The sequence below is a fragment of the Planctomycetota bacterium genome, from assembly GCA_021414025.1.
Lineage (GTDB): Bacteria > Planctomycetota > Phycisphaerae > Phycisphaerales > SM1A02 > SYAC01.
Genome location: JAIOPG010000006.1, coordinates 229,593 through 340,617, shown reverse-complemented (window position 1 = coordinate 340,617; position 111,025 = coordinate 229,593). Strand labels below are relative to the sequence as shown.

Here is a 111,025-nt window from a genome sequence, read left to right as displayed (position 1 = left end):
CGATGGCCGCTCGCGTTTTCCGATTCGGTTGGGACGGATGACTTCAAGTCGGCGCTCGCAGAAACGGGCCCGCGGGGTCGGGCTCGCAGAATCGGGATCGTGCCATTAGGAAAACTCTGAAAATGTCAGCACATCGTCTTCGCCACACAGCTTGGTGCTCGCCACACCCCCAAGAACCTGCGGTTTTTCGCCCCCTGACGCAGGAGGCTATCGCGGCTCCGAACTTGTTCAGAGGTTCCTTGGCGCAGCATGATCGTGATCGCGCGCCTGCGCCGCGCTGCAACCCGACTCTATCGGGATCGAAGTGCCATGGCGCCGGTCTGCGCGGGGGCTGTCTTCACATCATGTAAACAATTCTTACGCTACGTCCGCGCGGCGACGTTCCACATTGATTGAACGTGTGAGGGCTAACGTCGCTGCACACCCCTGTGTGCGCGGCTAAGATCGAACGCAGCCAGCACGGGCAAGGGCCCGCAGGATCATGGAGCAGCAATGGGAAAGGGTCGACTGGAAGCCTTCAGCGATGGCGTGCTCGCCATCATCATCACGATCATGGTGCTGGAGATGAAGGTGCCGCACGGGGACGACCTCGCTTCGCTGCGGCCGCTGATCCCGGTGTTCCTGAGCTACGTGCTCAGCTTCATCTACATCGGCATCTACTGGAACAACCACCACCATCTGCTGCACACGGTCCACCATGTGAACGGCGCCATCCTGTGGGCGAACATGCATCTGCTCTTCTGGCTCTCGCTGATTCCCTTCGTGACCGGATGGGTGGGCGAGAATCACTTCCGCCCGGTGCCGGTCGCGCTCTACGGGGCCGGGCTGCTGTTGGCGGCCCTGGCCTACTCGAATCTGGTGCGCGTCATCATCAAGCATCACGGCCGCGACTCGACCCTGGCCAGCGCCATCGGCCGGGACCACAAGGGCAAGATCTCCATTCTGGCCTACGCGGCGGCAGTTCCGCTGGCCTTCGTGCATGAATGGATTTCGCTGGCCATCTACATGGCGGTGGCAGCGCTCTGGTTCGTGCCCGACCGTCGCATCGAGTCGAAGCTCACGGCGAGCGACTGACGACATCGCAATGGACAGCACTCTTCTCCAATCCAAGTTGATGCGGAATGCAAGGGATCGCCGGTTCTCGCTGATGTGTGTTGCGGCATGCCTTTGGGTTGCGAATGCCTGCACCGACGGCCGCAGCGCCAGTCACCACGAACCGATCGTCGAGTTTGCTCCGTCCAACACATGGACCCGCGTGACCGACGATGCGGAGTTCCCCGGCTCCTACAACTTTCCGGTCTTCACCGTGGGCCATCAGATGTGGGCATTTCATCCCGCCGGCAACTGGTCTTCCGGCGACGGCAAAGCCTGGACGATGTCCGAACTGCCGACCCTGGGTGCGAAGCCCGGCCACCAAAGGCACGTGCAATTCAACGATGCCGTCTACCTGCTTGGAACCGTCGAGGGGGACTACCCACATCTGCGGCTGGGTTCGCGCATCGCACGCACGACCGATTTCAAGAAGTGGGAAGTGCTCGCGGACTCGTCGAATCTGCCGGAGCGGGTCTTCTACAAGACCGTGGTTTTCAAGGGCAAGATCTGGCTGATGGGCGGCTCGGACGGCAGGAACTACTTCAACGATGTGTGGAATTCAGCCGACGGCGTTCATTGGGTTCGAGTCGCCGATACGACGGCGTGGACCCCGCGCACCATCGATGTCGCGGTGGTGTTCAAGAACAAGATCTGGATCATCGGCGGTGGCGTAATCGACGGCGAGCCGACGAATAACCCGCACTCAGGCGCCGAGATCTGGTCATCCGGCGACGGCGTGAAGTGGACGCAAGCCAGCGACGCCATGGTGCCGCAATATGGCGCGTCGCCGATTGTTTTTAACGACAAGCTCTGGCTTGTCGGCGCCAACCGCGACGGCAGTTTCACCAAGGCGGTGCTGGTATCGGAGGACGGCGTGGCGTGGAGGGAGCAAACCGCGCCATGGACTCCGCGCGGGGGCGTGGCGACATGGATCTTCGGCGACAAGCTCTACATGACCGGCGGCAAATTCTCCGCCGAGGTCAATGGCGAGCTGTCGTTCATCTACAGCAACGATGTCTGGGCGATGACGGATTGAGGGTAGACTTGCGGGGAATCGTGGCGCCGCTGCGTCAATGGACCGATTTCCATCATGAGCACACCCAAATCGAAGTCCCATGTACTTCACACTCTGTACAACAGAAAATTCCTATTTCACTTCGTTTTGGTCATCGCCATGGTGCTTGTGTCACTCCTACTCGGCATGGCCGGCTACATGTACTTTGAAAACCTTCCCTGGCGCGATGCCTATCTGAATTCCGCCATGCTCCTGGGAGGGATGGGGCCGATTGACTCGCCCAAAACCGATGGAGGCAAGCTGTTTGCCGGTTCCTATGCGCTCTATGCAGGCCTCGTCATCTTGCTTTCGCTGGCCATATTGATCGCGCCGGTTGTTCACAAGGTCATGACGACTTTGGGGAGCAAACCCTGATGGTTTCACTGAATTTGTCGCCTGCGGTTTCATTCGGTCGTTCGCGGTTGAGCCTCTTGTGCTCAGCATCGCGCTGGGATGGAAGCGGCGGCAAATGTGGCCCGTGGCGCGACCGAATTCGAAGGCCTGAGTGCAAGCGCCCAAGCAAGCGTGAGCAAGGCCATTGAGGTCTCGGGTTATCCTCGTCGCATGAATTATTCCGTTGAACCCATTGGGTACGTGCACGCGTCCCGCACTCGCGCGACGGACGACTTCTGGGGTGGAGCGGAATCCTGCATCGAATTGGTTGAGGGCTTCACGGCCGACGCGCTGAAGGGCTTGACGGAGTTCTCCCATGTCGAAGTTTTCTTCCTGCTGCACGAAGCCGACCCCGCCCAGACCTGTCGCGGCGCCCGTCATCCGAGGGACAACAAGGAGTGGCCCGAAGTGGGAGTCTTTGCGCAGCGCGGCAAGAACCGCCCCAATCGGATCGGGTGCACGATCTGCTGTGTGCTGCGCTGCGTAGGGACGCGCCTCTTCGTGGCCGAGCTCGACGCCATCGATGGCACGCCGGTGATCGACCTCAAGCCGGTCCTGGCCGAGTACCTGCCGCGCGAGCCGGTGCGCCAGCCGCAGTGGACGCGCGAACTCATGAGCAACTATTGGCGATCAGCTGATGCTTCGCGGTATCATGGACCCTCGTGATCCGCCCGACGGATCCCTGAAAGGCGGATCCACGCATGCCGATCTCCAATCTCAAGTGCCCACACTGTCAGACGTCGTATTCGCTCGGGCGATTGTTGGGCCACAAATTCGGCGGCCGCTTCTGCCACGGCTGCAAGAGTCGGCTGGCGTTCACCCCGGAGTCCTCCAGACGAGTCGGCGCCTGGTGCGGCCTGGTGAATTTTGCCTTGCTCTTTCCTTTGGCGGTCACTTTCGGCACGACACTCTTCTATTCATGGCCATTTTGGATCGGTCTAGTTGTGTTCGCTCCGGTCGCGGGCGGCGTGCTTGCGTCGCGGGTGGCAGTCTTTGCGCCACACGAGCAGGTCCGCGCCCAACGCCGGCGAATTGAATTGTTTCCGAATCTTTCCCGGCGCGACCGTTGGATTCTCGTTGTGCACTACAGCCTCATAATCCCACTCTTCGCGCTTGTGCTCTTGCGCTTGATGCCGGAGTGGCTGTTGCTGCCGTGGGCTTTGACAGCCTGTGTCGTGTCGATTTTCGCTCTGCCGATTCTGTGGCGCAAGTACTTCGGCAAGCACGGCATGTTGCGCGGCGCCGGCTTCGGCAACCCTTCCCACTGACACTGGCCCAAGAGCAACGGCGCGTGAACATACTCGACGCAATCGGCAACACTTCGATAGTGCAGCTCCGCAAAGTCGCGCCAGCGCATGGCGCCGACATCTTCGTGAAACTGGAGGGCGAGAATCCCACCGGCAGCATGAAGGATCGGATGGCGCTGATGGTGATCGAGCGCGCAGAGAAGGATGGCCGACTGAAGCCCGGCGACACCGTCGTTGAGTACACGGGCGGCAGCACGGGATCGTCGCTCGCGCTGGTCTGCGCCGCCAAGGGCTACCGCATCCGGATCGTCAGCTCCGACGCGTTCAGCAGGGAGAAACTGGATCACATGCGGGCGCTGGGCGCCGAATTGACGCTCCTGCCGAGCGAGGGCGGCCTCACCACCCGTAAGTTGATCCTGGACATGATCGAGGCCGCCCGCGCATTGAGTCGGGAGCCGCGCACGATGTGGATCGACCAGCTCAACAACCACGACAGCATCGCGGGCTATCACCCGCTTGGCGAGGAGATCTGGAGGCAGACCCTCGGCAAGGTCGATGCCTTCGTGCACAGCGTGGGCACGGGGGCTTCTTCGCGCGGCGTGGCCGAGGTGCTCAAGCGACACAATCCACGCGTCAAAATTGTGGCCGTCGAGCCCGCTGAATCATCGGTGCTGCTCGGAGGCCAGGCCGGTCCCCACAAAATTGAAGGTGTTGGCATCGGCTACACGCCCCCGCTGTGGGATCCGACGCTTGTGGACGAAATCATTCCGATCAAGACCGCGGACGCGAAAGAGATGACGCGGCGCCTTGCCCGCGAGGAGGCGATCTTCGCGGGCACATCCTCCGGCGCCAATGTCCTAGCCGCGGTCCAAATGGCCAAGCGACTCGGGCCGGGCGCAACTGTGGTCACGCTCGCGTGCGACACCGGCCTGAAGTACCTGAGCACGGATGTCTACAAGCAAAGCTGAGAACCGCATGAGCACCACACCAGCATCTTCGTCTAAGAGTGCCCTGAAGATTCGACGCGCCACCGAAGCAGACTTCGATGGCATGTGGCCAATCTTTCAGGCGGTTGTCGCCGCAGGTGACACGATGGTGCTCGCACCCGACACGAGCAAGCAAGTTGCCCACGACTATTGGTTCGCCCCTGGCATCACGACCTATGTGGCGTCTGACCATCATGAAATTCTCGGCATGTACAAGTTCATGGCCAATCAGCCCGACCTTGGCTCGCACGTCGCCAACGCTTCCTTCATGGTCGACCCCGCGGCGCAGGGCATGGGCGTCGGCAAGGCGATGGGCGAACATTGTCTTGCCGAAGCGAAGGACGCCGGCTTTCTGGCCATGCAGTTCAACTTTGTGGTGAGCACGAACACGGGCGCGGTCAAGTTGTGGAAGCAACTTGGCTTCTCCATCGTCGGCACGCTTCCCAAAGCGTTCCAGCACGCAAAGCTCGGCCACGTCGATGCCTTTGTGATGCACCGGCATCTCCAGGACAACGCAATGCGGGGTTCGGCGTGAAGGCATTCCTGATCTGGCAACGACTCCCCGTCGCGTCCATCCGCATCATCAACCCGGCGCGCGAGACCCGCGTGGCGCTGCTCTTTGCGATCGCGTATATCGGCGCCTCCGTGGCCACCGGACTCTTCGAGCGCGCCTGGCCCCTGCCGATCTGGGGCGCGACGCATCTGACCTCCGACGCAACCTATGCTTTCGCGTTCAAAATCGGCCTGCTTTTCGTGGTGCCGCTCATCGCCATCCGGCGCGCCGGCTACACGCTGGAAGACCTGCTGCTGGGATGGCGGGCGACACCGCGATCGATCCTCACGCTCGCGCTGGTGCTGGTGCTGGGCATCCTGATCAATGCGTCGAAGATCGCGCCCATTCTGGAGGCCATCCGGTCGATGCCGACGCTGGAAGCGGCGCTGCGGGTGGCCATTGGCAGCGTGCTGATGCTCTTCTGCGCCGGGTTGCCCGAAGAAATCGTCTATCGCTGGGGGTTGCAGACGCGGCTCGAACTCGCCTGGGGGCGCCCCACGGCGATCATCGTCACGGCGATTCTCTTCACCGCCTGGCATCTGCCCACGCGTTTCTTCCTCGCCAGCGGCGCCGAGGGGACAGCCAACGACTTGAGCTCCGTGCTGCTTGGCACGGGGCTGCCGGTGCTCGTGGTCGGGCTCATCTTTGGTTGGGCGTGGGATCGATGGCGCAATCTGCCGGCATTAATCGCGATTCATTGGGGCATCGACACGCTTCCATCGGTCGCCTCCCTGCTTCACGTTCCGGTCGGATCGCATTGAAAGCGGCATAATCGACTCGCCAACGTCCCATTTGATCGTTCTGAGCGATTAATTCTTATTATTTCCGTATTCATCGATTGATCCAACATTATTCCTGCTAGGCTCATATCAATCTCGACGCCGCATCGTGCGGATCGGTCGAACTCATTGTTGCCGGGCGCTTTGGCGCGATGGCAACGGTTCAAAACTGGGATTTGAAAGGTTGCTGCCATGCTCTACACGATCGCTATCGTTCTGGTTTTACTGTGGCTTTTGGGCTTGATTTCCCTTGGCCCTGCCAATGTTTTCATTCACGCCCTGCTCGTCATCGCCGTCGTCGTCATCCTGATCCGCCTCATCAGCGGCCGGAAGCCCATTTAGTCCCGCTCACCACTTCTAAGGAGTCTTTCACATGAACAAAGCCATATCCCTCGCACTGCTGGTCGTCGGCGTCCTCTTGATCATCTGGGGCGTTGCCGCCATGGAATCATTCAGCTCCGACGTCTCGAGATTTTTCACGGGTTCCCCAACCGACAAATCCGTCTGGTTGATGATCGGCGGCATTGTCGCTGCGATCGTGGGAATGTTCGGCCTGCGCTTCACTCCCAAGGGCGCCTGACGGACCTCCGTTGATGGGCGGCGGACGTGTCCGATACACTCCGCTCCCATGAATTCGATCGCTTCGATGAACATCGTGTGCTGTGCCTTGCTCACAGGCGCCGTGACCGGTTGCGACCTGCAGCCGGCATCGCCCAAGCAGGGCGCGCTCCCAGCCAACAGCTTCAGTTTGTCCGTGCAAAAACTTGTCACGGGCGGCGACGTTGAAATAACCCAGCTCACGCTTCGCCTCCCCGGCAACGCGAGCATCTCCGTGGATGGCGAGCATTTTCATTCCTGCACCTTCTCCCAAACGCCCAACGACGCGACGCCCCGGGAGGGTCAAGTGATCGTGAGCGGATCACGCATCACTCCCCCCGGCAACGACAAGGCCTACATCCAGACATCTTTTCGCCCGCAAAGCAACGGCACCAGCGCCGGCGGAACGGTCACCTATCCGGTCCCCCCAAATCAGACGCTTGAGTCCTATTTCCCCATCTCGGCCGCCGACGGCATCTACAAGCTCGACACGCCGATCGAGATCGCAAAAGTCGACGGCAAGCCCGTGGTGCTGACGGTCGGCAATCCGACGAAGTCCGATCTTGCCCCGTCGACCAGCGGGCAATGAGGTGAACGCCGCCGTTGAAGCGCATCGGAAGTGCGGGGTACACTCGCGGGGGATGAAGCCTTTTGCCGCTGCCATCGCGTTTCTCCTGCTCATGCTCTGCCCGATGGCCCACGGCATCGGCGGGGATCATCGGCCCGGCGCGAACATCGCCGTGCCCGGCGCCTGGCCGCCGCGACTGGTGGAGCTCGCCAAGCATCCCTCGAGATTCGCCGGCTACTTCGTCAACACCGACGACTATCTCGCCTTTCGCGGCGACACCGCCGGCTTCCAGGCCTGCCTGGACACCTGCGTCGCCCTCAACAAGTTCGCTGCCACGACGGTCCACGTCCACAAGGGCAAGGGCGCCTTCCAGCCCTTTGACCCCAGTCTCGCGCCGCTGGCGTGCGACTGGAAACTCGACGTGATCAATCTGCTCTTTCATGCGGCGCCGATCCGCCCGAGCGAACCCAATTACAAGCTGGTGCTGCACGTGTGGACCGGGGGCTCGATCAACCTTGCGGCGATCCAGGTTCCGCCCGCCATGAAGGTGGTCCAGGATTGCTGAAGGTGGTTTCCATCATCGGACTTCTGCTGATGGTTGGGGGGCTCGCGGGCCTGATCCTGACCGACTCCATCTTGACTTCCAATCCGGTGGCCATCGCCTGCCAGGCGCTCGCCGTGGCCCTGATGATCTGGGCGCGAATCACTTTTGGCAGCCGCAGTTTCCACGCGGCGGCAAATCCGACGGCGGGCGGATTGGTGACGACCGGCCCGTACGGTCTCATCCGCCATCCGATCTACACCGCAGTCTGCCTCTTCGGCGTTGCCTGCGTGCTCTCGCACTGGTCGCCGCAGAGCGCTGCGTTCGGCGCGCTGCTGCTGGCGGGCAGTTTCGCCCGCATGCTCTGCGAGGAGACCCTGCTGGTGAAGACCTATCCCGAATACATCGAGTACATGAAGAAGGTGAAGCGCATGGTGCCGCATGTCTTCTAGCGGCTCGAAGTGGAGTTCCACGTGGGCCATCCTCGCCGGAGTGGTCTTCATCATCGTCGTGACCACCCTGGTCGACATCGCCCTGCACATGCTCAAGGTTTATCCGCCGACCAAAGAGCCGATCAACGACCTGCAGGCGCTGCTGGCCACTTCCTACCGCATCGTCATCAGCATCGCGGGCGCCTGGCTCACCGCGTGGCTGGCGCCGCGCAACCCCATGAAGCACGCCATGATCCTGGGCGTGGTCGGCGTGGTGCTGGGCATGTTCGGTCTCGTGGTCACTTGGAATCTCGAGCTGGGGCCGCGCTGGTATCCGATCGCGCTGGTCGTGCTGTCCGTGCCGCAATGCTGGGTCGGCGGCAAGCTCTACGAGATGCGGGTGGCCAAGGCATGACCGCGGACCGCTCGCTCGAGGAGCAGCGCCAGGAATTCGGCCGGCGCCGCAACATCGCCATGCCGATCGCGGGGGCCATCGCATGGACCGCGGTAGGTGTCGCGGGCATGTTCCTGAACACGATGCTCTCCGCATGGGTTCTCTTCGGCGCCACGGGCATGATCGCCTACCTGGGCATCTTCATCTCGCGCTTCACCGGCGAGAATTTCCTCGACAAGACCAGACCGAAGAACGCCTTCGACCGGCTCTTCTTCTATGGGGTGGCTCAGGCGCTGCTGGTCTACTCGATCGCCATTCCGTTTTTTCTGGTCGACCACACCTCGCTGCCGCTGACGGTCGGGATCCTCTCGGGGCTGATGTGGATTCCGCTTTCGTGGATCATCCAGCACTGGATCGGCCTCTTTCACAGCTTCGTCCGGACGGGCCTGATCGTCGCGGCTTGGTATCTCTGGCCCGCGCATCGATTCACGGCGATCCCGATCGTGATCGTGGCGGTGTACCTGGTGACACTCGTCGTGCTCGAAGCGCGATGGCGCCGGCTCGCCTGAAGCGCCATGCCGGTCATCCGCACCATTTGCGAAACGGATTCGATCGACGAGCTCACGGAGTTGCTGCACCGCGCCTACGCGCGGCTGGGCGACATGGGACTGAACTACACCGCCGTGAACCAGACCCCCGAGGTCACCCGCGACCGCATCCGCAACGCGACGTGCTTTGTCGCGGTCGACGGCTCCAAGCTGGTCGGAACCATCGCAGTGCACCACACGAGCACCGACACATCGGAGGCGTACTACGCCACTCCCGGCGTCGCGGCGGCTCATCAGTTCGCAGTCGATCCCGCCCTGCAAGGCGAGGGCATCGGCCGTCTGCTTCTGCAGCGCGCTGAACAATGGGCAGTGCAGCATGGCTATCGCGAGCTGGCCATCGACACCGCCGAGCAGGCAACGCATCTCATTGAGCTCTACACTCGACTCGGCTACCGGCATGTGGGCCACGTGCAATGGTCGGGCAAGGTGTACCGAAGCGTGATTCTGAGCAAGGCGTTGAACGCCGCCCCTTCTTCGAGGATCAATCCATGACCATCCCCGCCACCTGGTTCTACTGGGCGCTGCTGTCCGCGGTCTTCGCGGCGCTGACCGCCATCTTCGCCAAGGTGGGAGTGCAGAACGTGGACTCGGATCTGGCCACGCTGGTGCGCACGGCGATCGTGATCGTGGTGCTCGCGGCCTTTGTCTGGGCGGCCGGCAAGTGGAGCAACCCCTTCGAGCTTTCGCGGAAAACCTGGATCTTCCTCACGCTCTCGGGCCTGGCCACGGGTGCCTCGTGGGTCTGCTACTTCCGGGCACTGAAAGTCGGCGAAGCGTCCAAGGTGGCGCCGGTGGACAAACTGAGCCTGGTGCTGGTTGCGATCTTCGCCTTCACATTCCTGGGCGAACGTCCGTCGCTCCGCGACTGGACCGGCATCGGCATGGTCGCGGCCGGCGTCTTGCTGCTGGCCCTCAAGAAATAATCCAAGATTCTGCAACTCCGGGGCTCGTCGCGTGTCCTAAGGCGGGCGATCACTCTCTCTTCGCCTTGCAACTTGTGGAAAAATAGACCTTTCCGCTAGAATTCACGCTTCGCAACCGCGGCACGACCGCCAAGAATGGAGACACGTGATGGGACGATTCAAGCGATCGGCGGAACTTTTCAAGCAGGCGTGGATTGTCCTGAAGTCCGATCCCGAACTGGTGATCTTTCCGATCCTGAGCTTCCTGGCCACCGCGGCGGTGATGGCCAGTTTCGCGATTCCAATCCTGATGAGCGAGGAGCTGCGGCATGCGTTCACGCAGTTGGTGCAGTCGAGATCCTCCCACAGCCACAACGGAGTGACGACCATCAGCCCCTCCGCGGACGCCCCCACCAACCAAATCGTCGCCTACGCACTGATGTTCTCGTTCTATCTGGTCACGAGCTTTGTCACGATCTTCTTCAACGCGGCACTGCTGGGCGCGGCCGACCGAAAATTCCGCGGCGAAACGGGCGGGCTGGGCGCCGGCATCCAGGTGGCCATGAGCCGCCTGCCGCAGATCGCCGCCTGGACGCTGGTCAGCGCGGTCGTGGGAACGATCCTGCGGGCCATCGAGCAGCGCGTGGGCATCATCGGCAAGATCGTGGTGGGCTTCATCGGTCTCGCGTGGGCCGTGGGCACCTACTTCGCAGTGCCGGCCCTGGTCATCGAGGGCGTCGGCCCGATTGACGCCATCAAGCGCTCGGCCTCGGCGATCAAGCGGACCTGGGGCGAGGGGCTGATCCTGGCGGTCGGCTTCGGACTGGTTGGATTCGCGATCACGATGTTCACGATCAGCATCATCGGCATCGGTGTGGTCGCGGGCATTCTGAGCGAGTCGGTGGTGCTGGGCGTGGCGATCGGACTGATCGGACTCCTCAGCTTGTTCGCGTGGTCGCTGATCGCCTCCACGCTGCGATCGATTGTGCAGATGGCCCTCTACCGCTACGCGATCGACGGATCCGTGCCCACCGGCTTCAAGTCGGAGTCCCTGCAGTTGGCGTTCGCGCCGAAGAAGGGCTGAAAGTCCCGATTGCCGGCAAGCCGCACCCCCCTGTCCGCCGGATGAGCGCCGCATCGCATTTCATTCTGTATGTGGCCGACCAGGAGCGGAGCACCGCCTTCTATGCGAAGGTGCTGGGCCTCAAGCCGCGGCTTCACGTGCCCGGCATGACTGAGTTCGAACTTCCCGGCGGCGGCATTCTGGGGCTGATGCCGGAGATGGGCATTCGAAATCTGCTCGGCACCGCGGTGCCTGACCCAAGCGCGGCCAACGGAATTCCCCGGGCCGAACTCTATCTTGTGCTGCCGTTGCCCGGTGAACACCATGCGCGGGCGATCGATGCCGGCGCCAAGGAACTGAGCCCGCTGCTCAAGCGAAGCTGGGGCCACGTCGCGGCGTACTCGCTCGACCTGGACGGCCATGTGCTGGTGTTCGCAACAAGTGAAATTTAGGTTGTCGCCGCCTTGAGTTCGTCCTGCAGCCAGTCGTCGCCGGGCATGATGCGCCGCATGAACTGGTCGAACTGCGGCACGGTGAACGCGGTGTCACCGTGACTCGGGCTCCAGATCATGCCCTTGGCGATCAGCTTGTTTCGCGTCGGGCTGAGTGCGGTCACCTCGCGCCCGAGCTCTCTGGCGATGTCACCCGAACGGTGCGGACCTGCACCCAGCGCAGCGGTCGCCCGCAGGTACTTCTTCTCCGCTGGAGTCAGGCGGTAGAAGCGAAGCTGGAAGTAGTTCTTGTCCAGTGCGGCGATGACGATCTCGGCTGAGGCCTCTACGTTTTCGCGGGTGATGGGCGACTTCTCCGCCTCCTCCCACGCATGCTTGGCCCACTCCTGCACAAAATAGGGAAAGCCGCTCGTCCGCTCGAAAATCAGGTCGAGCGCGTCCTTGTTCACCTTGACCTTCTGGTCCAGCGCCGGCTTGCCGATGGCAAGGTCCAGATCCAGCCGGGTGAGCGGCTTGATTTCCGGATAGTCAAAGAGGCGGTCGGCGATCTGCGTCGCCTGGTTCATCCGCTCGCGCAGTTGCGGAAGACCCGCGCCCACCAGGACCACCGGAAGTTTTTTATGCGAGATGCGGTGCAGCGCGACGACGAGCGCGGCAAGTTCGTCCGACTCCACGAATTGCATCTCGTCGACGAACATGGCCAGCACCGTGCCGGCTTTCTGCGCCGCGGTTCCGGAGGCTTCCAGCAGCATCTCCAGATCGTGCTCCAGGTCGCCGTTGTAGGTGGGGCCAAGCTCCGGTTCAAAGTCGTAGCCGACCTCGATGTCCTTGAATTTGTCCTTCAGCGCGCGGGCAAAACTGGAGAGCCCCTTCAGTGCGTTCTGGGCGTGGGTCTTCGCCTGCTCGTTGCGGGAAAGTCGAAGCAGCAGATGGCGGAGCTGCGGGGCAAAGATCGCGGGAAGCGAGCGTGTGTCGGGGGCTTCGAAGCAGACGGCCTGGATGCCCGTGGCCTCGGCGTCGTCGCGCATCTGGTCGAGCAGCACGGTCTTGCCCACGCCGCGCAGGCCGATCATCATGATGCTCTTGGTTTGCAGACCGCGGCGAAGCCTCTCAAGAACCACGCGAACCGTTTCACGCATGTCGTCTCGGCCGGCAAGAACGGGCGGAGGGATACCGGCCCCTGGCGAGAACGGATTTGAGACTGGGTCCATAAGGAGAGTCTATGCGTATTTATGTCAAAGAACCAATAAATATATAAATTACCTATATTTAATTTAAATAGGCATTATTTCCATGAATAATGGGCTTCTCGGCGCCGAGGTGATTATTTCGAGATGAGTGGTCGGACGCGGATGTCCCGGAATTCGATCCAGGCGCCCTCGCTCTGCAGTGCGATGCGCCCGGCAACGCGCTGGACGCCGGTCGCCACGTTCTGCAGTTTGCCGTTGACCCACAGCGAGAGCCAACCGCCATCCATCACGATTCGATACTTGTTCCACTGGCCCAGCGCCAGCTCATTACTCTCGCCGATGCGCGTGGTGTGGCGGCCGTCGGTGCGCGAGGGGTCGACCGTGGCGGCAAAGTTGCCGATGTTCCAGATGTCGCCGGCGCTGCCCGATTGAAGCTGAGCCTCCAGGCATGCGGGCCAGACTTTATCCGGGTTCTGCACGCGCAGAAGCACGCCGCTATTGCCCGCGCCCTTGGCGGGATCGAAGCGCCACTCGAGCTCAAGTTCGAAGTCGGTGTAGAGCGCGGTGGTGGCGATGTAGCCCACGGGTGTGCCGGTGGTGCGGAGGACGCCGTCGAGCACGGACCAGGTTGGGGGCGGCGCGGACGCGGGAGCCGGAGTTGCAGGCGGCGTGATGGCTGCGGCCGGCGGAAACTGCGTCCAGCCGTCGAGATTCTTGCCGTTGAAGATCGGGGTCCAATGAAAGGTGTCAAGGATGGCGTTTTTGTCCGAGAGTCCCGTCGCGTGCTCGGTCGCGGTGCTGTTAGTGCAGGCACATGCGATGAACGATGCGATGAGGAACTGCGCGAAGGCAAAGGACGCCATCGAACTCATTTTGGTGGCCATGGCTTAAGAGTATCTTGAGTCGCGCCCGCTGGAACACGGCGAGAACGCCGACACCTCGCCGCCCGCCTCGACACACTTCTCAGTGGCTGTTTCGTACCGTGAAAATGGCCAGAAACATGACCATCCATGCGAACGCAGCGACGCGAGAGATTGACGTGTACCCCTTGCGCAGCGTCCACCAGGCAAAAAGGAATGGCGCAAACACGATCCCGATGCCGAGCAGCACATCAAAGCCCGGTTCGACGGATCCCTTCAGTTCCGGCTTTTCAAAAAGGATTGTGGGGGACTCAATCAGGTCAAGAAGTTTTTTGAATTCGCGATACTCGGGCACGGACACATTGACAAATGCATTCACGGAAGCGCTGATTGAAATGACGAGGCCCAGCACGGTGGCTTGAAGCATTTTCATGTCGGTCATGGCCGAGAACCCGTCAAGGGCGATGCCCGCTCCGCCGGCGCCGACCGTTGCGAGTTGCGAAAATGAGTTGGTGACAAATCGAGCACCTTCGACCGCAGGAGCGGTTGCCGTCAAGCCCTCAGGCGCGGCCTTGATGGGATCCGCCTTGGCCGTGGCCAAGCTCCGCGAAAGCACCGTGTAATAAGTTTTGACGACACAGGAGGCATGCGTGAGCACAAGGCGATCAACATCTTTGGCTCGGTGAAGTCGAAACTTCTTCGCCTGGGCAAATGCGAACATCACGTCCTCCATGTTCTTGCCCTTCGCGAGTTGGTAGAGCCTGCAGATGGCGAGCCCGGCCCAGGCGTCGGCAGACTTTGGATCTCGCTTCACGAGGGATTGAAAGCCCTTGCACGCCTCGTCGGTGTGGCCGCTCTTGAGGATCATGACGGCTTGGTCAAAGCAAGCGTCGCCCTCGCCTCCGGATGACTCCTGCGATGCATGTTCCTGCGAGACGATCGGATGCTGGCGTTTCGAAATCTCCGTGCGCAACCGCTGCACAATGTGCCTGCAGCGAATGCGCTCATCCTCGGTCCCGACGATGTCGGCCTTCTTGAGGTATCGCTGCAGTTGCTGATTGAGTTGCTCTTGAGTCAGATCCGAAATTTGTGCCACGAAGATTGCTCCTGATGGTTGAAGCCCCAAAAGTGGTTTGGGCGATCTAGGCGACATCGGCGGGATTTCCCCCAAGCATTACTTGAAATGCAACATTTTTACCCCCCTATCCGTAGAGAACCCCGTGTGTAGGTGTTGATTGCGGTTGAGTTATGCCCAAGAGAACCCCACCCCAAGAAGGCCCATCACCATGCAAACGAACCGCCTCGCTGTAAGTGCGTTCGCGCTTTTGCTGCTTGCACGCACCGCGCTGGCCGCCACCACATTCACCTTTACCGATCAATGGACCACCGGCGGTCAGGGCGCGTTCTCCGTGACCAACTCCACCGCTCTCTCCACCTCAAGCTGGACGTTGCAATTCGACTGGAACGCCAACATCACCAGCCTCTGGAACGGCTCCATTCAGAGCCATGTCGGCAATCACTACACGGTGGTCAATGCCGGCTGGAACGGCGTGCTGGCGCCGGGCGCTTCGGCGGAAATCGGCTGCATCTACACCACGTCCACGCCGGGCGTTGCACCAACCAATGTGGTGTTCAGCGCGGACGGTGGTAGTGGCGGTGGTGGCGGCAACAACCCCAACTGCCCCGCCGATCTCGACGGCTCCGGCGAGGTGGATGGCGGCGACATCGGATTGGTGCTGCTGGACTTCGGCCCCTGCCCTGGATGCCGCGCCGATCTCGACGCCTCCGGCGAAGTGGATGGTGGCGATGCGGGCCTGGTCCTTCTTTCGTTTGGCCCGTGCACGCCTGTCATCGACCCGGCCGACTACACCAAGATGCCCACGGTGGAGCAACGGAAGATCGTCGGCTACTACCCGAACTGGGGCATCTACCAGAAGAATTTTCCCGTGACTCAGATCCGCGCCGATCGAATCAACGTGGTCAACTACGCCTTCCTGATTCCGCTGGACCGCACCATGCCCGCCGCATGGAACCGCACCGTGTCGTGGTACCGCGGCTGGACCTACACCGACTACGCCAATTTCCTTCAGCAGCCGGCGGGTCCCGCGCTCAGCGCCGGCGTGGGTCTCTTCGACGAGTGGGCGGACACCGGCGCCAACAGCGGCGCGGAAGCATTGACCATGTCACCGGCCTACCGCGAAGGGAGCAACTTCGCCCAGCTGCGCGACCTGAAGAACTCGCACAGCAAGCTTCGCACGATGATTTCCATCGGCGGCTGGACGCTTTCGGCGCCCTTCTTCTCCATCGTGCGCGACGCGCAGAAGCGCGCCGACTTCGCCAAGTCGGCGGTGTACGTCATGGCCCGCTACGGCTTCGACGGCATCGACATCGACTGGGAATATCCCGGCGGAGGCGGATTTGACGGCGACGTTCCGGCCGACCGAGCCACCGACGGCGCCAACTACCTGCTGCTGCTGCAGGCGCTGCGCAGCCGGATGAACCAGCAGTCCGCACTCGACGGCCACACGTACTACCTTTCCATCGCGGCGCCGGCCGGTGATGCGCACATCGCGGATATCGATCCTGCGGCCATCGCATCCATCGTGGACTGGATCAACGTCATGAGCTATGACTTCCACGGCGGATGGGATTCCTACACCGGGCTCAACTCGCCGATGGTGAATGTCGATCCGACGCCCTATGCGGCGATGTGGTCGGTCAGCGGCGCGATCGGCAACTACCGGAACGGGCTCAACGGCCACGCCGGCGTGCCCGCGTCAAAGATCGTTGTGGGCATGCCCTTTTACGGGCGCGGCTGGAACAACGTCAATCCGGGGCCGAACGGCGACGGCCTGGGCCAGTCCGGCACGGAGGCGACCTCACCTGCGCTGGGCGAGACGGAGTTTCCCTACAACACGCTCTTCAGCAGCGGCGTGCTGACCTACAGCAATGGCGTGTTCACGGGCGCGGGCGGATACACGCGCCACTGGAATGCGCAGGCGAAGGTGCCCTACCTGTACTCCGCAGCCAAGAAGCAATTCATCACCTACGACGATCCCGAGTCGATGCGCGCCAAGGTGGACTTCGCGAATCAGGAGTCGCTGGGCGGCGTGATGTTCTGGGAGCTGAGCGAGGACGCGACGCAGCCGGGCACATCATTGCTCGATGCCATCTACGACCGCATGCACTTGCCGTAGCCCGCTTCATCCGCACGGATAACCACCGCAGATCACCCGCACGAAGGATCAGGCGCCGGCGGTCTGAGCCACCGAGGCATCCAGCGCCAGCACTCTTGACTTGTCGAAGCAAATCATGCCGCCGCCCTGCCGTTTGGCCTGGTACATGGCCATGTCAGCCCGCTTGAGGATGCTCTCCTGGCTGTCGGTCTTGTCCAGGAACATGGCCACGCCGATGCTGGCCGTGCCGAGATGCTCGATGGTCTCCTCGGGCTGACCCTCCTGCTTGATGGTGAGGGTGTAGGGCTCATGCAGCGCGGCGCAGATTTTCTCCGCGACGCCCCGGGCCTGATCGGTTGATTCGCTCTGGTCGTCGCTGAATCCGTCCAGGATCACCACGAACTCGTCGCCGCCGAACCGCGCCACGGTGTCCGATTCGCGGACGCACCGCTTCAGCCGCTGGGCCATCTCGATCAGCAGCGCATCACCGGCCGCATGCCCATGCATGTCGTTGAGCGGCTTGAACTTGTCCTGGTCGATGAAGAGCACCGCTCCGTAGTGGCCGCTGCGATTGCTGGCGGCCAGCGCCTGGCTCAGTCGGTCGTAGAAGAGATTCCGATTGGACAAGCCGGTGAGCGCGTCGTGGAAGGCGAGCTTGCTCACCCGCTCGCGCATCTGCTTGCGCTCAGTGATGTCGGTGACGAATCCATGCCAGAGCACCGAGCCATCCGCCTCCTTCTGCGGAAGCGAATTGCCGAAGAGCCAGCGCACCGCGCCGTCCTCGAACTGCACGCGGTACTCCTGAATCCACGGCGTCAACTCCAGCGCGGACTTCTGTATGGAAGCCATGAAGCCATAGCGATCGTCCACGTGAACCACGTTGAACATTTTGGCACCATCCTCGCGAATCTCCTCGGGGGTGAGCCGGTACATGTCATGCAGGGCCTTGCTGGAAAACGGAAAACAGTAGCTGCCGTCGGGGCGCAGTCGAAACTGATAGACCACGCCGGGCACCTGGCTGGTGATCTTCTGAAGCAGCCCCAGGGCCGCTTCCCGGGCGTCCTCCAGCCGCTTGCGTTCGGTGACATCCCGCGTGATGCCGATGAAATGGATGAGCTGGCCCTGCCGGTCGAGCACCGGCGAAATGGAGAGGTCGTTCCAGAAGGTGGTGCCGTCCTTGCGATAATTGAGGATCTCGCCATTGAATTTCTCCCGGTTCTCGCGGGCCTCGCGGATCAACGCGCGGGTCCGGGGATCTGTTCCCGGTCCCTGGATGAAAGCGCAGGTCTGACCCAGAATCTCCGACTTGCCGTAGCCGGTGATCTTGAGGAATGCGTCGTTGACCATGGTGATGCGGCCGTCGGCATCGCTGATCAGGATGCCTTCATGAACCGCCTGCAGCGCGAGATAACTGACCCGAAAATTCTTGTCTTCCACGATTTGCTTTTCTGTAAGGGATTCCATTCGAGTCCTGCACCATAAGATTCAGACCCAAAATGCAAGTTTCAAAGTCTATCGATTCGCAAGATTGTTTTCTTTTGGGACTAGAGTTTCGCCGTCATCGCATTCATGAATTTTTGTCCGGGAAGTTTTCGAAGACGCGCCGGGAACTCTTGACAACCCAAACGCGCCGGATTAAAGTCCGGCCAGCATCAAGAGCCCTGGGCAGACCTCGAAAGCCTGGGCGGCAACCGAATTCGCGAAGGCGAGATCACGGTGCCGAGGTCGGCCCTGCAAGGGGCGATGCGGCGGAGAGGCTGCTCAAGCGGCCGACTCCAGCACATCAGCGCTGCCGACGTTCGGCGGCACCCCTGCAAGCTGATGCCACTCTGATGTCGTGGAGCCACGACATGATTTCCTTTCCCGTTCACGAGAAGTCCGAACCCGCCGATTCGAATCCCAATTTCCAGCCGATTGATTCGGCCCGGGTCAATTGCTATGACCCGTCGCCGAGGCCGGCGGAGCCAAACGCCACGCCGCTCAGGGGCGATTCAATCCATCCATTGGTGCGGTTCTACGGGTCTATGAACGGAATGCAGCGACAGAAACGCAATGAATTGCTGGAGAAGCTGTACATGCTTCAACTGGCGACGCCTCTGGACCACGAGGCGATCAGGCGGGCGTCGCAGGACTATCGCGAGATGGCCGCGATCGCCAACACTTCGGGTCAATTTTTGAAGCAATTGCAGGAGGACGGCCTGATGCTGTGAGGCTTCCAGTGCATCGGGCCACATTTTTCCCAAGAATTCTTCCCCGTAGGGGAAGCGGAATCATTTGCCATTGAAATCTCAACTTGACCATTGACTTTCATCTTTGCTCCCCTACTGTGGCACCCGAGACCGAGCCATCGCGGTTCGGCCTCTGCATATTTTGTTGCTCCAACCGAAAGGGACACGCATGACGCAGTCACAAGGCGGTCGCACGCACATTGCCATCATTTTGGACCGGACGGGATCGATGCAGATCATCCGGCAGGACACCATCGGCGGCTTCAACACATTTCTGGGCGAGCAGCAGACCCAGCCCACGCCGGCCACGCTCACACTGGTGCAGTTCGACGGCCAGGACCCCTACGAGGTGATCCACAAGTTCACTGACATCAACCTGGTGCCAAAGTTGACCGAGGAAACCTATGTGCCCCGTGGCAACACGCCGCTCTACGACGCGGTGGGACGCGGCATTCTCGACCTGAAGGCGAGCCTGGCCGCTCAGCCCGAAGCCTTGCGGCCTGGCAAAATCGTCTTTGTGATCGTGACCGACGGGCACGAGAACGCCAGCCGTGAGTTCAACGGCGTGCAGGTGAAAGCCATGATCGCCCAGATGAAGGAGGCCGGTTGGCAATTCGTCTTCCTCAGCGCCGATGAGAAGGAAGTCACCGATGGGATGGGCCTGAACATCGACCGCGGCTACTCGATGGCGGTGGGCAAGAACGCCATCGGCGCGAATCACATGTGGAAGCGGGTGTCGGAGCGATTGTTCGATTACCGCGACGACAAGGCCATTAACATGAGGATGGACGAGACGACGCCAGCCAAGCCGACGGACAAGGCGCCGGACGCGGCCGCAAGACCGCCGGCAAGGAAGAAGCGCTGAGCAAGTCCGTTGAGTAGAGTTGCACCTTCATGAGCACGAAGGAGCACACGCCCGGCGCCGACTTCGACTGGACCGTCGTCGGCGCCGGTCCTGCCGGCATCGCCACGGTGGGCAAGCTGATCGACGCCGGCGTGGATCCGAAGCGAGTCGCCTGGATCGATCCGCAGTTCAAGGTCGGGGACTTCGGCACCAAATGGCGCAACGTCTCCGGCAACACCAATGTCGGACTGTTCGTGGAGTTCCTGAATTGCTGCAAGGCGTTCCACTACAGGGAATGCGACCGCGGATTCTCGCTGCACCAGCAGGACCCGACGCGCACCTGCGAATTGCACCGGATGGCGGAGCCGCTGGAGTGGGTGACGGCGCAGCTTCGCCGGCAGGTGGTGTGCTTCGAGACTCCGGCGAACTCGTTGAAGGCTCATGACCAGGTGTGGCACGTTGCCCTGGCCGGCAGCAGCATCCGCTCGCACAACGTGGTGCTGGCCATCGGCGCCGATCCCGTGTCGCTGCGGCTTCCCGGCGTCGAGGAAATCCCGCTCGCCGACGCGATGGACGCGCAGCGCCTGGCGGGCCACTGCTCTGCCAAGGACACAGTCGCCGTCTTCGGCTCGTCGCACTCGGCGATCCTGGCCATCCGGCTTCTCATCGAGCATTGCGGCGTGAAGCAGGTGGTCAATTTCTTCCAGGCGCCGTTGCGCTTCGCGGTGCCCATGGGCGACTGGATTCAAAACGATGACACCGGCCTCAAGGGCGCCACCGCGGAGTGGGCGCGGACGCACATCGAAGCCGCGTGCCACCCGAGGCTCGAGCGCCATGAATCCACCGAAGCCAACATGAAGCTTTATCTGCCGCGCTGCACGAAGGCGATCTACGCGGTGGGATTTGCGCGGCGGCACATCCCGGTCGCCGGGCTGCACGAGCTGCGCCACAACCCGAGCAACGGCGTCATCGCCCCGGGCTTGTTCGGCGTGGGCATCGCCTTCCCGGAGGCGAAGGTGAACCGCGACGGCACGCTCGAGCACCGCGTGGGCCTCTGGAAGTTCATGCAATACCTGAGTGAAGTCCTGCCGCATTGGCTCCGGACATCGGACTCGTAGCCGCGCGATCCGTCGCGGTTCAATACATCGTCAACGCGCCGAACCGCGCCGGGTGCGCACGATCGCCGCCATGGCGCAGCCGGCCATCGCCCAGCCGAACGACTGTTCGATCAGGACCACCTGCACCCAGCTCCACGGATAGCCGTACCAGATCCAGTCCGAGAAATTGCAGGAGAGCCAGTACGAGACGCTGACGATGAACAGCACCGCCGCGGCACGAACGGGGTGCCACTGCCTACGGTTCAGCAGGATGGCGATCATGATGGAGGCCGCAAGCCCGCTGAGAAACTCGCAGACCATCATGCCGGTCATCGCCGACGATTCCACGGACTTCCGGTAGACGATCATCGCGACCGGTCCCTTGCGCAGCAGTTCGTCGTAGGCCTTCTCCGCGGCGGGGTCGCTCATCTTGGATTCGTCGAACCAAGGCAGCCAATACACGCCGTCGGGCTGGCCGCCGGCGCGCAGCGTCTCGCTCACCTGGGCCTCGTTTGGAAGCTTGTTGTAGTTCTCGTGGCCGAAGATCACCGTGTGGATCAGCGTCCCCCAGACGAACCAGATGATGCCGCCGACCAGCGCCGCGATGGCGACCCGAACCATTCCATTTTTCATGTGACTCTCCTTGTAAGAGCGTGTGCGCGAATCCCGGACTATTTTCCCGAAGGACGGAAGGATGAAACCCGAAACATGTGCCCGTCGGGATGCCGAAGATGGAACTCGCGGACGCCCCACGGTTCGTCGGTCGGCGGCATGGTGACAATGTAACCCAGCTCGACGGCCTTGACATGCAGAGCATCGAGCGACTCGATCGAGTCGATCCACCAGCTCATCCAGACGCCGTCGGTCTGATCGTCTCCCGGCCAGCGGGGCATGATCGTGCCGCGCGAACCCTGGCCGCTGCAGCAGAGGAAGATCTGGGATTCGCTCTTCTCGTCACCGGCACAGACGCTGCCGAAATGGGCGTCGCCCTTTGCATCTGTGCTGGCCGCTCCGGGAATCATGCCATCGTCGCCCCAGGTGAAACCGCGGTGCCACCCCAGCGATTCAAACCACTCCAGGCTCTTGGGGACACTGCTCACGTTCAGGATGGGGGTGATCCCGCGGATCGGCATGCCGCGGAATATAAAGCGAATCCGGGTGCCCTTCGCGTCCCCGCCGGGTGAGCGGGAAACCACGATGCCTTTGAGGGTGGGCCGGCACCCGTCGCACGAAAGCCCTGTTTTTGCAGCACAATTTTTCCAATTTTCAGGAAATTCCCTTGCCTCGGCCCGACTCTGAGTAAACTTGTCATCGAAGCGTCTTGCGCCCTTCTACCGCAAAGCTTTTACGTTTCGCCGTGGGTTCCCTCAATTCACCAGGATGGCATCATGAAAAATTCCATGAGTTTTTCCATTGCCGGCTTTGCCCTTGCCTGCGCGGCGGGAGTGGCCCATGCCGACATCATCACGCCGGATCCCTACGCGCTCGGCGGCGATCGCCAGTACCACCAGACCGGCGGGCCCACTCGCTTTCACATTGACAGCTTCTTCGACGTCTTTGTCGATTGCGATTTCACTTGGAGCGGGGCGCCGCACGATCCGCCGCTCCCCGGCGCCGGGCCCTCCTATGGCGAAAGCGACGGTACGGTCTCGCTGCGCATCAGTCTCAACGGACTTCCGCCCGGCGAACCCTGGCTCGGAACCCTGCACAGCAGTTTCGTCGATGTCTTCACGGGCGTGAGCCCCGACGGCGAGACCCAGTATTTCGACACCGAGATGTTGTCGCTTGACCTGCATGCGACGGGGACCCTCAGCGACGGCAGCAACCATGACATCATGCTCCGCTGCAAGCCCGTGCGCGGCGCGCACGGGGCCTACTTCCGCCGCAACTACATCCGCAAGGACTTCGCGGATTCTGGCGATCCACAGCTGTTCCAGATCAATTCCTTCTTCGACATCTTCACCGAACTCAGCCTGGATGGCGGCCAGACGTGGACCGACTCCGACACGGCGATGCACGTGGAGCTGGTCGGTCCGACCGTGCCGGCTCCGGGAGTCTCCGGCTTCCTGGCGTTGAGCGGCGCATTCGCCGCTCGGCGTCGTCGCCACTGATTCGGTTCATTTCATCCAAGACACTTCTTCATTGGGGGGCTTTCGAGCCCCCGCTCTTTTGATTGCGGGCGAAAATGCATTTATTCGAAATGAAGATTTTTTCACGACATTCGCTTGCTTCAAGCCGCAGTTGGGACAAACTGCTCCCGAAGCACGATGCGCCCTTATACCGCATGGCTTCGTAAGTTTCGTCCGTTCCCTTCATTCCATAGGTATGCCCCTTGAACAAACTCAATTTTTCCGTGGTTGGATTGGCGATTGCTTGCGCGGCCGGAGCCGTGCAGGCGGACTTCATCTCTTCGGATCCCTACGCCCTGGGCGGCAACCGCCCGTATCACCAGACGGGAGCGGCGATGCGCTTCCAAGTTTCCGACTCGTACCTTCCCGGCGGCTTCTTTGACATCTTTGTGGATTGGGATTTTGATGGCCCAAGACACGATGCGCCTCCACCGGGCACGGTTTCATTCGGCGAAAGCCGGGGTCATGTCACGGTCCTCAAGAGCCACAACGGCCTGCCGCCGGGCGAGCCCGTGTTCGGCCAGATGGAATGCAGTTTCTTCGATGTCTTCACCGAGATCAGCGCCGACGGATCGACCCGCTTGTACGACACCGAAATGCTGGCTCTGAACATCGAGGTCAATACACCGACCGGTCCCTTGATGATCCGCGAGAGCCCCACGCTGCAATCCACCGGCAAGTACGCCATCCGCGAGTCGCCGATCTTTCCGACCTTTGACTCGGAGTTCCGCATCACTTCCTTCTTCGACGTCTTCACCGAGCTCAGCCTTGATGGCGGACAGACCTGGATTCCCGCCGATGGAGCCGGACACTTTGACATCGGTCCGACCGTGCCGGCGCCGGGTGTCGCCGGCCTGCTGGCACTCAGCGGAGCCATTGCGGCGCGTCGCCGCCGCATGTGATTTGAATTTCATTTGATCGCCATGACCGCGGGCGAGGGCTCACACCCCTCGCCCGCTTTTCTTGATGGAGGCGGAGTTGGAATTTGCCTGGAGCGGATCGGCGCACAAGTCGGCGTTGCCCGTGACCGCCCGAGGAGGGCACCCGAGCACTTCTGTGTGGGAAGGTGCCCTCACGGGCATGGATCGGGGCCTCGCAATGAATTATGCCTGTGAAATGAATGAGGCCCGTGAAATGAATTATGCCGCATTTTATTTATTGTGATGATTATATTTAATAGGTCTGGCTATTCGATTTCATAGTGTTATTGTGTGACTTGAGCGATTTGCGTCCTTCGGATGCTCAGCTTAGAAATTTCGTTCGACCCCGCACAATTGAAGAAAGTTCCCAATGCGGAATCGTTGTCTCACCCTCGGCGGATGCGTCATGGCCTGCGCAGTCGGTGCCACCCAAGCCGAGCTTGTCTCTCCAAATCCATATGCCCTGGGCGGAGACCGCCTGTACCAGCGGATTGATGCGCCGGCCCATTACCGCGTCAGCCCCACCCAGGACATTCTTGTCAACCTTGCTTTTGACTGGGCAGGCGCCGAACACGCCCCGCCGCTTCCAGGGGAGAGCTCCTTTGGCCAATGCGACGGGCGTACCACATCGAGCATCAGCGTGAACGGATCGCTGTTTCAGATGCCGACGTGGCAAATCATGTCCAGCGACTTCAGCGATGTCTTCACGGGATTCAATTCCCGGATCTTCACCACGTATTACGACTCTGAAATGCTGTCGCTGCATCTGACCGGATCCATGCCTGATTTTGAATCCATCATGATCCGAGAGAGTTCCACAAAGAAGTCGCTCGGAAAGTACACGAATGAAATCATGTTTCAATCCGACTCCGGCCCGCTCTACCGGATCCAGTCCTACTTCGACCTGTTCACCGAGCTCAGCCTCAATGGCGGCCTGACTTGGACCGAGTCCATGGGATCCACGCGCATCGAGATCAATGGCATGGTCCCCGTGCCGCTTCCAGGCGTCATTGGTCTGGTGGCGTTGAGCGGAATCATGGCCCGGCGCCAGCGCCAACATTGAGCAAACCGTCTTCATCGGAACACGAATGAGACGTTCATTCGTTTGGAGGGGACGGGCCGAAAGGCTCGTCCCACTCTTTTTGAGGATCGACATCGCGATTCTTCGCCTCAAGCTCGAGGACGACCACTCGCGGCCTGTCTATCTCTTGATGGAACAAGGCGTTGGGTCCAGCGGGGCCGAGGAGCAAATCTTCTGTGCCGGTGGACAAGGATGCGCCGCTTAGCCGATATGGCGCTCTCGTTTCCTTGCCCCCCACAACACCCTGGAGTTCCGATTTGAAAAACAATTCCCTTTCTGACGCGCTGTCTCTTTGCCGATTCGGCGTGAGCATTTCGGCGACCCTCGCGGCGATGGCTTTGGCGTCGCAGGCCTCGGCGAATCTGCTGACCGATCCCAGCTTCGAGACCAACGCAGTGGACACCTTCACCAACACGCTGGGCAACTTCCCGCTCTATCAAGGCGTGTGGGGACAGGAGTCCTCCACCATCACCGGATTCGACAGCGGGTCCTCGCCGCTCAACGGCTTCAACCAATTGCGCATGGCCAAGAATGGCGGCGGCACCACCCAGGCGGGCCAGGTCATCGATGTCTCGTCCTATGGGGCGCTCATCGACTCCGGAAACGCCCAATTGGTGGCGTACGCCTATTTCAACTCCAACGCGCCGGCGGCGGTTGGCGGCGTCTACATCAGCTATTTCACGGGCAACAGCTATGGCACGATCTTCGGACCGCTGGATGCCACCGCGCCGACCTTCGACGGCAACGTGGGGACGTGGCAGGGCGCCTTGGTCAATGTGATCATTCCTGCCAACACGCGCTGGATCCTGATGCAGGTGGCCTTCTCCGAGGCTTCGCTTCCCGACATCAATCGCGTCGAGAGTGTCGGCTTCGTTGACGATGCCTTCCTGGAGATCTATGCCGTGCCGGCTCCCAGTGCCGCGGCCCTGCTTGGACTGGTTGGACTGGCGGCGCGGCGCCGAAGGATCTGAGTCTCGCAGGCCTCGGGCTTTTTAGATTGCACCACGACCCCGGAGTTCCGCTCCGGGGTTTTCTTTTCGGGCGGCTACCATGGTTTTCGTGCCCGATCTTGATGCGCCAATGGTGATCGTCATCGGCGGCGGTTTCGGTGGAATCGCGGTGGTTCAATCGCTGGCACGGGCGCCCGTGAACGTCGTGCTCATCGACAAGAAGAACCACCACCTCTTCCAGCCGCTGCTCTACCAGGTGGCGACCTCGGTGCTGCCCTCCTCGAACATCGCGTTTCCCATCCGGCGCATCTTCCGCGGCCAGGAGAATGCCTACGTCTTCAATGACGAGGTCCAGAGCGTCGACCGCGCCGGGCGCCGGGTGCTCTTCGCCAACGGCACGGCCGCCCCCTATGACTATCTCGTGCTGGCCGCGGGAGCCAGCTCCAGCTACTTCGGCCGCGACGAGTGGGAAGCCTTCGCGCCGGGCATGAAATCGCTCGAGGATGCCGGCGCGATCCGCAGCCGAATTCTCCGCGCCTTCGAGGACGCGGAGGCGGAGACCGATCCCGACGCCCTGCAGGCGCACCTCACCTTCGTGGTGGTCGGAGGCGGAGCCACCGGCGTGGAGCTTTCCGGCGCCATCAAGGAGCTCGGCGTGGATTCCATCTCGAGGGACTTCCGCCGCTTCGACGCGGCGAGCGCCCGGGTGATTCTGGTGGAGGCGGGTCCGCGGCTGCTCGCCAACATGAGCGAGGCTTCCTCGGAGTCCGCGCTGAAGGCGCTGATCGACATCGGCGTGGAGGTGCGCCTGAAGCAGAAGGTCAACAACGTCTTCGCCGACGGCGTGGAGATCGACGGCGAGCGCATCCAGGCCAACACCGTGGTGTGGTCGGCGGGCGTGAAGGCCAGCGCGCTCGGTGCCACGCTCGGCGCCGAGCTGGATTCCAGCGGCCGCGTAAAGGTGGCGCCGGATTGCTCGGTGAAGGGAAGCCCGGAAGTTTTCGTGATCGGAGACATGGCGGCGATCCGCTGCGCCAAGAGCGGCAAGCCGGTGCCCGGCGTAGCCCAGGGAGCGATGCAGATGGGCAGCTTCGTCGCCGGCATCATCAAGCGCGAGGCGATCGCCCGGAAGAAGGCTGCCGACGCCGTCAAGCGAGGGAAGACTTCGAGCAGCAGCGCCGTAGGTCCGTCACGCGGCGCTTTCCGCTACCGCGATCTGGGAACGATGGCCACCATCGGCCGTGCCAAGGCGGTCGCGGAGCTCGCCGGAATGAAATTCCACGGACTCCCCGCGTGGCTGCTATGGCTCTTCATCCATCTGGTCTCGCTGGTGGGCTTTCACAACCGCATCCTGGTCTTTCTCTCGTGGGCGTTCTCCTACCTCACCTACAGCAAGGGCTCGCGGATCATCAGCGGCAATCCGCCATCGCAGGTCGTCGATCCCGTCGGAGGCGACGCGGGCAATTCCCCCGAGGAGCGGCGCCGCGCCGTGGCCGAGCTTTTGAAGCGCATGTGAGCCGCGGGGCGTCGCGTTCGGAAAGTCCGGCGCGGCTTCCGATCTATACTTTCCCCCGGCATGCACAGTCCGAGCCCCAACGATCCCTGTCCGTGCGGAAGCGGGCGCAAGGCGAAGAACTGCTGCCATCGACCCGGAGCTCCGGCGGGTCGCGGAGGCGCGGTCACCATTGCGGCCGCGGACGGAACGCCGGCTCAGAAACTTTCTCCGGCGGAGGCGATATCGCTGGCCCAGGATCTCCATGAGGGCGGCGACCGCGAAGGGGCCGAGCGGATCTACAGACTCGTCCTCGAAGCGGATCCCGAGAACGGCGAGGCACTTTTTTTTACGGGAGTGTTGCGGCATCAGGAGAAGCGATACGACGAGGCGCTGGAGCTGATGCGACGCGGCTTGGCGAAGGTTCCCGGCGCCGCCAACCTGCACTACAACATCGGCAAGCTCTACGACGACCTCGAGCGCTATCCCGAGGCCATCGCCGCCTATCGCCGCGCGATCGAGATCAATCCCAAGCACGCGCTGGCCCACAACAACCTGGGCCTGGCGCTGAGGGATGTCGGCCAGCTCGACGAGGCGATCGAGTGCCTCGAGCGGGCGGTTCGACTGCGACCTGAGTCGCAGACCCTGATCCAGAACTTGATTTCCACCATGAACTATGTGCCCAGCCTGGATGGTGCCGCCATCTTCAAGGCGCATCGCGAGCTCTGCGCCCTGCTGGAGCGGCCGATCGCGCGATTCGCTCCGCGGCCGAGGAATGTCCCGCCGCGCCCGCTCCGCATCGGCTATGTCTCGGGAGATTTCCGGCGGCACTCCGTCGCGCACTTCATCGAGCCCGTGCTGGCTCGCCACGACCCGTCGCGCGTCGAGGTGTTCTGCTACTACAACGACACCGTGGAGGACGAGGTGACGCAGCGCCTCAAGAGCCTGTCGCCGCACTGGTGCGTCATCGGTGGGATGAACGACCACGACGCCGCGCGGAAGATCCGCGATGACGACATCGACCTGCTGGTCGACCTGGCGGGGCATACCAACCAGAACAGCCTGCTGATGTTCGCACGCAAGCCGGCGCCGGTGCAGGCGACCTGGATCGGCTATCCCAACACGACGGGCTTCACCAACATCGACTACCGCATCACCGACGCTCTGTGCGATCCCCCCGGCGCGGCCGACGCGCTCCACACCGAGCAATTGATGCGCCTGCCTGATTGCTTCTCGTGCTTTCAGCCCCCCGCCGATTCCCCCGAAGTCGGATCGCTGCCGGCGCTCAAGGCCGGCGCCATCATGTTCGGCTCGTTCAATTACTTCATCAAGATGAACCACGATGTCATCGAGACCTGGGCGCGGATTCTCAAGCGCGTTCCAGCGTCGCGGCTGACCTTGAAATACCGCAGCCTGAACTCGGAATCGATCCAGGCGGTGGTGCACGAAGCGTTCGCCAAGCATGGCGTGGCCCGCGAGCGACTGGTGCTGATGGGCACCGACGAGTCGCAGCGGGCGCATCTGGATCGCTACAACTCCATCGACATCGCGCTGGATCCCTTTCCCTACAACGGCACCACCACCACGTGCGACGCCCTGTGGATGGGCGTGCCCGTGATCACTTTGGCCGGAGACCGCCACGCGGGGCGCGTGGGCGTGAGCCAGCTGACGAACACTGGCCTGCCGGAGCTGGTCGCCAAGAACAGGGATGAGTACGTCGAGATCGCTGCGACGCTCGCGGGAGATTTGCCAAGACTCGCGGCGCTGCGCAAGGGTCTGCGCCGGCGGCTGGCGGATTCGCCGCTGATGGACGCGGAACGATTCACCCGCAATCTTGAGCGCGCCTATCAAACGATGTGGGAAGCCCATCTCGCGGAGATCTGGCGATGACTCCGGTCGACCAGGCGTTGCTTCAAGCCAAGCAACTCCACAAGCGGGGCGATCTGGATTCCGCCGAGGCGGCCTACCAGCAGGCGCTCGCCGCGCAACCCGAGCACGCCGACGCGCTTTTTTTCCTGGGGCTGCTTCGCCACGATCGCGGCGACAACACCGGGGCGCTGGAGCTGATGCAGCGGGCCATCGCGCTGCGGCCGGATGTGGCCGCCTATCACTTCAACATCGGAACCTTCTTCGCGGCCACCGGCCGCAACGAGGAGGCCGTCGCCGCCTATCGACGGGCGATCGCGCTCGATCCATCGCAGTCGGGGCCGCACAATAATCTTGGCCTCATGCTGCAGGAACTTGGAAGGCCGGACGAAGCGGCGGAGAGCTACAAACAGGCCCTCAAGCTCATGCCGCCGGAACAGGCCGCGCCGGTTCTTTCCAATCTGGCCAACGCCCTGCAGGAGCTGGGACGCACCCGCGAGTCGATCGAGCGCTACGCGATGGCGATGGCCCTCTCGCCGCAGAATCCGGTGGCCCACAGCAACTACGTCTTCGCCCTCAACTATCTGGCCAAGCCGGACCGCGCGGCCATTTTCGCGGCGCATCGCAAGTATGCCGAGCGATTCGAACGCCCGGTCACGCGGCTTGCCCCGAGGGCGCCGCGCCAGCACGCCGCGGATGGCGCCCCGCTTCCCCTTCGCGTCGGCTACGTCTCCTGCGATTTTCGGCGCAACGCCGTGGCGCACTTCATCGAGCCGGTCCTGGCCCATCACGACCGGCGGCGCGTGGAAGTGTTCTGCTACTCCAACCACACCATCGTGGATGATGTGACCCGCCGCCTCAAGGGAGTGGCGCATCATTGGCGCGACGTTGCCGATCTCTCGGATGACGAGGCGGCGAGGCTGGTTCGCGAAGACGGCATCGATGTGCTGATCGATCTCACCGGTCATGCGGGCAATGACCGTCTGATGCTCTTCGCCCGGAAACCGGCGCCGGTGCAGGCGACCTGGATCGGCTACCCCAACACCACCGGGCTTTCGAGCATCGACTACCGGATCACCGACGCGCTGTGCGATCCGCCCGGCCAGAGCGAGGCCTTCCACACCGAGAAACTTTTTCGCCTGCCCGATTGCTTCTCATGCTTTCAGCCGCCGACGGAGGCGCCCGAGGTCGGTCCCCTGCCGGCGACGGCGGCGAATCGCATCACCTTCGGCTCCTTCAACAATCTCCTGAAGATCTCCCCGGAGGTCGTCGAGGTCTGGTCGAGGATTCTGAATCGCGTTCCCGGTTCGCGGCTGATTCTCAAGAGCAGAAACTTTCATTCCCCATCGATGCAGGCCCTGATCCGCGCCGCCTTTGCCAAGCACGGCGTGTCCGGCGACCGGCTGGATCTGCTGGGCAGCGACGCCGACCACGCCGCGCATCTGGGTTGCTACAACCACGTCGACCTTGGGCTGGATCCCTTCCCCTACAACGGAACCACCACCACGCTCGACGCGCTCTGGATGGGGGTGCCGGTGATCACGCTTGCCGGCGAGAGTCATGTCAGCCGCGTGGGCGTGAGCCAGTTGACGAACATCGGCCTGCCGGAATTGATCGCCAGGGACAAGGACGAATACGTCGAGATTGCCGCAGCCCTTGCGGGAGATTTGCCCAGGCTGGCGGCGATGCGCAAGGGCCTGCGTCAGCGCATGAGGCAGTCGCCCCTGACGGACGCGCCACGTTTCACCCGTCACCTGGAGAACGCCTATCAATCGATGTGGGATGCCTTCGTCGCGGAGCGCAAGCCATGAGCGCGGAGCTTGGGCCATGAGCGCGGTCGGACGCAACGATCCCTGCGCCTGCGGCAGCGGACGCAAAGCCAAGAACTGCTGCCAGGCGGGCAAGGGTCCTGCCGGTACGGCGCCTTCGATCATGCTGCCCGGCGCGGAAGGACTGCAATCGCGGCGCGTGCCGCTGCCCGAGGCGGCGCAGATGGCGGCGAATCGCCAGCAGAGCGGTGACATCGCCGGCGCGGAGGGGATCTACCGGCTCATTCTCGCGGCCGATCCCGGCCACGGCGACGCTCTCTCCTTTCTCGGAATGTTCCAATACCAGCTGGGGAAAAAACAGGAAGCCCTCGACCTAATGCGGCGAGCCACGCAGATGCATCCCAAGGTGCTCAGCTACCACTTCAATCTCGGGATTCTGCATGAGGAACTCAAGGATGAGAAGGAAGCGATCGCATCCTTCCGCCGCGCGATCGCGATCGAGCCCCTGCCCGCCGCCTGGGATCGACTGGGCAAGCTGCTTCGGCAGACGGGCGAACTGGAGGAAGCCGCCGAGTGCTGCCGACAGGCGATTCGCCAGACGCCGCGCGAGCGCAGCGCGAATCTGCATGGCAACCTGGCGATCATCCTGGAGCAGCAGGGCAAGTTGCCGGAAGCGATGGAAAGCCTCGAAACGGCGCTGGCCATCGCTCCGAGTGATCCGGCCCTGCAGGATCACTACCTCTACACCATGCATTTGCTGCCCGATCCGCAACCGAAGGCGATCTTCGAAGCTCACCAGAAGTTCGGCAGGCTCTTCGACCAACCCATGGCGCCGCGCGATCCGCAGCGCGATCGCGCCGGTGGAGCGCAGCGCAAGCTTCGCGTGGGCTATGTGTCGCCGGACTTCCGGCAGCACTCCGTCGCGCAGTGCATCGAACCGGTGCTGGCGGCGCATGATCCGGGCAAGGTCGAGGTGTTCTGCTACTCCAACAACGCGGTCGCGGACGAGACCACGAGTCGCATCCGGAAACTCGTGCCTCATTGGCATCCAGTCCAGAATCGCACCATCGATGAAATCGCCGAGCTGATCCGAGTCGACGGCATCGATGTGCTGGTCGACCTCGCGGGCCACACCACGGGCAACTGCCTGCAAGTCTTTGGTCGCAAGCCGGCGCCGGTGCAGGTCACGTGGATCGGCTATCCCGACACCACGGGCCTGACGACGATCGACTACCGCATCACCGACCATGTCGCCGACCCGCCGGGCGAGGCCGACGCCCTGCACACGGAAAAGCTCTGGCGTCTGCCGGAGTGCTTCTCCTGCTTTGCGGCTCCCGCGCCGAGCCCGGAGGTCGCACCGCTGCCGGCGCTCGCGTCGGGCCGCATCACCTTCGGTTCCTTCAACAATTTCGCCAAGACCACGCCGCAGGTGATCGAAATCTGGGCAGGACTTCTCAAGCGAGTTTCCGGCTCGCGGCTTCTTCTGAAGAATCGGAGTCTGTTGGCACCGGGCGTTCAGGCGCGGATCCACTCGATGTTCTCCCGGCATGGCGTCGGCGCCGATCGGATTGAGCTGCTGCCCGCAGACGCTTCGCCGATGGAGCACCTGAATCGCTACCACACGATCGACATCGCGCTGGATCCCTTCCCCTACAACGGCACCACCACGACCTTCGAGGCGCTGTGGATGGGCGTGCCGGTGGTCGTTCTGTCGGGCTGCAACCATGCGGGCCGCGTCGGTGCGAGCCTGATGAGCCATCTCGGGATGCCGGAATGGATCGCCCGCAATCGCGATGAATACGCGGAGATCGCCGTGGCGATGGCCGGCGATCGGACCAGGCTCGCGGCGCTTCGCGCGGGATTGCGTCAGCGATTGATGGCTTCCCCCTTGATGGATGCGAAGCGCTTCACCCGGAATCTGGAGCAGGCCTATCAATCGATGTGGGAAGCGCATCACGCGGAGAGCGCGCGATGAGCGCCGTGAACCGCAACGATCCCTGCCCCTGTGGCAGCGGGCGCAAGGCCAAGAATTGCTGTCACCGCGCCGAGGTGCCCGCCGCGAAGTCGAGCACGGTGCTGCTGCCGGCGCTGGGAGGAGCGCCGGCGCGGCGCGTGCCGCTCGCCGAAGCGGTCGGGATCGCCTGCGAATTGCAGCGCCGTGGGCAGCTCGCCCCCGCCGCTCAACTCTTCGAACTTGTCCTGGCCGCCAACGGTGAGCACGCTGATGCGCTTTTCTTCTTCGGAATTCTGCGGCACCAAACCGGACAAAGCGCCGAAGGCCTCGCTCTGATGCGCCGGGCGCTCGAGCAGGCTCCGGGCAACCGGCTCTACCACTACAACTTCGCGATCATCAATGCGGAGATCGGCGACCGCGCGCAGGCCATCGCCTCCTATCGGCGCTCGATCGAGATCGAGCCCAACGCTGACGCCTGCAACAACCTCGCCGGCCTGCTGCTCGACGAAGGTTGCCTCGACGAGGCGATCGCCTGCTTTCGCCGCGGCGGCGAACTGAATCCCGACGACGCGGTGCAGCAGAGCAACATGCTCTACGCGCTGAACTACCGGCCGAACCCGGATCTGGGCAAGATGTTCGAGGAACACAAGGCCTTTGGAGAGCGGCATGAGCGGGTCATCGCCCGGATGCCGCCGCGCGAGGCCGAGCACGGGCCCGGCGAACGCCCGCTGCGGATCGGCTACGTCTCCTCGGACTTTCGCCAGCACGCGGTGGTGCACCTGGTCGAGCCGGCGCTCGAGTCGCACGACAAGTCGCGCTTCGAGATCTACTGCTTCTACAACTATCCGAAGCATGACGCGGTGACGCGGCGCATCCAATCCCTGGTGCCGCATTGGCGCGAGATCGCCGGCCGCACCGACGCGGAGGTGGCACGGATGATCCGCGAGGATCGCATCGATATCCTGGTCGACCTCTCAGGGCACACACCGCTGCATCGCCTGCTGGTCTTTGCACGAAAGCCGGTGCCGGTGCAGGTGTCGTGGATCGCCTATCCCAACACCACGGGGCTGACCGCGATCGACTATCGCCTCACCGACGACATCCGTGATCCGGTCGGGGCCAACGACGCCTTCCACACCGAGAAGCTGGTTCGCCTGCCCCGCACCGTCACCTGCTTCAGGCCGCTGGACCATGCGCCGGAGGTCGGACCGCTTCCCGCCCTGACCGCGGGACACGTGATGTTCGGATCGTTCAACAACTTCATCAAGATGCACGGCGGGCTCCTGGAGACCTGGGCGGGCATTCTTCGCCGCGTGCCGGGATCCCGGCTGACCCTGAAGTACCGCAGCTTTGAGTCGCCGTCGATCCGCGCCAAGGTGTCCGAGGCCTTCGCCCGCGGCGGAGTGGCGCCGGATCGGCTCGTCTTCCTGGGCAGCGACGACTACCACTCGCATCTGAAGCAATACAACTCCATCGACATCGCGCTGGACACCTTCCCCCACAACGGCGACCTCACCACCTGCGACGCGCTGTGGATGGGCGTGCCGGTGATCACCTTCACCGGCATCTCTCACGTGGCACGCATGGGCGCGGGCCGGCTGACGGCGGTCGGACTTGCCGAATTGGTCGGCCGCAACCGCGAGGAATACGCGGACATCGCCGTGGCACTGGCCGGTGATCTTCCGCGGCTCGCGGCCCTACGCGGCGGGCTTCGGCAGCGCATGCGCGCATCGCCGCTGATGGACGCGAAGGAATTCACGCGCCACCTTGAGCGCGCCTACCGGGCGATGTGGGAAACCCATCTCGCGGGCGGCACGTCATGAGCGCGGGCGGACGCAACGATCCCTGCCCCTGCGGCAGCGGACGCAAGGCCAAGCAATGCTGCCTTCGCGCCGCGGGTCCGGCGGTCCAGACCCCTGCGATCGTGCTGCCGGGCGCCGATGGAATGGAGCCCCGATCGGTGCCGCTGGCCGAGGCGGTGCGGCTCGCCCAGGATCGTCAGCAGCATGGCGACCTGGCGGGAGCGGAAAAAATATACGAGCGGGTGCTTGCCGTCGACCCGGACCACGGTGACGCCCTCTCCTTGCTCGGCGTGATCAACCACCAGATGGGCAAACCCAAGGAAGCCTTTGTCTGGATGAAGCAGGCCGCGGACAAGCATCCCAAGCGCTTCAACTACCACTTCAATCTCGGGGCCTTCTGCGACCAGGTCATGGCCGACGACGAAGCTGTTGCCGCCTTTCGCCGCGCGCTGGCGATCGATCCCCAGCCGAAGGTGTGGGAGTACCTCGGCAAGTTGCTGCGGCAGACGGGCGAGCTGGACGAATCCATCGAGTGCTGCCGGCAGGCCATCAAGGCGCAGCCCCGCAACGCGGTCGCCTGGAACAATCTCGGCGCCACTTTTCAGCGGCAGGGAAAGCTGAAGGAGGCGCTGGAATGTTTCGAGACATCGCTTGCCATCAAGCCGGACTTTCCGCTGGCGTGGAACAACTACCTGTACACGCTCAATTTCACCGCCGACTCGGACCCTCGTGCCATCTTTGAGGCGCACCGCAAATTTGGCACGCTCTTCGACCGCCCCATGAGTCCGCGCGACGCGTCGGAGAAGCACTCCGCGGGCGCGCCGCGACGCCTTCGCGTCGGGTATGTCTCGCCGGATTTCCGCCGTCACTCGGTCGCGCACTTCATCGAGCCGATCTTGAAGGCCCATGACCCGGAAAAGATCGAGGTCTTCTGCTACTCCAACACTCCGATCGTGGACGAGACCACTCTGCGCATCAAGGCCCTCGCGCCGAATTGGAGGCTGATCCACAATCGGCCGGACGAGGAGGTCGCCGAGCTCATCCGCCGCGACGACATCGACATCCTGGTCGATCTGGCGGGCCACACAACGGGAAATCGCCTGCCGCTCTTCGGCCTCAAGCCGGCGCCGGTGCAGGTCTCGTGGATCGGCTACCCCAACACCACGGGCCTCACCACGATGGACTTCCGGATCACCGACCGCTTCGCCGATCCCCCCGGCGAGACCGACGCGCTGCACAGCGAAACCCTCTGGCGCATGCCGGATTGCTTCTCCTGCTTCCAGGCACCGCCTGCCAGCCCCGAGGTTGGCCCGCTGCCCGCGCTGAAGCATGGCGGCGTCACCTTCGGCTCATTCAACAACTTCGCCAAGACCACGCCGCAGGTCATCGACGTTTGGGCGCGGATCCTCAAGGGCGCGCCCGCAGCCCGGCTGCTCCTGAAAAATCGGAGCATGACCGCGCCGAAGGTCCGCGACTCCATCCTCGCGATGTTCGCCGGTCATGGCGTCGCTGCCGAGCGCGTTGAAATGCTGGGCACCGACGCATCGCCCTTCGATCACCTTGATCGCTACAACGCCATTGACGTGGCCCTCGATCCCTTCCCCTACAACGGCACCACCACCACCTTCGAGGCGCTGTGGATGGGAGTGCCCGTGGTCGCGCTGGCGGGTGCCAGCCACGTCGGTCGCGTTGGTGTGAGCCAGATGAGCAACCTGGGGCTGACCGAATTGATCGCCCGGGACATCGATGACTATGTGAAGATTGCCGTCGGACTGGCAGCTGATCTGCCGCGCCTGACGGAACTGCGCGCCGGCCTGCGCCGGCGCTTGATCGCATCTCCGTTGATGGATGCGGCGCGATTCACGCGCCACCTGGAACGGGCCTACCAGGCCATGTGGGAAAGCCATTTTGCCAAAGCCGGGCGATGACGGGCTCCCGCCCCGCCCTCAACCCTTGGTGCATTCCACATTCAGGCTGATGGGAACCGTGCCGAACTTCCGCGTGGAGGTGTCGTCGAAGAGTCCGAAGCTCTCCACCTGCTGGATGTTGCGGAACCCATGCGCGTGCAACCGCTCGCCGAGAATCTGAAATGAAAATCCGGCCTTGTGAAAGTCGTATTCGTCCAACTGGCCGCCCATGATCATCATGTGCACGTAGAAGCGCGCGTCGAGGTCCAGGCCGGGCTCGAGGAAGAGCGACATCAGGACTTCGAGATTGGGAACGGCCACCCGAAGCGTGCCGCCCGTCCGCAGCACCCGCGCCGCCTCGTTGAGCGCCGTGCTCAGCTCGCGGCGAAACCCAAGGTGCTCGTAGATGTGCGAGGCGTAGACCTCCTCGACCGAGCCATCGGCGAACATGGAGAGATCCGTGCAATTGCCGACGACGTCGACGCCGGGCCGCGGCTGCGCGTTGAGCAGGGTCCATCCCTCCTTCACATCGTGCCCGCCAAGATGCAATCGGATCGGCTTGCGGAACGAGGCGTGGTCGGGTCGTGCGGCTTCCATGGGCGGATCCAGTTTAGATGGATTTGCCGGGGCGAAGGGTTGGCGATGCGGGAGTGGGATATAGTGGAGGCGCGGCGTCCTGATTGACCACGACGGCCCTCAGGCGAGGGCTGTTTCCCACGAGACTTTTCACGACATGAGCACCGTCGGTCGCAATGATCCCTGTTCCTGCGGAAGCGGACGGAAAGCCAAGAACTGCTGCCAGGGTCCCGGGGGATCCGCCGGCAAGGCGCGGACGATCGCACTGCCGCTGGCCGACGGTCTGCAGTCGCAGCCGATTCCATTTTCGGAGGCCGTGCGGATCGCACAGGATCGGCAGCAGCACGGCGACACGGCGGGCGCTGAAAAGATTTACAAACTCATTCTGGCGGTTGACCCGGACCACGGCGACGCGCTTTTCTTTCTCGGAGTGCTCAACCACCAGATGGGAAGGGCCCAGCAGGCCTTTGAGCTGATGAAGCGGGCCACGCTCAAGCATCCCAAGGTTTTCCTCTACCAATTCAACTTTGGCTACTTCTGCTTCGAAAGTGGAAACATGAGCGAGGCCATCGCCTCCTACCGCCGCGCTGTGGCGATCGATCCGCGGCCCGTGGCCCTGGACCATCTGGGGACCATGCTGATGCAGATCGGCGAGCTGGACGAAGCCGCCGAATGCTGCCGTCAGGCCATCCAGCGGCAGCCGCGCGAGCAGAGCGCCAACCTCTACAACAATCTGGCCATCGTCCTGCAGCAGCAAGGAAAGCTGAAAGAGGCGATCGAGAGTATCGAGGCCGGTCTGGCGATCACGCCGGACGACTCGGTCATGCGGAACAACTACCTGTACACGCTCAATTTCCTGGCCGACCCGGACCTTGCCAAAGTCTTCGAAGCTCACCGGCAGTTCGGCAGGCTCTACGACCGCCCCCTGCCTCCGCGCGATGTCCAGGAAGACCGGGCCGCGGGCACGAAGCGCCGGCTGCGCGTCGGCTATGTCTCGCCGGATTTTCGCCAGCACTCGGTCTCCTATTTCATCGAGCCGATTCTGGCGGCGCACGACAAGGAGAAGTTCGAGGTCTTCTGCTACTCCAACAACGCGCAGGTCGACGACTACACCACGCGCATCAAGGGACTTGTCCCAAGCTGGCGGCTGATCCACAACCGGTCGGAGGAGGAGGTCGCCGAGCTCATCCGCCGCGACGGCATCGACCTGCTGGTCGATCTGGCCGGACACACCCAGAATTCACGGCTGCTGCTCTTCGGCCTCAAGCCGGCGCCGGTGCAGGTGACCTGGCTGGGCTACCCCAACACCACCGGCCTGACCACGATGGACTGGCGGATCACCGACCGCTTCGCCGATCCGCCGGGCGAGTCCGACAAACTCCACACCGAGAAACTCTGGCGCATGCCGGAATGCTTCTCCTGCTTCCAGCCGCAGGCGGCGAGCCCCGACGTGGGTCCGTTGCCCGCGCTGAAGAACGGACATGTGACCTTCGGCTCCTTCAACAATTTCGCCAAGACCACGCCGCAGGTGATCGCGGTGTGGGCGAGGATCCTCAAGCGCGTCCCCGGCTCCCGACTGGTCCTCAAGAACAAGAGCATGTCGGCGCCGGGAGTCCAGAACTTCATCCTTTCGATCTTCGCCAAGCATGGCGTCGCGGCCGGCTCGATCGAAATGCGCGGCCAGGACGGGCCGCATGCGTCGCATCTGGAGCAATACAACACGATCGACATCGGGCTCGATCCCTTTCCCTACAACGGCACCACCACGACCTTTGAGGCGCTGTGGATGGGCGTGCCCATGGTGGTGCTCGCCGGCGTCAGTCACGTCGGCCGTGTGGGCGTGAGCCAGATGAGCAACCTCGGTCTGCCGGAGCTGATCGGCAAGGACCCGAACGACTATGTCGAGATCGCCGCACGTCTGGCTGCGGATGTGCCGCGACTGACCGCATTGCGCGCCGGCCTGCGCCAGCGCATGATCGCATCCCCGCTCATGGACGTCCCCCGCTTCACCCGGAATCTCGAGACGGCCTACCAGGAAATGTGGAAGATGCACACCGGTTCCAAAGCCTCATGAACTCCACTCCCCCACCCGATTCAAACCTTGCCGCGGCGGTCGCCGAGGCGCATCGCCTGCACGCGCAGGGCAACTACGACGTGGCGGAGAGTCAGTACCGAAAAATTCTCGAGACCGACCCCAACCACGGCGAAGCGATGTTTTATCTGGGGATGCTGCTCTGCCAGACCAACAAGATCACGGAAGCCTTCGTTTTCCTGAAGCAGGCGGTGGCAAAGTACCCCGACGTCTACCAATACCACTACAACCTCGGACTCATTTATGAGTCGATCGACAACTATCCCGAAGCGATCGCCTGCTACCGCAGAACGGTGGAACTGGAGCCCAGCGGCCACACCCACTGCTCGCTGGCCAAGCAACTGGCCGACGCCGGGCAGCTGGACGAGGCGATTGAATTCGCCCGCGAGGCGATCAAGCGCCTGCCGCCCAATGCCCAGGCCATTCCCCGCAACAACCTCGGCATCGCGCTGTCGCTCAAAGGCGAACTGGACGAGGCCCTGGAGAACTACCGCACGGCGATCTCGATGGACATCGAGAACGCCTACGTGCACAGCAACTACCTGCTGACGCTGAACTACCTCGGCCATCCCGACCTGCCGATGATCTTCCAGGAGCACAAAAAGTTCGGCGACAAGTTCGCCAGCTTCGTGCCCAGGCTCTACGTGAATCCGCTGGCGGCCGGCGCCCGTGCCGAAGCCGGTTCCAAACTTCGCGTCGGCTACGTCTCGCCCGACTTCTACGGCCACGCCGTCGGCCAATTCATCGAGCCGATCCTGGCCGCGCACGACCGGGAGAAGTTCGAGATCTTCTGCTACTCCAACAATCCGCGCGTCGACGAGGCCACCAAGCGCATGCAGGCCTCGGTGCCCAATTGGCGCATGATCGACACGCTCCCCGACGAAGACGCGGCGAAGATGATCCAGCACGATCGCATCGACATCCTGGTCGACCTCGCGGGCCATACCGCGCTGAACCGGCTGATGATTTTCCTGCGCAAGCCGGCGCCGGTGCAGGCGACATGGATCGGCTACCCCAACACCACCGGCTTGCCGACCATGGACTACCGCCTCACGGACGCCTTCGCCGATCCGCCCGGCGAGGCCGACGCGCTGCACACTGAGAAGCTGCTGCGCCTTCCCGAGTGCTTCTCCTGCTTCAAGGCGCCGGCGCAGAGCCCCGATGTCGGTGCGCTGCCCGCACTCAAGAATGGCCGCGTCACCTTCGGCTCCTTCAACAACTTCGCCAAGATCACCCCCGAAGTCATGAAGGTCTGGATCGCGATCCTCAAGCGCGTTCCCGGCTCGCGGCTGGTGCTGAAGAACCGCAGCCTGGACAATCCGAGCCTGAAGAAGTTCACCATGGAGGCGCTGTGCAAGTGCGGCGCCACTCCCGAACAAATCGAGCTGCTGAGCCCGAACATCTCGCCGATGGAGCACTTCGACTGCTACAACCGGATCGACATCGGGCTCGATCCCTTTCCCTACAACGGCACCACCACGACCTGCGATTCCCTGTGGATGGGCGTGCCGGTGGTCACGCTTGCCGGGCGCAACCACGTGAGCCGCGTCGGCGTGAGCCAGATGAGCAACCTCGGTCTGCCGGAGATGATCGCCAAGGACCTCGATGAATACGTCGACATCGCGGCGCGCCTTGCAGGGGACCTGCCGAAGCTCGCGGCCCTGCGCGCCTCGCTGCGCGAGCGGCTGCGGACCTCTCCGCTCATGGACATCCCGCGCTTCACGCGGAATCTGGAGCAGGCCTACCAGACGATGTGGAAGAACCATCTGGGCGCGGTGGCGACGTGAGCGCGGTCAACCGGAACGATCCCTGCCCCTGCGGCAGCGGCCGCAAAGCCAAGAACTGCTGCCTGCGGCCCGAGGTGCCCAAGGGCCGGCGGCCGGTCGTGGATTTTCCGGCCATGGACGGCCGACCGGCCCAACAATTCACGCTCGCCGATGCCACGGCCATCGCCCAGAGATTTCACATGGCCGGCGATCTCCGCACCGCGGGCGAGCTCTTCCGCCTGATCCTGGAGTCCGACCCGGAGTTCGACCAGGCGCGCTTCTACTACGGCGTGCTGCTGCACCAGACCGGCCGCAGCGACGAAGGCCTGGAGCTGATGAAGCTCACCGCCGCGCGCCACCCGGAGGTCTTCCACTACCACGACAATCTGGCCAAGGTCCACGACGAGCGGCGGCAGATGCCGGAGGCACTGGCCGCGTTCCGCCAGGCCCACAAGCTCCGTCCCTCGGGCGAATCCTTCTACAACATCGGCGTGGCCCTGATGAATCTCAACCAATTGGAGGAGGCCGCGGAGAGCTTCCGAAAGTCCATCGCCCTTCAGCCGCGCCACAAGTCCACCACTGCGCTGACCAACCTGGGATCCGTCCTGCACCGGCAGGGCAAGCTTCACGATGCGATCGAGTGCTTCAAGATGGCGCTGGAGGTGAGCCCGGAGGAGTCGCTCATCCACAGCAACTATCTCTATGTCCTCAACTTTTTGGCCCGGCCCAACCTGGCGGAGATCTTCGAGGAGCATCGCAAGATCGGCGCGGGCTACGAGAAGCGGGCGCCGCGCTCATCGCCGATCGCCTCCTCCGCGATGCCCCCCGACGCTTCGCTCACACCACCGGTGCGTTCGGGCAGCGACGCGGGCCGCGAACTCGGCATGGCACGGAAAATCCGCGTCGGCTACCTCTCGCCCGATTTCCGGCAACACTCGGTGGCGCACTTCATCGAGCCGGTGCTTGCGGCGCATGACCGGAGCAAGTTCGAGCTCTTCGCCTACTACCACCACACGCTGGTGGACGATGTCACGCGCCGCCTGCAGGCGCTGGTGCCGAATTGGCGACCCATCCATGACAAGAGCGACGAGGAAGTCGCCCGGATGGTGCGCGACGATCGGATCGACATCCTGGTGGACCTTGCCGGTCATTCCGGTCTGAACCGGCTGCCGGTGTTCGCGCGCAAGCCGGCGCCGGTGCAGGTGACCTGGCTGGGCTATCCCAACACCACCGGCTTGAATGCCATGGACTACCGCATCACCGATGCCTTCGCCGATCCGCCGGGCATGACGGAGGCGTTCCACACTGAGAAGCTGGTGCGCCTGCCCGATTGCTTCTCCTGCTTCAAGGCTCCGGCGCAGAGTCCCGACGTGGGTCCGCTGCCCGCGCTGCGCAACGGTCACATCACCTTCGGCTCCTTCAACATGCTCTCCAAGATGACGCCGGAGGTGCTGGCGACCTGGTCGCGACTGCTGAAGCGCGTGCCGACCGCGACGCTGCTGCTGAAGTACCAAGGGCTGGACTCAGACGCCATGCGCACCCTGATCCGCTCCATCTTCAAGGAGCATGGGGTGGATCCAAAGCGGGTCGCGATCCTCGGTCTCGACGCCTCGCACGCGGCGCACATGGAGCGCTACAACTCCGTCGACATCGGGCTGGATCCCTTTCCCTACAACGGCACCACCACCACCTGCGATGCGCTCTGGATGGGCGTGCCCGTTGTCACCCTCGCCGGCGTCAGCCATGTGGGGCGCGTGGGGGTGAGTCAGCTCAGCAATCTCGGGCTCTCCGAACTGATCGCCAAGGATGAGGAGGATTACATAAGGATTGCCGCGGACCTGGCGGGCAATCTCAAAAAGCTCGAGTCGCTGCGAGCGGGACTTCGCGCCCGGATGCAGGCCTCACCATTGATGGATGTGACGCGCTTCACGCGCCATCTCGAAGTGGCCTACCAGACGATGGTGCGGGAGCATCAGGAAGCCTTGCCGCGATAGGCCTTCCACATTTCAAGGTAGGCCGCCTCAAGATTTTTCGTGAACCGTGGAATGTCCGAGAGGGGCGAGGCGAGCATGCGCGGACGCAGGCCGGCGCGGAGCTCCGTCAGTCGCGGCACGTCGCCCGCAAGCCGCACCGCGATCTCCACATAGTCGTCCTTGCTCTTGGCGATCAGTTCCGGCAGGCCGATGTTGCTCAATTGACTTACGCCAACGCGTCCCACATGGCTGACGCCCGCAAGGGTGACCACGGGCACGCCCATCCAGAGCGCATCGCAGGTGGTGGTGGTGCCGTTGTAAGGAAAGGGATCCAGCCCGATGTCGACGGAGTTGTAGCGCTCCATGTGCGTGAAGTGCGAGGGATCGTCGCCCATGATCCGCAGCTGCGCAGCATCGACGCCGTGGCGCCTGAAGTTGCCCAGGATCGACTGCGTCATGGTGGGCGTGTCCAGATCGCGGTACTTCAAAAAAAGTTTGGCGGTGGGCAGCCGCTTGAGGATCCGCGCCCACACCGCGATGACTTCGGGCGTGATCTTGGCGAAGATGTTGAAGGAACCAAAGGTGATCTGTCCGCTCTTGAGCCTGGGCAGCGGTCCAACCTCCGGACACTTCTCCGGCCCCCGGTAGCAGGAGAAACTCCCGGGCAGGCGCACCAGCTTCTCGGTGTGGAACGCCTCGGTCATGCCCGGCGGATCCGCGAAGGCATCGGTGATGCGGTAGTCCATCGCGGTCAGGCCGGTGGTGTTGGGATAGCCCAGCCAGGTCACCTGCACCGGCGCCGGCTTGCGGGCGAACACGGGAAGGCGATTCAGTCCGGCATGGCCGGCGAGATCCACCAGGATGTCGATGTGATCGTCGCGCACCATCTTGGCGATCTCGTCGTCGGATTTTCCAACCAGGCTTCGCCAGTTGGGCACCAGCGTCTGGAGGCGGCGGGTCACGTCGTCGACGGCGGTGTGGTGGTAGTAGGCGAAGAGCTCAAACGTGCTCCGGTCATGCGCCGCAAGCACGGGCTCGATGAAGTGCGCCACGGCGTGCTCGCGGAAATCGCTTGAGACATAGCCGACGCGAATTTTCGCTTCTCCGCCGGTCGAGGCGCCGCCTCGCGGAGCGCCGGGCCCGATCACCGCGGGCTTCAATCTTCCGCTTTCATGAAGCTCGCCGAATGCCCGGTGCGCCGCGAAGATCGCCGCCATGTCCGGGCTGGGCATGTAGTTCAGGACCATGAGAAAGTTGCTGTGGATCATGGCCTTGTCGGGGGCGAGCAGCATCGCCAACTCGTAGAGGTCCAAAGCCTCCTGGATCTGCCCCTGCGTGTGCCGCTTGTTGGCCTCGTTGTTCAGCTCCATCGCGTTGGACTTCTTGGTGGCGATCATGTTCAGGCTCAGGGGAACCGGCCCGTACTTGAGATTGGAATGGTCGGGAAAGAGGCCGAATGATTCCACCGCGGCGATGTCCTTGAAGCCCCCATTGGAAAGCCAGTCGCTCAGAAACATGTGGGAAAATGCGGTCCGATGCGCGTCGGACTCGTTGGCCTGCTCGCCGTAGACCAGCGTGAGCAGATGGAATTTGTCCTCGTAGGGAACCTTCGGCTCCAAGAAGAGCTTGGCAATGGTTTCGAGATTCGGCACGGAGACCCGCAGCACGCCGCCGGGAATCAGCACGCGAAAGGCCTCCTTCAAGGCCGCCGCCAGCTCGCGCCGGAATCCAAACCGCTGATAGACGTAGGGCGCGTAGATCTCGACCACCGTGCCGGTGGCGAACATGGAGAGGTCGCGGCCATTGCCCACCACATCCACGCCCGGTCCCGGCTGCGCATTCATCAGCGTCCACCCCTCGCGCGCCTCGCGCCCGCCGATGTGCAATCGGATGAGTGGATTCGTCGCTGCGCTGCCCGGCGTGCCCGTGGTCATGGAGAGGGATCTTAGGTCAGATTTCAATGCGCCTGGCAGGAACCCGCCGTTCATTGCGATAGGATTCGATCCATGCCCAAGCCTCGTCCTCCAGGCCTCGTCCGGATCGGCGACGGGCCGTCGCAGCGCGTGACCGTGGCGGAGGCAATCGCGATGGCGCAGCAGCACCATGCGCGGGGCGAGCTTAAAATCGCGGAGCATCTCTACGTGCGCGTCCTCGACGTCGAGCCGGGCAACGGCCGCGCCCTCTCCTATCTGGGCGTGCTGAGGCATCAGACCGGCCGGAACTCGGAGGCCGTGACCCTCATGCGCAAGGCCGTGGAGCGCCATCCCCGCGAGGTGAACTTCATCTTCAACCTGGGCAAGGTCCATCAGACGCTGGGGGAGCTGCCCCAGGCGATCGAGGCCTACCGGCGCGCGCTGGAGATCGATCCGCGTCAGCCGCAGGCGCACTGCAACCTGGGCAACGCACTGCATCAGCAGGGCAAACTGACGGAGGCGCTCGAGCAGTTCGAGCGCGGCATGGCGGCCTGCCCCGACTCGTCGATTCTGCGCGACCTCTATCTCTGCGCCTTGAACTACCTGCCGCGGCCTGACCTCGCGGCAATCTTTGCGGCGCACAGGAAGTTCGGGGAGCTCTTCGAATCGCCTTCGATCCGGCTCGCGCCGCGGTCTGCTCCCGCGGGCGGCGAGGCGAACGATCGCAGGCTTCGCATCGGCTACCTCTCGCCGGACTTCAAGCAGCACTCGGTGGCGCATTTCATCGAGCCCGTGCTCGCCGCTCACGACAAGAAGCGGTTCGAAGTCTTCTGCTACTCCAACAACCTGATCGCCGACGATGTCACCCAGCGGATCCGAAGCAAGGCGGATCACTGGCGACTGGTCGCGAACCTTTCCGACGACGAGGTCGCCGGCCGGATCCAGGCTGATGCCATCGACATCCTGGTCGATCTGGCGGGACACACGCCGCTCAACCGCCTGACGGTCTTCGCGCGAATGCCGGCGCCGGTGCAGGTGACCTGGCTCGGCTATCCCAACACCACCGGGCTCGCGTCCATGGACTATCGCATCACCGATGCGCTGGCCGATCCGGTTGGAGCGAGCGAGGTCTTTCACACCGAGAAGCTGGTGCGATTGCCGGAATGTTTTTCCTGCTTCCAGGCGCCGACCCCCTGCCCGCCCGTGGCGCCGCCGCCCTCGGTCAAGACCGGCCACATCACATTCGGTTCCTTCAACAATGCGATGAAGATCACGCCGGAGGTCGTCGCCGTGTGGTCGAAGATTCTCGGCCAGGTCGCGGGCTCGCGGTTGATCCTGAAATACCAGGGCCTCGATTCGGCGTACATGACGGAGCTGCTCCGCGGTCAATTCGCCGCCCACAGTGTTTCGCCCGAGCGATTGGACATTCTCGGCAAGGATCTCGGGCAGTTCGAGCACATGCAGCGCTACAACGCGGTCGACATCGGCCTGGACCCCTTCCCCTACAACGGGACCACCACCACCCTCGACGCGCTCTGGATGGGCGTGCCCGTGGTGGTGCTCGCCGGCTGCAACCACGCGGGGCGCGTGGGAGTGAGCCAGATGGGCAACCTCGGACTTCAGGAACTGGTCGCCAAGGACGGGGACGACTATGTCGGCCTCGCTGTCGCGCTGGCCAACGACGCGCCGCGACTGGCCGCGCTCCGCTCTGGAATGCGCGACCGGATGATCGCGTCGCCGCTGATGGATGTCCCCCGCTTCACGCGCCACCTCGAGGAGGCGTTTCGATCGATGTGGAGCGAGCACGCGGCATCGATCCGCCGCTGACCGGCCGGCTCAATAGCGGATCTTGGCGCTCTTCTTCTGCCAGTCGGTGAAGATCGGCAGGGCCTCGTCGCGCAGGATCTGCGTCATGTGAATGCCGCGCTGGTCATGGTCCTTGGCGATCTCCTGGTAGATGAAGTCGTCGTCGAACTGGATGTCGGCGGCGTCCTGCCGGGTGTTGGCGAAGTAGATCTTGTCCAGCCGCGCCCAGTAGATCGCGGAGAGGCACATGGGACAGGGCTCGCAGCTGGTGTAGATGATGGCGCCGGAGAGGTCGAAGGTGCGCAGAGCAGCGCAGGCGGCGCGGATGGCCTCCATCTCGGCGTGGGCCGTTGGGTCGTTGCGCTCAGTGACCTTGTTCCATCCCTCGCCGATGATCTTGCCATCCTTCACGACCACGGCGCCGAAGGGTCCGCCGTTGCGCTCGGAGATGTTCTGCCTTGCGAGGGCGATCGCCCGGCGCATGAATTGTTGGTGTTGCTCTTGATTCATGGTTGCTGCTTCCGTTCAGGGCGCCGATCGGAGGGCGCCCGCTGCGCCGCGATCGGCGCACTCTAGTCCCTTCGCCGCAAAGACGCGCACCCGGTTCATTCCGCCGTCGGGATAGGCGGTCACGCGGATCTGGCGGCACAGTCCTGCGGTGGCGACCTCGAAGCGAACGGCGTTGCCTGCATAGGCCTTGACGCCGGTCCGTGCGACCAGCTCGACCCATTCCCCGCCGCACAGCCCGTGCACCGCGAGTTCGAGGGGGTTGTTGTTCACGAAGTAGGCGAAATCGACCTCAACGCGGCCGACGACCGCCGCCCGGCCGAGCTCGATGACGATCTCCTCGGAGTGGCCGGGCTCGCGGCTTCGCGCGGACTCGAGGCCGTCGAACATGTTCAGCGGCGGATAGGGCGAGATCACCTGCGCCGCGGGGCCATAGTGCTCGTTGGTGGCGGAGATGATCCGGCCGCCGAAGGCGCTGCAGGCCAGGTCCATCTCTCCGGGCGCATGCCGTTCCAGATTCTTCTGGATCCGTGCGTCCGCGGCGACGTACTTCGGCGTCAGCGGCTTGCGGGTCTGGGCGTCGAAGGCGGGATAGGCCTGCTGCGACCGCGCGAACACTTTTTTCCTCTCGTCGGCGGGCAGGTTCGATCCGTACAGAGCAAGCCGGGTCACGCCGCCATCGGGAAAGATGGAGACCCTGATGCGCTGAAATGGAAATCCCTTCGAAGAGGCATCCATTGCATGAAAAGTGTGCCCTGACAGCGGCGTGCGCGGCACGATCTCGCGCCACTGCTGCACCACCGCGTCCCATCCCTCGATGCGAATGGCCTGGGCGTGGTTGCCCTGGTGGAACTGGGTGGACACCGCGGCGCAGTCGATCGCTGCGGGCGACTTCATCTCGAAGATCATCCAGTCGCACTCGCTGCGGTTGTGACGGACGCTCTCCCAGCTGTCCATGATCTTGCCCTGCCTGCCGAAGAGTTGGGGATCAAATGCGGGTTGGAAAGGCGAGAGCAGATTCTCGGCCCGGGCGAAGCGCTGATTGGAAGCCTCGATCACGCTGGCGCCGACGGCGAGGTTGCACTCCGCCAGCGGATCGCGCGGTCCATGCTCCTCGATGGCCTCCGGCAGGTCGGGCTGGAACGCAGAGAAGATCAGCTCTCGATATCCGGCGTTCACCCGTTCCGCCTGGGGAAGATGGTCCACAGCGACATCCGACTTGAACCGCTCAACGTCGACGCCGTGAAGGTTGAACTGCCGCAGCAGGATCTGCGCCGCCTCCGAGATGAAGAGCACGCCGTTGTGCTCGCCGTTGCAGGCGATGACGAAGCCCTTGCCGCGGTCCGGGCCCGCGAAGCAGTGGATGAACAGGGCGCGGAAGCCGTCGTTGGCGCCTTGGTGAATGCAGAGCCGGTTCGGACCGGCCTCGGCGGTGAAGATGCCCAGGCCCATGTCGCACCCCATGAACTCCCGGCTGCCCTTGTCCGAGCCGAAGAGCATCTGGACCGCGGTGTCATGGGAGATCGGCCCGGCCCCGCGAAGATCATGGAATGCAAGCGTCAGCGCCTGGAGGAATTTTCCGACATCGGACACGGTGGCCATCGCGCCCGCGGCGAAGGCCGGGAACATCTTGCGCGCGCCCTCGATGGCGCGTCCCTCATCGGTGTAGCCCGTGGCGTATTCGCGCATGGGCAGCGTGGTCTGCTCGAAAGTCGCGCCGACCATCCCCAGTTCCGCCAGGAAGGGATCGGTGATTGACGGAATGCTCTTGCCCTCGCGACTCTGGATCAGGTGCTCCAGCACCAGGAAACCGCCGCCCGAATATTGAAACTTGCTTCCCGGCTCGTGGACCGCACCGACCGGCTCATAGCCGAACTTCTCGTTGCCTGAAAGCAGGTCGGTCAACGCCGGCATCGGCTGGTTTGCCGGGATGCCGTTGACGTAGTGCAGGTTCAGCGCCTGGTGGTTCATCAGATGCGCCAGGGTGACCTGGTCCCCCCGCTCCAGATGGCGCGGATCGAGCGAGCGAATGCGGAAGCGCGACTTGGTCTGGGCAAGCAGCGGATTGACCGGCGTCGTCAGCGGAATGCCGGCCTTGCGGAAATGCTCGATGGCGAAACTCGCGGCGACGCTCTTGCTCAGCGAGGCAATTTCAAAGAGCGTGTGCGGCGTGACCGGCTCTCCCGCCGAGCGTTCGCCGCATTCGAGCGCCTGAAGATGGCCGCTCGGCGATATGAGGCAGATCGCCGCCCCGCGCACTTCATGGCTCTTAAGCGCCTCCTGGATCTGGTGATGGGCGTCGTCGATCGGCTGGGCGAGCAGTCGCTTCCGAGTGATCTGCCACAAGGCCTCACGCGCGTTGTGCAATTCCTTCTCGGCCGAATTGTCGAGTCGGCCTTGAAGCGCCGCCAGCAATTCCGCCCCGGATTTTCCCGCCGCCGAAATCAGGAACTTGAACTTGAACTTTTCCCGGTACTGCCGCCCCAGAAGCCGCAATTGCTCCAGGATATTCGCGTCACCAGCGGAAACCCCCGCTTGCTCCTTCGCCGCCGTGGCGTCGAGCGTCGCCCTGCCCTCGCCGATGTCGCCGTGAAAGCCTGCGGCCTCGTTGATCTGCGCCTGATCAAATCCCATGATCAATCGCTCGGCCTCGCGCAGGTCCGTCACCGGATGCCGTGCCATGGCCGTCGCGAACGCGCCGCAGCCGCACATCGAGAAAAAGGCGTGGCAGCGGGCGACAAACTCGGACAGCGCGTACTTCTCCGGATCGATCCCGGCCGCGGCATGCCAGGGATCATCCTGGTCGCGGATGGAATCCAAGGTGAAGGGCAGCAGCAGCTCGGTGGCGAACTCGACTGGCGTCTCGGCGGACATCAGCAGCAGCATCAGGTTCATGGCCACCGGGTACCACTTCTGGGTGCGCTCATTCCACTTCACCTGCACGATTTTGCGGCTGTCGGAGAGGTCCTTGCGGATGAAGCGCATCTCCTCGTGGGCGATGCGAACGAAATCCTCCAGGGCGAATCGCCCATGATGCAGCTCGTGCCAGACCTCCCAGCGCGAGCGTTCGGCAGTGGCCAGGTCGTCCATCACCCGCACTGGAACGCCGTCGATCGTCGCCGGCAGCGCCACGCATCCATTGCCGCAGAGCCAGTCCGTCACATACTGCAGCGACTGAAAAATGTTGTAGCGGATCTCGCCGGGATCATTGTTGGCCACGAAATCCGAGGCCTTCATCTCCGCCACCAGCAGGGCCCGCGGATAAAGCGGATCCTCAGGATCGAGCCCGAGCACGTCCGGCCCATGGATGAACTTGAGCATTTCTTCGTGATGCTTGGGCAGCAGAAGCGACTTCACCAGGCTGTCGATCGGCGAGAGATCCGCGGGCGTCGACTTCGTCCACGCCTCGACCAGGGCCAGGCCCAGCCGCACGAAATCCGGATGGGCGACCCAGAATCCTGAGAGGTTCCGCTTCATCTGCGTCACGACATCCTTGATGAAGCCGCGGATCGCAACCTGAAACGAATCGCTCGTGAGGTCGTTGTCGGAGGGCAGCACGCCGTACATCCCCCCCACCTTGATGCCGCCGCGCGAGCCGACGACCTCGGCCAGCAGATCGTGGGACGCCTTGATGTGCTTGATGACGATGTTCGGATCGGCCTTCACCGGAATCCGGTAGTTGGCGTCCTCCTTCATGAGCCGCGCCGTGGAGGCGAGGTAGTCGTGCCAGCCCAGCGAGGCGCCGGCGAAGTAGGGATGCAACGCGTCCATGATCTCGTTCACGCGGAAGACGGCGCGGGGATTCTCCAGCACGATCATCAGCCGGATGGTTCCCGGCTTGTACTCGGGATGCCGCCGCTGGATCAGCCGCTCCGCCTGCTCCAGCATGTGCCGGATGTAGGCGGCCTCCTCCTCGTTCTCCAGCTTGGGCACATAGAAGACCAGCGCCTTTGGGTCGCTCCAGTTGGCGAAGAGATGCAGCGCGAAGTCGTAGAGATGCAGCGGCAGTGGATTGCCATTGTGAAACAGGAAGGGGCAGGGCAGCGCCAATCCGGGGAAGCGCTTGATCGGCAGCGACCGATGCTCTGGCTCCAGCGCATAGTTCTTGCCGGTGCGATCATCCTTGTATGAGATGCTTCCCTTCAGGCATCCGGTGAGATTTTCCCCGGCGCGGACAAGGTCGCGGCGCAGCGGCGTCTTGGAATCCTCGTCGTCGGCCCCCCACTTCGCGGAGCCCGTGAAACTCCTGAGCAATTCCTCGACGATCGCGGGCTCCCCCTCCAGCCTGCGGTGGAAGGCATTCATCGCGTTGATGGAGAGCTTGGCGTCGTCCGGCGGACCGAAGAGCGTGACATGGTGGCCGCGCAGGAACTCCGGAATCTCCGCGATCGCCGCGCCGCCGCCCGCACGGCAATAGAGATTGTTCCTCGGCCCGGCCACGATGCGCCCCTGGCCATCCTCCTGGCCCAGGAGCGTGTGATAGTCCGAGTCACGAAAATCGATTCCCAGCCTGCGGTTGAGCTCGAAGCAGGCTCGCGTCCGCTGGTCGATGAAGTCGCGATCGATGCCGCGCTGCCGCAGCACGGCGCCCAGCTCACCCCTGACCTGCTCGTAGAGCTCGCACAGAAACTGCAGCGATTGCGGATTTTCCAGGCCGCCGGTGGTTCCCACCTGCCGCAGATCGGGAACTCCCTCCACCGGCTTCATGTGCGGCGCGAGATGCTCGATCAGGCGAGCCGAGATGAAGTCGCGGTACTGAGGAATCCCGGATGATTCGTTGTCGCTGCGGCCGCTCACCGCCGCAAGATACCCGTCACGCCGCGACGCGCCGGATCGTTGACCGAAGCGTTGATCTGATTTAGCCTGACTCCGTGACCCAGGCCGCGATGCACGGACTCTCCACGCATGTCTTGAACACCGCCAGCGGGCTGCCCGCGGCGGGCGTCCTGGTGCACTGCCAGATCCTCAAGGGCGAGACCTGGGCCGACCTTCAATCGGCACGCACCGACGACGATGGGCGCGTGCGCAACTTCCTCAGCGGCGGCAAGCTCAACGCTGGGATCTACCGGATGACCTTCGCCACCGGCGCGTGGTTCGCCGAGAAGAACATCGAGACCTTTTTCCCAACGGTCGCGATCGAATTTCGCGTGACCGACGCGGCCCGGCACCACCATGTGCCGCTGCTGCTGAGCCCCTTCGGCTATTCGACCTACCGCGGAAGTTGAGCGGGGCCGCGTTACCCTTTGGGCATGCGTCCCCTCAACCGCCGATCCTTCCTCGCCACCACCGCACTGGCCGCCGTCATGCCCGCGATGGGTTTCCGCTCCCTGTCCGGGCAGGCACCGCCCGTTCCAGCGCCGCCCTCCCCGCGCAAGAAATCGCTCCGCGTGGCGCATCTGACCGACATGCACATCCAGCCCGAGCTCGGCGCCGACCGCGGTGTGGCTCAGTGTCTTCATCAGACGCAGTCGCTTGAAGCCAAGCCCGACCTGATCCTGACCGGCGGCGACGGCGTGATGGATGTCTTCGAGGCCAAGGCCGCTCGCGCCAGCGACCTGAAGAAGATGTTCACGTCGACCTTCGCGAAGGAGTGCGGCATTCCCGCGCGGCACACGATCGGCAACCACGACATCTTCGGCTGGAACAAAAAGAGCAGCGGCACCACCGGCGCCGAGTCGGACTGGGGCAAGAAGTACGCCGCCGAGATGTATGGCCTGCCCAACCGCTTCTACTCCTTCGATCAGGGCGGATGGCACTTCGTCATGCTCGACAGCGTCCAGCCCCAGGGAGAAGGCAGCTACACCGCCTTCTGCGATGACGAGCAGACCGAGTGGCTCGTAAAGGACCTGAAGGGGCGCCCCGCCGGGAGCCCCGTGCTGGTGGTTTCGCACATTCCCATCATGAGCCTGACGCCGATCACCTACGGCAAGGCGCGCCCGCAGGAGGCTCGCGGCACCGACTATCCCCTTTCGGCGTCGGCCATGCACTCCGACTGCGCCGCGCTGCACAAGCTCTTCGCGGCCAACGGCGTCAAGCTCTGCCTCTCCGGCCACATGCATCTGCTGGATCGCTGCTCCACCGACGGGGTCACCTACATCTGCGACGGCGCCGTCAGCGCCAACTGGTGGAAGGGCCCGCTGCAGGGAGTGAGCGAGGGCTTCGGCGTGATCGACCTCTACAGCGACGGATCCTTCGAGCACGAGTACAAGACCTACGGATGGAAGGCCGAACATGCCTGAGGCCGGCCGCGCCTTCCGGTGTCGATCGTGACTCCGTCCGCGCATGTGGTCGGCGCCGGCGGCATCGGCATCGCCGCCGCGATGAGTTTGGCGCGGGCCGGCTGGGAAGTGACCCTGGTCGAGTCGAACGCCGCGAAGGTCGCCGCAGGGCGCCGCGATGGCATGTCGCTTGAGGGATTTCCCGCGCAGCCCGCCCGCTTCGAAAATTTCGACGAATGGTCGGCGCCCGCCGAGACGCCCGTGCTCCTATGCGTGAAGACCTTCGACAACGCCGCCGTGCTGCGGCGGATTCCGGATTCGCGATTTCTGGTGCCGATCCAGAATGGATATGACCCGCAACTGGAGCAACTGGACCATCCCGCGGAAGCCATCGCCTCATTCGTCTCCCATTGCCCCGCCGATCGGCCCGCCGCGCGAATTACGAGGGCTGGCTCATTGCACATCGGTCCGCGGCGTGAGGCGAGCGGCGACGAGCTCGCGCGCATCGACGCACTCGCCGCCGCGCTCGCCAAGGGCGGAATCTTTCCCGTGGAGCGCGTGATTGATGTCCGCCCCTACAAATCAACCAAGCTCATGTACAACGCCGCGATCTCGCCGCTGGCCGCGGGCGCGGGCGTGGACAACGCCGAGCTGCTCTCCGATCCGCTGGCGCGGGGGCTCTTCTTCGGTCTGCTGCGCGAGAACTACACCATCCTGCGCCGCGCCGGACTGTCCATGGAAAGGATTGGCCCCTTCCACCCCGACACGGTCATGCGCATCCTCCGGACGCCGCTGCTTCCCGCGCTCATGGGCCACTTCTTCCGGCCATCGCTGCGCGGAACCTACTGCTCAATGAGCCCGGACATGGGCAGCGGGCGCACCGAGGTGGACGCCTACAACGGACATCTCGTGCGGCTCGCCGGCCCTGGTCCATGCCCGATCAACCAGGCGGTTGTCGCACTGGTGGAGCGGATCTCGCGCGAACGCCTCGCTCCCGCGCGGGAACATCTTCGCCAATTGGCCGGAATGCTTCCTGCGGGGGCGCTGGCATGAACCTGGTGACCGGCGGCGCGGGCTTCATCGGCTCGCACCTGGTGCGGCAGTTGGTCGATGGCGGCGAATCTGTGCGCGTGCTGGAGCGCCCCACTGCGGAGGCCGGCCATCTGCCGCTGGATCGCGTGGAGCTGATTCGTGGGGACATCCGCGACGCCGCGGCGATGCGCAACGCGACGCGCGGCTGCGAGTTCGTCTACCACCTCGCCGCCGACCCCAATCTCTGGCGACAGGACCGGAGCGAGTTCGACGCGGTCAATCACGTCGGCGCCCTCAACGTCCTTCGCGCCGCGCTGGAAAACGGCGCCCGGCGCGTGCTCTATGTCAGCACCGAGAGCATCCTCTCCACGGCGAAGTCAAACGGCGGCGCCGTCGAGTCGGCGCGCTTCAAAGAGGAGGACATGATCGGCCCCTACTGCCTCAGCAAGTTTCGGGCGGAGCTCGCGGCCTTTCGTCTCGCCGAGGGCGGCGCCCCCGTCATCGTTTGCAGTCCGACTCTGCCGATCGGCCCGGGCGACCACAACCAGACGCCGCCGACTCGGCTCGCGGTCGCTTTCTGCCGCGGACAATTGCCGGCCTACCTCGACTGCCGGATGAACTTGATCGACGTGCGCGATGCCGCCGATGGATTGGTGCGCGCCATGCAGCGGGGCCGCCCCGGCGTTCGCTACCTGCTCGGCGGCCACAACGTGCGCCTGATCCAATGGCTCGAAGTGCTGGGAAGGATCGTGCAGCGCCGGCCTCCGCGCCTGCAGGTTCCCTATCCGCTGGCGCTTTCGGTGGGATGGCTCAGCGAGCAGTGGGCTGATCTCGTCACACACAGCATGCCCATGGCCACTGTCGCGGGAGTGCGGCTCACGCGGCGCTCGATGCACTTCGATCCCTCGGCGAGCCTCCGCGAACTCGGCCTGACCCCGCGCGGCGTCGAGGAGTCCACGCTGGACGCGGTGCACTGGTACCGGCAGCAGCACTGGATTTAATTAGCTGATCAGGCCGATGGCCCGCGCCGCCAGCATCACCAGCACGGCCATGGCAATGGTCACCTGCAGCATCATGCCCAGCTGGATCGAGCCGCGCAACGGAATCGGCAGCGTCGGACCGAAGGTGCTGGAGGTGTTGAAGGAGAGGAAGAGATAGTCCACGATCTTCGGACGCCATCCGCGCAGCGTCTTGAACGTCATGGTGTGGTGGGGAAAGACGATGCCCGGATGGCACGTCTCGCCGGGGGCCAACTCGCGATGGTGGATGTGGTCGAAGCGCCAGTAATAGGCCGTGAAGACCGCGATGTTTTCGAGGTAGACCAGGCTCGCCGAAAGCAGCAGAAACTTGGGGTTGTCCTGCTTGTCGAAAAGGCTGACGATCAGCCCGACCAGATTGTCCAGCAGGGCGATCATGGCCATCCAGAGCGCAAGGTCGAAGAAGTAGCGAAAGACCCTCGGAGAACGGATCACCCAGAGCAGGCCCGCCACTGCCGCGCTCGCCAGCGCGACCGGGCTCGAGTAGTCATCGGCGAACCGGAACATCAGCACGTAGAACGAGGGCGACTGGTCGGTCAGGCTCAGCGAGGTTGAGGTTGCCAGATCCAGAAGAGAGGCGACCCCGACAGCCAGCAGCGCGGCCGCGGCGGTGGGGTTGCGGCGCGGGGGTGCGACGTTGGATGGCTCGGTGCTGGCCATGCGTCGAATCCTAGTCGCGCAGCGCCGCCCTGTCGCGAGCCCGTGCGCCGCGTCCGGCGCAGTTCGGGCAGGAGACCCCCACAACGTAGAGCGGGCTCCCCTGCTCCGCCACGGTCAGCGGCATCTGACATCGGAAGCAGCAGGCGGATTTCGTCTCGCGCAACTGCGGGTCGACGCCGACGCGGCGGTCGAAGACGAAGCACTCACCCTCGTAGTGCGCGCCGCCGCACTCTTCGAAGTACTTGAGGATGCCGCCGTCCAGCTGGAAGACATTTTCAAACCCGACGCGCTCCATGTAGGGCCCGGCCTTTTCGCAGCGGATGCCGCCAGTGCAGAACATGACCAGGGGCTGCCGCTTCATCTCCTCCGGCAGCCGCTCGACCGCGCGGGGAAAGTCGCGGAAGTGCCGGACTCCCGCGGGCCGCGCGCCGCGGAAGGTGCCCATCTTGATCTCGTAGTCGTTGCGCGTGTCCAGCAGCGTGACCGGCTTGCCCTCATCGAGCCACTGCTTCAGCGTGCGCGGCGGAAGCTTCCGGCTGGTGCGCCGGGCCGGATCGATGCCCTCCACGCCGAAGGCGATGATCTCCTTCTTCACTTTCACCAGCATGCGGCGGAAGGGCTGCTTGGCGCTGAAGCTTTCTTTGGGGCGCAGATTCTCAAGGCCCGGAACGCCGCGGAGCTCGGCCAGCAGCGCGTCGACGCCCTCCCGCGTCCCCGCCACGAAAAGGTTGATCCCCTCCGGGCTCAGCATGATGGTGCCCTTGAGGTTGGCGTCGCGACAGAGGACGCGGAGCCGTTCGCGAAGCTCCGACAGCCCGCTCAACGGCGCGAAAAGATAGGTGGAAATATTGGTGAACAACGCGGCCATTCTAAGAGCAATGCTCTTCCCAGCCCAAACGCGCAAAAACAAAAAACCCCGGCGCGGTTTGAAGCACGCCGGGGAATCATGTTTTTCAAATCAGACTCGAAACGGACCCGCGAATCACTTCTTCGCAGGGGCTGCAACGCCGGGGGCCGGCACGAACTTGAAGTTCTGGCCGCCGACAGAAGCCTCGAGCATCGCGCCCGAGAGTCCGTTCACGAAAACCGCCACGCCGTTCTGGTATCCGGCTGCGGCGCCGGCGCCGGAGGAGACGATGACCGCGGAGGTCTGCGCCGCCAGGGCGAACTTGCCCGCGACGAAGGAGTCGTAGGTGGCCGCATCCTTGAAGAAGATGAACTCGTTGAAGCCCTGGCCGCCGACGGTCGCGCCGATCGAGGCCTGGCCCATGGTGCAGAAGCCGGCCAGCTTGCCGCCCTTCCACACCTCTCCGTCGCCGCCGGCGCCGGAGATGATGAAGCCGCCCTTGCCGACGGCGGGAATCACCGCGTAGCCATAGCTGTCGGTGAAGAACTTGTTGATGGTGGGATCCTGGAACTTGATGTCCGAGATGACGGTCTGAACGGTGTCCGCGAGGGACTTCCGCTGTTCAGCGGTCTTTGGGGTCGAGCACGCCCCGAGGCAGCACGCAAGCAACACAGCAGACAGGAACTTGATTCGCATTGTGATCTCCAATTGAAAGTGGTTTGATTCAGAATAAGACGAGGGGCAAGTATAAGTGAGTTTGCGGGTTTATGCAGTTTCGCGAATTTTGCCGCTTCCCTTCATCGTTTGGTCCACATCTCCTGATAGGCCCGCTCCAAATGGCGCGTCAGCCGCTCGGGATTCATCAATGAAGAAGCTTTCATGCGTTCGCGCAAGCCGGCGCGCAGTGACTTGAGCCTCTCGAGATCGCCGGCCAATCCGACGGCCAGCTCCACATAGTGGTCCCGGTCCCGGGCGATCAGCTCCAGCAATCCCAGGTTGCTCATCTGGCTCACACCGACGCGAGCCACATGGCTGCGCCCCGCGAGCGTGACCACCGGCACGCCCATCCACAGCGCGTCGCAGGTGGTGGTCGACCCGTTGTAGGGAAATGGGTCAAGGCCGATGTCGATGGAGTTGTAACGCTCCATGTGGGCCATCTGCGAGGCATCCTTGTCCAGCATCTGAACCCGCTCGGCGCTCACGCCATGCCGGGCGAAGACCTGGTGCGCCATCGCCTGCATCGCGGGTTCCCCCACACCGCGGTACTTCAGCACCAGTCGCGCGGTGGGAAGACGCAGAAGAATATTCGCCCACGTCTCGATGACCTGCGGAGTGATCTTGGCAAAGTTGTTGAAGGAGCCGAAGGTGACGCTTCCGGACTTCAGCGCCGGCAGTGGCCCGACCGGCGGCGAAGTTTCGGGGGGCAGGAAGCAGGAGAAACTCTCGGGCAGCCGGATGAGCTTTTCGGTGTGCAGCGCCTCGGTCATGCCGACCGGATCCGCGAAGGCGTCGGTGATCCGGTAGTCCATCGAGCGAAGGCCCGTGGTGTTGGGATAGCCCAGCCAGGTCGCCTGCACCGGCGCCGGCTTGAGCGCGAATGTGCGCAGCCGGTGCAGCGGCGTGTGGCCTGAAAGGTCGACCAGGATGTCGATGGCGTCCGCCCGGATCAGGCCGGCCAGCTTCTCGTCGGAAAAGCTGGCGATCGTGCGCCAGTTGGCCACCTGGCGTTCGATTCTCTGCGTGATCTCGTCGCCGACAAACTGGTTGTAGTAGGCGAACACTTCGAATTTGGTCTTGTCGTGCGCCGCCAAGACCGGCTCGATGAAGTGGGCGACGGAGTGCTGGCGGAAGTCGGCGGAGACGTAACCGATGCGGAGCGGTCGATTCGCGCCGCGGTCGGATTCCGCGATCTGCGGCGCCGCGCCCGCGATGGACCGTTCGTATCGCTCGCCGAATTTCCGGTGCTCCTCGAAGATGGATTGCAGATCCGGATCCGCCGTGAAATTCATCGCGTAGAGAAGATTGCTCTGCTGCCAGATGTCGCTCGGGTCCAGCGCGTTGCCGCGCTTGTAGCAGGCGATGGCCTCCTCCACCCGGCCCTGCCCGAGCAGCAGACTTCCAAGGTTGTTGCAGGCGTCGGGGCTTGGCTCGATCTTCAGGGAGCGCTGGTAGAGATCGATGGACTCCGAAAGATGGCCCAGCTCTTCGCTGACTTTCGCCAGGTTGTAGAGATAGAGCCGGTTGTTCGGCTTGAGCTTGACGGCCTTCCGCATCAGCTCGACACCCTCCGCACTTCGACCCACCTGATGCCGCAGGACGCCAAGAAAGAGCATCGCATCCGATTGGTCCGGATCCGCGGCGAGCACCTGCGCGTAGATCTGCTCCGCCAGAGGCAACTCGCGTCGCTTCTGCAGCTCGAGCGCGACCAGCACCGCCTCCGCATTGGGCACTTTCCGCGCCGGGGCGCCGCCCATGGCCGGCAGCACGACCGAGCCCACCTTGGCGGCGGGAACCTCGGCGCGGTGGCAGCAGTTCTTTGCTTTCCGCCCGCTTCCGCAGGGGCAGGGATCGTTGCGACCAACCTCGCTCATGGCTTGCTTCGGGCCTTGGGCGTCCGCGCCTGCCCCTCGCCCATCAATTGCGCGAAGGCCTTGGAATCCTTGGCCGAGATCGCTTCAACCACGCGATCGATGGCGCCGCGCAGACGCTCGATCGCCGCCGCGGAGTAGGGATTGCGCGACTGGATCTCGTAGTAGACGTCGGGACTTTCACGCACCACCGCCGCGGCCAGCGTCTCAAGGGCCAGGAAGGTTGTGCTGCGCACGGGATGCTCGGTCTTGGGCAACGCCAGCGCGAAGGCGATCGCGGTCGCATGGGCCAGGCTCAGCAGGTCGGCCATCACGCGGTCATGGTCGGCCAGCGGCAGATGCACGATGTTCGCCGTCGTCGGCAGGAAGAGTTTCTCGACGGCACTGGAGGCCGCGGCGTCGCCAGTGTCGCAGATCACCACATCGGCGTCGCGCAGCAGCACCGCGCTGGGGCCGAACATCGGATGGATCGAGGCGACCTTGACGCCCGCCTTCTGCAGCGCGCGGATCGGCTCAATGAGCGGCGTCTTGATGCTGGCGATGTCCACCACCACGCCGCGGGGCGGCTGTTTGGCCCAGGCGGCGTAGAGCTCGGCCGTGGCGGCCGGCGGCGTGGAGCAGACCACGAAATCGGCGCCGGCCAGCGCTCCCCGCGCCCACTCGTTCTCCTCCGGCGCGCCCGCGGGATCGAGCGATCCCGCCTGGAAACCCTGCGCCGAGAGGAAGCGGCTCATCCATCCGCCCATGCGCCCGGCTCCACCCACGATCACGGCACACTTGCCCGCCCCCGCCGCGGAAAACCGCAGGCTGTCCTGGTCCTGCGCGGTCACCGAGGCACGGATGAGCCGCGCCAGCAGATCCTCGGCAACGCCGGGATCGAGCCCATGCTCCGCCGCGGCCACCCGCGCCCGCTCCAGCACGGCGCGCTCCTGGGCATAGTCCACGGTCGAGATATTCAGGCGCCGCTTGATCTGGCCGACCTGCTTCACCAATCGCGAGCGCTCGGCGGCGCGGGCCACCAGCTCAAGGTCGATCTGACGGATCCGCTCGCGCACATTGTCCAAATTCTCTTCGGCCATGAATCGTCCTTGGGTTGCGGCCCGCGCGGGTCGTGCCGTGGGTCGCATCTTAGTCGCGGCGCACATGTACGATTAGGATGCGGCCGTCGTCGGCGCGCCGGCACCCATGAGCATGCAACGATGATTCCCAAGACTGATTACGCCATCACCTTCGCGTGCCACAACGCAGTCGATTACACCAAAAAATGCGTCGAAAGCCTGGTGGCGAGCGGCACGCCGCTGGATCGCGTGGTGGCGGTCGACAATCTCTCCACCGACGGTACCCCCGACTACCTGCGGAGCCTGCCCCTGGGCGGTCTCATCCTCAACTCGGCGAACATGCCCTGGAGCATCGCCATGAACCAGGGCATTCTGGCGCTGCAGGCGGAGTGGACCTTCGTCATGAACAACGACATCCTGGCCTCGGCGGGCTGGATCGAGGGGCTCATCGGGACCGCCAATCGACTCGGACTCCGCGTGATTTCACCGGCGATGGTCGAACTGGAATTTGATTACGACTTCCCCGCCTTCGCCGTCGATGCGACAACCCGCATGGCCAAGGTCGAACGGCGCGGAGGGGTCAATCCCGTCTGCCTGGTCATCCATAAATCGGTCTTTGCGGAGGCGGGCTACTTCCACGCCGAGCCGCGGCTCTACGGCGCCGAAGACGAGCTCTTCTTCCACGCACTCCGCTCGCGCGGCATCGAGACCACCATCACCGGCGCCGCCTGGTTGCACCACTTCGGATCCATCACCCAGCTGCTGGTCAAGCAGAGCAAGGGCATGAAGCCGCGTGACTCCCTGACCCACCGCAACAAGGCGGTCCGCTTCCTGGATCCGGGCTACTGGTCCTACAAGTTCGAGAAGACGCGGCGCCTCCGGCAGCAGCAGCAATGGCGTGACGCCGAAGTGGCCGCCCACGGCATGAGCCTGCACGGCAAGCGCCAGCACGGCGCGTTCCAGTGGTATTGATGTACTCCTTAGGTCGCGGCCCCGAGTGACTCAGGCCCTGCGCCGCCGCGCTTCCATGCGCTCCTTGTCGGGCAGCCGCACCTTGGACACCAAGCCGAGCCCCTTCAGGGTGCGAATCACCATCCAGCTCAGATCGAACTGCCACCATTTCAGGCCGTGACGCGCGCTCGCCGGAAAGGCGTGATGATTGTTGTGCCAGCCCTCGCCCAGGGCCAGGATCCCGATGAAGGGATTATTGCGGCTCTCGTCGCCCGAGCGGAATTCGCGCTTGCCCCAGACATGGCAGACCGAGTTCACGCTCCAAGTGGCGTGATGCAGCAGGAAGATCCGCACCAGCCCGCCCCAGAGCAGACCCAGCGCGGCGCCGGTCCAGGTCATGGTGATCAAGCCGGAGACGAGCGCCGGCAGCAGCAGCCCGGCGATGAGCAGCGGCGTGAATAAGTTGTTGAGGCGCATGATCATGGGATCGGCCAGAAGGTCGGGGACATAGCGCTTGAAGTCCACCTGCTCCTTCTCGAAGAGCCAGCCGATGTGCGAATGGGCGAAGCCCTTGCAGAATCCGACGATCCCGGGGTCCCGCGCCGCGTGCGGCGAATGGGGATCGAATTCCTGGTCGGAATACTGATGATGGCGGCGGTGCGTCGCGCACCACCAGATCACGGGGCCCTGCGCCGCCATGCTTCCGAAAATGACGAAGAAGAGCGCCACGGGCTTGCGGGTGGCGAAGGCCTTGTGCGTGCAGAGTCGGTGGTAGCCGATGGTGATGCCCAAGCCCGTCAGCACATACATGCTCGCCAGCAGAATGAGGTCGGTTGCGTTGAAAAGGCCGCCCCACAGCAGCACCATGGAGATCAGCACGCCGATCGGCGGAAAGATGACCGCCGCCAGCATGGCGATCTTGACTTTGCGCGGCGTCTCGATCGGCTCCATGTCAAAGGAGGGCTCGCCGATGCCGACATCCGCGGCGTCGGCGCCGCTGGTCATGGACTCGAAGGGTGGCTTTTCAAGAACGAGAACGCTTGCCTCTGCCGATTGATTCAACTCGAAGACTCCTTGGGTGTGCCGGCAGAACGAAGCGCATGCCAACGGGCAAAGTGTAGCACTTGATTTCCACCACGCGGGCAAATCAAGGATCCCGATTCGCTGATTCTGCGCCGCAATCGCTTGGTCACCCTGCGCGGCATTGATAAACTCCGGGTTATGAGCGCCACCAACCCCACCGCCGTTGTGGCTCCGCCCTTTCCCGCGCTGGATTCGCTGGGCGATCCCACCGGCTGGGATGGCGCTGGCGGCGTCAGCGACGCGGTGCATCTGCCCACCTGGATCGAGGCCAACCGGCCCCTCATGAAGCCGCCGGTCTCCAACAAGTACCTCTTCAGCGGGCGCGATTTCTTCATCATGATCATCGCCGGCCCCAACGCCCGAAACGACTTCCACATGACCAACTCCGAGGAGTTCTTCATGCAGATCAAGGGCGATGTCTCGGTGCGCGTCCGCGACGCCCGCGGCATGCGCGACATTCTGCTGCGCGAAGGCGAGGCCATGTTCATCCCCGGCGGCGTGCCGCACCAGCCGCGCCGCGGTCCCAACACCATCGGCCTGGTGGTGGAGCGCCGCCGCCCGCCGACCGAGACAGAACACCTGATCTTCTACTGCGAAAAGTGCGGAGCCCTGGTCTACGACAAGGAGTTCGCCTGCGTGGACATCGTCCGGCATTTCAGCGAGGCCATGGAGGAATTCTGGGTCACACCCAGCCTCTGCACCTGCAAGAAGTGCGGCACCCGCATCACCAAGCCCGTGCCGCTGAAGGCGTAGCGCCGCCGAGCGCCGGCCCCCGCGTCGATAGCATCCGGGCATGGTCACGCCCCGCACGATCGACCTGCACACCCACATGCTGCCCGAGCGCTGGCCCGATCTGCGCGAGCGCTACGGCTATGGCGGCTGGATCTCGCTGGAGCATTGCGCCGACTGCAAGGCGCGGATCATGATCGACGGCAAGGTTTTCCGGGAAATCGAGTCCAACTGCTGGGATGCCGCGCGGCGGACCGCCGAATGCGACGCCGCGGGGGTGGACATGCAGGCGCTCTCGACGGTGCCGGTGATGTTCTCCTACGGTGCCAAGGCCCGCGACGCTCATGACCTGTCGCGCTTCCTCAATGACCATCTCGCCGAAGTGGTGCGCGAGCGGCCCGACCGCTTCGTGGCCCTGGGCACCGTGCCCCTGCAGGATGGGGCCTTGGCGGCGCGCGAGCTGGAACGCTGCGTGAAGGAGCTTCACTTTCCCGGCGCGCAGATCGGCACCAACGTAGCCGGCCGCGACTTGGACGACTCAGGGCTGGACGAGTTCTTCGCGGCGGCGGAGTCGCTGGGGGCGGCCCTGTTCATCCATCCCTGGGATGTGGTGGGACGCAATGAAATCCCACGCTTTTGGATGCCCTGGCTGGTGGGCATGCCGGCGGAAACCAGCCGGGCCGCCTGCTCGCTGGCCTTCGGCGGCGTGCTGGACCGCCATCCGAAGCTGCGAATCTGCTTCGCGCATGGAGGCGGGTCATTTCCCTACACGCTGGGACGCATCGAGAAGGGTTTCCTCGCGCGGCCCGATCTCTGCGCCACGCATTCCTCAACCAATCCGCGCGACCATCTGCGGCGCCTCTACTTCGACAGCATCGTGCATGACCCGGAGGCGCTGCGCTACCTGGTGAAGACGGTCGGGGCCAACCGCATCGCGATGGGCTCGGACTATCCCTTCCCGCTGGGAGAGCATCCGCCCGGGGCGCTGATCCGCGGCGCCGACTGGCTGACCCCCGCGCAGAAGCAATCGATGCTGGCGGGCACGGCCATCGAGTTCCTGGGGCTGACAAAGAGATTCGCGACGCCTGAAACGCGCGCGACAAATTCAAAGAGATGACCCAGGCTCCCCCCCGATCAATCCTGGATTTGTCGGCGACCGACCTGCAGCCCACGCTCGAGTTCGCCACGTGGTGCGACGCGCACGATCCGCTTGCGGCCTTTCGCGACGAATTCGAGCTGCCGCGCGATGACAAGGGCGAGCCCCTGGCCTACTTCGTCGGCAACTCGCTGGGGCTGATGGCCAAGGCGGCGCGGACCCGCGTAAACGAGGAGCTCGACGACTGGGCAAGGCTCGGCGCCGAGGGCCACACCCGCGGCCGCCGGCCGTGGATCCAGTACCACGAATTCTTCCGCGCCGGCCTGGCCGAGCTGACCGGCTCGCGGCCCAGCGAAGTGGTCGCCATGAACACGCTCACGGCGAACCTGCATTTCCTGATGCTGAGCTTCTACCGCCCCACCGGCGAGCGGCGCAAGTTGCTCATGGAGCGCGGCGCATTCCCCAGCGATCGCTTCGCCGTGCACTCGCTGGTGCGGGCCGTCGGCGGCGACCCGTCCAAGGATGTGATCGAGGTCGCCCCCCGCGAGGGGGAGGATTGCCTGCGCCACGAAGACATCGAGGAAACCATTTCCCGACACGGAAAACAACTGGCCCTGGTGATGCTTGGGGGGGTTCAGTACTACACCGGTCAGGTGCTGGACATGAGGGGGCTCACGGCAGCGGCTCATAAGGCCGGGGCCAAGTGTGGATGGGACCTGGCCCACGCAATCGGCAATGTCCCCCTCGCCCTGCATGACTGGAATGCCGACTTCGCCTGCTGGTGCTCCTACAAGTATCTCAATGGTGGACCGGGGGCCGTCGCGGGGGCTTTCATCCATGAGCGGCACCATGCCAACCCACCGCCAAGGCTTGAAGGGTGGTGGGGCACCAATCCCGCGACCCGCTTCAAGATGGAGCCGACCTTTGAACCTGGCCCGGGAGCGGACGCCTGGCAGGTTTCGAACCCGCCCGTCCTCTCGCTTGCCCCCCTGCTGGCGAGCTTCGATGCCTTCCACCGGGCGGGACTGCCCCGGATGAACGCCAAGAGCAGGGCCATGACCGGCTTCATCGAGCTGGCCCTTCGCAAGCGTGGGGCGGCCAACATTCGCCTGCTCACCCCCACGGCGACCGGCGAACGGGGGTGTCAGCTTTCGCTGCTGGTCGAAGGGGGGACCGTGGTCGCCCAGAAGCTCTTCGACACTCTGCTTCCCAGGGGAATCGTCTGCGATTTCCGCCATCCGGGCGTGATCCGGGCCGCCCCGGCCCCCCTCTACAACACATTTGAGGAGTGTTGGAAGCTGGTCGAGGCCCTCGCCCCCCGCTGATCTCCAAAAACACAACCCCCCGGCGGGTCGCCAGGGGGGTGAACAATCAAAATCTCTTTGCGAGTGAAGCGTTAGTTCGTGTGGGTGCGCTTCGAGAAGATGCTGATGATCACGAGAAGCGCGATCAGACCAACGAAGCCGCCCTGTCCAAGCTGTCCGACGAAGGTCATCAGGTTGCCGGTGACTTTGCCGAAGAATCCGGTGCTTTCGGTGCCGAAGATGATCTGCACAAGAACGCCGAGAGCGATGAACAACATCATGATGTCAACCAGTTCGCGTGCCCAACCTTTCACAATTTCAAAACCCTTCATTCGAAGTCTCCTCTGTTAAGGTCAAATCAGGCGAGCCGATGTCGCCACCGAACGATTTATCGGTGCAAATCGGCTGGAAACTTGATGTATTGTGGTTTGGGCGCGCTCAAAGCCAGTCAAAAACCCATGAATCTCGCTAACAAAATGCCCACAAGCAGGCTGCAAGCGGCGACGATCGTCTTCTGAATTCGATTGTGGACTTGTGCGGACATGGCGATTTTCCTCGAAAAGGACTGGTTTTGGTGGCTTTGAAGCTTCGGACCCGACTGAACAGGCCCAAAGTGCCATACCGAATCGAAAAATCAAATGTTTGATGTCAATTCGCACTTTTTATTTTTAATTTTTAATGATTCGAAACCCATCGGTGATGGAATGGTCGGTCCAGTCGGCTCGACCTGCCCCGGCACCGACTCGGTCTAACCCAGCTGCTGGGAGCAATCGATCGCGACCCGTTCAAGGATCGCGTGAACACCCCGGGCTGAGGTTTGGGCATCCATCGATGGACCGCCCCGCTGCTTCGCCTGCTGCGGGAGTTGGGGCACATGGATGAAGCCCGCCCTCATGGTTCTTCCCTGCATGGTCGAGTCCTTCCCCTGCGAGACATGGTCCAGCAATCGGAAGAGGAGCTCATTGCAGAGGAAGGTTCCGGCATTGTGGGAGAGCTTCGCCGCGACCCCCGAGGATTCGCAGATGGCGACCAAATCCCGAACATGCAGATTGGAGTGGAGCTCGGCGGGCGCCCCTTCCACCACAGGCAAGTTCCGCACCTGCAAGCCGGTGTTGTCGGGAATGCGGCTGTCGCGGATGTTGACCGCTCGGATTTCGACGTGGATGCGATCGGCCTTCCCCGATTCGCCCAGAGCCACCACCACGTCGGGTTCGATTTCGGCGATCAAGCGAGCTGCGCTGTGCCACGCGGAGCCCGGGTCCGTGCCGCCGACCACCGGAAGCGTGCGGTAGATCCGCGCTCCGAGTGACGGTTGCATCTGCGCCAGCAGCGCTGCGATTTCGATCGTGGGATTCACCGGGCTTCCCCCGAAGGGCTCGAAGCTGGTGACCAGGATCAGTGGGCGGGGGCTCGATGCGCGATGGGACACACGCGCACACTACCAAGCGAGAAGGATTGAATCCCGCGGATACCCTGCGCGGAGTTCTGTGCCCACTCCAACGCCACATCACGGAGTCCAACCTCGCCTTTGGGAGATCGGCGTGGACACGGGCGGCACCTTCACGGATTGCGTCGCGCGGGCAAGCGACGGACAGGTCTGCCGGGCCAAGGTGCTGAGCACTTCGGCGCTTCGTGGCGTGGTGAAGGGGTGCGATGGCAATGTCATCACGGTGCGGCTCGCCGTCGAGCTGACGGCGGAGGAAGCCGCGAATTTCTTCAACGAATTCCGGGCGATTCCGGTTGAACGGGCCGGAGTGAATCGCTCATCCGAAGCGGAATTTCCCGTGATTTCAGGGGCTCGATGGGTTTCCGATGGCGTAATCGAATGCCGCTTCGAGTCTGGCAATTCGCAGAGCGTCGCGCGTGCTGAGATTTTTCCCAAGGGAGTCTTCGTTGATCTTGTCGCTCCCTTCGAGGCGCCGATCCTGGCGGTGCGACTGGCCATCGCTCGTCCCTTTCCCATGCCCCTGGAGGATTGCCGCATTTGCGTGGGCACCACCCGCGGAACCAACGCCCTGCTGCAAGGCCGGGTGAGCCGCGTCGCGCTCTTTGTAAATGAGGGGCTTGAGGACATTCTGCGCATCGGCGACCAGCGGCGCCTCGACATCTTCGCGCAAAGCCCGAGCAAGCCGCCGGCGCTCGAGCGATGCTCGGTCGGCGTGCGCGCCCGGATGTCGAAAGATGGAAGCGAGATCGTGGCGCTCGACGAGGGATTGCTTCGCACGCGCGCCCGCGAGCGTGTGGCCGCCGGAGAGAGGATTGCCGCCGTCGCGATGTTGCACGCCGCGGTCAATGCCGCGCATGAAATCCGCGCGGGCGAGATTCTTCGCGAGGAGGGTTTCAACTGGGTGTCCCTCGCCCACCGCTGCGGATCGAGCAGCCGCTTCGAGCCTCGGGCCCGCGCCGCCGTGGTGGACGCGGCGCTCTCGGAGCCGGTGGGCGAATTCATCGGGTCGATCCAGCGCGGGGCGGCGGGAGCCGAGGTGCTCATGATGACCAGCGCCGGCGGATTGACCCCCGCTTCGGCCTTCGCTCCGCGCGAAAGCCTGCTCTCGGGACCCGCGGGAGGAGTGGCTGCCGCGGCCGCGGTGGCTGGAGCCTGCGGATTCGCCCGGTGTGTCACATTGGACATGGGCGGCACCAGCGCGGATGTCGCCCGCGTGGATGGCGTGGCGGAGATGCGCGATGAGACGACGGTCGGACCCGCGACCATCGCGTCGGCCTGCGTGGCGGTGGAGAGCGTCGCCGCCGGCGGCGGGTCGATCTGCTGGTGGGATGGCGACGCGCTGCGCGTCGGTCCGCAGAGCGCGGGCGCCTCGCCGGGGCCGGCCTGCTATGGATCGGGCGGCCCGCTGACGCTCACCGACGCGCACCTGCTTTTGGGCCGGATCGACCCCGTCCACCTGCCGATTCCGGTTTCGATCGAGGCGTCGCGCCGCTGCGCGGAGTGTTTGCGCGATTCCATCGCGCAAAGCAGAGAAGCGCCGCTCTCCATGGATGACATGCTGCGGGGATTCGTGGCGATCGCCGACGAGGCGATGGCTGCGGCCATCCGGACCGTCACGGTGCGCCGCGGCATCGACCCGGCGGACCATGCTCTGGTGGCTTTTGGCGGCGCGGGGGGTCTTCACGCTTGCGCCATCGCGGAGCGCCTTGGCATGAAAGCGGTCATCGTTCCCGCCGACGCCGGGCTGATGTGCGCCAGCGGCATTTCGCGCGCGCCGATCACGCGGATCGAGTCGGAGGTGGTCCTGGCGGCCATTGATCGATGCGAGCCGTCGGTCAAGGTCCGGCTGCGACGAATGCTGGAACGCGCCAAGAGCGAGTTGATAGAGATCGGGATGGATTCCGCGGGCGCCCGGCCGACGCGACGCGTCGCCTTGATGCGATTGAGCGGCCAGGAGGAAAGCCTTGATGTCGAGCTGCCGTTGAGCAGCGCCGATGCTCTCGACGCGGAGACGCTTCGCGTCAGGTTCACTCGGCGCTTTCGCCAAACCTATGGATTCGATCCGGATCCGAGCCGGGCGATCGAGATCGAGCGGTTGCGGCTTCTGGTGGCGCTGGATCGCGGCGACGCAACCGGTTCGAAGAGTGGCTTCATCGATGCACCTCCGAGGTTCGGACCGGCGGTGCTGATGAAGGCGGATTCCACCGCGTTTCTTGCGCCGGGCTGGAGTGCGAAGGTGCATGCAAGCGGGGCAACCATTTTCCTGCGGGATGCCGAGTTGCGATCGCCCGATTCAGCGGACCCTCGGGCCGGCGCGCAGAAATCAGCGAGGACACAATCCATGACCACGGGGGCCGGCGCCCACGAATTGATCGCGGCGCGGCTGGGCTCCATCGCCACCGACATGGGTGAACAACTGCGGCGCACCGCGGTCTCGGCCAACATCAAGGACCGCCTGGACTTTTCCTGCGGCCTTCTGGATGCCGGGGGTTTCCTGGTGGTGAACGCGCCGCACATTCCGATCCACCTCGGCGCGCTGGGCGCGTGCGTGAGATCGCTGCTGCCCATCTGCGGGTTCGCGCCGAACCAGGCATGGGTGGTGAATCATCCGCGCTTCGGCGGGTCGCACCTGCCCGATCTCACGGTGATCACGCCGATCTTCTCCGCACAATCCGAGCTGATCGGCTTCGCCGCCAATCGCGCCCACCATGCGGAGATCGGCGGAACCCGCCCAGGATCGATGCCGCCGGACGCGACCACGCTTGCCCACGAAGGCGTGGTGATTGAGCCGACCCTGGTCGTCGAGGATGGCGTCGCCCATCTGGATCGCGTGGAGCGACTTCTGCGCGGTGGCACCTGGCCGAGCCGCATGGTCTCCGACAATCTCGCTGATCTGGCGGCACAGCTCGCGGCGAACGCACTCGCTGTGGCGCGGGTGCGATCGCTGGCTCTGGAAAGCACCATGGATGCGCTTCGAGCTTCGTGCGAGCGACTCCGACTTTCGGCCCGGCACGCTGCCGAGCGTGCGATTCAGACCCTGCCCGTGTCGGTGGATTCCATGGAGGAGAAGTTGGACGACGGCACCTCGCTGCGAATCCGGCTGCGTCGCTCCGACAACCCCACGGGCCTGACGATCGACTTCACCGGCACCTCGGCCCAGCACCCGAACAATCTCAACGCGCCGCGCGCCGTCACCCGCGCCGCGGTGATGTATTCCATCCGGGTGCTCGTCGGACGGCTGCTTGGTGGAAGCGCGCCGGCATTCCCCATGAACGAGGGCCTGCTGGATCCGATCGAGTTGATTCTGCCGGAAGGAACGATTCTGTCGCCGATTTTTGATGGGCCGCCCGAACGGTGCCCCGCCTGCGCCATCGGCCAGACCGAGACCAGCCAGCGCCTGGTCGATCTGCTCTGGCGCGCCTTCCATCTTGCGGCGTGCAGCCAGGGCACGATCAACAACCTGCTCTTCGGCAACGCGCGCTTCGGTTTCTACGAGACCATCGCCGGCGGTGCGGGGGCGACCGCCGAGCGCGACGGCGAGAGCGGCGTGCACACCCACATCAGCAACACACGCATCACCGACGCGGAGGTGCTGGAGCGGCGCTATCCGGTGCGACTGGAGCAGTTTTCCATTCGACGCGACTCGGGCGGCGCCGGCAAGCACAAGGGCGGCGACGGTCTGGTGCGGCGGCTGCGATTCCTGGAGGCGGTCGATCTGTCGTTCCTGTCGCAGCACCGGGTCGAGGCCCCCTATGGATTGGAGGGCGGCGCCAGCGGGCGTCGCGGCGAGCAGCGGATCATTCGCACCGATGGAAGCAAGGAGGATCTGCCCGGCATCGTCGCAGCGCGGTGTGAGGCCGGCGACCAAATTGAAATCGAAACTCCCGGCGGCGGCGGGTTCGGCGCGGTGCCGTGATGAATCCTCGCCACGCGAGCAGCGTCCGGCCATCCCGGCGGCATGCTCGTATCCTTCCGGCGGAATGACCGGGTCCACCACCACAGCGAATCGCGGGGCCGCCGGATTTTCGGTCGCGTCGCTGCACGTCTATCCGCTGAAGGGCGCCGCGGGTTTTTCGCCGCAACAGTGCCCGGTGGATGAGCGCGGACTCCGCCACGATCGGCGCTTCATGCTGGTCGACGAAGCAGGCCTCTTCATCTCGCAGCGCGAGTGCCCCAAGATGGCTCGCATCCACGCCCGGATCGACAGCGGCATGCTTCGCATCGCCTGCCCGATCGGCACCTCCGATCTTCCGCTGGATGCGCTGAGCGGAACTTCCCTGCGGGTCCGCATCTGGGAGGACGAACTCGACGCGATCCATGTCTCGCCCGACACCGACGCGCTGCTTGGCGACGCGCTGGGTCGCAAGTGCCGCCTGGTCTGGATGCCCGACGATGCGCCGCGGTTGACCAGCCCGAAGCGCGGCGAGCCACGGCGCCATGTCAGCTTCGCGGACGCGGCCCCGCTGCTGCTGGTCTGCGAGAGCGCGCTGGAGGATCTCAATGCCCGCATGGGTCAGTCCGGCTCGCCCGCCCTGCCGATGGACCGCTTCCGCCCCAATGTGGTGGTGCGCGGCGGCGCGGCAGCGGCCGACGACCACTGGAGCGTGATCGCGATCGGCGATTCGCGATTCCGCGTCACCAATGCCTGCCGCCGCTGCAAGGTGACCACCATCGACCAGACGACCGGCGAATCGCGCGGCGCCGAGCCGCTGCGCACGCTGGCCACCTACCGGCGCGAGGAAGACGCGGTGACCTTCGGGCAGCACCTGCTGGTGGACGCGGCGGGCACCATCGCTGTGGGCGACGCCGTCACCGTGGAATCATGCGGCCGGTGACTCCGGGCGCGAGATTTGCCTTGGCGGAAACAACGATCTCCCCCGGCAGTTCATGGGAGTTGTACTGGCTTGCCATCGTGAATCCGTAGGCGCCGGCGTCGGCGATCCCGATCCGGTCGCCTGGCTTCAGCTCCGGCAGCGAAACATCCTTGGCCAGAAAATCCGACGACTCGCAGATCGGTCCGACGATGTCATACACCACCGGCTTTCCCGTGCCCTGCCGAAGCGGAAGCACGCGATGCTTCGATCCGTAGAGCGCGGGCCGGATCAGATGATGCATGCCCGTGTCGACGATGGCAAAGGTCTTCGACGCGGTCGCCTTGATGTACTGCACCTGCCCCACCAGCAAACCGGCGCGGGCCACGAGCACGCGCCCGGGCTCGGTGAGCAGCTCCACCTTCATCCCGCGCGTCGCCTCGATCGCCATGCGGCCATATTGCTTGATCATGTCAAGCTCCTTCGCCTCGTCCTCGGTGCCGTAGTCGATCCCAAGCCCGCCACCGATGTCCAGTCGATCCAGCGGATGCCCTTCCTTTTTGAAGGAGTCGTGCACCGCGATGGTTTTCTCGATCGCCTCGCGGATCACGCCGAGATCGAAGAGCAGCGAGCCGATGTGCATGGTGAAGCCGCGCAGCCGCAGTCGCTTGGGCCATCGCGCCAAAATGCCCCGCAGTTCGGGCATGAAGGATTCGTCCATGCCGAATTTGTTGTCGCGGAAACCGGTGGTGATGTAGGGATGCGTCTTGGGATTTACATCCGGGTTCAGCCGGAAGGCGACATCGGCCGTCGCGCCGAGGCGGTCTGCGATCTCTCCGATGCGCTCGAGTTCCTGCGGGCTCTCGACATTGATCTGTTTGATGCGCTCGCCCAGGGCGACTTCAATTTCGCGGCGGGTCTTGCCCACTCCCGAGAAGATGATCCGCTGCGCTGGCACGCCCGCCTCCAGCGCCCGCTGGATCTCGCCGCCGGAGACCGTGTCGACGCCGGCCCCGAGTTCCGAGAGGCGGCGCAGGATCTCCGAGTTGCTGTTGGCCTTCATGGCGTAGTGGATCGTGTGCTTCGCGCCGGAGAGTGCCTCGTTCATGACGCGGAAGCGCCGGTCGATCTCATCGAGGTCGTAGACGTAGGCCGGGCGGTCGAGCGGACGAACGAGGGGCTCGACCTCCACGACGCGGGTTTCGTCGCCGACCTGGAGTGCGCCATGCTGGTAGAGAAACGCCACGCGGATGCCTTTCCTTTGCCGCGCCGCCGCGGAGGCGGCAGATTTTTCGCGGTGCTTTCCATACGATAGCGAAAGCCGGCGGCGCGTCGCGGGCCGCGCGGCGCCGAAGTCCGAAGGATGCCACCCATGAAACCGCTCAAATTCCTCTTCGTCTCCTACGCGGCGCTCATCACCGACATCGCGTGGCAGGTCGTGAAGGAGGGCCACGAGGTCCGCTACTGCATCGACGCCAAGAAGGAGCGCGACATCGGCGATGGCTTCGTGCCCAAGGTCGACGACTGGCGCGACCATGTCGAGTGGGCCGATGTGATTGTCTTCGACGACACGCTGGGACACGGCAAGCTGGCCCACGAGCTTCGGCAGAAGGGCAAGTTGGTCGTGGGCGGCACCCCCTGCACCGACCGCCTTGAGGATGACCGTGCCTTCGGTCAGGAGGAGCTCAGCCGCGCCGGGGTGAACATTCTGCCTTACAAGCAGTTCGACGACTTCGACAAGGCCATCAAGTTCGTCAAGGAGAATCCGGAGCGCTACGTCATCAAGCCCTCGGGCGAATCCGGCAACGTGAAGCGGCGGCTCTTCGTGGGCGACGAAGAGGATGGCGACGATGTGATCCGCGTCCTCAAGGTCTACAAGCGCTCCTTCAGCGAGGAGATCAAGCTCTTTCAACTGCAGCAGCGCGTCACCGGCGTCGAGGTCGCGGTCGCGGTCGGGGCCTTCTTCAACGGCAGCGAGTTCGTCTTCCCGATCAACATCAACTTCGAGAACAAGAAGCTCTTTCCCGGCAACGTCGGCCCGTCGACCGGCGAGATGGGTACGGCGATGTTCTGGAGCAGCTCCAACAAGCTCTTCACCAGCACGCTGCAGAAGATGGAGCCGCTGCTGGCCCGTGAGAAGTACGTCGGGTACATCGACCTCAACTGCATCGTCAACGGCCAGGGCATCTATCCGCTCGAGTTCACGGCGCGCTTCGGCTACCCGACCATCATGATCCAGCAGGAAGGCATGACCACGCCGATCGGCGAGTTTCTGCACGACCTCGCTGAGGGCACGCTGACCAAGTTCAAGGTGAAGAGCGGATTCCAGATTGGCGTGCGCATCGTGGTGTCGCCCTTCCCCTTCGACGACGAGGCCACTTTCCAGTCGGTCTCCAAGAACGCTGCGATTCTCTTCAAGAAGGGAATCCCCGAGGAGGTGCACATCGAGGATGTGAAGCAGGTCGACGGTCAGTGGCAGGTCGCGGGGACCTCGGGCGTGGTGCTGGTGGTCTGCGGGCTCGGCGCCACCATGCGACAGGCGCAGTCGCAGGCGTATGGCCGCATCAAGAACATCATGATTCCCGACATGTACTACCGCGACGACATCGGCGAGCGCTGGAACGACGACGCCGACCGGCTCCACACCTGGGGATACTTGCGCTGAGCGCCACTTCTTACACTGGCGGCGTGTCCCGAAGCGTCATCATTGTTGGTGCGGGTCTGGCCGGCTGCCTGCTTGCGGTGTATCTGGCGCGGGAAGGATGGAGTGTCGACCTTCGCGAGCGCCGCGGCGATCCGCGAGCACGCGGCCATGTAAGCGGACGCTCGATCAATCTCGCCATCAGCGCCCGTGGCCTCAAGGCGCTGCGCCGCGCCGGGCTGGAGGAAGCCGTGCTCAAGAGCGCGATCCGCATGCCGGGCCGCATGATTCACTCCCGCGACGGCAAGCAGTCCTTCCAGCCCTACAGCAGCGATCCGACTCACGCCATCCAGAGCGTGTCGCGCAGCGCGCTGAACCTGACCCTGCTGAACGCGGCCGCGGCGGAATCCAAAGTGCGCATCGAGTTCGACCAGCGTTGTGTGGGAGTGGACGCCTCCAAGGGCAGCGCCACCTTCATCAATGACCACACCGGACAGGAATCCACGGCGACGGCGGATCTGATTGTCGGCGCCGACGGCGCCTACAGCGCGGTGCGCGGCGTGCTGCAGAAGAACGAGGGATTCGACTACGACCAGTCCTGGCTGAGCCATGGGTACAAGGAGATGCACATTCCGCCCGCGAGCAGCGGCGAGCACGCCCCTTTCGCGATGAATCCCAACGCGCTGCACATCTGGCCGCGCGGCGGATCGATGATGATCGCGCTACCGAATCCCGACGGCTCATTCACCTGCACGCTCTTCTGGCCACACCATGGACCCGATGGCTTCGACGCGGTCAAGGGCGCGGCCAGGGGACGCGAACACTTCCGGCGTCACTATCCCGACGCGCTATCGCTCATGCCGGGTTTCGATCAGGACTTTGGGGGCAATCCCGTCGGCTCCATGCTGACGGTGCGCTGCCGGCCCTGGTCGCAAGGCGGACGCGTGGTGCTGCTGGGCGACGCGGCGCATGCCATCGTTCCCTTCTTCGGCCAGGGAGCGAACGCGAGTTTCGAGGATTGCGAGTCGCTCACCGACGCGCTGGCCAAGCATGGCGACATCGCTGCAGCGATCTCCGCCTACGAACTGGACCGCAAGCGCAACACCGACGCCATTGCCGAAATGGCGCTCAACAACTTCGTGGAGATGCGCGACCGCACCGCGTCGCGACTCTTCAAGTGGAAGAAGAAACTGGATCATTTCCTGCACGGCGTGGTGCCCAGGCTTTACATTCCGCGCTACGAGATGGTGAGTTTCAGCACGGTGCCCTACGCCGACGCGCTGGATCGTTCGCGCCGCCAGGAACGGGCGCTTGAGGACCTCGCACTCTTGATCCTGGGATTGGCCGCCTTCGTTGCGATCAAGTGGTTCAATCGGGGAAGCACTTGAAGACCGCATTGAACTTCATCGATGGCGCTTTCACGCACGCTCATGGCCCCCGGCTTGATGTCGTCGACCCTTCCACAGCGTCCGTCATCGGAAGCATTCCCGACAGCGACGCGGCCGAGGTCGAGCGAGCCGTCGCTGCGGCAGCCGGCGCGTTGGCTGCGTGGTCGGCAATGTCCGCCGCGCAACGCGCCGCGCCGCTTCGCACACTCGCTGACTTGATCGAGCGGGATCTTGAGGCCTTCGCTTTGATGGAGTCGCAGAACACCGGCAAGCCGTTGTCGCTGGCGCGGAGCGTGGACATTCCGCGATCCATTGCGAACCTGCGCTTCTTCGCCGATGCCATCACCGGCGACAACACCGAACACTTCGAAGACAAGCAGTGCGTCTCGGATGTGCACCGCAGGCCGCTCGGCGTTGCCGCATGCATCTCGCCGTGGAATCTGCCGCTCTACCTGCTCACCTGGAAGATCGCCCCCGCGCTCGCCGCCGGTTGCACCGTGGTCGCCAAGCCCAGTGAAGTCACGCCGCTCACCGCGTGGATGATGGCGGAGCGAGTGAACGAAGCCGGATTTCCCCGCGGTGTCTTGAATGTGATTCACGGCCGCGGCTCGGGCGCCGGCGCCGCATTGGTCGCGCATCCGAAAGTCGCCTGCATCACCTTCACCGGCGGCACGGCCACCGGACAGGCCATCGCGCTGGCCGCAGCGCCCGCCTTCAAGCGCGTCGCACTCGAGCTCGGCGGCAAGAATCCCGCCCTCATATTCGCGGATGCCGTCAAGCCCGATCGCATCGAAGCCACACTGGATGGCATCGTGCGATCCACTTTCACGAACCAGGGGCAGGTGTGTCATTGCAGTTCGCGCCTGCTGGTGGCGCGCGAGGCGTGGGACACCTTCGTGCCAGCGATCGTGGAACGAACCCGCAAACTGCGCGTGGGTGATCCGCTTGAATCCTCAACCGATGTCGGATCGCTCGTCTCGAAGCTGCATCTGAAGAAAGTTTCCGAAGCGGTCGATGCGGCCCGTCGCGAAGGCGGACGAATTCTCTGTGGTGGTGACCGCGTTGATCCCGCGAAGTTGCCCGCGCGGGTCCGAAGCGGAGCCTTCTTCGCCCCCACACTCATCGATGGACTTGCTTCCTCCTGCCGCACCAATCAGGAGGAGATTTTCGGACCGGTCGCGTCCCTCATCCCATTCAAGGACGAAGAGGAAGCCATCTCGATCGCCAACGGAACCAAATTCGGTCTTTCCGCGACGGTGTGGACCTCCGACGCGGCGAAGGCAAATCGCATTGCTGCCCGACTGGACTGCGGTACGGTATGGATCAACTCGTGGATGCTGCGCGACCTTCGCGTTCCCATCGGCGGCGTGCGCGCCAGCGGCCTGGGCCGCGAAGGCGGCCAGGAGGCGCTGCGATTCTTCGCCGAACCCGTTACTGTGGTGCGGAGAACGACATGAGCCAGGACATCCACTCCAACCGCGCGCCGGAACCAGTCGGCCCTTACCCCCACGCCAAGCGCGCCGGCGACTTCGTCTACCTGAGCGGCGTCGGTCCGCGCCAGCGCGGCAGCAAGGTAATCCCGGGCGTCGATCCTTTCGATTTCGAGAAGCAGTGCCGCTCCTGCTTTGAAAACACGAAGATGGTGGTGGCCGACGCCGGCCTGCCCTGGAGCAGCGTGCTTGATGTCACCGTCTATCTGCTGGACATGAAGCGCGACTTCGCCACCTACAACCGGATCTACGCCGAATACTTCGCCGGCGAGGGCAATCCAAACCCGACCCGCACCACGCTCGAGATCGGCGCGCTGCCCACGCCGATCTCCGTCGAGGTCAAGGCAGTCTGCTGGGTCGGCGCGAAGAAATAACTAATTCAATTTCTTGAGAGCAGCCCGGACGGGGCTTCCATCGAAGCCCTCCAGCGCCAGCGGCATCGCGCAGAGCTCGTAGCGACCCGGCGGCACATCGCGAAGCACCAGACCTTCGATGATCGCCACATCCCTCGCATAAAACCGCTTGTGCGCCGGCAGGTCCTTCGAGTCCGCGCAGTCCACGCTCGGCGTGTCAACGCCTACCAACTTCACGCCATGATCGGCGAGCCAGTCCACGAGATCCGGCTCCAATCCGCAGAAGTCCGCGGTCCATTTGTCGCCATCCGGATAGGAGCCTGTGGCGATGAGCAATCGCGGAAGCTTCGGCACCCACGCTTCATTCACAGCCAGATGACTTCGTCCAATCCGATTTGCGGCGCTGCGGGCGCCTGGCTTCCCCTTCACCACCTCGCACTCGCCCCAGTACAGATCGAGGGGCTGCTGCTCCATCGTCCGGCCGTCGCGGCCATAGTGGCTTGGTGCGTCAGCATGCGCGCCAAGATGCACGGTCGAGCGGATCGCGCTCAAAGTGATCCCGTCGCCCCGCTTCATGTCGAACAAGACCTCGCGCGCCATCGGCACATCGCCGGGAAAGACCGCGAGCCGCGATGAGATGCGCGGCGAGATGTCGATGATCTGATCCGCCATGGATGCTCAGCTCTGCATCGCCAGCCGGCCGCCGTCCACGGGCAGGTTGATGCCGTTCACATAGCTTGCCGCGGGTGAAGCCAGGAAAAGGACCGCCGCGGCAATCTCGCTTGCATCGCCCAGGCGGCCCGCGGGAATGGTGGCGATCGCGTCGCGCTCCACCGCCTCGACCGTGGAGGAGCTCTTGGCGGCGCGGCCCTTGAAGATGGCGTCCAGCCGCGCGGTCTTGGTGAAGCCCGGCAGCACAGTGTTGGCAGTGATGCCGGATGCGCCCAGCTCGCCCGCAAGCGTGCGCGACCAGTTGGCCACCGCGGCCCGAATCGTGTTGGAAACTCCAAGGCCGCGGATCGGCGTGACGACCGAAGTGCTGGTGATGTTGACGATGCGACCGAACTTCGCCTCGCGCATGCCCGGCACGCACGCTTGCACGATCGCCTGCCCCGTCAGCACATGCATCTCGAAGCCGCGGATCAGATCCTCAGGCGCCGCTGTCGCGATCGGACCCGCCGCCGGTCCGCCGGTGTTGTGCACGACGATGTGAACCGTTCCGTGCTCCGCCACATGCGCCGTGACGGCCTTGGCGACCGCCTTCCAGTCCGCGTAGTCCGCCAACAGCGAGCGATGCACCTGCGCCTTTCCCAGCGGCATGGGCAGATGGGTCAAGGCGCTGGCCAGCCCCGCCGCGTCGCGCCCCACGATTGTGACCGAAGCCCCCGCTTCCGCCAGCGCCTTCGCGCAGGCGAAGCCGATGCCCTGCGTCGCACCGCCGACAAGGGCGTGTCGACCCGCCAATGAGATCGATTCCGCCAATGACTTGGTCGTTGTGCTCATCGCAGCAAGAGTACCACTCGCGTTTTGTGCGGTCAGCGGCGCCGACGACCGGCCAGCGCGCCGGCCAATCCCAGGATCAATCCCGCGCCCGGAGCGGGCACAACCTCGAACGTGAGATTGTCGAAGTACGAAATGGAAACCTCGCCTTCCGAATAATCGGGGATGTATTGATCGATGCCGAACAGCGTGATGGCTGTGGGGAACGGAACGGTGTTGATGGCGATCGATCCCAAATAATGCCCGTCGGCAAAACCCCTGATGCTCTGAGCGTCGATGTCCAGAATCAAGTTCAGTTGATGCCACTGGTCGTCGGCGAGATCCACGCCCGCATCGTCGTTCCAGGTATCCGTATTGACAATCATGTACCTGGACATGCCGATGCTTCTGCTCGTGCTGGTCAACTGGGCGATGAAGCCGGTGTCTCCCCCAAAGTAAATGTCGGACTGGTTGCTCTGGGCTCCACTGTGCATGAAGTCGCACTTCAGACTGAACACCCGACCCGAGGCGGGAACATAGGTGTCGTGGATCGCTTCACCACGCTGGTTGATTTGCACCGCCTGGTTGCCCGAGTGAACCGTGGCGTTTTGGATGATGGGCGCGGCTTCCCAGAGATGCCAGCCATCCTGGCCATCGATTGATCCAAGTGAATAGTCTGGCGCTTCAAAGCCGGTTGAATAGAGAACTTCGGCTTGCGCACTCGCTGCCAGGCCGCCACACAATGCAAGAACGGACAGATTGCGAAAGATCATATTTCTTTTCCTTGTTCAGATTTGTCACGCTCGGTGACGGCTTCCTGTTCAGCGACGACGACGACCGGCCATCACGCCGGCCAATCCCAGGATCGCTGCCGCGCCCGGGGCAGGCACCGCCTCGAATGAGAAATTGTCGAAGTACGACTGGGCGTCACCCTCGGCATACTGATAGAAACCGAACAGCGTGATGGCGGTTGGAAACGGCACGGTGTCCATGGCGAGCGATCCCAGATAGTGGTCATCCGCATAGCCCGTGATGCTCTGGGCGGCGATGTCAAGAATCAAGTTCAGGTGATGCCACTGGCCATCGGCGAGGCTCACACCGGATTCATGGTTTGCGGAAGCAAATCCGCCCAGGAAAAACCAGGAGTTCCCGCTGTCACTGTTGCCGCTGACCAACTGGGCAATGAAGCCGGTATCGCCCGAGAGAAAAATTCCAGACTGGTTGTTCGCGTTGCCGGTGTGCATGAAGTCGCACTGCAGGCTGAACATCTGCCCCGACACAGGCACATTCGTATCGTGGTCAGCTTCACCAAACCCGTCGATGCCGGCGGCCTGGCTTCCCGAGTGAACCGTCGCGGTCTGAATGACGGGCGCGACGATCCAGGGATACCAGCCATCCTGGCCATCGATTGACCCGAGGGAAAATGCCGGCGCTTCAAAGCCGGTCGAATAGAGGACTTCGGCCTGCACGCTTGTTGCCAAGCCGCCACACAACGCAAGAGCGAACATTTTGCGATCGATCACTTCAATTACCTTTCAAAAAATCTTGTACATGCATTTCCCAACCTCAACTTGTCCGGAACCCAAACGCGACCGCACAACGAGGCCGACACACTGGCGGACGCGGAAAGATGCGCTGATAAACCGTCCGGTCAAATGAATTTCCAGCGTTTTTAAAAAAATCTTAATTTGTCCGGAACACCTGAAAACGCCGGTGGGGCGACTCGGGCCCAGCGGCGGCTCATCCGACTGGCGCCCTTGAAATGCTCGCTGAGCCCCAGCCCCTTCAAGGTCCCGTCATGGTCTCGGGTTTCATCACCTTGTTGAAGGTGGCCTCGTCGATGAACCCCAGCTCAAGCGCCGCCTGCTTCAGCGTGAGCCCCTTGTGGTGGGCGTGCTTGGCGATGGCGCTGGCCTTGTCATAGCCGATCTGCGGGGCAAGAGCCGTCACCAGCATCAGGCTCTCTCCCAGCAACTCGGCCATGCGTTCCTTGTTAGCCGTGATGCCCTCCGCGCAGAACTCACGGAAGGCGTGGCAGGTGCCCGCGAGCAACTCGCAGGAATGCAGCACGTTCAGGGCGATCACCGGCTTGAAGACGTTGAGCTCGAAGTTGCCCTGGCTGGCTGCGAACTGCACCGCGGCGTTGTTGCCGAAGACCTGCACGCAGACCATGGTCATGCTCTCGCTCTGCGTCGGGTTCACCTTGCCTGGCATGATGCTGGAGCCCGGCTCATTTTCCGGAATTGAAATTTCACCGATGGCGCAGCGCGGACCGCTGGCCAGCCAACGAATGTCATTGGCCATTTTCATCAGCGATGTTGCCAGCACCGCCAGCGCGCCGTGGGCCTGCGCCATTGCTTCGTGGCCGGAGAGCGCCGCGAACTTGTTCTTGGCGCTGGTGAAGGGAATCTTGGTTTCCGCCGCAAGTTTCCTGGCGACCAGCTCGCCAAAACCCTTGGGAGCGTTGAGACCGGTGCCCACCGCCGTGCCGCCGATGGCCAGGTCGCGCACGCCCGGCAGGCTCTGCTTGATCGCCTGGATCGAAAAATCGAGCTGAGCCACGTAGCCGGAGAATTCCTGACCCAGCGTCAGCGGCACCGCATCCTGCAGATGGGTGCGACCCACTTTGACGAAGCCGGCGAACTCCTTGGCCTTGGAGTCCAGCGCATCGCGCAACTTGGACACCGCCGGCAGCACGGTGCGCTCGATCTCAATCGCGGCGGCGATGTGCATGGCGGTCGGAAAGGTGTCGTTGCTCGACTGCGAGAGATTGACATGGTCATTCGGGTGCACCGGCTTCTTCGAGCCGCGCGTTCCCCCCGCCATCTCGATGGCGCGGTTGGAGACCACCTCGTTGACATTCATGTTGGACTGCGTGCCGGAGCCCGTCTGCCACACCTTGAGCGGAAACTCATCATCAAGCTTGCCCGCGGAGACCTCCTTTGCAGCGGCAACAATCAGCGAGCAGAGTTCCTTCGATAGCCCGCCGATCTCGACGTTGGCTTCGGCACATGCCGCCTTGAGCAAACCGAACGCCCGCACGATCGGCCGCGGCATCGTGTCGCCAAAGGGGAAGTGATGGATCGACCGCTCGGTCTGGGCGCCCCAGTAGCGATGGGCCGGAACCTCGATCGCGCCCATGGCGTCGGTCTCGGTGCGAGTGGCGGTTTTTTCGGGGGATTTCGACATGAATTCATCTCCAGTGATGCTTGTCCACAGAGTGTAATGCCCTGCGAAGCCGCCCGTGATCCGTGCTATATTCTCGGCTCGACCTTTTAGGAGACCGAGCCTTGCCACAGCGTTTCATCATTCTTTGCGGACTTCTGACCTGCTCGATGCTTTGGGGCTGCCCTTCGCCGCAACAAGGCGCCGTGTACCCGTCGAGCGACTACAAGAAAATGCTTCCCAAGGATTGGTTGGCGCTTTCACCCAGCGACAGCAAGATGGATTACCTGAGTCCGACGACCCGCGAGCTGCTTGCGGACTTGAAGAAGGAAATCGCCGACTCGCGTGCGACGCCCGCCGGTGGCAAGCCCGCCATGACCGAGGCGGTCATCGCCCAGCGCAGCAAGGACATGAACGAGCTCTGCAACAACGAGATGCTCGTCAGCAGCGAGATCCTGGTCAAATCCATGTCGCCCGAGATGTACAGCACCACCAGCACCAACCCGGAGCTGTACCTGAAGAACAATGCCAACGAGCAGCAGAATCTGCGCGGCATTGTGGACGACTGGAATCGCATCTGGCTGATCGACGAGCCGAGCCCGCTGAGCCCCTATCCGATCGTCGCCCCCTGAGCGCACCTGAATTTCCAGGCTGATCGCGCCGACGTCGCGCCGGTTTTTCGCCGCCATCGCCGGGCCATATTCCGCAGCGCCTCTCCTATCCTCGCGGCATGACGACTCTCGGGACCATCCTGCTTCTGATCGGCTCCAACCTCTTCATGACCTACGCCTGGTATGGGCACCTGCGCGATTTCAAGGAGAAGCCGCTCTGGATCGTCGTCGCGCTGAGCTGGGGGGTGGCCTTCTTCGAGTATTGCCTGCAAGTGCCCGCCAACCGGATCGGCTATCAGCAGGCCGGCCTGTCCCTGCAGCAACTGAAAGTAATGCAGGAGGTGCTGGCCCTGAGCGTCTTCGCGGTCTTTGCCGTCGTTTACATGCGCGAGCGGATCACCGTCAATTTCATCTACGCCTCGCTTTGCATCGTGGCGGCGGCGTGGTTCATGTTCCGCGACATCAAAAGCGTCGCATGACGGAAGTCCCCCTCCATCTCCGCGCGGTGTCGCTCTTCTTCGACTTCGACAGCACCATCGTCGGCGCCGAGGCGGTCGATGAGCTCGCCGGCATCGCGCTGCGCGGCGCCGCCGACCGCGAGGCCCGCGTGGAGTCGATCCGGGCCATCACCAACGCCGGCATGGAGGGCTCGATGGCGATCGACGAGAGCCTGCGGCGGCGCCTGGACATGATCGAGATCCGCGCCGCCATGCTGCCGGAACTGGTCGAGCTGCTGAAGTCGAAGCTCAGCCCCTCGATGCTTCGCAACGCCCCGCTGCTCAAGGCCATGCGCGACCGGATCTGGGTGATTTCCAGCGGTTTCCACGAGTGGATCGACCCGGTCGTCGCATCGCTGGGCCTGCGCAGCGACCATGTCCTGGCCAACCGCCTCAAGCCCGACGCCAGGGGAATCCTGCGCCTCGACCCCGCCTCGCGCTGTGCCGCCGCGGGCTCCAAGGCGCTCGCGGCCGCCGCGCTGGGTAGGACGCCGCCTCGAGTCATGGTGGGCGACGGCATGACCGACTTCGAGGTGCGCCAGGAAGGCGCATGCGAATACTTCGCCGCCTGGACCGAGTGCGTCACCCGCCCCAAGGTTGTGGCGGTCGCCGACATGGTCGCGCCGCACTTCGAGGGGCTGCTCGACGCCCTTGAGGAATGCCTTGCATAGATTTTTCAACGACTTTACTTTGCAAACGCCTTGACCTGCCCTCTGAAACCACACGATCACATCACCATGGACTCTCAAAAACAATCCTGCCATCTTTTCTCGCCACTCAAACTCCGCTCGCTCACCCTGGCCAACCGCTGCGTGGTGGCGCCGATGTGCCAGTACAGCGCCGTCGACGGCTGCGCCCAGCCCTGGCACGCGGTGCACATCGGCATGCTGGCCACCGGCGGCTGGGGGATCGTGATTCTCGAAGCGACCGGAGTCGAGCCGCGCGGAAGGATCACGCCGGATTGCCTGGGCCTGTGGGGCGACGCGCAGGAGGAGGCGCTGGCCAAGACGCTCGCCACCGTGCGCGCGGCGGTGCCCGGCGCCTGCCTTGGCATTCAGTTGGCGCATGCGGGCCGCAAGGCGAGCACCTACGGACCGATGGTCGGCAAGAAGGGTTTGATCCCGCGCGACCAGGGCGGATGGGAGCCCTTCGGCGCCAGCCCGACGGCCTTCGGCGCGCTCGCGGTGCCGCACGAGATGACCCACGACGAGATGCGCTCCTGCCGCGACGCCTTCGTCGCCGCCACCACGCGCGCCGCGCGGCTCAAGTTCGACCTGGTCGAAGTCCACGCCGCGCATGGCTACCTGCTGGCGAGCTTTCTCTCGCCGCTTTCCAACAAGCGCACCGACAACTACGGCGGCTCGCTCGCCAATCGCATGCGCTATCCGCTGGAAGTGGTCACGGCGATGCGCGCCGCCTGGCCCGCTGAGAAACCGCTGGGCGTGCGCTATGGCGCCACCGATCTGACCGACGACGGATGGCAGGTCGCCGACGCCTGCGCTTTCGGCCGCGCCCTGAAGGAGATCGGCGCGGACATCCTGCACATCAGCATCGCGGGCAACTCGACCGCGCCGTGGAAGAGCTCCCCGGGCTGGCTCGCCGACTATGCCGGGGAGATCCGCAAGGCGACCGCTCTGCCGGTGATCGCCGTGGGCGAGCTCGAGGATCCGCTGCTGGCCGAGAAATTGCTCGTCGAGGGAAAGGCCGACGCGATTGCGCTGGCCCGCGGCGCTTTGCGCGAGCCGCGCTGGCCCTGGATTGCGGCGCGGGCGCTCGGAGCCAAGCCACCCTGCCCGCCGCAATGCGAATGGTGCGTCGGTCAATCCGCGCGGGCGTGAGTCCTCCTCAACCCGTGGCCGATCTAGATTTTCGGCGCTTCGGGAAAGTCGCTGACCGTGCCGTTGACGTGGTTGAACCAAGCCGTGAACGCGGCAATGCTCGTCATGGCGACCACTGCGGTGATCTGCCGGTCGTCCAGTCCGGCGTCGCGCATTTTTTTCAGATCCGCGTCCGAGACATTGCCCTTGGTCGCCAGCACGGCGCGGGTGAAATCAACGATCGCCTTCTCGCGGGGATTCGCCCCAAGCCCCTTGCGGATGGCCACGGTGCGTGCCTCGTCAAGGCCGGCGCCCATGCCGATCTTCGTGTGCGCATTCAGGCAGTAGCTGCAATCGAGGGCCTGCGCCCCCGCCAAGGCGATCGCCTCGATCTCGGCGGGCGAGAGTCCGCCGTGCTTTTTCACAGCGACATTGAATTCAAGAAAGCCCTTCAGAATCTCGGGGGCATTGGCGATCCCCTTGAAGATGTTGATGTCGGGAGCTCCAACGGCTTTGGGGTCGGCAAGTGAGAGTCTGGGCATGCGGAATCTCCTTGGGGAGGAACGAGTGTAGCACTCGTCGCTCACGCACCGCTTCCCACGAAGGTTGATCCGCTCACTTCGCCTTGGGCTCGACGATCCACTTGATCTTTGAGGTGCCCAAATCGATGACGCCGCAGCCGATGGCCACCTTGCCCTGCTTGACTCCGTTGCGCAGGAACGTGCTGCGATTCAGGAGCTCATCCATGCCCAGCCGGGCGTTGTCGGCGATGCACGCGGAGAGCAGCGCCTCGGGCGTGCAACCCGTGCAGGATTGCGTGGCGGACTGCACGGCGGGCCGGATCTTCCCCAGCAACTGGGGAAGTGCGCCACTCACGCCCTTGTCCTGCAAGCAGGCGCTGACCGCGCCGCAGTTCTCGTGGCCCAGGACGACCACCAGCGGCACATGGAGGTACTTCACGGCGTACTCGACCGATCCGATCGCGTCATCGGAAACCACATTGCCCGCGACGCGCACCACGAAGACATCGCCGGGGGCGGCTTCCACCACCTGCTCCGGCGGCACGCGCGAATCGGAGCAGCCCACAATCACCGCATAGGGCGCCTGCCCGGTGGTGAACTTCTCTTTCGCGGCGGGATTCTTCTCGAAGGCTGCCGTAGCGGCGGCGCTGGCGGCGGTATTGCGGGATTGCAGGTAGGCCCAGGCGGCGGCCGGAGAAAAGCGAGCGTCGTTGCGGGTGACCGCGGAAACATCGGACTTCTGCGCGGCGACGCCGATGGCCGCGTTCAACGCCAGAAGACCCGTCGCGGCAAGGAGAATTCGTCCTCGGTGGATCTTGTGCATGGACGCAGAATACTTCATGCCTCGCGCCGGTGGTGGAGCCGCGGTGCTGCGGATGGGCCGACACGCATAAGTCCGCCCATCCAATTTGCAGCCCCGAACGAAAGCGTCATACTGCTGCGATGCCGCAGGCCGCCGATGTCATGACCTACACCGATCGCTCGCTGGAGCTGCACGAGTGGCTGCCGCAGATCACCTTCTGGGCGGGGCTTGTTCTTCTGATCGCCGTGGTGATCAACAAATATGGATCGCGCATCGGCTTGCCCGGCGGCCTGCTGTTCCTGGTGCTGGGCATGCTCGTCGGCGAGGACGGCCCGATGGGGATCAACTTCTTCGACTTCGACCTGGCCTACGGCGTCGGTCTGATCTGTCTGATTCTGATCCTGTTTTATGGCGGGCTCAATATCAAGGTCCACCACATGCGCGGCTCGTGGACTCCCTCCATCGCGCTGGCGACCATCGGCGTGGTGTTCATCTCGGCGCTCGTCGCGGTTTTCGTCAAGTGGCTGGGACCGGCGGTCACCTGGCCCGAAGCGCTGCTGGTGGGCAGCGTGCTGGGAAGCACCGATGCGGCGGCGGTCTTCGCGGCGCTGGGCGGCGTCGGCTTCAAGGGGCGCGTGCGCCAGATCGTCGAACTGGAGAGCGGCTTCAACGACCCGATGGCCTTCATCCTGGTCTTCGTCTTCACGGGCCTGGTGACCGGCGCGTCGACCGGAGTGCTCGAAATGGGCGCGGATGTGGCCCGTCAGTTCGCCATCGGCGCCGCCACCGGAGTGGTGGTGGGCTGGCTCTCGATCGCCTCCTTCAAGTACCTGCCCAACGCGGAGAGCGGCCTCTATCCGGTGCGGACCGTGGCCAGCGCGCTGGCGAGCTTCGGGCTGGCCAGCATGCTCGACGGCAGCGGCCTGCTAAGCGTCTTTCTCACCGGCATCATGATGGGCAATTCCAAGCTCCCATTCCGCGCCTCCATTCTGCGCGTCCACGACTCGCTGGCCTGGGGCGGGCAGATCACCATGTTCTTCTTCCTCGGCCTGCTCAGCTCGCCGCACCGACTGAAGGAAGAGAACATCGTGCTGGGTGGGGCGATGATCGCGCTCTGGCTGGCCTTCGTGGCGCGGCCGGTGGCGGTAGCCGTCATCCTGCTGCCGATGCGCGTGCCCTGGCGCGAGACAGCGTGCGTCGCCTGGCTGGGACTGCGTGGCGCGGTGCCGATCATCCTCTCGACCATCCCCATCCTTGCGCTGGGCAACCCCGACGACAACCCAAAGGCCGACAATCTCTTCGACATCGTCTTCATCTGCGTCATCGTGGGCTGCATCATCCCGGGCACCGTGATCAAGTCGGTGCCAAAGTGGCTGGGCATGCTCAAGAGCAGCGGCCCGCTTCCCAAGAACGCGGTGGATATGGTGATGCGCGAGGAGACCGACAACGACATCAATGTCTATGTGATCACCGAGCAGTCACCGGTGGTGGGGAAATCGATCTCGCAGATTCACCTGCCTCCGAATGTGGCCATCGCCTTCATCGTGCGATCCGACGGCCGCGTGCACATTGCCCGCGGCAACACGCGCTTCGAGGCGGGTGACGAGGTCGCGGTGGCGCTGCCGCTGGATCAGGAAGCCGCAGTGATCGAAGAGCTCCAGGGAGTCTCGCCCCCCTCCTTGCCCGTGTAGTTCCGCGCCGCATTTTCCGTGACGTCCCCGCGCTTGGCCGCTATTTCAGCAGCACCGGCGTGGAGGCGGCGGGCACGCGCTCCACTTCGCCGGAATCGCCGGCATCGGGTCCGTCGGTGGGTTTCAATTCCTCGATCAGCCGGTCGAGCTTGCGCAGCGAGGGCAGGCACCAGGCGATCGCGCCGGTCACCGCCAGCGTGCCGAAGCCGCCGGTGATCACGCTCCACACCGGGCCGAGCCACGCCGCGACCAATCCGCTTTCGAATCCGCCCAGCTCGTTGCTGCACTCGATGAAGATTCCGTTGACTGCCGTCACGCGGCCGCGCAGCTGATCCGGCGTGCGGGTCTGTACCAGCACGTGGCGGATGACCACGCTGATGTTGTCCACCGCGCCGCTGATCATCAGCAGCGCCACGCTCAGCCAGAGCGAACGGCTGATGCCGAAGAGAATCATGCAGACGCCGAAGGCCGCCACGCTCCAGAGCAGCAGCGGCCCCGCCGGTCGCAGCGTGGGCCGCACCGCCAGGATGCCTGCGATGATCAGCGCCCCGATCGCCGTGGAGGCCTTGAGAAGTCCGAAGCCGACGGCATCGGTTTGCAAAATGTCCGTCGCGAAGATGGGCAGCAGCGCGGTGGCTCCGCCGAAGAGCACCGCGAGCAGGTCGAGCAGGATGGCGCCGAGAATGACCTTCTCCTTGCGGATGTGGGCGGCGCCTGCGAACATCGATCGAAAGCCGAATCCGCCAGCGGCTTTGATGGTCTCACGCGGCCGCAACCGCGCCGAGGCCACGGCGAATCCGCCGCACAGCACCGTGGAGAGCGCGAACACAACCCACGTCGAATGCGCCTGCACGATCAATTTTCCCGCCAGGATCGGCCCGCCGATCGCGGCGCACTGGAAAATGGCGCTGTTCCAGGTCACTGCGTTCTGGAAGCGGTCGATCGGCACCAGCAGCGGCAGCAGGCTCTGCCGCGTGGACATGTTGAAGGCGCGGACGCAGCCGCTCAGCGCGATGGCCACGAAGCTGATCCACAGCGGGGCGCTGAAGTAGGAAGCGAACGCCAGCAGCGCGGCGACCGCGGCGAATCCGCTCTGGGTGAAGACCAGGATTTTCTTGCGGTCGAAGAGATCGACCATGTGGCCGGCCGGAAAAGCCAGCACCATCACCGGCAGTGCGCGGGCCAGGCCGATCAGACCCAGGCTCATCGGGCTGTGCGAGCGCTCCCACACATCCCAGAGGACCGCGGTATTGAGCATCTGCAACCCGAAGCCGCCGGAGAGCATGCCGCCGGCGTACCAGCGGTAGTTCCGCTCGCGCCACGCGTCGGACCACGAGGCCACCCTGGATCGGCCCGGAGAGACTCGCTCGTCGCTCGGCATTACGCCAGCATGAGCCGATCGCCCAGCGCCGCGTGGTGCGCCCGCATGGCGTCGCGCGTGTCAAGGATCAGCTTCGAGTGCTTGGCGATCATGTTCCAGTCGAAGGCGGTGTGCGCGGTGGAGACCACGACCAGGTCGTAGCCCGCGAGGGTCGCCTGCGTGATCGGCACGGACTTCTTCTGCAAGTCGTGCTTGCGGCCCGCGCGGGTTTCAGGAACCAGCGGATCGCTGTAGTCGGCTTGCGCCCCGCGATCCTCCAGGATCTGGAGAAGCTCGAAGCTCGGGCTCTCACGCACGTCGTCGATGTCCGCCTTGTAGGCCAAACCCAGCACGAGCACCTTGCTGCCCTTGATGCACTTGCCGTGGTTGTTCAGCAGCTCGCCGGCGCGGTCGATCGCGTAGTGCGGCATGCCGGTGTTGATCTCGCCCGCCAGCTCGATGAACTTGGTGCTGGCACCGAATTCCTTGGCCTTCCAGGTGAGATAGAAGGGATCGATCGGGATGCAGTGTCCGCCGAGGCCCGGCCCCGGGAAGAAGGGCATGAAGCCGAAGGGCTTGGTGCCCGCGGCGCGGATCACTTCCCACACGTCAATGCCCATCGGCGTGAGCGTGGTCTTGAGCTCGTTGACCAGGGCGATGTTCACGGCGCGGAAGATGTTCTCGAGCAGCTTGGCGCTCTCGGCGATCTCGGCGCTGGAAACTTCGATGACTTCCTTGATGCCCTTGCGGTAGACCGCGGCGGCGAGCTCGGTGGCCTGCTTGCCGACGCCGCCGACCAACTTCGGAATCGTGCTGGTGGAGTGGCTCTTGCGTCCCGGATCTTCGCGCTCGGGGCTGAACGCGGCGAAGATGTCGCGGCCGAGTTCCCAGGTCTTGGCCTTCTCGCCGGCGGCGGCGAACACCGCGGGCATCATGTCCTCGCGGGTGGTGCCGGGATAGGTCGTGCTTTCAAGGACGATGAGTTGTCCCGGACGAAGCGTCTTGCCGATCGCGTCGGCGGTTTGCAGGATGTAGGAGATGTCCGGCTCCTGATGGCGGCCCAGCGGCGTGGGCACGCAGACCAGAATCACGTCGCACTCGCCCAGTCGGGAGAAATCGGTGGTGGCCTCAAATTTCTTGCTGTCGCGCAGCGACGTGACCATGTCGTGGCCAAGGTGCTTGAGGTAGTTGCGTCCCTCCTTGATGGCCTTGGGCTTTTCGGGATCGACGTCGAAGCCGATCACCGGCAAGCCGCCCTGATGCAGGGCGTGCGCCAGCGGCAGGCCGACATAGCCCAGACCGATCACGCCGACGCGGGCCTGATTGGTTTCAATTTTCGACTTCAGGGTTTGGTACGCGTTGGTGGTGGTGGTAGCAGTCGGCACAGTGGCTCCTTCTCTCGCAGTTGTCGGCCATCGGGGGCGGTCACTTGATCACAAATCTCTTGCTTTCGGCGGCAAGAGACAGGCGGCAAATATAAGGGTTCTTCCGCCCAAGCGGATGGTTCGCAAGGACTTGGAAAACGGCGCGGGGTCTAAAAACAACCGCAACCGTCCTGATGACGGTTGCAGCCCTCGTCCACCCGATTCAAGTTACGACGAGGGCGAACAAATGCCGCGTCCTGACGGGCCCATTATGGGTCAATCATCGGCCGTTGCAAGGGTTGGAAACCAATTTTGGAGAAAAATTCCACTTTTCCTCAGAGCGGAGCGGGGCAAATGACGGCGGCAAGTCGGCCGCCGCGGGCTCCATCCCGTCGGTAACTGAAGAAATAACCGGGGTTTTCGTGGGTGCAGGCCAGGCAATCATCGATTTGGACCGGGCTGACTCCCGCCGCCTTCGCCTGAAGCTGGATGGCGCCGGAAAGGTCGGCCCTCCAGTGACCGGTGCGACCCGGATCGGGCGCGACGCACTCGGCAAGCCGGGCTCGCTGGAACTCCTGGGCCACTTCGGCGCCGACTTGAAAATTTCCCATGCGAATGCAGGGCCCGATCGCAAGGCGCAGATCCTGAGGGCGACTTCCGCGTTCCCGCATTTGCCGAATGGTTTCGGGAACGATCTGAGCGATCACTCCGCGCCACCCCGCGTGCACGGCGGCCACCAGGCGCGTTCGTTCGTCCGCGATCAGGATTGGAACGCAGTCGGCGACGCGGATCGCCAGCGCTTGCTTCGGATCCCCGGTGAGCAGCGCGTCACCCTCCACGAAGGGCGGCGCCGCGCGGACGATGTCTTTGGCGCGATCGGCCTGCAGCACGGCGCATCCATGCACTTGCCTGGCGCGGACAAGTGTCCGGTCGCCGATGCCAGCGGCGCCCAGCAGCTTGCGCCAGTTTCCGTCGACGCGCTCCATCCGGTCAGACTCGCCGGGAGCGTCGGCGATGCCCAGGTTCATGGTGTCAAAGGGCGCGGGGCTCTCGCCGCCCAGGCGCGTGCTGAAGGCGTGGGCGAATCCTTCGCGGTACAGCAGCGGCGAACGTAGCCACACGACCCCATTTTCAGATTCAACGATCCATGGATCAAAGTTGGTCCCGGATTTGATTCCGGCGGTCGACTTCGCGACTCCCACCGACTTCACAGACCAAGCCGCTTTTTCTTGGCCTCGAACTCCGCCTGCTCGCGTTTGTTGGCGGTGTCGATGGGCTTGCCGCTTTTGATCGACTCGATCTCCAGGCGCGTCAGGTGCAGCGCCTCCATCTCGTAGTCCATGAAGGCCTCGCAGGTGCTGGGGACCAGCGGCTTGATCAGCTCGAACATGGCCTTCGCGTAGTCCTGAATCTCCTGCTGCGCATGCGAATCCATGCGCAGCGAGAGGAATCGCAGCGTGTTGTGCAGGTCGCACTTCCAGTACCACTCCGTGTAGACGCTCACCGGCAGCGCCGCGCGGGCGAGCTCGCGGGCCACCCCCTGCTCGGTCAGCGAGAGGTAGTCGCGGTAGTTGTTCTCGGCGCGCTCGAGCAGGCCCAGGAAGGACTCCGCGGTGCCCGCGTCGATCGGCTCGTCGCCCCCCTGCCGGTTGATGGCGCTCTGCTTGCGCACATTCTCCACGGTCGGCCGGTAGAAGCGGTCAGGCACAATCGAGTAGCGCGCCGAATATTCGTTCACGTTCGCGGTGCGGTGGCGGATCCACTGACGGGCCACGAACATCGGCATGGCCACATGGAACTTGAACTCCACCATCTCAAGCGGCGTGGTGTGGCGGTGGCGTAGCAGATAGCGCACCAGCGTGCGGTCCTCGCTGACCTGCTTGGTGCCGTCGCCGTAGCTGACTCGCGCCGCCTGCACGATCGCCGCGTCGGCGGTCTGCCCGACCGGCGCCAGCCGCGGCATCACGTCGACCAGCGCGATGAAGCCATGCTGATGAACCGGAATCTCCCACCTCGAACATCCATCCATCAGATCGCGCATCGGAGCCTCGGGTTGCACGCGGCGGATCTTGGAGGCGCTGTCCGTCTTGTTGGCGGTTGCGCCGGCGGTTGAATCGCTTGTGCTGGGCATTCTGTGATTATGCGGTGAAACCCCCCGCCGCTGGTAATGAAAAATCGCGGACTTTCGAAAAATGTTCCGAGCCCTGACGAGGCTCGACAGTTGGGATGCCTACCTCACCGCTTCGATTTCTTCTTCGCGGTCTTCTTGGCGGTTTTCTTTGCGGCCTTGTCGCCCTTGAGCTTCTTGCCATCGGGCCCCCGGCCCGTGCTCGCCAGAATCTTGACATAGTTCTCCACGTACGCCTTGGCGGGCGTGCGGCGGACGGCCTCGCCGATCACATCCAGCGCGGCATGCTCCAACGTCTTGAAGCGGATGCAGCATCCGCCCATGTTGAGCTTCTTGCCCGTCTTGGCCCAGGCCTTCTGGAACCACTCGCGCTCCGTCTTCTGCCCGTAGACGCTCATGAGGTAGACCGTCAAGTTGTCCTTCTGGCTCGACAGGGCGGCCATCATCAGCGGCTTGCTGGGGTCGCAGTGGTACCCGAGCGGCCACACGCGGTGCGGCACGGCGTAACCGATCATTCCCCACATCATCCCCTCTTCATAATTCTTGTCGAGGTTCTTAAGGATCACCTTCCGCACCGCCTCGATGCCTGCGCGGCGGTCCGCCGGAAGCGAAGCGAGGTAGTCCTTGACGGTCTTGGCGTTGCTCTTCATTTGGCCATTGCCCGCTTGAGTTCTTCGCTGTCGATCTTGACCATGGTCATCATCGACTGCATGGCCTTGCCGGCCTTGACCGGGTCGGGGTCGGAGACCATCTCGATCAGAATTTTGGGATCGATCTGCCACGAGACGCCGAAGTGATCGGTGATCCAGCCGCAGGCCACCGGCGTGCCGCCCGCCGCGACGAACTTGTCCCAGTATTCATCCACCTGCTTCTGCGTATCGCAGAGCACGGCGATGGAGAAGCCCTGGGTGAAGGTGAACTGCGGCCCGCCGTTGAGGGCGGTGAAGGCGCGGCCGTCGAGCGTGAACTCGACGGTCATCACGCTGCCGGCCTTGTACGGAAATTGCGGCCCGAGGTCGGGGTAGCGCGAGACGCGCGTGATCTTTGAGTTGGGGAAGATCGAGGTGTAGAAGCGAGCCGCTTCCTCGGCCTGGGTGTTAAACGTCAGAAAGGTGCTGATCTGGGGCATCGCAGAATCGTACGGGCATCTCCGTTTTGCCTCAATCCAACGCGAACTCCGCGGCCCGGATCACTCCGTGGAGCATCCGCTTGAAAACGAGCGCGTGCAGCGGAAGCACGGAGTACCAGTAAAGGATCCCCAGGAAACCCCGCGGGCGAAAGCGGGCAGCCATCGCCAGCCGGCAGCCTCCGGTCGCGACTTGTTCAAGGTCGAAGCCGAGCGTGGCCACTCCGGGCAGCTTCATCTCCGCAGTCATCAGCAGATGCCGAGGGGGTTCGATCGCGGAGACTCGCCAGAAGTCCAGCGCATCACCCAGCCGCAACTCGTGTGAGCTCCTCCGGCCGCGGCGAAGGCCCGGCCCGCCCGCAAGACGGTCCATGATTCCCCGCAATCGCCAGAGCCAGTCCATGGCGTAATACCCGCGAGATCCGCCGAGTGAACAGACGGCTCTCCACACCGCGTCGATGGATGCGGTCGTGACGACCTCTCGGCCATCGACGAATTCCGTCCCCCCGGCCCACGACGGATCGCCGGGCATCACGCCGGCATCCGACCAGGCTGTCTCCACCGCGTCCGCGCCAACCTTGGCCAGCGCCTCATCCATGGCGGCCCGGATGGTGAGACACGCCTGTCCGGCCGGATGGGGCATGAGCCGCTCGGCCTCGTCGTTGCGGCAGACGACGCGGTTCTTCAGGCCCTCCGCGAGCGGGCGGGCGATGCTCGCGCGCAGCGGGGTGACCAGGTGAATCCACAGGGAACTCAGCCGCGGAGTGAGCACCGGAACGGGAATCACCAGCCGGCGCCGCAGCCGCAGCGCCGAGGCCATCTCCCGCATGATCTCCAGATAGGTCCGCACCTCCGGCCCGCCGATGTCCAGCGTCTTGCCCGCCGTTTCAGGTGTTTCCAGCGCGGCGATCAGGTAATGCAGCACATCCCGCACGGCGATCGGCTGCGACTGCGTGTTGACCCAGCGCGGCGTGATCATGATCGGCAGTCGTTCGACGAGGTAGCGGAGGATCTCGAAGGAAGCGGAGCCGGACCCGATGATCATCGCAGCGCGGAGCACGGTGATGGGGACTGCCGCGCCGCCGCCGTGGCGCAGGGCCGCCTCGACCTCCCGCCGCGATGAGAGGTGCTCGCTGAGTCCGGCGCCGGTTTCACCCAGCCCTCCCAGATAGATGATCCGCGACACGCCGGCCTTCGCGGCCGCGCGACCGAAGCCCTCGGCAAGGGCAGCATCATGCTGCCGGTAGCGCGGCCCCGCAGCGTCCATCGAGTGCACCAGGTAATAGGCCGCGATGCATCCCTGCATGAGGGATGCGAGCCTGGCCTCGTCGGCGGCGTCCCCCTCCACAATCTCGACTCGCTCATGCCCGGCCCACGGACGGCTTCGCAGCTTGGCGGCGCTGCGGGCCAGGCAGCGCACGCGGTAGCCACGCTCAATGAGCCGCGGGGCGAGGCGGCCGCCGATGTAGCCGGTCGCCCCGGTTATGAAAACCGCGGGTGGTTTCGGGGCGACCATGAGCGATGATCATAGTCGTGCGCGACAACACGCCTCACTCCAGGATGTAATCCACGATCTCCCTCGCGATGTAGCGGTCGGTTTCCTCGCCCATGCGCTGACCGGTGAAGCGGAAGCCATTCTTTTCCAGGATGTGCCGCGACACAGCGTTGCCGCGGTCCGTGGTCACGTGCAGCGGGCGGCGGCGTTCCTCGGCGAGAAACATCGTCAGCGCCCGCGACGCGATGCCCTTGCCCCAGTGCGCCCGCGCGATCAAGTACCCGACGCAGTCATGTCCATCGGCCTGAAAGCGATTGATGGTGCCGACGGTCTCGGGTCCTCTCGCGCCGTCGATCTCGATCACTCGCGAGTTGACGCCCGGGTCGGTGAGGTTTCGCTCCCATGCAGCGAAGAAGACCTCGCGCGTGCGCGGCTTGGTCCCGGCCATTTCGTTGGATTCAGGGTCGCTCTGCATCTCGAAGATCGCAGGCAAATCGCCCGGCCCGGTCGGTCGGAGGCGGATCACGGCGGTATCAGAGTCGTGGCGTTGCATCAGAGTCGTAGTGTGGCGTCAAGTTTGAGGCGTGGCAACGGGCGTCTGGTCGCGGGAACCTGTCGCCGCGACCCCGTGATTCCATTTTTGCAGCCACTCATTCACCTGCTCGATGGTGCCCTGTCCCGAAGGCCGGCCGCGCACTTGAATCACCGGCGCCAGATTTCCCGAGGGGGGCCAGATCACCTCGATGCGTCCGATGAGCGCCGCCGAAATTTCCGTCGGGGTGACAAGGCCGTCCAACGCCTGAACCGTGGCGGGCCACTCCCCTGTGCGCCGGGACGCCGTGAGGCACTCGGGGTGATCAAAGAGATACTTGGTCAGGGATTCCTGCGAAGTCGGCATGGAGCCGGTCGCGGCGGAGTAGCTCATGATGCCCCAGGCGACGCCGCGCAGCTGGATGTCGGTCTGCTTGGCGTCCTCGCGCACATTGCGGGTCACCCACCAGCCGAAGAAGAATGCGGCGATTGCCATCGTGATGAATAGCACCGCGAACACCGCGCGAAACGTGGATTGATTCTTCAAACCCGCACGCCCTGCAATGAAATGCGCGTCCGCTTGCGGCGCGGATCGGCCTCGGGCACGGCGCTGAGCAGCGCCTTGGTGTAGGGATGCTGCGGCCGGTGGATGACCTCGTCACGCGGGCCCTCCTCCACGATCTTGCCGTCGTACATCACGGCGATGCGGTCGCAGATGTGGTGGATCACCGCCATGTCGTGGCTGATGAAGAGGTAGGACAATTGGAATTCGTCCTGCAGATCCTTGAGCAGATTCAGGATCTGGCTCTGAATGCTGACATCCAGCGCGCTGGTCGGCTCGTCGCAGACGATCAAGGCCGGGTTCAAGGCAAGAGCGCGGGCGATGCCGATGCGCTGCCGCTGGCCGCCGCTGAACTCATGCGGATAGCGGTCCGCGGCGGCGGGCCACATGCCACAGCGCTCCAGCAATTTCTCCACGCGATCGCGCAGCTCGTCGCCGGTGGCCAGTCCATGCACCTCGATCGGCTCGCCCACGATGCGCCCCACGCGCATGCGCGGGTTCAGACTTCCGCCGGGATCCTGGAAGATGATCTGCATCTTGCGCCGCGCCTGGCGAAGCTCGGCGGAGTTCATCGCGAAGATGTCCTTGCCTTCGAAGATCGCCTGGCCGCCGGCGTGCTCGACCAGCCGCAAGAGCGTGCGCCCGACCGTGGTCTTGCCGCAGCCGGACTCGCCCACCAGGCCCAGCGTCTCCCCCTTGTCCAGCGTAAAGCTGACGCCGTCGACGGCCTTCACATGGCCGGTCACCCGCTGCAAAATGCCGCGGCGCACTGGGAACCAGGTCTTGAGATCGCGGACTTCAAGGAGATGCTTTGAGTTCATCGCAATGGAACCTGCACCTGAGCGACACTGCCATTGGCCTGTCGCACACCCAGCACCAGCTCGTTCGCGCGCGTCGCCCCGATCTGCCGCCGGATCCGCGCGTAGAAGTCGTCGAGGTTGCTGACGCGCTGGCCGAAGACCTCGGTGATCAGCGTGCCCGCGGGCAGGATGCCGGCGACGCTCGAGCCGGGAACGACCTCCTCCACCATCACGCCGCGCTCGAAGGAGACGCCGTACTGCTGCGCGGCGGCTTCGGTGGCCGTGGCGAGCTTCTTGATGCCGACGTTTTCCAGCGCCTTCACGGCCCACTCCGCATTGGTCTCCGGCTTCAACTGCACGATGACCACCTGCGTGGAGGTCGGCAGGCCGCTCTTCTTCTCAACATCGGGCCGCCACAGATCGATGTTGATGGTCTCGCCCGGCTGCCGCGAGGCGATCATCGCCCGCAACTGCCCGGCATTCTGGATGCGCTGCCCGCCGAACTGGGTGATCACATCGCCGATCTTCAATCCCGCGGCCTCGGCCGGGCTCGCAGGACTGACCAAGGTCACCACGGCGCCGTCGCCCTGGAAATACCGGGCCGTGGTCTGCAGCAGCGGGTCGCGCACGCGCATCCGGATCAGTTCCTCCATGTCGCCCGTCGACACGCCCAGGTAGCCCTTCACCACTTCGCCATGGTCGATGAGCTGGTCCACCACGTTGTCGATCATCGAGATGGGAATCGCCAGGCCGATGCCGGCGAACTGCCCCTGCGAGACGCCATTGCCGCGGCCGGTGGCGATGGCGGTGGTCATGCCCACGACATGGCCCTTGGTGTTGGTGAGCGGTCCGCCGGAATTGCCGGGGTTGATCGCGGCGTCGGTCTGAATGAAATTTTCGTACTCGATGTCGGAGATGCCCGCGGCGCGGCCCAACCCCGAGACGATGCCGTTGCTCATGGAGAAGCGGAAATCAAAGGGGCTTCCGAAGGCGAAGACCATGTCACCCTGCTGCGGATCCTGGGCGGCCCGCTGGGCCGGCACCAGCCCGCGCGTGTCGACCTGAAGGACTGCGATGTCCGTGCGCAAATCTGCACCGAGCAGCTTCGCCTCGCGGCGCTCGCCATCGACCATCTGCACTTCCAGGCGCGAGGCGCCCTCCACGACATGGGCGTTGGTCACGATGTGTCCCTGCGCGTCGTAGACCCAGCCGCTGCCTGAGTTGATGAAGCCGCGATTGCCGGCTCGACCGCCCGCGGAACCGGAACTGCTCACATGCACCACGCTCGGCTCGACGAAAGTGGCGACGTCGCGCGTGGCCTGCGAGAGCTGGTCCAGCAGCGAGCCTGAGTGCAGCCGGTCCTCGGCGTTGTTCATTTGGATGGCGGTCATGCCCTGGGTCACCTGCCGCACCGCTGCCGGGCCGACAAAGAGCAAGGCCCCCGCCGCGGCCAGCACCACCAGCGATGGCCCGAGGTATTCAATGCGCCGCATGGGTGTCGGTTCCCGATCGCAGCATGGCCCGCAGCTTCTCCTGCTCGGCGGCCTCCATGCGGTAAGTCGTGCCCGGCAATTTTCCGGAGCGAACCAGATCCGCGAAGGCCGCGGCGCCGCTCTCGATCGCCTTGCCCACCGCAGCCATCGGCCGCGCGAAGGCGGGCTGCCACTCGCTCATGCCGAGAATGTCCTGCAGCACCACGACTTGCCCGTGGCAACTGGCTCCGGCTCCGCAGCCGATGACGGGAATGGTGGCTCGTTCGACGATCAACTGGGTTACCTCGGGGGGGCAGGCTTCAACGAGCAACATGCCGGCGCCGGCGGCCTCCAAGGCAGATGCATCGGCGACGATACGGACTGCTTCCTCCGCGGTTCTTCCGGCCGAGAAATATCCGCCCTTCAATTTGGCCTGCTGCGGACGGCTGCCGACATGCGCGACCACGGGAATTCCCGCCCGCGCCATCCGCTCCACCAGCGGCGCGAAGGATCGATCCACTTCCATCTTGACGCAGTCGGCCATGCCCTGGGTCAGGAAGCGCCCCGCGTTGCGGATGGCCTGGTCGGGTTCGCATTGATAGGAAAGGAAGGGCATGTCCGCCATCACCACCCGGCGCGGCGCGCCGCGCTTGACGGCCGCAGTGATCTCGATCATGAAATCAAGCGGCGCGTGGATGGTCGCGGTGTGACCCAGGATCACCTCGGCGGCGGTGTCGCCCACCAACAGCACTTCGATCCCCGCGCGGTCGAGCCAGCGCGCCGTGGTGGCGTCGTAGCAGGTCAGGCAGGCGAAGCGCTTCTGCTCCCGGGCCATGCGGGCAAGGGTGCGCAGCGTGACGGCCTCTCCGCGGCCGGCGTCGGCGCTGCGGCTGGTGGCGAGCGATTCGTTCAATGGGGTGTTGTCGGGCTCCACGGTGGCCAATGGTAGCCCGTTTTCCCTTAAAACCGACGGATCGGATTGACGATGAGATTGTCGCGGCCGGGCACGATCACGTCGGCGATCTCGATGGCTTCCGAAAGCGATTCGCGGGCCTGTTCGATGTCGAAACAAGGGGAAAACACGCGGCCCTGCTCCAAGTGCTCCGAGGTCGCCACCGCGTCGCCGGCGATCAGGATGGTGGCGCTGGGCGCCGGCAACAGCAGGCCAGCGGAGCCGATCGTGACTCCCGGCAGCGGAAAGAGATCCACGCCATCGGCCAGTTTGTCCGGGGCGATCTCGCACTCGTTGAGCGTGTTGATCTCGTCGTGGAGCAGTCGCGCCAAGTCGCCATCCTTTTCCTTGCGGGCCTGCTCCAGCTTCTCATCGAGCTGCTCGCGCACGCCGCGCCGCTCACCTTCCGAGATCAAAACGATTGCATTGGGAAACGCGTCCAGCCCTCTTCGGCGGATCGGATGGAAGCTGGTCAGGAAAACATGCGTGATGAAGTCGGCGTTCTTGCCGGCCCGCTCCGCAAGGCGCGGCAGCAGGATCTGCGCCGGCAGCGATGGGTCAACCAGAATGTGCGCGTCGCCGGAAATGACCAGCGTGATGGTGGCGTGCGCGGCGCGGACATCGGACTTCTCGCCCCACAGCGGGTGCGCCGACATCGCGCCGATGGAGATGATCCGGTAGCTCGCCGCCATGAATCAATCCGCCGCGGACTCCTTGGCCAGTCGGCTCAGCGGATCGTTGGGGTCGCGGCGCTTGGCTTCCAGCGCGGCGATCACCTCGGGAGGCACCAGCGCCGAAAGTCGCTGCAAATCCCCGCCAAAAGCGGCGATCTGCTTGATCAGGCTGCTGGAGACATAGGCGTAGCTCTCGCCGGTCAAAATGAAGACGGTCTCGATCTCGGCGACCTGGCGGTTGGTGATCGCCAGCTGGCACTCCGCGGCGAGGTCGGTGACATTGCGGATGCCGCGGATGATCGCCGACGCATTTTGCTTGCGGGCGAAATCGGTGGTGAGGCCGTTGTAGCTCTCCACGCGGATCTTGCCGCCCTTGGGATTCTTCTTCTGCAGCCGGTCCACCAGGATCTGGGCGAACTCGCGGCGCTCCTCGATGGTGAAAAGCGGCGGCTTGTCGATGTTGATGCCGATGGCCAGCACGACCTCGTCGAAGATGCCGCGGCTGCGCTCGAGCACGTCGATGTGTCCCAGCGTGATGGGGTCGAAGGATCCGGCGTAGACGGCGAGATGATGCATGGCGGCGCGGCCCTAGGGGCCGGAGACTCCGGCGGCGGACATGACCTTGGTCAATCCCGCCGCGTTGAGCAGGCGCCGAAAATTCTCGCCGAAAACGAAGTTCTCCTTGGGAAAGTTCAGGCCGCTGCGGTTGTTATCAATGTGGCTGAAGACGATCTCGGTGGTGCCGATGTCAGTCCAGACGCCGGTCCGGTGGTCGAAACTGGAGATGACCCCCTTGGTGCTCGCCCCCGAATCGTCCACGCGCTCGATGACCGCGTCGTAGCGGATGGATTGGCCGGGCACCACATCCTGGTCGATGGTGGCGGAGCCGATCTTGGCGAGGATGACCTTCTCCTTGAAGTCGCGGGTGCTGCCCACCAGCACGCCCGCGGTCTGGGCCATGCCTTCCAGCATCAGCGACGCGGGCATGATCGGCTGCTCGGGAAAATGGTCGTGCATGTGGTCTTCGGCCAGACTCACGTTCTTCACCGCCGTCAGGCGGCGGCCGGGCTCGAAGGCCACCATCATGTCAACCCACATCCAGCGCATGGTCAATTCCTTTGGTCGGGAGAGTCGTGGCGGCAAAGGCGAAAGCGAATCAGCCCTTGAGTCGGCGGTCGACGAAGTCGGTCAGGCTCTTGACGGTGAAGACCTCGCTGAGCTTGCCCACCGAGCGGTCGTTGGCGAAGCCGGAAAAGTCGATATGCGGCAGTTTTTCCTTCAAAAGTTGCAGTCCTTTGTCGGTCACCTTGCCATTCTCCACCATGCTCGTGTCCTGCAGCATGTTCTCGGGGAAGAGCGCGCCCTGCTCGATCTTGAAGGGCTTGGCGGCGGTGGAGAACTTCTTCTCCAGGCGGAACTGAATGTCCAGGAAGTCGATGCTCTCCGCGCCCAGGTCGCCGGTGAGCGTGGCCGTCGGCGTGACATCCTCGGCGTCGACGCCCAGGGCCTCCTCAAGAACCTCGCGAACGCCATCCTCAATCTGCTTGCGATCAAATGACAATGTGAAATCTCCATTCAGTGGTGAAGCCGCCTCGGAAGGCGGCGGTGCTAGTGACTGGCCGCGACGGCGGCTTGGGTTCGAACCGGACGCATTGTAAAGCGGCCGGAGACGGCTGTTTCGCCGGGGCCGGTGGATCGAACCACCACGGCCGATCCTTTCAGCCCGAAGGAGCCATCTTCATGAATTTTTTCGCGGATGACTTCCACCTGCAGGGCCTCGCCGGGGCGGACGAAACTGCCGTAGCGCAAGGCGCGGACGTTGCCCAGCACCAGTCGGACCTTGGTCTGATCCTTGAGCAGCTCGCGGGCGGCCTGAACCATGGCTTCAAGCATGAAAACCCCGGGCAGAACCGGGAAATCCGGGAAGTGATCGGCGAGGTATTCCTCGGCGGAGGTGACGTTTTTGATCGCCACGATGCGATCCTCGCTCCGCTCCAGAACCGCGTCGATGAGTTTGAATTTCACGGATTCGATGCTAACCAAGTGCCGCCGTCTTGGCTCCATCCCGAAGCCGCCCCCCGCCAAACCACTCAAACGCCAATTGTGACGAAGAAACCGCCATTTTTCCGATCTATGGAGCCATGGCACGCTCAGCATCTATTGGTTCTTCCGGGTCCTTCAGCGACCTCCCCGCACCCACTTTCGCCCGCCGCGCATCCTGGATCATGGCCGCCGGAGTCTGGGTCTTCCTCTTTCTGGCGATGACGACTTTCAGCGCGTCGGACTGGCCAAGCCATGTGGTGGCGATCCATTCAAACCCGGCGAGCAACCTGATGGGCCGACTCGGCGCCACGCTCGCCTACTGGATCTATATGGGCGTGGGCTTCGGCGCGTGGCTGCCCATGATCGCCTTCGCGATCGGACTGGGCGCCATCGCCAGTGGCCGCCGCGTGACGCATCCGCTGGTGCGGACTTTCGGCGCCTGCCTGATGATGCTCGCCTTCAGCGCGATCCACGCGCTGTGGTTTCCGCGGCTCGGATCTCTGACCGGTTGCGAAGCCGGACTGGTGCCGCAGTGGATCGCCGAGGAGCTGCGACTTCGCTTCAGCGCCACCGCCACAAGCTTGGCGCTGCTGACGGCGCTGGCCCTGGGCGCCGTGGTCTGCATGGATGAGATCGTCTTCGCGCTGCCCCGCCACTTCTCCCACTTCTGGAACTGGTCGGCGCCGATGCGCGACGTGGACTGGAAGAGTTTCATGGCCAAGTTGCGCACCCGTCCCGCAGTGCTGAACCTGGCGCTGGCCACGGCGAAGGCCGGCGCAGTCGCCAAGAGCGGCGCTTCCTCCAACTCGGCAGTGCTCGAAGCCGACGAGAAGGAGGAAGAGAAGGACTCCGACGAAGCGTCGGATGACGACGACGAAGATGAGGACGCCGAGGAAATCGACGAAATCACCGAGGAAGATGAGGATTCCGACGAGGACGACGAGGACGAAGAGGACGAGGAATCCGACGAGGAGGAGTCCGAGGAAACGGCGGAGGATCGCGAAGACGCCGCCGCCGAACCCATCCCCGCTCCGCGCACGCTGACCGAGGAGGAGCTCAAGGCCAAGATCGCCAAGCTTCCGCTGCGCATGGCCGGCAACAACACCGTGGTCGCCCGCGACGAGGACATTCCCCGGCAGGAGAACTACGACGGCTACCAGTTCCCCGGTTTGGATTTGCTCGAAGACCCGGTCGGCAATTGGTCCGAGACGATGGAGACCTATGTGCGCGACCAGGCTCAGGTGCTCGAGCAGGCCCTGCACACCTTCCTGATCGATGGCGAGGTGACCGGAATCGAGAGCGGACCCGTGGTCACGCTCTACTCCGTCGAGCTCGCCCCAGGCACGCGCGTGGCGAGGTTGCAGACGATCGCCGCCGACATCGCGCGCTCGCTGCAAGCCCCAAACATCCGCATCATTCCCAACATGGTGGGTCGCACCTCGATCGGCATCGAGGTTCCCAACAAGCAGAAGGAGAAGGTGCTGCTCAAGGAGCTCATGAGCGGCGGCCACGCGCAGGGCATGATGCTGCCGACCTTCCTGGGCAAGGATTCCTCGGGCGAGCCGATGGTGATCGATCTGGCCAAGATGCCGCACATGCTGATCGCCGGCACTACCGGCAGCGGCAAGAGCGTCTGCATGAACACCATCATCATGGGCTGGCTCTACACCAAGCGGCCGGATGAGCTCAAGCTCTGCCTGATCGATCCCAAGATGGTGGAAATGAGCCAGTTCGCCGAGATTCCGCACCTGATGTGCCCGGTCGTGACCGAGATGACCAAGGCAGCCGGCATCCTGGAGTGGGCCGTGGACAAGATGGAGGAGCGCTACGAGCTGCTCAAGAGCGTGGGTTGCCGCGATGTCACTTCCTACAACGCGCTGGGCGAAGCGGAACTCTTCGAACGGCTCAAGCCCGCCAACGATCTGGAGAAGGCGCGCATCCCGAAGAAGCTGCCCGCGATGGTCTTCGTGGTGGACGAGCTCGCGGACCTGATCATGTCCCACAAGGAAGTGGAGCAGTCGATCGTGCGCATCGCCCAGAAGGCGCGCGCGGTCAGCATCCACCTGGTGCTTGCCACGCAGCGGCCGCAGGCGAATGTGGTCACCGGTCTCATTAAGAGCAACATGCCCTGCCGCATCAGCTTCAAGGTTGCCAGCGGCATGGACAGCCGCATCGTGCTGGATCAGAAGGGCGCCGAGTTGCTTCTGGGACAGGGCGACATGATGGTGCTCACGCCAAGCAGCAGCGAGCTGCGCCGCGCCCAGGGCACGCTGGTCACCGAGAGCGAGACCCGCAAGGTGGCCCGCTTCCTGAAGGATGTGGCCCGGCCCTCGTTCGAGCGATCGCTGGTCGCGATCCGCGGCACCAAGGCCGCCGTGGAGCATGACAACCGCGACGGCGGCTGCGCGGCGAGCGATGGCGGCGATCGCGACCCGATGTTCGAGAAAGCGGTCGAGATCGTCATTGAATCGAATCGCGGAAGCGTGAGCTTGCTGCAGCGCCGCATGGCGATCGGCTATGGCCGGGCAAGCCGTCTGATTGACCAGATGGGCCAGGCCGGAATCCTGAGCGATCACAAGGGCAGCGTCGCGCGCGAGGTGCTGATCACGCTGGATGATTGGCACCGCATGTGCGAGATGGAAGTAGCCGCTCCCGGCACGGACACCGATCCGGACAATCTCGGCGCCACCGCGTCCGATGATGTCGATCCGAGCGTGCCTGCGGAGTTCGAGGGCGAGTACAAGAACTGACACGAGCTGAAGGACTTCACTAAGAGGTGCCCGCAAGGGCACCTCTTTTCATTTACAAACTCGCTGTTTCGGCTCTGATATTGGGGGTTGAGCTTCATTCACCAGATAAATCAGGTTTTAGGCTGATAATCCGGAACCACTGCCCAAATCTGCCCGAAATGGGTTGTGTCTCATTATCCATATAGATGGTCTGGCCGGATTTGGCCGCCATCTCAATCCTTGTTCCGGAAGTCCCCAATGAATCGACATCTCGCCCGCCTTGTTGCGTTCGCCGCCGTCTCCCTTTCAATCGTATTTTCAACGGCCGCACTTGCCGACGGCACTGTCGCAGCTTGGGGCGCTGGTTCGCCACCGGCAACGCTTGGAGTATGCAAAGCAGGTTCGACAGGCTCGTATCACTCATTGGCTTTACAGGAAAATGGAAATGTCGTGGCGTGGGGCGAGAATGCAAATGGTGCATGTAATGTGCCTGCAACTCTTGGGGCGTGCAAAGCAATTGCATCGGGCTCCGGACACAACCTTGCTCTGCAAGATAATGGAACTGTCGTGGCCTGGGGTCAAAACAACAGCGGACAATGCAATGTCCCCGTAACTCTTGGCGCATGCAAGGCGGTCACTGCAGGCTCCTACCACTCCGTTGCCCTTCAGGAAGATGGAACCGTCGTGGCCTGGGGAAACAATGCAAACGGACAATGCATGGTGCCAGCGACACTTGGCGCATGCAAAGCAATTGCTGCTGGCGGAAACCACACCCTGGCTCTCAAAGAGGATGGAACCGTCGTGGCTTGGGGCGAAAATGGCGCACTCCAAAACAATGTGCCTGGAACACTTGGTGCTTGCAAGGCAATTGCGGCGGGCTTCTACAACTCCGCGGCTCTCAAGGAAGATGGAACCGCCGTTGTATGGGGTTCCAATGGCTACGGACAACGCACTGTGCCTGCGACACTTGGACCTTGCAAGGCGATTGCGGTGGGCAATTTTCACGTTGTTGCGCTTCGGGACGATGGAACGGTAGTGGCCTGGGGCAGGACGAATCACTATGGACAGACCTTTGTGCCTTCAAATCTTGGCGCCTGCAAATCAATCGCGGCAGGCTTTGACCGCTCTGTTGCCGTTCAGGAAACTGGAACCGTCTTTAACTGGGGTTCCTACGCTGCCGGCCAAGCCATCGTGCCAGCAACCCTGGGAGGATGCAAAGCAATCGCAGCGGGAGACGAACACTCGCTGGCATTGCAAGCCGATGGAACCGTTGTGGCGTGGGGCGCCGGAAAATTCAGCGGAGGCGGTCCCCCGAATTACAGCCAATCCGTCATGCCTGCGACCCTTGGCGCATGCAAAGCGATTGCTGCCGGCAACTGGAACAGCGCTGCGATCAAGGAAAATGGAACCGTCGTGGTTTGGGGCAACAACGAACAGGGCCAAAATATAGTTCCCGCAAATCTTGGCGCTTGCAAAGATGTTGCCGTAGGTGCCTATTACATCATTGCGCTAAAGGACAACGGATCCATCGTGACTTGGGGCAACAATGGTTACAACCAGCTCAGTGTGCCTGCAAACCTTGGCGAGTGCAAAGCAGTTGCCGCGGGCTATATCCACTCTGTGGTTCTCCAGGAAGATGGAACACTCAGGGCGTGGGGTGCTGGGACAACGAATACGGGACTGCAATACAACTATGGGCAGGCAATGATTCCTGCAAATCTTGGACCCTGCAAAGCAATTGCAGCGGGCGGGTTTTACACCATGGCTCTTAAGGAAGATGGAACCGTTGTCGCATGGGGTGACAACCAATACGGTCAATGCAATGTGCCGGCGACGCTCGGCGCTTGCAAGGCGATCGCGGCGGGCACCGAACATGCGGTCGCTCTCAAAGAAGATGGAACCGTTGTGGCCTGGGGTGACAGCGAATTCGGTCAATGCAGCGTGCTTGAAGACCTAGGAACTTGCAGTGCGATTACAGCGGGTGGATATCACACAATGGCGATCAAAGCACCAGCACCCTGCCCCACCGACCTCGACGGGTCCGGTGAAGTGGATGGCGGCGACATCGGCATGATCCTGCTTGACTTTGGCCCCTGCGGCGGCTGCCCCACCGACCTGGACGGCTCCGGCGAAGTGGACGGCGGCGACCTCGGGATGGTGCTGCTTGAGTTCGGGGCGTGTCCGTAATTATTTGGAGTGACCACATTGAAACGAGACCACATGAAGAACATTTCCAAATTCCTGACAGTCGCCGCCACCGTTGTCGCCGCTTTCTCACCCGTTGCACTCGCCACCGATGCCGGACCGGTCGTGGCCTGGGGGTCGCCTCCACTTTATGGAACTTGCAATTCCGTTGCAGGTGGTTGGGATTTCACATTAGCGCGTCTGAACAACGGAACCATCGTGGCCTGGGGTTCCAACTCCAACGGTCAATGCAATGTCCCAGCATCTCTGGGTGCATGCCAAGCGATTGCAGCAGGTCGCTATCACTCCTTGGCCTTGAAGAACAATGGGACTGTCGAGGCGTGGGGCGCGGGAACGACCAATACCGGTTCCGGCAGCGAATATGGCCAAGCCATCGTGCCCGCGAGTCTTGGAGCATGCAAAGCCGTCGCTGCCGGCCAGTACCACAGCGCGGCCATCCAGAATGACGGGACCGTTGTGGCCTGGGGTGCCGGGACAACCAATACGGGCCTGAACAACAACTTTGGGCAAGCCATCGTGCCCGTGACTCTCGGAGCATGCAAAGCAATTACGGCAGGCATGAATCACACCGTGGCCGTGAAGGAAACTGGAGCGGTGGTTGCCTGGGGCTCCAACGGATCCGGCCAATGCAATGTGCCCGTGTCGCTTGGCACCTGCAAGGCGGTTGCTGCGGGAAATGGTCACACAGTTGCGCTCCAAGATGACGGCACCGTTGTCACCTGGGGAAGCAACAGCTTGGGCCAGGCCACGGTTCCGGCATCGCTTGGTCCATGCAAGGCAATCGCCGCCGGCCTCAATCACACCGTGGCGATGAAGCTAGATGGAACCGTTGTTGCCTGGGGTGACAACACCTATGGTCAATGCAATGTGCTTGGCGATCTGGGAGCCTGCATCGCGATTGCCGCGGGTAGTAAAGACACCGTGGCGATCACTGCCGATGGAGTCCTTGTGGCCTGGGGCTTCGGCTACTACGGTCAATCCACCGTGCCCGAGTCGCTTGGCGCCTGCACGGCGATTGCCGCGGGCATCTGGCACACCGTGGCGCTCCAGGAAAATGGCACCGTCGTGGCGTGGGGAGCAGGCACCAGCTATTCAGGAATATTCGGCCTCGGCCAATCCATCGTTCCCCCGTCTCTTGGAGCGTGCAAGGCCATTGCTGCGGGCTCTTACCACACCGTGGCAATGAAGGAAGACGGCACCGTTGTGGCCTGGGGCGACAACACGCAAGGCGAATGCAATGTTCCCGCGTCCCTTGGCGCCTGCAAGGCGATTGCGGCGGGTGCGGAACACTCCTTGTCGATCAAAATCGATGGCTCCGTTGTCGCCTGGGGCTACAACTTCCATGGAGAATGCACTGTGCCTGCGACACTTGGCCCCTGCAAGGACATCGCCGGAGGCGGATATCACACTGTGGCAATTCGCGAAGATGGAATGGTTGTGGCCTGGGGAAACAACAGCTATGGGCAATGCAATGTGCCGGTGACCCTTGGAGCGTGCAAGGCGATTTCCGCGAGCAATCACACCGTCGCCCTGCAGGAAGACGGAACGGTCGTCGCCTGGGGCCGCAACAACTACGGTCAATCGACCATCCCCGGGGACCTCGGTCCCTGTCGCGCCATAGCGGCGGGTTCCTACTACACCGTTGCACTTCGAGTTGACGGAACCGTGGTTGCGTGGGGTCAAGATGACTATGGACAGATCATGTTGCCATCGACGCTTGGTCCCTGTGACGCCATCGCTGCCGGCTATCACCATGCGTTGGCTATTCAATCGCAACCACCCTGCCCCACCGACCTCGACGGCTCCGGCGAAGTGGATGGCGGCGACATCGGCATGATCCTGCTCGACTTCGGCCCCTGCCCCGGCTGCCCCACCGACCTCGACGGCTCCGGCGAAGTGGACGGCGGCGACATCGGAATGGTGCTGCTTGAGTTCGGGGCGTGTCAGTAAACTTTTGAGTTGCAATTGATGAATGCGAGCCTGAATGAAAATTGTTTTTAATTGCCTGACCGTTTCAGCCGCGCTCGTTGCGATGCCCGCACCTGTTGCGCTCGCGACTGACGCCGGACCCGTCGTGGCATGGGGGGTTGATCTCCCCCTTCCCGCAATGGGTTCGTGCAAAGCAATTGCCGCGGGTCAATATCACACCGTGGCTCTTCAGCAAAATGGAACGGTCGTGGCTTGGGGTGCTGGAACTACAAATTCGCATTCAGGCAACAACTACGGCCAATCCATCGTGCCCGCAAATCTTGGTGCCTGCAAAGCAATTTCCGCGGGAGAATTCCATACCGTAGCTCTAAAGGAGGACGGATCGGTCGTGGCATGGGGCGCCGGTACAACAAATACGAACAGCAGCATAAACTACGGCCAATCAATCGTGCCCGCGTCACTTGGTGCTTGCAAAGCAATTTCCGCAGGTCACTGGCACACCGTGGCCCTCAAGGAAGACGGAACGGTCGTGGCCTGGGGGGCGGGAACGACGGTAAGTGCAAGCGGATTTAATCCGCACAAAGGCCAATCCATCGTGCCCGCATCTCTTGGACCCTGCAAAGCCATTTCGGCGGGCCTTTACCACACCGTTGCATTGCGGGAAGATGGGACGGTCGTCGCCTGGGGCGCAGGAGCCACGCAAGGCACGAATGGTTTCGACAATGGACAATCAAAGGTGCCTGCGAATCTTGGAGCATGCAAGGCAATTGCCGCGGGCTAC

103 protein-coding genes (1 of these 103 running past the window's edge) are annotated in these 111,025 nt (G+C 63.7%); 60 read left to right on the top strand and 43 right to left on the bottom strand.

The genetic code is table 11. The annotated features are described in order from the left end of the window. The first annotated feature begins 492 nt into the window (after positions 1-492). From K8R92_09125 to K8R92_09035, 19 genes are all read left to right on the top strand, one after another. Positions 493-1,074: a TMEM175 family protein gene (locus tag K8R92_09125; GenBank protein ID MCE9620061.1), complete on the top strand. Its 582-nt coding sequence runs from the start codon at positions 493-495 to the stop codon at positions 1,072-1,074. Positions 1,075-1,084: 10 nt separating this feature from the next. Continuing rightward, positions 1,085-2,128, top strand: a complete 1,044-nt coding sequence (locus K8R92_09120; GenBank protein MCE9620060.1) for a hypothetical protein — start codon at positions 1,085-1,087, stop codon at positions 2,126-2,128. A gap of 54 nt (positions 2,129-2,182) precedes the next feature. Then, the gene (locus K8R92_09115) at positions 2,183-2,521 is read left to right on the top strand and encodes a hypothetical protein (protein MCE9620059.1); all 339 of its coding nucleotides are present in this window, start codon (positions 2,183-2,185) and stop codon (positions 2,519-2,521) included. Positions 2,522-2,710: 189 nt separating this feature from the next. Then, on the top strand, positions 2,711-3,205 hold the full coding sequence (locus K8R92_09110) for an SAM-dependent methyltransferase (GenBank protein ID MCE9620058.1): 495 nt from the start codon (positions 2,711-2,713) through the stop codon (positions 3,203-3,205). 35 nt (positions 3,206-3,240) lie between these two features. Beyond that, positions 3,241-3,807 carry a hypothetical protein gene (locus K8R92_09105; protein MCE9620057.1) on the top strand — a complete coding sequence of 189 codons (567 nt, stop codon included), beginning with the start codon at positions 3,241-3,243 and terminating at the stop codon, positions 3,805-3,807. A 23-nt stretch (positions 3,808-3,830) separates the two neighbouring features. Next, the gene (locus K8R92_09100) at positions 3,831-4,754 is read left to right on the top strand and encodes a cysteine synthase family protein (GenBank protein ID MCE9620056.1); all 924 of its coding nucleotides are present in this window, start codon (positions 3,831-3,833) and stop codon (positions 4,752-4,754) included. Positions 4,755-4,797: 43 nt separating this feature from the next. Then, positions 4,798-5,307 (top strand): GNAT family N-acetyltransferase, encoded by a 510-nt coding sequence (locus tag K8R92_09095; protein ID MCE9620055.1) that lies wholly within the window; start codon positions 4,798-4,800, stop codon positions 5,305-5,307. After that, entirely contained in the window at positions 5,304-6,086 is a 783-nt protein-coding gene (locus K8R92_09090) for a CPBP family intramembrane metalloprotease (protein MCE9620054.1), read from the top strand. Before K8R92_09095 ends, K8R92_09090 begins: the two co-directional genes overlap by 4 nt. Before the next feature lie 210 nt (positions 6,087-6,296). Continuing rightward, the gene (locus K8R92_09085) at positions 6,297-6,446 is read left to right on the top strand and encodes a lmo0937 family membrane protein (protein MCE9620053.1); all 150 of its coding nucleotides are present in this window, start codon (positions 6,297-6,299) and stop codon (positions 6,444-6,446) included. Between the two features lie 31 nt (positions 6,447-6,477). After that, entirely contained in the window at positions 6,478-6,684 is a 207-nt protein-coding gene (locus tag K8R92_09080) for a DUF3185 family protein (protein ID MCE9620052.1), read from the top strand. Between the two features lie 48 nt (positions 6,685-6,732). After that, complete coding sequence (locus K8R92_09075; GenBank protein ID MCE9620051.1) at positions 6,733-7,290, top strand: hypothetical protein; 558 nt, start codon at positions 6,733-6,735, stop codon at positions 7,288-7,290. Positions 7,291-7,342: 52 nt separating this feature from the next. Then, positions 7,343-7,834 carry a hypothetical protein gene (locus K8R92_09070; protein MCE9620050.1) on the top strand — a complete coding sequence of 164 codons (492 nt, stop codon included), beginning with the start codon at positions 7,343-7,345 and terminating at the stop codon, positions 7,832-7,834. 2 nt (positions 7,835-7,836) lie between these two features. Continuing rightward, complete coding sequence (locus K8R92_09065; GenBank protein MCE9620049.1) at positions 7,837-8,262, top strand: isoprenylcysteine carboxylmethyltransferase family protein; 426 nt, start codon at positions 7,837-7,839, stop codon at positions 8,260-8,262. Next, entirely contained in the window at positions 8,252-8,656 is a 405-nt protein-coding gene (locus tag K8R92_09060) for a hypothetical protein (GenBank protein MCE9620048.1), read from the top strand. Before K8R92_09065 ends, K8R92_09060 begins: the two co-directional genes overlap by 11 nt. Beyond that, positions 8,653-9,204 carry a hypothetical protein gene (locus tag K8R92_09055; protein ID MCE9620047.1) on the top strand — a complete coding sequence of 184 codons (552 nt, stop codon included), beginning with the start codon at positions 8,653-8,655 and terminating at the stop codon, positions 9,202-9,204. The genes K8R92_09060 and K8R92_09055 overlap by 4 nt, the downstream gene beginning before the upstream one ends. Before the next feature lie 6 nt (positions 9,205-9,210). Continuing rightward, positions 9,211-9,735 (top strand): GNAT family N-acetyltransferase, encoded by a 525-nt coding sequence (locus K8R92_09050; GenBank protein MCE9620046.1) that lies wholly within the window; start codon positions 9,211-9,213, stop codon positions 9,733-9,735. Next, positions 9,732-10,166, top strand: coding sequence for an EamA family transporter (locus tag K8R92_09045; GenBank protein ID MCE9620045.1), 435 nt, complete (start codon positions 9,732-9,734; stop codon positions 10,164-10,166). Before K8R92_09050 ends, K8R92_09045 begins: the two co-directional genes overlap by 4 nt. Positions 10,167-10,314: 148 nt before the next feature. After that, positions 10,315-11,229, top strand: a complete 915-nt coding sequence (locus tag K8R92_09040; GenBank protein MCE9620044.1) for a DUF6159 family protein — start codon at positions 10,315-10,317, stop codon at positions 11,227-11,229. Between the two features lie 41 nt (positions 11,230-11,270). Further along, positions 11,271-11,660, top strand: a complete 390-nt coding sequence (locus K8R92_09035) for a VOC family protein (protein MCE9620043.1) — start codon at positions 11,271-11,273, stop codon at positions 11,658-11,660. On the opposite strand, the gene K8R92_09030 is transcribed toward K8R92_09035, so the two are convergent. From K8R92_09030 to K8R92_09020, 3 genes are all read right to left on the bottom strand, one after another. Continuing rightward, complete coding sequence (locus K8R92_09030; GenBank protein MCE9620042.1) at positions 11,657-12,871, bottom strand: AAA family ATPase; 1,215 nt, start codon at positions 12,869-12,871, stop codon at positions 11,657-11,659. The genes K8R92_09035 and K8R92_09030 overlap by 4 nt on opposite strands. Positions 12,872-12,984: 113 nt before the next feature. Next, on the bottom strand, positions 12,985-13,734 hold the full coding sequence (locus K8R92_09025; GenBank protein MCE9620041.1) for a DUF1080 domain-containing protein: 750 nt from the start codon (positions 13,732-13,734) through the stop codon (positions 12,985-12,987). A gap of 79 nt (positions 13,735-13,813) precedes the next feature. After that, positions 13,814-14,863 carry a hypothetical protein gene (locus tag K8R92_09020; protein MCE9620040.1) on the bottom strand — a complete coding sequence of 350 codons (1,050 nt, stop codon included), beginning with the start codon at positions 14,861-14,863 and terminating at the stop codon, positions 13,814-13,816. A gap of 133 nt (positions 14,864-14,996) precedes the next feature. On the opposite strand from K8R92_09020, the gene K8R92_09015 reads away from it, so the two are divergent. After that, positions 14,997-16,907 carry a cellulose binding domain-containing protein gene (locus K8R92_09015; protein MCE9620039.1) on the top strand — a complete coding sequence of 637 codons (1,911 nt, stop codon included), beginning with the start codon at positions 14,997-14,999 and terminating at the stop codon, positions 16,905-16,907. Positions 16,908-16,955: 48 nt separating this feature from the next. Here K8R92_09015 and K8R92_09010 read toward each other — a convergent pair whose 3' ends face one another. Continuing rightward, on the bottom strand, positions 16,956-18,323 hold the full coding sequence (locus K8R92_09010) for a diguanylate cyclase (GenBank protein MCE9620038.1): 1,368 nt from the start codon (positions 18,321-18,323) through the stop codon (positions 16,956-16,958). Between the two features lie 596 nt (positions 18,324-18,919). Here K8R92_09010 and K8R92_09005 point away from each other — a divergent pair. From K8R92_09005 to K8R92_08995, 3 genes are all read left to right on the top strand, one after another. Next, positions 18,920-19,096, top strand: coding sequence for a hypothetical protein (locus tag K8R92_09005; GenBank protein ID MCE9620037.1), 177 nt, complete (start codon positions 18,920-18,922; stop codon positions 19,094-19,096). 187 nt (positions 19,097-19,283) lie between these two features. Further along, positions 19,284-19,979, top strand: a complete 696-nt coding sequence (locus K8R92_09000; GenBank protein MCE9620036.1) for a VWA domain-containing protein — start codon at positions 19,284-19,286, stop codon at positions 19,977-19,979. Between the two features lie 29 nt (positions 19,980-20,008). Beyond that, positions 20,009-21,076 (top strand): pyridine nucleotide-disulfide oxidoreductase, encoded by a 1,068-nt coding sequence (locus tag K8R92_08995; GenBank protein MCE9620035.1) that lies wholly within the window; start codon positions 20,009-20,011, stop codon positions 21,074-21,076. Between the two features lie 30 nt (positions 21,077-21,106). Here the strand turns inward: K8R92_08995 and K8R92_08990 are convergent, their stop codons facing one another. Then, positions 21,107-21,688, bottom strand: a complete 582-nt coding sequence (locus K8R92_08990; protein MCE9620034.1) for a hypothetical protein — start codon at positions 21,686-21,688, stop codon at positions 21,107-21,109. Positions 21,689-21,726: 38 nt separating this feature from the next. Further along, positions 21,727-22,188 carry a VOC family protein gene (locus K8R92_08985; GenBank protein MCE9620033.1) on the bottom strand — a complete coding sequence of 154 codons (462 nt, stop codon included), beginning with the start codon at positions 22,186-22,188 and terminating at the stop codon, positions 21,727-21,729. Between the two features lie 255 nt (positions 22,189-22,443). On the opposite strand from K8R92_08985, the gene K8R92_08980 reads away from it, so the two are divergent. The 10 genes from K8R92_08980 (at position 22,444) to K8R92_08935 (ending at position 36,946) form a co-directional block, all read left to right on the top strand. Continuing rightward, positions 22,444-23,166: a hypothetical protein gene (locus tag K8R92_08980; protein MCE9620032.1), complete on the top strand. Its 723-nt coding sequence runs from the start codon at positions 22,444-22,446 to the stop codon at positions 23,164-23,166. Positions 23,167-23,387: 221 nt separating this feature from the next. Continuing rightward, complete coding sequence (locus K8R92_08975) at positions 23,388-24,086, top strand: hypothetical protein (GenBank protein ID MCE9620031.1); 699 nt, start codon at positions 23,388-23,390, stop codon at positions 24,084-24,086. Positions 24,087-24,510: 424 nt separating this feature from the next. Beyond that, complete coding sequence (locus K8R92_08970) at positions 24,511-25,167, top strand: hypothetical protein (protein MCE9620030.1); 657 nt, start codon at positions 24,511-24,513, stop codon at positions 25,165-25,167. 323 nt (positions 25,168-25,490) lie between these two features. Beyond that, on the top strand, positions 25,491-26,156 hold the full coding sequence (locus tag K8R92_08965) for a hypothetical protein (protein MCE9620029.1): 666 nt from the start codon (positions 25,491-25,493) through the stop codon (positions 26,154-26,156). 79 nt (positions 26,157-26,235) lie between these two features. Beyond that, positions 26,236-27,651 carry an NAD(P)/FAD-dependent oxidoreductase gene (locus K8R92_08960; GenBank protein ID MCE9620028.1) on the top strand — a complete coding sequence of 472 codons (1,416 nt, stop codon included), beginning with the start codon at positions 26,236-26,238 and terminating at the stop codon, positions 27,649-27,651. A gap of 60 nt (positions 27,652-27,711) precedes the next feature. Then, on the top strand, positions 27,712-29,517 hold the full coding sequence (locus tag K8R92_08955) for a tetratricopeptide repeat protein (GenBank protein MCE9620027.1): 1,806 nt from the start codon (positions 27,712-27,714) through the stop codon (positions 29,515-29,517). Further along, positions 29,514-31,304 (top strand): tetratricopeptide repeat protein, encoded by a 1,791-nt coding sequence (locus tag K8R92_08950; protein MCE9620026.1) that lies wholly within the window; start codon positions 29,514-29,516, stop codon positions 31,302-31,304. Before K8R92_08955 ends, K8R92_08950 begins: the two co-directional genes overlap by 4 nt. Positions 31,305-31,320: 16 nt before the next feature. Further along, positions 31,321-33,237, top strand: a complete 1,917-nt coding sequence (locus tag K8R92_08945; protein ID MCE9620025.1) for a tetratricopeptide repeat protein — start codon at positions 31,321-31,323, stop codon at positions 33,235-33,237. Further along, the gene (locus K8R92_08940) at positions 33,234-35,039 is read left to right on the top strand and encodes a tetratricopeptide repeat protein (GenBank protein MCE9620024.1); all 1,806 of its coding nucleotides are present in this window, start codon (positions 33,234-33,236) and stop codon (positions 35,037-35,039) included. The genes K8R92_08945 and K8R92_08940 overlap by 4 nt, the downstream gene beginning before the upstream one ends. Beyond that, on the top strand, positions 35,036-36,946 hold the full coding sequence (locus K8R92_08935) for a tetratricopeptide repeat protein (protein ID MCE9620023.1): 1,911 nt from the start codon (positions 35,036-35,038) through the stop codon (positions 36,944-36,946). Before K8R92_08940 ends, K8R92_08935 begins: the two co-directional genes overlap by 4 nt. A gap of 18 nt (positions 36,947-36,964) precedes the next feature. On the opposite strand, the gene K8R92_08930 is transcribed toward K8R92_08935, so the two are convergent. Next, positions 36,965-37,522 carry a methyltransferase domain-containing protein gene (locus K8R92_08930; GenBank protein MCE9620022.1) on the bottom strand — a complete coding sequence of 186 codons (558 nt, stop codon included), beginning with the start codon at positions 37,520-37,522 and terminating at the stop codon, positions 36,965-36,967. 136 nt (positions 37,523-37,658) lie between these two features. On the opposite strand from K8R92_08930, the gene K8R92_08925 reads away from it, so the two are divergent. The 3 genes from K8R92_08925 to K8R92_08915 are packed head-to-tail and all read left to right on the top strand — an operon-like array spanning position 37,659 to position 43,353. Further along, positions 37,659-39,575: a tetratricopeptide repeat protein gene (locus K8R92_08925; protein ID MCE9620021.1), complete on the top strand. Its 1,917-nt coding sequence runs from the start codon at positions 37,659-37,661 to the stop codon at positions 39,573-39,575. Then, positions 39,572-41,380: a tetratricopeptide repeat protein gene (locus tag K8R92_08920; protein MCE9620020.1), complete on the top strand. Its 1,809-nt coding sequence runs from the start codon at positions 39,572-39,574 to the stop codon at positions 41,378-41,380. The genes K8R92_08925 and K8R92_08920 overlap by 4 nt, the downstream gene beginning before the upstream one ends. Beyond that, positions 41,377-43,353 (top strand): tetratricopeptide repeat protein, encoded by a 1,977-nt coding sequence (locus K8R92_08915; GenBank protein ID MCE9620019.1) that lies wholly within the window; start codon positions 41,377-41,379, stop codon positions 43,351-43,353. Before K8R92_08920 ends, K8R92_08915 begins: the two co-directional genes overlap by 4 nt. Here K8R92_08915 and K8R92_08910 read toward each other — a convergent pair. Then, positions 43,332-45,266 (bottom strand): hypothetical protein, encoded by a 1,935-nt coding sequence (locus tag K8R92_08910; protein MCE9620018.1) that lies wholly within the window; start codon positions 45,264-45,266, stop codon positions 43,332-43,334. The genes K8R92_08915 and K8R92_08910 overlap by 22 nt on opposite strands. Positions 45,267-45,338: 72 nt before the next feature. Between K8R92_08910 and K8R92_08905 the strand changes: the two genes are divergently transcribed. Continuing rightward, a complete protein-coding gene (locus K8R92_08905; protein MCE9620017.1) occupies positions 45,339-47,072 on the top strand; it encodes a tetratricopeptide repeat protein in 1,734 nt (577 codons plus the stop codon). 9 nt (positions 47,073-47,081) lie between these two features. Here K8R92_08905 and K8R92_08900 read toward each other — a convergent pair whose 3' ends face one another. After that, a complete protein-coding gene (locus K8R92_08900; protein ID MCE9620016.1) occupies positions 47,082-47,561 on the bottom strand; it encodes a nucleoside deaminase in 480 nt (159 codons plus the stop codon). Between the two features lie 15 nt (positions 47,562-47,576). Further along, positions 47,577-52,355, bottom strand: a complete 4,779-nt coding sequence (locus tag K8R92_08895; GenBank protein ID MCE9620015.1) for a serine hydrolase — start codon at positions 52,353-52,355, stop codon at positions 47,577-47,579. An 89-nt stretch (positions 52,356-52,444) separates the two neighbouring features. On the opposite strand from K8R92_08895, the gene uraH reads away from it, so the two are divergent. From uraH to K8R92_08875, 4 genes are all read left to right on the top strand, one after another. After that, the gene (uraH, locus tag K8R92_08890; protein ID MCE9620014.1) at positions 52,445-52,783 is read left to right on the top strand and encodes a hydroxyisourate hydrolase; all 339 of its coding nucleotides are present in this window, start codon (positions 52,445-52,447) and stop codon (positions 52,781-52,783) included. Between the two features lie 24 nt (positions 52,784-52,807). Next, complete coding sequence (locus tag K8R92_08885) at positions 52,808-53,797, top strand: metallophosphoesterase (GenBank protein MCE9620013.1); 990 nt, start codon at positions 52,808-52,810, stop codon at positions 53,795-53,797. 81 nt (positions 53,798-53,878) lie between these two features. Next, positions 53,879-54,829, top strand: a complete 951-nt coding sequence (locus K8R92_08880) for a ketopantoate reductase family protein (protein ID MCE9620012.1) — start codon at positions 53,879-53,881, stop codon at positions 54,827-54,829. Further along, positions 54,826-55,809 carry an NAD-dependent epimerase/dehydratase family protein gene (locus tag K8R92_08875; GenBank protein ID MCE9620011.1) on the top strand — a complete coding sequence of 328 codons (984 nt, stop codon included), beginning with the start codon at positions 54,826-54,828 and terminating at the stop codon, positions 55,807-55,809. Before K8R92_08880 ends, K8R92_08875 begins: the two co-directional genes overlap by 4 nt. Here the strand turns inward: K8R92_08875 and K8R92_08870 are convergent, their stop codons facing one another. From K8R92_08870 to K8R92_08850, 5 genes are all read right to left on the bottom strand, one after another. Further along, entirely contained in the window at positions 55,810-56,505 is a 696-nt protein-coding gene (locus tag K8R92_08870; GenBank protein MCE9620010.1) for a hypothetical protein, read from the bottom strand. Between the two features lie 10 nt (positions 56,506-56,515). Beyond that, entirely contained in the window at positions 56,516-57,373 is an 858-nt protein-coding gene (locus tag K8R92_08865; GenBank protein MCE9620009.1) for a sulfurtransferase, read from the bottom strand. A 114-nt stretch (positions 57,374-57,487) separates the two neighbouring features. Then, the gene (locus K8R92_08860; GenBank protein ID MCE9620008.1) at positions 57,488-58,048 is read right to left on the bottom strand and encodes a hypothetical protein; all 561 of its coding nucleotides are present in this window, start codon (positions 58,046-58,048) and stop codon (positions 57,488-57,490) included. Between the two features lie 101 nt (positions 58,049-58,149). Beyond that, the gene (locus K8R92_08855; protein MCE9620007.1) at positions 58,150-59,943 is read right to left on the bottom strand and encodes a tetratricopeptide repeat protein; all 1,794 of its coding nucleotides are present in this window, start codon (positions 59,941-59,943) and stop codon (positions 58,150-58,152) included. Next, entirely contained in the window at positions 59,940-61,019 is a 1,080-nt protein-coding gene (locus K8R92_08850) for a prephenate dehydrogenase/arogenate dehydrogenase family protein (GenBank protein ID MCE9620006.1), read from the bottom strand. The genes K8R92_08855 and K8R92_08850 overlap by 4 nt, the downstream gene beginning before the upstream one ends. Before the next feature lie 123 nt (positions 61,020-61,142). Between K8R92_08850 and K8R92_08845 the strand changes: the two genes are divergently transcribed. After that, entirely contained in the window at positions 61,143-61,970 is an 828-nt protein-coding gene (locus tag K8R92_08845) for a glycosyltransferase (protein ID MCE9620005.1), read from the top strand. A 30-nt stretch (positions 61,971-62,000) separates the two neighbouring features. On the opposite strand, the gene K8R92_08840 is transcribed toward K8R92_08845, so the two are convergent. Then, positions 62,001-63,011, bottom strand: coding sequence for an acyl-CoA desaturase (locus tag K8R92_08840; GenBank protein ID MCE9620004.1), 1,011 nt, complete (start codon positions 63,009-63,011; stop codon positions 62,001-62,003). Positions 63,012-63,170: 159 nt separating this feature from the next. Between K8R92_08840 and nbaC the strand changes: the two genes are divergently transcribed. Genes nbaC through kynU form a run of 3 tightly spaced genes read left to right on the top strand, consistent with a single transcriptional unit; the run spans position 63,171 to position 66,182 of the window. Then, positions 63,171-63,785 (top strand): 3-hydroxyanthranilate 3,4-dioxygenase, encoded by a 615-nt coding sequence (gene nbaC / locus K8R92_08835; GenBank protein MCE9620003.1) that lies wholly within the window; start codon positions 63,171-63,173, stop codon positions 63,783-63,785. Positions 63,786-63,825: 40 nt separating this feature from the next. Beyond that, complete coding sequence (locus tag K8R92_08830) at positions 63,826-64,878, top strand: amidohydrolase (protein ID MCE9620002.1); 1,053 nt, start codon at positions 63,826-63,828, stop codon at positions 64,876-64,878. After that, positions 64,875-66,182: a kynureninase gene (gene kynU, locus K8R92_08825; GenBank protein ID MCE9620001.1), complete on the top strand. Its 1,308-nt coding sequence runs from the start codon at positions 64,875-64,877 to the stop codon at positions 66,180-66,182. Before K8R92_08830 ends, kynU begins: the two co-directional genes overlap by 4 nt. A gap of 71 nt (positions 66,183-66,253) precedes the next feature. Here the strand turns inward: kynU and K8R92_08820 are convergent, their stop codons facing one another. After that, positions 66,254-66,493, bottom strand: coding sequence for a hypothetical protein (locus K8R92_08820; protein MCE9620000.1), 240 nt, complete (start codon positions 66,491-66,493; stop codon positions 66,254-66,256). Between the two features lie 416 nt (positions 66,494-66,909). Continuing rightward, positions 66,910-67,590, bottom strand: coding sequence for a pyroglutamyl-peptidase I (locus K8R92_08815; GenBank protein MCE9619999.1), 681 nt, complete (start codon positions 67,588-67,590; stop codon positions 66,910-66,912). A 112-nt stretch (positions 67,591-67,702) separates the two neighbouring features. Between K8R92_08815 and K8R92_08810 the strand changes: the two genes are divergently transcribed. Then, on the top strand, positions 67,703-71,524 hold the full coding sequence (locus K8R92_08810; GenBank protein ID MCE9619998.1) for a hydantoinase B/oxoprolinase family protein: 3,822 nt from the start codon (positions 67,703-67,705) through the stop codon (positions 71,522-71,524). A gap of 64 nt (positions 71,525-71,588) precedes the next feature. Beyond that, complete coding sequence (locus tag K8R92_08805) at positions 71,589-72,443, top strand: MOSC domain-containing protein (GenBank protein MCE9619997.1); 855 nt, start codon at positions 71,589-71,591, stop codon at positions 72,441-72,443. Here the strand turns inward: K8R92_08805 and lysA are convergent. Continuing rightward, positions 72,418-73,665 (bottom strand): diaminopimelate decarboxylase, encoded by a 1,248-nt coding sequence (lysA, locus tag K8R92_08800; GenBank protein MCE9619996.1) that lies wholly within the window; start codon positions 73,663-73,665, stop codon positions 72,418-72,420. The genes K8R92_08805 and lysA overlap by 26 nt on opposite strands. A 126-nt stretch (positions 73,666-73,791) precedes the next feature. Here lysA and K8R92_08795 point away from each other — a divergent pair, with 126 nt between their 5' ends. The 4 genes from K8R92_08795 to K8R92_08780 are packed head-to-tail and all read left to right on the top strand — an operon-like array spanning position 73,792 to position 78,312. Next, the gene (locus K8R92_08795; GenBank protein ID MCE9619995.1) at positions 73,792-75,084 is read left to right on the top strand and encodes a phosphoribosylamine--glycine ligase; all 1,293 of its coding nucleotides are present in this window, start codon (positions 73,792-73,794) and stop codon (positions 75,082-75,084) included. A 23-nt stretch (positions 75,085-75,107) separates the two neighbouring features. Beyond that, positions 75,108-76,448, top strand: coding sequence for an FAD-dependent monooxygenase (locus K8R92_08790; GenBank protein MCE9619994.1), 1,341 nt, complete (start codon positions 75,108-75,110; stop codon positions 76,446-76,448). Next, a complete protein-coding gene (locus tag K8R92_08785) occupies positions 76,445-77,905 on the top strand; it encodes an aldehyde dehydrogenase (GenBank protein ID MCE9619993.1) in 1,461 nt (486 codons plus the stop codon). Before K8R92_08790 ends, K8R92_08785 begins: the two co-directional genes overlap by 4 nt. Continuing rightward, positions 77,902-78,312: a RidA family protein gene (locus tag K8R92_08780; protein ID MCE9619992.1), complete on the top strand. Its 411-nt coding sequence runs from the start codon at positions 77,902-77,904 to the stop codon at positions 78,310-78,312. The genes K8R92_08785 and K8R92_08780 overlap by 4 nt, the downstream gene beginning before the upstream one ends. On the opposite strand, the gene K8R92_08775 is transcribed toward K8R92_08780, so the two are convergent. From K8R92_08775 to fumC, 5 genes are all read right to left on the bottom strand, one after another. Then, on the bottom strand, positions 78,313-78,963 hold the full coding sequence (locus K8R92_08775; GenBank protein MCE9619991.1) for a cyclase family protein: 651 nt from the start codon (positions 78,961-78,963) through the stop codon (positions 78,313-78,315). A 6-nt stretch (positions 78,964-78,969) separates the two neighbouring features. Continuing rightward, entirely contained in the window at positions 78,970-79,794 is an 825-nt protein-coding gene (locus tag K8R92_08770) for an SDR family oxidoreductase (protein MCE9619990.1), read from the bottom strand. A gap of 32 nt (positions 79,795-79,826) precedes the next feature. Beyond that, on the bottom strand, positions 79,827-80,543 hold the full coding sequence (locus tag K8R92_08765) for a hypothetical protein (protein MCE9619989.1): 717 nt from the start codon (positions 80,541-80,543) through the stop codon (positions 79,827-79,829). Between the two features lie 48 nt (positions 80,544-80,591). After that, a complete protein-coding gene (locus K8R92_08760; GenBank protein ID MCE9619988.1) occupies positions 80,592-81,293 on the bottom strand; it encodes a hypothetical protein in 702 nt (233 codons plus the stop codon). 262 nt (positions 81,294-81,555) lie between these two features. Beyond that, positions 81,556-82,959 (bottom strand): class II fumarate hydratase, encoded by a 1,404-nt coding sequence (gene fumC / locus K8R92_08755; GenBank protein ID MCE9619987.1) that lies wholly within the window; start codon positions 82,957-82,959, stop codon positions 81,556-81,558. Positions 82,960-83,060: 101 nt separating this feature from the next. Here fumC and K8R92_08750 point away from each other — a divergent pair, with 101 nt between their 5' ends. The 4 genes from K8R92_08750 (at position 83,061) to K8R92_08735 (ending at position 85,881) form a co-directional block, all read left to right on the top strand. Continuing rightward, complete coding sequence (locus K8R92_08750; protein MCE9619986.1) at positions 83,061-83,567, top strand: hypothetical protein; 507 nt, start codon at positions 83,061-83,063, stop codon at positions 83,565-83,567. 98 nt (positions 83,568-83,665) lie between these two features. Then, the gene (locus K8R92_08745; GenBank protein MCE9619985.1) at positions 83,666-84,025 is read left to right on the top strand and encodes a DMT family protein; all 360 of its coding nucleotides are present in this window, start codon (positions 83,666-83,668) and stop codon (positions 84,023-84,025) included. Next, positions 84,022-84,714, top strand: a complete 693-nt coding sequence (locus K8R92_08740; GenBank protein MCE9619984.1) for a haloacid dehalogenase-like hydrolase — start codon at positions 84,022-84,024, stop codon at positions 84,712-84,714. Before K8R92_08745 ends, K8R92_08740 begins: the two co-directional genes overlap by 4 nt. A 66-nt stretch (positions 84,715-84,780) precedes the next feature. Further along, complete coding sequence (locus K8R92_08735; protein MCE9619983.1) at positions 84,781-85,881, top strand: NADH:flavin oxidoreductase/NADH oxidase; 1,101 nt, start codon at positions 84,781-84,783, stop codon at positions 85,879-85,881. A gap of 23 nt (positions 85,882-85,904) precedes the next feature. Here K8R92_08735 and K8R92_08730 read toward each other — a convergent pair whose 3' ends face one another. Then, complete coding sequence (locus K8R92_08730) at positions 85,905-86,402, bottom strand: carboxymuconolactone decarboxylase family protein (protein ID MCE9619982.1); 498 nt, start codon at positions 86,400-86,402, stop codon at positions 85,905-85,907. A 73-nt stretch (positions 86,403-86,475) separates the two neighbouring features. Continuing rightward, a complete protein-coding gene (locus K8R92_08725; GenBank protein MCE9619981.1) occupies positions 86,476-87,204 on the bottom strand; it encodes a carbonic anhydrase in 729 nt (242 codons plus the stop codon). Positions 87,205-87,323: 119 nt separating this feature from the next. On the opposite strand from K8R92_08725, the gene K8R92_08720 reads away from it, so the two are divergent. After that, positions 87,324-88,874, top strand: coding sequence for a potassium/proton antiporter (locus K8R92_08720; protein ID MCE9619980.1), 1,551 nt, complete (start codon positions 87,324-87,326; stop codon positions 88,872-88,874). Positions 88,875-88,914: 40 nt separating this feature from the next. On the opposite strand, the gene K8R92_08715 is transcribed toward K8R92_08720, so the two are convergent. The 17 genes from K8R92_08715 to K8R92_08635 all read right to left on the bottom strand — a co-directional run bounded on the left by K8R92_08715 (position 88,915) and on the right by K8R92_08635 (position 103,363). Next, the gene (locus tag K8R92_08715; GenBank protein MCE9619979.1) at positions 88,915-90,216 is read right to left on the bottom strand and encodes an MFS transporter; all 1,302 of its coding nucleotides are present in this window, start codon (positions 90,214-90,216) and stop codon (positions 88,915-88,917) included. A gap of 38 nt (positions 90,217-90,254) precedes the next feature. Next, positions 90,255-91,619, bottom strand: a complete 1,365-nt coding sequence (locus K8R92_08710) for a nucleotide sugar dehydrogenase (protein ID MCE9619978.1) — start codon at positions 91,617-91,619, stop codon at positions 90,255-90,257. Positions 91,620-91,933: 314 nt separating this feature from the next. Then, positions 91,934-92,719: a peptidoglycan editing factor PgeF gene (gene pgeF, locus K8R92_08705; GenBank protein ID MCE9619977.1), complete on the bottom strand. Its 786-nt coding sequence runs from the start codon at positions 92,717-92,719 to the stop codon at positions 91,934-91,936. An 86-nt stretch (positions 92,720-92,805) separates the two neighbouring features. Next, on the bottom strand, positions 92,806-93,729 hold the full coding sequence (thyX, locus tag K8R92_08700) for an FAD-dependent thymidylate synthase (GenBank protein ID MCE9619976.1): 924 nt from the start codon (positions 93,727-93,729) through the stop codon (positions 92,806-92,808). Positions 93,730-93,833: 104 nt separating this feature from the next. After that, entirely contained in the window at positions 93,834-94,376 is a 543-nt protein-coding gene (locus K8R92_08695; GenBank protein MCE9619975.1) for a DUF1801 domain-containing protein, read from the bottom strand. Next, complete coding sequence (locus K8R92_08690; GenBank protein MCE9619974.1) at positions 94,373-94,855, bottom strand: VOC family protein; 483 nt, start codon at positions 94,853-94,855, stop codon at positions 94,373-94,375. Before K8R92_08690 ends, K8R92_08695 begins: the two co-directional genes overlap by 4 nt. 31 nt (positions 94,856-94,886) lie before the next feature. After that, positions 94,887-96,368 (bottom strand): SDR family oxidoreductase, encoded by a 1,482-nt coding sequence (locus K8R92_08685; protein MCE9619973.1) that lies wholly within the window; start codon positions 96,366-96,368, stop codon positions 94,887-94,889. Positions 96,369-96,402: 34 nt separating this feature from the next. After that, a complete protein-coding gene (locus tag K8R92_08680) occupies positions 96,403-96,873 on the bottom strand; it encodes a GNAT family N-acetyltransferase (GenBank protein MCE9619972.1) in 471 nt (156 codons plus the stop codon). 45 nt (positions 96,874-96,918) lie between these two features. Then, complete coding sequence (locus K8R92_08675; GenBank protein ID MCE9619971.1) at positions 96,919-97,374, bottom strand: hypothetical protein; 456 nt, start codon at positions 97,372-97,374, stop codon at positions 96,919-96,921. A 47-nt stretch (positions 97,375-97,421) separates the two neighbouring features. Beyond that, entirely contained in the window at positions 97,422-98,261 is an 840-nt protein-coding gene (locus K8R92_08670; protein MCE9619970.1) for an ATP-binding cassette domain-containing protein, read from the bottom strand. After that, the gene (locus K8R92_08665; protein MCE9619969.1) at positions 98,258-99,733 is read right to left on the bottom strand and encodes a trypsin-like peptidase domain-containing protein; all 1,476 of its coding nucleotides are present in this window, start codon (positions 99,731-99,733) and stop codon (positions 98,258-98,260) included. Before K8R92_08665 ends, K8R92_08670 begins: the two co-directional genes overlap by 4 nt. Continuing rightward, positions 99,720-100,646, bottom strand: a complete 927-nt coding sequence (gene panB, locus K8R92_08660) for a 3-methyl-2-oxobutanoate hydroxymethyltransferase (GenBank protein ID MCE9619968.1) — start codon at positions 100,644-100,646, stop codon at positions 99,720-99,722. The genes K8R92_08665 and panB overlap by 14 nt, the downstream gene beginning before the upstream one ends. 26 nt (positions 100,647-100,672) lie before the next feature. After that, positions 100,673-101,356 carry an MBL fold metallo-hydrolase gene (locus K8R92_08655; GenBank protein MCE9619967.1) on the bottom strand — a complete coding sequence of 228 codons (684 nt, stop codon included), beginning with the start codon at positions 101,354-101,356 and terminating at the stop codon, positions 100,673-100,675. Positions 101,357-101,359: 3 nt separating this feature from the next. Then, positions 101,360-101,914, bottom strand: coding sequence for a pantetheine-phosphate adenylyltransferase (gene coaD, locus K8R92_08650; GenBank protein ID MCE9619966.1), 555 nt, complete (start codon positions 101,912-101,914; stop codon positions 101,360-101,362). A gap of 12 nt (positions 101,915-101,926) precedes the next feature. Beyond that, the gene (locus tag K8R92_08645; GenBank protein MCE9619965.1) at positions 101,927-102,445 is read right to left on the bottom strand and encodes a beta-hydroxyacyl-ACP dehydratase; all 519 of its coding nucleotides are present in this window, start codon (positions 102,443-102,445) and stop codon (positions 101,927-101,929) included. A 49-nt stretch (positions 102,446-102,494) separates the two neighbouring features. Beyond that, positions 102,495-102,899: an acyl carrier protein gene (locus K8R92_08640; protein ID MCE9619964.1), complete on the bottom strand. Its 405-nt coding sequence runs from the start codon at positions 102,897-102,899 to the stop codon at positions 102,495-102,497. 47 nt (positions 102,900-102,946) lie between these two features. Continuing rightward, positions 102,947-103,363: a polyketide synthase dehydratase domain-containing protein gene (locus tag K8R92_08635; GenBank protein MCE9619963.1), complete on the bottom strand. Its 417-nt coding sequence runs from the start codon at positions 103,361-103,363 to the stop codon at positions 102,947-102,949. 200 nt (positions 103,364-103,563) lie between these two features. Here K8R92_08635 and K8R92_08630 point away from each other — a divergent pair, with 200 nt between their 5' ends. The 4 genes from K8R92_08630 to K8R92_08615 form a co-directional block, all read left to right on the top strand. Continuing rightward, positions 103,564-106,131, top strand: coding sequence for a DNA translocase FtsK 4TM domain-containing protein (locus K8R92_08630; GenBank protein MCE9619962.1), 2,568 nt, complete (start codon positions 103,564-103,566; stop codon positions 106,129-106,131). Between the two features lie 402 nt (positions 106,132-106,533). Further along, positions 106,534-108,297, top strand: coding sequence for a hypothetical protein (locus K8R92_08625; GenBank protein MCE9619961.1), 1,764 nt, complete (start codon positions 106,534-106,536; stop codon positions 108,295-108,297). A gap of 33 nt (positions 108,298-108,330) precedes the next feature. After that, entirely contained in the window at positions 108,331-110,265 is a 1,935-nt protein-coding gene (locus tag K8R92_08620) for a hypothetical protein (protein MCE9619960.1), read from the top strand. A gap of 157 nt (positions 110,266-110,422) precedes the next feature. Further along, positions 110,423-111,025: the start of a hypothetical protein gene (locus K8R92_08615; GenBank protein MCE9619959.1), read on the top strand. The gene runs 1,287 nt beyond the window's last position; only the first 603 of its 1,890 coding nucleotides appear in the window; the start codon lies at positions 110,423-110,425; the stop codon falls past the right edge of the window.

Bases quoted from the DNA above. Each gene is read 5' to 3' on its own strand.
- K8R92_09125 (MCE9620061.1), top strand. From the start codon at position 493: ATGGGAAAGGGTCGACTGGAAGCCTTCAGCGATGGCGTGCTCGCCATC.
- K8R92_09120 (MCE9620060.1), top strand. From the start codon at position 1,085: ATGGACAGCACTCTTCTCCAATCCAAGTTGATGCGGAATGCAAGGGAT.
- K8R92_09115 (MCE9620059.1), top strand. From the start codon at position 2,183: ATGAGCACACCCAAATCGAAGTCCCATGTACTTCACACTCTGTACAAC.
- K8R92_09110 (MCE9620058.1), top strand. From the start codon at position 2,711: ATGAATTATTCCGTTGAACCCATTGGGTACGTGCACGCGTCCCGCACT.
- K8R92_09105 (MCE9620057.1), top strand. From the start codon at position 3,241: ATGCCGATCTCCAATCTCAAGTGCCCACACTGTCAGACGTCGTATTCG.
- K8R92_09085 (MCE9620053.1), top strand. From the start codon at position 6,297: ATGCTCTACACGATCGCTATCGTTCTGGTTTTACTGTGGCTTTTGGGC.
- K8R92_09080 (MCE9620052.1), top strand. From the start codon at position 6,478: ATGAACAAAGCCATATCCCTCGCACTGCTGGTCGTCGGCGTCCTCTTG.
- K8R92_09075 (MCE9620051.1), top strand. From the start codon at position 6,733: ATGAATTCGATCGCTTCGATGAACATCGTGTGCTGTGCCTTGCTCACA.
- K8R92_09070 (MCE9620050.1), top strand. From the start codon at position 7,343: ATGAAGCCTTTTGCCGCTGCCATCGCGTTTCTCCTGCTCATGCTCTGC.
- K8R92_09060 (MCE9620048.1), top strand. From the start codon at position 8,252: ATGTCTTCTAGCGGCTCGAAGTGGAGTTCCACGTGGGCCATCCTCGCC.
- K8R92_09055 (MCE9620047.1), top strand. From the start codon at position 8,653: ATGACCGCGGACCGCTCGCTCGAGGAGCAGCGCCAGGAATTCGGCCGG.
- K8R92_09050 (MCE9620046.1), top strand. From the start codon at position 9,211: ATGCCGGTCATCCGCACCATTTGCGAAACGGATTCGATCGACGAGCTC.
- K8R92_09045 (MCE9620045.1), top strand. From the start codon at position 9,732: ATGACCATCCCCGCCACCTGGTTCTACTGGGCGCTGCTGTCCGCGGTC.
- K8R92_09040 (MCE9620044.1), top strand. From the start codon at position 10,315: ATGGGACGATTCAAGCGATCGGCGGAACTTTTCAAGCAGGCGTGGATT.
- K8R92_09035 (MCE9620043.1), top strand. From the start codon at position 11,271: ATGAGCGCCGCATCGCATTTCATTCTGTATGTGGCCGACCAGGAGCGG.
- K8R92_09030 (MCE9620042.1), bottom strand. From the start codon at position 12,871: ATGGACCCAGTCTCAAATCCGTTCTCGCCAGGGGCCGGTATCCCTCCG.
- K8R92_09025 (MCE9620041.1), bottom strand. From the start codon at position 13,734: ATGGCCACCAAAATGAGTTCGATGGCGTCCTTTGCCTTCGCGCAGTTC.
- K8R92_09020 (MCE9620040.1), bottom strand. From the start codon at position 14,863: ATGTCGCCTAGATCGCCCAAACCACTTTTGGGGCTTCAACCATCAGGA.
- K8R92_09015 (MCE9620039.1), top strand. From the start codon at position 14,997: ATGCAAACGAACCGCCTCGCTGTAAGTGCGTTCGCGCTTTTGCTGCTT.
- K8R92_09005 (MCE9620037.1), top strand. From the start codon at position 18,920: ATGCAGCGACAGAAACGCAATGAATTGCTGGAGAAGCTGTACATGCTT.
- K8R92_09000 (MCE9620036.1), top strand. From the start codon at position 19,284: ATGACGCAGTCACAAGGCGGTCGCACGCACATTGCCATCATTTTGGAC.
- K8R92_08995 (MCE9620035.1), top strand. From the start codon at position 20,009: ATGAGCACGAAGGAGCACACGCCCGGCGCCGACTTCGACTGGACCGTC.
- K8R92_08990 (MCE9620034.1), bottom strand. From the start codon at position 21,688: ATGAAAAATGGAATGGTTCGGGTCGCCATCGCGGCGCTGGTCGGCGGC.
- K8R92_08985 (MCE9620033.1), bottom strand. From the start codon at position 22,188: ATGCCGATCCGCGGGATCACCCCCATCCTGAACGTGAGCAGTGTCCCC.
- K8R92_08980 (MCE9620032.1), top strand. From the start codon at position 22,444: ATGAAAAATTCCATGAGTTTTTCCATTGCCGGCTTTGCCCTTGCCTGC.
- K8R92_08970 (MCE9620030.1), top strand. From the start codon at position 24,511: ATGGCCTGCGCAGTCGGTGCCACCCAAGCCGAGCTTGTCTCTCCAAAT.
- K8R92_08960 (MCE9620028.1), top strand. From the start codon at position 26,236: ATGGTTTTCGTGCCCGATCTTGATGCGCCAATGGTGATCGTCATCGGC.
- K8R92_08955 (MCE9620027.1), top strand. From the start codon at position 27,712: ATGCACAGTCCGAGCCCCAACGATCCCTGTCCGTGCGGAAGCGGGCGC.
- K8R92_08950 (MCE9620026.1), top strand. From the start codon at position 29,514: ATGACTCCGGTCGACCAGGCGTTGCTTCAAGCCAAGCAACTCCACAAG.
- K8R92_08945 (MCE9620025.1), top strand. From the start codon at position 31,321: ATGAGCGCGGTCGGACGCAACGATCCCTGCGCCTGCGGCAGCGGACGC.
- K8R92_08940 (MCE9620024.1), top strand. From the start codon at position 33,234: ATGAGCGCCGTGAACCGCAACGATCCCTGCCCCTGTGGCAGCGGGCGC.
- K8R92_08935 (MCE9620023.1), top strand. From the start codon at position 35,036: ATGAGCGCGGGCGGACGCAACGATCCCTGCCCCTGCGGCAGCGGACGC.
- K8R92_08930 (MCE9620022.1), bottom strand. From the start codon at position 37,522: ATGGAAGCCGCACGACCCGACCACGCCTCGTTCCGCAAGCCGATCCGA.
- K8R92_08925 (MCE9620021.1), top strand. From the start codon at position 37,659: ATGAGCACCGTCGGTCGCAATGATCCCTGTTCCTGCGGAAGCGGACGG.
- K8R92_08920 (MCE9620020.1), top strand. From the start codon at position 39,572: ATGAACTCCACTCCCCCACCCGATTCAAACCTTGCCGCGGCGGTCGCC.
- K8R92_08910 (MCE9620018.1), bottom strand. From the start codon at position 45,266: ATGACCACGGGCACGCCGGGCAGCGCAGCGACGAATCCACTCATCCGA.
- K8R92_08905 (MCE9620017.1), top strand. From the start codon at position 45,339: ATGCCCAAGCCTCGTCCTCCAGGCCTCGTCCGGATCGGCGACGGGCCG.
- K8R92_08900 (MCE9620016.1), bottom strand. From the start codon at position 47,561: ATGAATCAAGAGCAACACCAACAATTCATGCGCCGGGCGATCGCCCTC.
- uraH (MCE9620014.1), top strand. From the start codon at position 52,445: ATGCACGGACTCTCCACGCATGTCTTGAACACCGCCAGCGGGCTGCCC.
- K8R92_08885 (MCE9620013.1), top strand. From the start codon at position 52,808: ATGCGTCCCCTCAACCGCCGATCCTTCCTCGCCACCACCGCACTGGCC.
- K8R92_08880 (MCE9620012.1), top strand. From the start codon at position 53,879: ATGAGTTTGGCGCGGGCCGGCTGGGAAGTGACCCTGGTCGAGTCGAAC.
- K8R92_08875 (MCE9620011.1), top strand. From the start codon at position 54,826: ATGAACCTGGTGACCGGCGGCGCGGGCTTCATCGGCTCGCACCTGGTG.
- K8R92_08870 (MCE9620010.1), bottom strand. From the start codon at position 56,505: ATGGCCAGCACCGAGCCATCCAACGTCGCACCCCCGCGCCGCAACCCC.
- K8R92_08865 (MCE9620009.1), bottom strand. From the start codon at position 57,373: ATGGCCGCGTTGTTCACCAATATTTCCACCTATCTTTTCGCGCCGTTG.
- K8R92_08860 (MCE9620008.1), bottom strand. From the start codon at position 58,048: ATGCGAATCAAGTTCCTGTCTGCTGTGTTGCTTGCGTGCTGCCTCGGG.
- K8R92_08855 (MCE9620007.1), bottom strand. From the start codon at position 59,943: ATGAGCGAGGTTGGTCGCAACGATCCCTGCCCCTGCGGAAGCGGGCGG.
- K8R92_08850 (MCE9620006.1), bottom strand. From the start codon at position 61,019: ATGGCCGAAGAGAATTTGGACAATGTGCGCGAGCGGATCCGTCAGATC.
- nbaC (MCE9620003.1), top strand. From the start codon at position 63,171: ATGAGCGCCACCAACCCCACCGCCGTTGTGGCTCCGCCCTTTCCCGCG.
- K8R92_08830 (MCE9620002.1), top strand. From the start codon at position 63,826: ATGGTCACGCCCCGCACGATCGACCTGCACACCCACATGCTGCCCGAG.
- kynU (MCE9620001.1), top strand. From the start codon at position 64,875: ATGACCCAGGCTCCCCCCCGATCAATCCTGGATTTGTCGGCGACCGAC.
- K8R92_08820 (MCE9620000.1), bottom strand. From the start codon at position 66,493: ATGAAGGGTTTTGAAATTGTGAAAGGTTGGGCACGCGAACTGGTTGAC.
- K8R92_08805 (MCE9619997.1), top strand. From the start codon at position 71,589: ATGACCGGGTCCACCACCACAGCGAATCGCGGGGCCGCCGGATTTTCG.
- K8R92_08795 (MCE9619995.1), top strand. From the start codon at position 73,792: ATGAAACCGCTCAAATTCCTCTTCGTCTCCTACGCGGCGCTCATCACC.
- K8R92_08780 (MCE9619992.1), top strand. From the start codon at position 77,902: ATGAGCCAGGACATCCACTCCAACCGCGCGCCGGAACCAGTCGGCCCT.
- K8R92_08775 (MCE9619991.1), bottom strand. From the start codon at position 78,963: ATGGCGGATCAGATCATCGACATCTCGCCGCGCATCTCATCGCGGCTC.
- K8R92_08770 (MCE9619990.1), bottom strand. From the start codon at position 79,794: ATGAGCACAACGACCAAGTCATTGGCGGAATCGATCTCATTGGCGGGT.
- K8R92_08765 (MCE9619989.1), bottom strand. From the start codon at position 80,543: ATGATCTTTCGCAATCTGTCCGTTCTTGCATTGTGTGGCGGCCTGGCA.
- fumC (MCE9619987.1), bottom strand. From the start codon at position 82,959: ATGTCGAAATCCCCCGAAAAAACCGCCACTCGCACCGAGACCGACGCC.
- K8R92_08745 (MCE9619985.1), top strand. From the start codon at position 83,666: ATGACGACTCTCGGGACCATCCTGCTTCTGATCGGCTCCAACCTCTTC.
- K8R92_08740 (MCE9619984.1), top strand. From the start codon at position 84,022: ATGACGGAAGTCCCCCTCCATCTCCGCGCGGTGTCGCTCTTCTTCGAC.
- K8R92_08735 (MCE9619983.1), top strand. From the start codon at position 84,781: ATGGACTCTCAAAAACAATCCTGCCATCTTTTCTCGCCACTCAAACTC.
- K8R92_08730 (MCE9619982.1), bottom strand. From the start codon at position 86,402: ATGCCCAGACTCTCACTTGCCGACCCCAAAGCCGTTGGAGCTCCCGAC.
- K8R92_08725 (MCE9619981.1), bottom strand. From the start codon at position 87,204: ATGCACAAGATCCACCGAGGACGAATTCTCCTTGCCGCGACGGGTCTT.
- K8R92_08720 (MCE9619980.1), top strand. From the start codon at position 87,324: ATGCCGCAGGCCGCCGATGTCATGACCTACACCGATCGCTCGCTGGAG.
- thyX (MCE9619976.1), bottom strand. From the start codon at position 93,729: ATGCCCAGCACAAGCGATTCAACCGCCGGCGCAACCGCCAACAAGACG.
- K8R92_08695 (MCE9619975.1), bottom strand. From the start codon at position 94,376: ATGAAGAGCAACGCCAAGACCGTCAAGGACTACCTCGCTTCGCTTCCG.
- K8R92_08690 (MCE9619974.1), bottom strand. From the start codon at position 94,855: ATGCCCCAGATCAGCACCTTTCTGACGTTTAACACCCAGGCCGAGGAA.
- K8R92_08685 (MCE9619973.1), bottom strand. From the start codon at position 96,368: ATGGTCGCCCCGAAACCACCCGCGGTTTTCATAACCGGGGCGACCGGC.
- K8R92_08675 (MCE9619971.1), bottom strand. From the start codon at position 97,374: ATGGCAATCGCCGCATTCTTCTTCGGCTGGTGGGTGACCCGCAATGTG.
- K8R92_08670 (MCE9619970.1), bottom strand. From the start codon at position 98,261: ATGAACTCAAAGCATCTCCTTGAAGTCCGCGATCTCAAGACCTGGTTC.
- K8R92_08665 (MCE9619969.1), bottom strand. From the start codon at position 99,733: ATGCGGCGCATTGAATACCTCGGGCCATCGCTGGTGGTGCTGGCCGCG.
- K8R92_08655 (MCE9619967.1), bottom strand. From the start codon at position 101,356: ATGGCGGCGAGCTACCGGATCATCTCCATCGGCGCGATGTCGGCGCAC.
- coaD (MCE9619966.1), bottom strand. From the start codon at position 101,914: ATGCATCATCTCGCCGTCTACGCCGGATCCTTCGACCCCATCACGCTG.
- K8R92_08645 (MCE9619965.1), bottom strand. From the start codon at position 102,445: ATGCGCTGGATGTGGGTTGACATGATGGTGGCCTTCGAGCCCGGCCGC.
- K8R92_08630 (MCE9619962.1), top strand. From the start codon at position 103,564: ATGGCCGCCGGAGTCTGGGTCTTCCTCTTTCTGGCGATGACGACTTTC.
- K8R92_08620 (MCE9619960.1), top strand. From the start codon at position 108,331: ATGAAGAACATTTCCAAATTCCTGACAGTCGCCGCCACCGTTGTCGCC.